General features: G+C 69.1%; 100 protein-coding genes and 1 pseudogene (2 of these 101 running past the window's edge). 60 read left to right on the plus strand and 41 right to left on the minus strand.

Translation table 11 applies throughout. The features are described from left to right. The 4 genes from FZ033_RS06440 to FZ033_RS06455 all read left to right on the plus strand — a co-directional run. Positions 1–629, plus strand: partial view of an efflux RND transporter periplasmic adaptor subunit gene (locus tag FZ033_RS06440; protein WP_188079342.1) — the 3' portion only. The gene continues 562 nt to the left of window position 1, outside the view; the window shows 629 of its 1,191 coding nt (coding positions 563–1,191); its start codon lies off the left edge, out of view; its stop codon occupies positions 627–629. A gap of 21 nt (positions 630–650) precedes the next feature. Continuing rightward, positions 651–1,796, plus strand: a complete 1,146-nt coding sequence (locus FZ033_RS06445) for an ABC transporter permease (RefSeq protein WP_149575315.1) — start codon at positions 651–653, stop codon at positions 1,794–1,796. Then, positions 1,793–2,533, plus strand: coding sequence for an ABC transporter ATP-binding protein (locus tag FZ033_RS06450; protein WP_149575316.1), 741 nt, complete (start codon positions 1,793–1,795; stop codon positions 2,531–2,533). Before FZ033_RS06445 ends, FZ033_RS06450 begins: the two co-directional genes overlap by 4 nt. Before the next feature lie 88 nt (positions 2,534–2,621). After that, the gene (locus FZ033_RS06455) at positions 2,622–3,188 is read left to right on the plus strand and encodes a 3'-5' exonuclease (RefSeq protein ID WP_149575317.1); all 567 of its coding nucleotides are present in this window, start codon (positions 2,622–2,624) and stop codon (positions 3,186–3,188) included. A 298-nt stretch (positions 3,189–3,486) separates the two neighbouring features. On the opposite strand, the gene FZ033_RS06460 is transcribed toward FZ033_RS06455, so the two are convergent. Further along, positions 3,487–4,035 carry a MarR family winged helix-turn-helix transcriptional regulator gene (locus FZ033_RS06460; RefSeq protein WP_232847353.1) on the minus strand — a complete coding sequence of 183 codons (549 nt, stop codon included), beginning with the start codon at positions 4,033–4,035 and terminating at the stop codon, positions 3,487–3,489. Between the two features lie 221 nt (positions 4,036–4,256). Between FZ033_RS06460 and FZ033_RS06465 the strand changes: the two genes are divergently transcribed. The 7 genes from FZ033_RS06465 to FZ033_RS06495 all read left to right on the plus strand — a co-directional run bounded on the left by FZ033_RS06465 (position 4,257) and on the right by FZ033_RS06495 (position 10,853). Then, positions 4,257–4,763, plus strand: a complete 507-nt coding sequence (locus FZ033_RS06465; protein WP_149575319.1) for a flavin reductase family protein — start codon at positions 4,257–4,259, stop codon at positions 4,761–4,763. A 22-nt stretch (positions 4,764–4,785) separates the two neighbouring features. Further along, on the plus strand, positions 4,786–6,270 hold the full coding sequence (locus FZ033_RS06470) for a 4-hydroxyphenylacetate 3-hydroxylase family protein (RefSeq protein WP_149575320.1): 1,485 nt from the start codon (positions 4,786–4,788) through the stop codon (positions 6,268–6,270). Between the two features lie 26 nt (positions 6,271–6,296). Then, complete coding sequence (locus FZ033_RS06475) at positions 6,297–6,677, plus strand: cupin domain-containing protein (protein WP_149575321.1); 381 nt, start codon at positions 6,297–6,299, stop codon at positions 6,675–6,677. 35 nt (positions 6,678–6,712) lie between these two features. After that, positions 6,713–8,071 (plus strand): amidase, encoded by a 1,359-nt coding sequence (locus FZ033_RS06480; RefSeq protein WP_149575322.1) that lies wholly within the window; start codon positions 6,713–6,715, stop codon positions 8,069–8,071. 217 nt (positions 8,072–8,288) lie between these two features. After that, on the plus strand, positions 8,289–8,663 hold the full coding sequence (locus FZ033_RS06485) for a hypothetical protein (protein WP_138400357.1): 375 nt from the start codon (positions 8,289–8,291) through the stop codon (positions 8,661–8,663). A 340-nt stretch (positions 8,664–9,003) separates the two neighbouring features. Beyond that, positions 9,004–9,537 carry a winged helix DNA-binding protein gene (locus tag FZ033_RS06490; protein ID WP_149575323.1) on the plus strand — a complete coding sequence of 178 codons (534 nt, stop codon included), beginning with the start codon at positions 9,004–9,006 and terminating at the stop codon, positions 9,535–9,537. A gap of 182 nt (positions 9,538–9,719) precedes the next feature. Further along, a complete protein-coding gene (locus FZ033_RS06495; RefSeq protein ID WP_188079343.1) occupies positions 9,720–10,853 on the plus strand; it encodes an alpha/beta hydrolase family protein in 1,134 nt (377 codons plus the stop codon). Positions 10,854–10,866: 13 nt separating this feature from the next. Here the strand turns inward: FZ033_RS06495 and FZ033_RS06500 are convergent, their stop codons facing one another. After that, entirely contained in the window at positions 10,867–12,882 is a 2,016-nt protein-coding gene (locus FZ033_RS06500) for a sigma-54-dependent Fis family transcriptional regulator (RefSeq protein ID WP_188079344.1), read from the minus strand. Positions 12,883–13,144: 262 nt separating this feature from the next. On the opposite strand from FZ033_RS06500, the gene adh reads away from it, so the two are divergent. Both adh and FZ033_RS23985 read left to right on the plus strand, forming a co-directional pair. Beyond that, positions 13,145–14,665 (plus strand): aldehyde dehydrogenase, encoded by a 1,521-nt coding sequence (gene adh / locus FZ033_RS06505; RefSeq protein WP_149575325.1) that lies wholly within the window; start codon positions 13,145–13,147, stop codon positions 14,663–14,665. A 479-nt stretch (positions 14,666–15,144) separates the two neighbouring features. Beyond that, positions 15,145–15,462, plus strand: coding sequence for a hypothetical protein (locus tag FZ033_RS23985; RefSeq protein ID WP_188079345.1), 318 nt, complete (start codon positions 15,145–15,147; stop codon positions 15,460–15,462). 40 nt (positions 15,463–15,502) lie between these two features. Here the strand turns inward: FZ033_RS23985 and FZ033_RS06515 are convergent, their stop codons facing one another. Further along, positions 15,503–16,459, minus strand: coding sequence for a pirin family protein (locus FZ033_RS06515; RefSeq protein ID WP_149575326.1), 957 nt, complete (start codon positions 16,457–16,459; stop codon positions 15,503–15,505). Between the two features lie 316 nt (positions 16,460–16,775). Between FZ033_RS06515 and FZ033_RS06520 the strand changes: the two genes are divergently transcribed. From FZ033_RS06520 to yihA, 3 genes are all read left to right on the plus strand, one after another. After that, positions 16,776–17,342 (plus strand): hypothetical protein, encoded by a 567-nt coding sequence (locus tag FZ033_RS06520; RefSeq protein ID WP_188079346.1) that lies wholly within the window; start codon positions 16,776–16,778, stop codon positions 17,340–17,342. Positions 17,343–17,694: 352 nt separating this feature from the next. Then, the gene (locus tag FZ033_RS06525) at positions 17,695–19,917 is read left to right on the plus strand and encodes a transglycosylase domain-containing protein (RefSeq protein ID WP_149575328.1); all 2,223 of its coding nucleotides are present in this window, start codon (positions 17,695–17,697) and stop codon (positions 19,915–19,917) included. A 109-nt stretch (positions 19,918–20,026) separates the two neighbouring features. Continuing rightward, entirely contained in the window at positions 20,027–20,680 is a 654-nt protein-coding gene (gene yihA / locus FZ033_RS06530; protein ID WP_149575329.1) for a ribosome biogenesis GTP-binding protein YihA/YsxC, read from the plus strand. A 123-nt stretch (positions 20,681–20,803) separates the two neighbouring features. Here the strand turns inward: yihA and FZ033_RS06535 are convergent, their stop codons facing one another. The 8 genes and pseudogenes from FZ033_RS06535 to FZ033_RS06565 form a co-directional block, all read right to left on the minus strand. Beyond that, the gene (locus FZ033_RS06535; protein ID WP_149575330.1) at positions 20,804–21,427 is read right to left on the minus strand and encodes a 2,3-bisphosphoglycerate-dependent phosphoglycerate mutase; all 624 of its coding nucleotides are present in this window, start codon (positions 21,425–21,427) and stop codon (positions 20,804–20,806) included. 259 nt (positions 21,428–21,686) lie between these two features. Then, on the minus strand, positions 21,687–22,502 hold the full coding sequence (gene dapB, locus FZ033_RS06540; RefSeq protein WP_149575437.1) for a 4-hydroxy-tetrahydrodipicolinate reductase: 816 nt from the start codon (positions 22,500–22,502) through the stop codon (positions 21,687–21,689). A 127-nt stretch (positions 22,503–22,629) separates the two neighbouring features. Further along, positions 22,630–22,923 carry a DUF1330 domain-containing protein gene (locus tag FZ033_RS06545; protein WP_232847367.1) on the minus strand — a complete coding sequence of 98 codons (294 nt, stop codon included), beginning with the start codon at positions 22,921–22,923 and terminating at the stop codon, positions 22,630–22,632. Positions 22,924–23,004: 81 nt separating this feature from the next. Further along, positions 23,005–23,286 (minus strand): annotated as a pseudogene (locus FZ033_RS24260) (DUF1330 domain-containing protein); the annotation flags it as partial. Positions 23,287–23,303: 17 nt separating this feature from the next. After that, the gene (gene pyrF, locus FZ033_RS06550; protein WP_149575331.1) at positions 23,304–24,008 is read right to left on the minus strand and encodes an orotidine-5'-phosphate decarboxylase; all 705 of its coding nucleotides are present in this window, start codon (positions 24,006–24,008) and stop codon (positions 23,304–23,306) included. Beyond that, positions 24,005–24,769, minus strand: a complete 765-nt coding sequence (locus tag FZ033_RS06555) for a histidine phosphatase family protein (protein ID WP_149575332.1) — start codon at positions 24,767–24,769, stop codon at positions 24,005–24,007. The genes pyrF and FZ033_RS06555 overlap by 4 nt, the downstream gene beginning before the upstream one ends. A 59-nt stretch (positions 24,770–24,828) precedes the next feature. After that, positions 24,829–25,446: a class I SAM-dependent methyltransferase gene (locus FZ033_RS06560; RefSeq protein WP_149575333.1), complete on the minus strand. Its 618-nt coding sequence runs from the start codon at positions 25,444–25,446 to the stop codon at positions 24,829–24,831. A gap of 155 nt (positions 25,447–25,601) precedes the next feature. Continuing rightward, a complete protein-coding gene (locus FZ033_RS06565) occupies positions 25,602–26,246 on the minus strand; it encodes a TetR/AcrR family transcriptional regulator (RefSeq protein ID WP_188079347.1) in 645 nt (214 codons plus the stop codon). Between the two features lie 78 nt (positions 26,247–26,324). Between FZ033_RS06565 and FZ033_RS06570 the strand changes: the two genes are divergently transcribed. Further along, complete coding sequence (locus tag FZ033_RS06570) at positions 26,325–27,359, plus strand: NAD-dependent epimerase/dehydratase family protein (protein WP_149575335.1); 1,035 nt, start codon at positions 26,325–26,327, stop codon at positions 27,357–27,359. Between the two features lie 34 nt (positions 27,360–27,393). Here the strand turns inward: FZ033_RS06570 and dnaJ are convergent, their stop codons facing one another. Together dnaJ and dnaK are read right to left on the minus strand one after the other, a co-directional pair. Continuing rightward, complete coding sequence (dnaJ, locus tag FZ033_RS06575) at positions 27,394–28,533, minus strand: molecular chaperone DnaJ (protein WP_149575336.1); 1,140 nt, start codon at positions 28,531–28,533, stop codon at positions 27,394–27,396. A 265-nt stretch (positions 28,534–28,798) separates the two neighbouring features. Beyond that, positions 28,799–30,694, minus strand: a complete 1,896-nt coding sequence (dnaK, locus tag FZ033_RS06580) for a molecular chaperone DnaK (protein ID WP_149575337.1) — start codon at positions 30,692–30,694, stop codon at positions 28,799–28,801. Between the two features lie 239 nt (positions 30,695–30,933). Here dnaK and pncA point away from each other — a divergent pair, with 239 nt between their 5' ends. Then, entirely contained in the window at positions 30,934–31,605 is a 672-nt protein-coding gene (pncA, locus tag FZ033_RS06585) for a bifunctional nicotinamidase/pyrazinamidase (protein WP_188079348.1), read from the plus strand. A gap of 233 nt (positions 31,606–31,838) precedes the next feature. Here pncA and FZ033_RS06590 read toward each other — a convergent pair whose 3' ends face one another. Both FZ033_RS06590 and FZ033_RS06595 read right to left on the minus strand, forming a co-directional pair. Continuing rightward, entirely contained in the window at positions 31,839–32,219 is a 381-nt protein-coding gene (locus FZ033_RS06590) for a VOC family protein (protein ID WP_149575339.1), read from the minus strand. A gap of 172 nt (positions 32,220–32,391) precedes the next feature. Further along, the gene (locus tag FZ033_RS06595) at positions 32,392–32,961 is read right to left on the minus strand and encodes a hypothetical protein (RefSeq protein WP_149575340.1); all 570 of its coding nucleotides are present in this window, start codon (positions 32,959–32,961) and stop codon (positions 32,392–32,394) included. A 218-nt stretch (positions 32,962–33,179) separates the two neighbouring features. Here FZ033_RS06595 and FZ033_RS06600 point away from each other — a divergent pair, with 218 nt between their 5' ends. The 10 genes from FZ033_RS06600 to FZ033_RS06645 all read left to right on the plus strand — a co-directional run bounded on the left by FZ033_RS06600 (position 33,180) and on the right by FZ033_RS06645 (position 44,050). Continuing rightward, positions 33,180–33,803 (plus strand): alpha-ketoglutarate-dependent dioxygenase AlkB family protein, encoded by a 624-nt coding sequence (locus FZ033_RS06600; RefSeq protein WP_149575341.1) that lies wholly within the window; start codon positions 33,180–33,182, stop codon positions 33,801–33,803. Positions 33,804–33,929: 126 nt separating this feature from the next. Further along, entirely contained in the window at positions 33,930–34,868 is a 939-nt protein-coding gene (locus tag FZ033_RS06605; RefSeq protein ID WP_149575342.1) for a hypothetical protein, read from the plus strand. Between the two features lie 70 nt (positions 34,869–34,938). Continuing rightward, on the plus strand, positions 34,939–36,318 hold the full coding sequence (locus tag FZ033_RS06610; protein WP_149575343.1) for a sensor histidine kinase: 1,380 nt from the start codon (positions 34,939–34,941) through the stop codon (positions 36,316–36,318). Next, positions 36,315–37,334, plus strand: coding sequence for an NADH-quinone oxidoreductase subunit B family protein (locus FZ033_RS06615; protein WP_149575344.1), 1,020 nt, complete (start codon positions 36,315–36,317; stop codon positions 37,332–37,334). Before FZ033_RS06610 ends, FZ033_RS06615 begins: the two co-directional genes overlap by 4 nt. Continuing rightward, positions 37,331–38,788 (plus strand): nickel-dependent hydrogenase large subunit, encoded by a 1,458-nt coding sequence (locus FZ033_RS06620; protein ID WP_149575345.1) that lies wholly within the window; start codon positions 37,331–37,333, stop codon positions 38,786–38,788. The genes FZ033_RS06615 and FZ033_RS06620 overlap by 4 nt, the downstream gene beginning before the upstream one ends. A 5-nt stretch (positions 38,789–38,793) precedes the next feature. Next, positions 38,794–41,100 (plus strand): carbamoyltransferase HypF, encoded by a 2,307-nt coding sequence (gene hypF / locus FZ033_RS06625; protein WP_149575346.1) that lies wholly within the window; start codon positions 38,794–38,796, stop codon positions 41,098–41,100. Positions 41,101–41,178: 78 nt separating this feature from the next. Beyond that, positions 41,179–42,141 (plus strand): 16S rRNA (cytidine(1402)-2'-O)-methyltransferase, encoded by a 963-nt coding sequence (gene rsmI / locus FZ033_RS06630; RefSeq protein ID WP_149575347.1) that lies wholly within the window; start codon positions 41,179–41,181, stop codon positions 42,139–42,141. After that, the gene (locus tag FZ033_RS06635) at positions 42,134–42,517 is read left to right on the plus strand and encodes a YraN family protein (RefSeq protein WP_149575348.1); all 384 of its coding nucleotides are present in this window, start codon (positions 42,134–42,136) and stop codon (positions 42,515–42,517) included. The genes rsmI and FZ033_RS06635 overlap by 8 nt, the downstream gene beginning before the upstream one ends. A gap of 75 nt (positions 42,518–42,592) precedes the next feature. Beyond that, on the plus strand, positions 42,593–43,540 hold the full coding sequence (gene gshB / locus FZ033_RS06640; RefSeq protein ID WP_149575349.1) for a glutathione synthase: 948 nt from the start codon (positions 42,593–42,595) through the stop codon (positions 43,538–43,540). 198 nt (positions 43,541–43,738) lie between these two features. Further along, on the plus strand, positions 43,739–44,050 hold the full coding sequence (locus tag FZ033_RS06645; RefSeq protein ID WP_149575350.1) for a polyhydroxyalkanoic acid system family protein: 312 nt from the start codon (positions 43,739–43,741) through the stop codon (positions 44,048–44,050). 87 nt (positions 44,051–44,137) lie between these two features. Here the strand turns inward: FZ033_RS06645 and FZ033_RS06650 are convergent, their stop codons facing one another. Further along, positions 44,138–44,923: a class I SAM-dependent methyltransferase gene (locus FZ033_RS06650; protein ID WP_149575351.1), complete on the minus strand. Its 786-nt coding sequence runs from the start codon at positions 44,921–44,923 to the stop codon at positions 44,138–44,140. 140 nt (positions 44,924–45,063) lie between these two features. Here FZ033_RS06650 and FZ033_RS06655 point away from each other — a divergent pair, with 140 nt between their 5' ends. Further along, positions 45,064–46,596 (plus strand): YifB family Mg chelatase-like AAA ATPase, encoded by a 1,533-nt coding sequence (locus FZ033_RS06655; RefSeq protein WP_149575352.1) that lies wholly within the window; start codon positions 45,064–45,066, stop codon positions 46,594–46,596. A gap of 56 nt (positions 46,597–46,652) precedes the next feature. Here FZ033_RS06655 and FZ033_RS06660 read toward each other — a convergent pair whose 3' ends face one another. After that, a complete protein-coding gene (locus FZ033_RS06660) occupies positions 46,653–47,246 on the minus strand; it encodes a hypothetical protein (RefSeq protein ID WP_149575353.1) in 594 nt (197 codons plus the stop codon). Between the two features lie 379 nt (positions 47,247–47,625). Here FZ033_RS06660 and FZ033_RS06665 point away from each other — a divergent pair, with 379 nt between their 5' ends. Together FZ033_RS06665 and arfB are read left to right on the plus strand one after the other, a co-directional pair. Further along, the gene (locus FZ033_RS06665) at positions 47,626–48,774 is read left to right on the plus strand and encodes a GNAT family N-acetyltransferase (RefSeq protein WP_149575354.1); all 1,149 of its coding nucleotides are present in this window, start codon (positions 47,626–47,628) and stop codon (positions 48,772–48,774) included. A gap of 223 nt (positions 48,775–48,997) precedes the next feature. Further along, entirely contained in the window at positions 48,998–49,420 is a 423-nt protein-coding gene (arfB, locus tag FZ033_RS06670) for an alternative ribosome rescue aminoacyl-tRNA hydrolase ArfB (RefSeq protein WP_149575355.1), read from the plus strand. 354 nt (positions 49,421–49,774) lie between these two features. Here the strand turns inward: arfB and recN are convergent, their stop codons facing one another. From recN to murB, 8 genes are all read right to left on the minus strand, one after another. Beyond that, positions 49,775–51,472: a DNA repair protein RecN gene (gene recN / locus FZ033_RS06675; protein WP_149575356.1), complete on the minus strand. Its 1,698-nt coding sequence runs from the start codon at positions 51,470–51,472 to the stop codon at positions 49,775–49,777. A 6-nt stretch (positions 51,473–51,478) separates the two neighbouring features. Further along, a complete protein-coding gene (locus tag FZ033_RS06680; RefSeq protein WP_149575439.1) occupies positions 51,479–52,333 on the minus strand; it encodes an outer membrane protein assembly factor BamD in 855 nt (284 codons plus the stop codon). A gap of 541 nt (positions 52,334–52,874) precedes the next feature. Further along, on the minus strand, positions 52,875–53,810 hold the full coding sequence (gene lpxC / locus FZ033_RS06685; RefSeq protein WP_149575357.1) for a UDP-3-O-acyl-N-acetylglucosamine deacetylase: 936 nt from the start codon (positions 53,808–53,810) through the stop codon (positions 52,875–52,877). Positions 53,811–54,322: 512 nt separating this feature from the next. Further along, the gene (gene ftsZ, locus FZ033_RS06690; RefSeq protein WP_149575358.1) at positions 54,323–56,119 is read right to left on the minus strand and encodes a cell division protein FtsZ; all 1,797 of its coding nucleotides are present in this window, start codon (positions 56,117–56,119) and stop codon (positions 54,323–54,325) included. An 88-nt stretch (positions 56,120–56,207) separates the two neighbouring features. Further along, positions 56,208–57,533 carry a cell division protein FtsA gene (gene ftsA / locus FZ033_RS06695; RefSeq protein ID WP_188079349.1) on the minus strand — a complete coding sequence of 442 codons (1,326 nt, stop codon included), beginning with the start codon at positions 57,531–57,533 and terminating at the stop codon, positions 56,208–56,210. Beyond that, positions 57,530–58,405 (minus strand): cell division protein FtsQ/DivIB, encoded by an 876-nt coding sequence (locus FZ033_RS06700; RefSeq protein ID WP_149575359.1) that lies wholly within the window; start codon positions 58,403–58,405, stop codon positions 57,530–57,532. Before FZ033_RS06700 ends, ftsA begins: the two co-directional genes overlap by 4 nt. A gap of 80 nt (positions 58,406–58,485) precedes the next feature. Further along, positions 58,486–59,406, minus strand: coding sequence for a D-alanine--D-alanine ligase (locus FZ033_RS06705; protein ID WP_149575360.1), 921 nt, complete (start codon positions 59,404–59,406; stop codon positions 58,486–58,488). A 118-nt stretch (positions 59,407–59,524) separates the two neighbouring features. Next, on the minus strand, positions 59,525–60,478 hold the full coding sequence (gene murB / locus FZ033_RS06710; protein ID WP_149575361.1) for a UDP-N-acetylmuramate dehydrogenase: 954 nt from the start codon (positions 60,476–60,478) through the stop codon (positions 59,525–59,527). A gap of 138 nt (positions 60,479–60,616) precedes the next feature. Between murB and FZ033_RS06715 the strand changes: the two genes are divergently transcribed. Beyond that, complete coding sequence (locus FZ033_RS06715) at positions 60,617–61,318, plus strand: sulfite oxidase-like oxidoreductase (RefSeq protein WP_149575362.1); 702 nt, start codon at positions 60,617–60,619, stop codon at positions 61,316–61,318. A 40-nt stretch (positions 61,319–61,358) separates the two neighbouring features. On the opposite strand, the gene FZ033_RS06720 is transcribed toward FZ033_RS06715, so the two are convergent. Next, positions 61,359–62,276: a LysR family transcriptional regulator gene (locus FZ033_RS06720; RefSeq protein ID WP_149575363.1), complete on the minus strand. Its 918-nt coding sequence runs from the start codon at positions 62,274–62,276 to the stop codon at positions 61,359–61,361. A gap of 200 nt (positions 62,277–62,476) precedes the next feature. Here FZ033_RS06720 and FZ033_RS06725 point away from each other — a divergent pair, with 200 nt between their 5' ends. The 3 genes from FZ033_RS06725 (at position 62,477) to FZ033_RS06735 (ending at position 68,013) form a co-directional block, all read left to right on the plus strand. Next, positions 62,477–63,259, plus strand: a complete 783-nt coding sequence (locus FZ033_RS06725; protein ID WP_232847354.1) for an alpha/beta hydrolase — start codon at positions 62,477–62,479, stop codon at positions 63,257–63,259. 37 nt (positions 63,260–63,296) lie between these two features. Continuing rightward, positions 63,297–64,535, plus strand: a complete 1,239-nt coding sequence (locus FZ033_RS06730) for an efflux RND transporter periplasmic adaptor subunit (protein ID WP_149575365.1) — start codon at positions 63,297–63,299, stop codon at positions 64,533–64,535. A gap of 238 nt (positions 64,536–64,773) precedes the next feature. Next, positions 64,774–68,013, plus strand: coding sequence for an efflux RND transporter permease subunit (locus FZ033_RS06735; RefSeq protein WP_149575366.1), 3,240 nt, complete (start codon positions 64,774–64,776; stop codon positions 68,011–68,013). Between the two features lie 141 nt (positions 68,014–68,154). Here the strand turns inward: FZ033_RS06735 and ppc are convergent, their stop codons facing one another. After that, the gene (gene ppc / locus FZ033_RS06740; protein WP_149575367.1) at positions 68,155–70,935 is read right to left on the minus strand and encodes a phosphoenolpyruvate carboxylase; all 2,781 of its coding nucleotides are present in this window, start codon (positions 70,933–70,935) and stop codon (positions 68,155–68,157) included. Positions 70,936–71,259: 324 nt separating this feature from the next. Here ppc and FZ033_RS06745 point away from each other — a divergent pair, with 324 nt between their 5' ends. Further along, the gene (locus FZ033_RS06745) at positions 71,260–71,772 is read left to right on the plus strand and encodes a prolyl-tRNA synthetase associated domain-containing protein (RefSeq protein WP_149575368.1); all 513 of its coding nucleotides are present in this window, start codon (positions 71,260–71,262) and stop codon (positions 71,770–71,772) included. Positions 71,773–71,778: 6 nt separating this feature from the next. Here FZ033_RS06745 and FZ033_RS06750 read toward each other — a convergent pair whose 3' ends face one another. Continuing rightward, positions 71,779–72,399 carry a hypothetical protein gene (locus tag FZ033_RS06750; RefSeq protein ID WP_149575369.1) on the minus strand — a complete coding sequence of 207 codons (621 nt, stop codon included), beginning with the start codon at positions 72,397–72,399 and terminating at the stop codon, positions 71,779–71,781. 72 nt (positions 72,400–72,471) lie between these two features. Here FZ033_RS06750 and FZ033_RS06755 point away from each other — a divergent pair, with 72 nt between their 5' ends. Together FZ033_RS06755 and FZ033_RS06760 are read left to right on the plus strand one after the other, a co-directional pair. Further along, positions 72,472–73,026, plus strand: a complete 555-nt coding sequence (locus FZ033_RS06755) for a DUF2975 domain-containing protein (RefSeq protein WP_149575370.1) — start codon at positions 72,472–72,474, stop codon at positions 73,024–73,026. Between the two features lie 125 nt (positions 73,027–73,151). After that, positions 73,152–73,376, plus strand: a complete 225-nt coding sequence (locus tag FZ033_RS06760; RefSeq protein ID WP_149575371.1) for a helix-turn-helix domain-containing protein — start codon at positions 73,152–73,154, stop codon at positions 73,374–73,376. A gap of 17 nt (positions 73,377–73,393) precedes the next feature. Here the strand turns inward: FZ033_RS06760 and FZ033_RS06765 are convergent, their stop codons facing one another. Further along, positions 73,394–73,759 carry a winged helix-turn-helix transcriptional regulator gene (locus FZ033_RS06765; protein ID WP_149575372.1) on the minus strand — a complete coding sequence of 122 codons (366 nt, stop codon included), beginning with the start codon at positions 73,757–73,759 and terminating at the stop codon, positions 73,394–73,396. A gap of 146 nt (positions 73,760–73,905) precedes the next feature. On the opposite strand from FZ033_RS06765, the gene FZ033_RS06770 reads away from it, so the two are divergent. Next, positions 73,906–74,742: an SDR family oxidoreductase gene (locus tag FZ033_RS06770; RefSeq protein WP_149575373.1), complete on the plus strand. Its 837-nt coding sequence runs from the start codon at positions 73,906–73,908 to the stop codon at positions 74,740–74,742. A 25-nt stretch (positions 74,743–74,767) separates the two neighbouring features. On the opposite strand, the gene FZ033_RS06775 is transcribed toward FZ033_RS06770, so the two are convergent. The 3 genes from FZ033_RS06775 to FZ033_RS06785 all read right to left on the minus strand — a co-directional run bounded on the left by FZ033_RS06775 (position 74,768) and on the right by FZ033_RS06785 (position 78,352). Next, on the minus strand, positions 74,768–75,214 hold the full coding sequence (locus FZ033_RS06775; RefSeq protein WP_149575374.1) for a GNAT family N-acetyltransferase: 447 nt from the start codon (positions 75,212–75,214) through the stop codon (positions 74,768–74,770). Positions 75,215–75,283: 69 nt separating this feature from the next. After that, positions 75,284–76,975 carry an acyl-CoA dehydrogenase family protein gene (locus FZ033_RS06780; RefSeq protein WP_149575375.1) on the minus strand — a complete coding sequence of 564 codons (1,692 nt, stop codon included), beginning with the start codon at positions 76,973–76,975 and terminating at the stop codon, positions 75,284–75,286. Between the two features lie 258 nt (positions 76,976–77,233). Continuing rightward, positions 77,234–78,352, minus strand: coding sequence for an FUSC family protein (locus FZ033_RS06785; RefSeq protein ID WP_149575376.1), 1,119 nt, complete (start codon positions 78,350–78,352; stop codon positions 77,234–77,236). A 197-nt stretch (positions 78,353–78,549) separates the two neighbouring features. Between FZ033_RS06785 and FZ033_RS06790 the strand changes: the two genes are divergently transcribed. Further along, the gene (locus FZ033_RS06790; protein WP_149575377.1) at positions 78,550–79,428 is read left to right on the plus strand and encodes a YihY/virulence factor BrkB family protein; all 879 of its coding nucleotides are present in this window, start codon (positions 78,550–78,552) and stop codon (positions 79,426–79,428) included. Then, on the plus strand, positions 79,425–79,901 hold the full coding sequence (locus tag FZ033_RS06795; RefSeq protein ID WP_188079351.1) for an MmcB family DNA repair protein: 477 nt from the start codon (positions 79,425–79,427) through the stop codon (positions 79,899–79,901). The genes FZ033_RS06790 and FZ033_RS06795 overlap by 4 nt, the downstream gene beginning before the upstream one ends. A 152-nt stretch (positions 79,902–80,053) precedes the next feature. Here the strand turns inward: FZ033_RS06795 and FZ033_RS06800 are convergent, their stop codons facing one another. Both FZ033_RS06800 and FZ033_RS06805 read right to left on the minus strand, forming a co-directional pair. After that, entirely contained in the window at positions 80,054–80,608 is a 555-nt protein-coding gene (locus tag FZ033_RS06800; protein WP_149575378.1) for an ActR/PrrA/RegA family redox response regulator transcription factor, read from the minus strand. Between the two features lie 82 nt (positions 80,609–80,690). Next, positions 80,691–82,025 (minus strand): ActS/PrrB/RegB family redox-sensitive histidine kinase, encoded by a 1,335-nt coding sequence (locus FZ033_RS06805; protein WP_149575379.1) that lies wholly within the window; start codon positions 82,023–82,025, stop codon positions 80,691–80,693. A gap of 218 nt (positions 82,026–82,243) precedes the next feature. On the opposite strand from FZ033_RS06805, the gene FZ033_RS06810 reads away from it, so the two are divergent. Next, positions 82,244–83,665 (plus strand): polyhydroxyalkanoate depolymerase, encoded by a 1,422-nt coding sequence (locus FZ033_RS06810; RefSeq protein WP_149575380.1) that lies wholly within the window; start codon positions 82,244–82,246, stop codon positions 83,663–83,665. 61 nt (positions 83,666–83,726) lie between these two features. Further along, positions 83,727–84,485 (plus strand): M48 family metallopeptidase, encoded by a 759-nt coding sequence (locus FZ033_RS06815; RefSeq protein ID WP_232847355.1) that lies wholly within the window; start codon positions 83,727–83,729, stop codon positions 84,483–84,485. 128 nt (positions 84,486–84,613) lie between these two features. Here the strand turns inward: FZ033_RS06815 and FZ033_RS06820 are convergent, their stop codons facing one another. The 3 genes from FZ033_RS06820 to FZ033_RS06830 all read right to left on the minus strand — a co-directional run bounded on the left by FZ033_RS06820 (position 84,614) and on the right by FZ033_RS06830 (position 87,518). Next, entirely contained in the window at positions 84,614–85,024 is a 411-nt protein-coding gene (locus FZ033_RS06820; RefSeq protein WP_149575382.1) for a DoxX family protein, read from the minus strand. Positions 85,025–85,122: 98 nt separating this feature from the next. After that, positions 85,123–86,226: an AbrB family transcriptional regulator gene (locus tag FZ033_RS06825; RefSeq protein ID WP_188079352.1), complete on the minus strand. Its 1,104-nt coding sequence runs from the start codon at positions 86,224–86,226 to the stop codon at positions 85,123–85,125. Beyond that, complete coding sequence (locus FZ033_RS06830; RefSeq protein ID WP_149575384.1) at positions 86,223–87,518, minus strand: pyridoxal phosphate-dependent aminotransferase; 1,296 nt, start codon at positions 87,516–87,518, stop codon at positions 86,223–86,225. Before FZ033_RS06830 ends, FZ033_RS06825 begins: the two co-directional genes overlap by 4 nt. Before the next feature lie 257 nt (positions 87,519–87,775). Here FZ033_RS06830 and FZ033_RS06835 point away from each other — a divergent pair, with 257 nt between their 5' ends. Further along, positions 87,776–88,366, plus strand: coding sequence for a malonic semialdehyde reductase (locus FZ033_RS06835; protein ID WP_149575385.1), 591 nt, complete (start codon positions 87,776–87,778; stop codon positions 88,364–88,366). Between the two features lie 144 nt (positions 88,367–88,510). Here FZ033_RS06835 and FZ033_RS06840 read toward each other — a convergent pair whose 3' ends face one another. Next, entirely contained in the window at positions 88,511–88,960 is a 450-nt protein-coding gene (locus FZ033_RS06840; RefSeq protein WP_149575386.1) for a GlcG/HbpS family heme-binding protein, read from the minus strand. 329 nt (positions 88,961–89,289) lie between these two features. Between FZ033_RS06840 and FZ033_RS06845 the strand changes: the two genes are divergently transcribed. From FZ033_RS06845 to FZ033_RS06895, 11 genes are all read left to right on the plus strand, one after another. Beyond that, positions 89,290–89,805, plus strand: coding sequence for a universal stress protein (locus FZ033_RS06845; protein ID WP_149575387.1), 516 nt, complete (start codon positions 89,290–89,292; stop codon positions 89,803–89,805). A 363-nt stretch (positions 89,806–90,168) separates the two neighbouring features. Further along, positions 90,169–91,035, plus strand: a complete 867-nt coding sequence (rimP, locus tag FZ033_RS06850) for a ribosome maturation factor RimP (protein ID WP_149575388.1) — start codon at positions 90,169–90,171, stop codon at positions 91,033–91,035. Continuing rightward, positions 91,035–92,630 (plus strand): transcription termination factor NusA, encoded by a 1,596-nt coding sequence (gene nusA, locus FZ033_RS06855; protein ID WP_149575389.1) that lies wholly within the window; start codon positions 91,035–91,037, stop codon positions 92,628–92,630. The genes rimP and nusA overlap by 1 nt, the downstream gene beginning before the upstream one ends. Before the next feature lie 28 nt (positions 92,631–92,658). Next, positions 92,659–93,378, plus strand: a complete 720-nt coding sequence (locus FZ033_RS06860; RefSeq protein WP_149575390.1) for an RNA-binding protein — start codon at positions 92,659–92,661, stop codon at positions 93,376–93,378. Next, the gene (gene infB / locus FZ033_RS06865; RefSeq protein WP_149575391.1) at positions 93,375–96,623 is read left to right on the plus strand and encodes a translation initiation factor IF-2; all 3,249 of its coding nucleotides are present in this window, start codon (positions 93,375–93,377) and stop codon (positions 96,621–96,623) included. Before FZ033_RS06860 ends, infB begins: the two co-directional genes overlap by 4 nt. A 309-nt stretch (positions 96,624–96,932) precedes the next feature. Next, on the plus strand, positions 96,933–97,388 hold the full coding sequence (gene rbfA / locus FZ033_RS06870; protein ID WP_149575392.1) for a 30S ribosome-binding factor RbfA: 456 nt from the start codon (positions 96,933–96,935) through the stop codon (positions 97,386–97,388). Then, positions 97,385–98,476, plus strand: coding sequence for a tRNA pseudouridine(55) synthase TruB (gene truB, locus FZ033_RS06875; RefSeq protein WP_149575393.1), 1,092 nt, complete (start codon positions 97,385–97,387; stop codon positions 98,474–98,476). The genes rbfA and truB overlap by 4 nt, the downstream gene beginning before the upstream one ends. Positions 98,477–98,588: 112 nt before the next feature. Then, a complete protein-coding gene (locus FZ033_RS06880; RefSeq protein ID WP_149575394.1) occupies positions 98,589–100,184 on the plus strand; it encodes an ABC transporter substrate-binding protein in 1,596 nt (531 codons plus the stop codon). 438 nt (positions 100,185–100,622) lie between these two features. Continuing rightward, entirely contained in the window at positions 100,623–100,892 is a 270-nt protein-coding gene (rpsO, locus tag FZ033_RS06885) for a 30S ribosomal protein S15 (RefSeq protein WP_149575395.1), read from the plus strand. A 281-nt stretch (positions 100,893–101,173) separates the two neighbouring features. After that, on the plus strand, positions 101,174–103,366 hold the full coding sequence (gene pnp, locus FZ033_RS06890; RefSeq protein ID WP_149575396.1) for a polyribonucleotide nucleotidyltransferase: 2,193 nt from the start codon (positions 101,174–101,176) through the stop codon (positions 103,364–103,366). A gap of 255 nt (positions 103,367–103,621) precedes the next feature. Next, a complete protein-coding gene (locus tag FZ033_RS06895) occupies positions 103,622–104,098 on the plus strand; it encodes a ferritin-like domain-containing protein (protein WP_149575397.1) in 477 nt (158 codons plus the stop codon). A gap of 22 nt (positions 104,099–104,120) precedes the next feature. Here FZ033_RS06895 and FZ033_RS06900 read toward each other — a convergent pair whose 3' ends face one another. Continuing rightward, positions 104,121–105,101, minus strand: a complete 981-nt coding sequence (locus FZ033_RS06900; protein ID WP_232847356.1) for a phosphotransferase enzyme family protein — start codon at positions 105,099–105,101, stop codon at positions 104,121–104,123. Between the two features lie 104 nt (positions 105,102–105,205). Then, positions 105,206–108,010 (minus strand): [protein-PII] uridylyltransferase, encoded by a 2,805-nt coding sequence (locus tag FZ033_RS06905; protein WP_149575399.1) that lies wholly within the window; start codon positions 108,008–108,010, stop codon positions 105,206–105,208. 537 nt (positions 108,011–108,547) lie between these two features. Between FZ033_RS06905 and FZ033_RS06910 the strand changes: the two genes are divergently transcribed. The 4 genes from FZ033_RS06910 (at position 108,548) to FZ033_RS06925 (ending at position 111,721) form a co-directional block, all read left to right on the plus strand. Then, entirely contained in the window at positions 108,548–108,712 is a 165-nt protein-coding gene (locus FZ033_RS06910; protein WP_011995941.1) for a Flp family type IVb pilin, read from the plus strand. 20 nt (positions 108,713–108,732) lie between these two features. After that, positions 108,733–109,209 carry an A24 family peptidase gene (locus FZ033_RS06915; protein ID WP_149575400.1) on the plus strand — a complete coding sequence of 159 codons (477 nt, stop codon included), beginning with the start codon at positions 108,733–108,735 and terminating at the stop codon, positions 109,207–109,209. Positions 109,210–109,402: 193 nt separating this feature from the next. Continuing rightward, a complete protein-coding gene (locus FZ033_RS06920; protein WP_149575401.1) occupies positions 109,403–110,770 on the plus strand; it encodes a leucyl aminopeptidase family protein in 1,368 nt (455 codons plus the stop codon). A 111-nt stretch (positions 110,771–110,881) separates the two neighbouring features. After that, a complete protein-coding gene (locus FZ033_RS06925) occupies positions 110,882–111,721 on the plus strand; it encodes a C40 family peptidase (protein ID WP_149575402.1) in 840 nt (279 codons plus the stop codon). 30 nt (positions 111,722–111,751) lie between these two features. On the opposite strand, the gene FZ033_RS06930 is transcribed toward FZ033_RS06925, so the two are convergent. Continuing rightward, positions 111,752–113,416 (minus strand): sensor domain-containing diguanylate cyclase, encoded by a 1,665-nt coding sequence (locus FZ033_RS06930; protein ID WP_149575403.1) that lies wholly within the window; start codon positions 113,414–113,416, stop codon positions 111,752–111,754. Between the two features lie 212 nt (positions 113,417–113,628). Between FZ033_RS06930 and FZ033_RS06935 the strand changes: the two genes are divergently transcribed. Continuing rightward, positions 113,629–114,205, plus strand: the 5' portion of a protein-coding gene (locus tag FZ033_RS06935; protein WP_149575404.1) for a YggS family pyridoxal phosphate-dependent enzyme. The gene runs 122 nt beyond the window's last position; the window shows 577 of its 699 coding nt (coding positions 1–577); the start codon lies at positions 113,629–113,631; its stop codon lies off the right edge, out of view.

The raw sequence follows: 114,205 nt of genomic DNA on the forward strand, positions 1-114,205 counted from the left end.
AGGCGGAACTGCTCGCCCAGCAGGCCAACGTGAAGGTGCTGGAAGCCCGCCTTGCCGATGCCACCATCACCGCCCCCTTCGACGGCGTGGTCATCTCCCGCGAGCGCAATCCCGGCGACCTGCTGTTGCCCGGCGCCAACCTGATGCAGGTGGTGGAGCTGTCCACCATCATCATCTCCGCGCGCTTCGACGAATCCGCCCGCTCCGCCATCAGGCCGGGCCAGCCGGCCCGCATCCGCTTCGCCTCCGACCCCACGCGGGTGTGGACCGGGCAGGTGCTGCGCCTGTCCCGGCAGGTGGACCAGGAGACCCGCGAGTTCACCATCGACATCACCCTCGATGCCCTGCCCGAGAGCTGGGCCATCGGGCAGCGCGCCAATGTGGCGGTGGAGGCGCAATCCCCGGCGGTCGCCATCGGCGTGCCGGAGACCTTCGTGACCCGCCGCGACGGGCGCGCCGGCGTCTGGCTAGCGCGGTCGGGGCGGGCCACCTGGACCCCGGTGGCGCTCGGCTACACCAGCGGCACCAACATCGAGGTTTCGCGCGGCCTCAAGGCCGGCGACGTGGTGCTGTCGCCGGTCGGCCGCTACTCTTTCGAGCCGGTCGACCTCGGGGAAGAGGTGCCCTGACGCGGGCGGAGGCACAGGCCCATGAACATCGCCCTCAAGGACATGCGGTTTTCGATGCTGCGCTTCGCCCTCACGGCGGTGGGCATCGGCCTCCTGCTGGGGGCGACCATGGGCATGATCGGGCTCTATCGCGGCATCGTCCATGAGGCGCTGCTCATCATCAACGACGTGGGCGCCGACCTGTGGGTGGTGGAGGGCGGCCGCTCCGGCCCGTTCGCCGAGACTTCCGCCGTGCCCTCCAGCCTCGACCGCCGGGTGGAAGGCGTGCCGGGGGTGGCCGCCACCCGCCGCTTCATCCAGTACAACCAGCAATATGACATCAACGGCAAGAGCGTGCGCCTTGCCGTCACCGGCATCGACTACCCCAAGGATTCCGGCAGCTGGATCCCGCTCATCGACGGCCGGCTGTTCCGCTCCACCCGCTACGAGGCCATTGCCGACCAGACCACTGGCCTCCTGGTCGGCGACGTGATCCGCCTCGGCCATGACGACTACACCGTGGTGGGCCTCACCAAGGGCCAGGTGGACATGGGCGGCGACGGCATGTTCTTCGTCACCATTGCGGATTCGCAGGCCATCAACCGGGTGCTGCCCTCCGAGGCCATCCTGCTCAATCGCGTGGCCAAGGGGCGCTCGCGCATGGGCCTCGGCGACGGCGGCGCGCTGGCGGCGGTGATGGTGGAATTGAAGCCCAATGCGGACCCGCTGCTGGTGAAGGCCCAGATCAAGAACTGGGGCGACGTGGAGGTGCTGACCAAGGAGGAAGAGCGGTCCATGCTGCTCGACGGGCGGCTGTGGCGGCTTCGGGTGCAGATCCTCGCCTTCACCGCCATGACGCTTCTGGTGGCGGGCTCCATCATCGCGCTCACGATCTACATGCTGACGCTGGAGAAGATCAACCAGATCGCCCTCCTGAAGCTCATCGGCGCGCGCGACCGGGTCATCATCGGCCTCATCGTGCAGCAGGCCATGTGGATCGCGGCGCTGGGCTTCTCGGTGGCGCTGGCGATCTCCTTCACGCTCTATCCCAACTTCCCGCGCACCGTGCTGCTCCTGCCCGACGACCTCGCGGCCATCGGCGGATCGCTGCTGGTCATCAGCCTCGGCGCGAGCTGGTTCGCGATCCGGCGGGCCATGAAGGTCCGGGCGCAGGAGGTGCTGGCGTGACCGCTCAATTCTGGCCCAGCCATGTGGTGATGGAGGTGCGCAACGCCTCGAAGACGTACCTCTCCGGCGCCAATGAGGTGCATGCCCTCACCGACATGACGCTGGCGCTGAAATCCGGCGAACTGACCGGCATCGTCGGCCCGTCCGGCTCGGGCAAGACCACCTTCCTGATGATCGCCGGGCTGCTGGAGCCGCCCACCAGCGGCACCGTCCATTTCCGCGACCAGCCCATCGCCAACGCCTCGACCCGCCTCAACAATTTGCGCGACTTCCGCCGCACCCACGTGGGCTTCATCTTCCAGAAGGCGAACCTGATCCCCTTCCTCACCGCGGTGGAGAATGTGCAGATCGCCCTCGAGATCAACGACGTGCGGCCCAAGCAGGCGAAGGCGCGGGCGCGGGAGCTGCTGGCCCAGTTCGGCCTCGACCACCGCGAGGATAATTATCCCTCCCAATTGTCCGGCGGCGAGCAGCAGCGCGTCTCCATCGCGAGGGCGCTGGCCAACGACCCGGTGATGCTGCTGGCGGACGAGCCCACCGCCGCGCTGGACGGCTCGCGCGGGCGGCAGGTGATGGAGGTGTTCCGCACGCTCGCCGACGTGCACCGGGTGGCGGTGTGCGTGGTCACCCACGACCCGCGCTGGTCCGACATCTTCGACCGCATCGTGGAGATGAGCGACGGCCGCGTGATGGAAGTCCGCCCCGGCGGCGCCATGAAGGCCCGATTGCAGGTGTGAGGATGCGCAGTTGCGGTGAGTTCGGCGCACACCCATGATGGCGGGAGAGAATCACTGCAGGTCAGTCGGTTCCGCATAGGGGGAATGCGTGCCGGGTTCAACAAAGGCTTGGGTGGTGGATTGCGAAACCACCGGGTTGGCGGGATACGACCGTATTGTGTCCTTCGCAGCCGTCGAGATGCTTGGACCTGAACCGACCGGGCGGGTTTCATATCTCCTCTTCAACCCCGGCAGACCCTGTCATCCGCGCGCGGCGGCGGTCCATGGGTGGCGTGACGACGTTCTTCGCAAGCAGGAAGAATTCACCGCCCACGCCCCATTCATCCACGAGATACTGTCGAAGGCGGATGTCGTATGTGGGCATAACTTGGGATTCGATCTCGGCTTCCTCCACCGCGAACTCGCAAAAGTGGGACTATCGGAGATCAGAACGAACCCCTACTGCACCATGCAGGCTTACAGGAACAAGTTTCCCGGCCGCAAAGCCACACTCGACCTGTGCCTGCAAGACATTGGCGGCAGCCGAGCCGGAGAGACGCACGGCGCCCTCGAAGATGCATTCCTCGCCGCATCCCTTTATGCTTGGCTGCGCTTTGGCGTAATCGACACCTTCGGCCTCAACGCGTGGCCTGATCCATTCAACCTTCGCTCCTAACGCATCCATCTGCGCGCCCTCCTCAGAGCCCGTTTGAAAATTCGCTAAGATGGGCGCTTGCAGCCCTCTCAAACGCATTACCACCGTCATGGCCGGGCTTGTCCCGGAAGTCGGCTGTTGCCGACTTCCGCCTCTGAGAGCGGAACCCGCAAACATGCGGGTTCCGGCCATCCACGCGGGAAGGCTGGGAACGATTTTCGGATGCTGGCTCAAGCGGCTCGGCGTGGATGCCCGGGACAAGCCCGGGCATGACAGAAGTGATTGCTGTTATGCCGTTTTTGAATTTCCAAACGGGCCCTCACACCCCCGGCGGCAAATGGTCGGCGACATCGTCCAGCGTGCCGGTGGGCGCGAGATACTCGATGAGCCGCAGGGTGCGGTCCCCGGTGCCGGCGAGCTTGGCGATGATGGCGCGCAGCGCCTTGAAATCGGCCGCCGAGAGCGGCTCGAACAGGGCGTCGTTGGCCGGCACCTGAACCCGCGTCAGCTCGGCGAGGCGGCGCTCGGCCTCGGCGGTCACGGCCAGCACCACGCGGCGGCGATCGTCCGGGTTCGGCACCTTGGTGACGAGGCCGGCCTGGACCAGCTTGTTGACCTCGATGGTCACGAACGCACCCGACAGATGCAGATGCTCGGCCAGCGCGTTGACGCCCAGTTCCGGAGCGCTGCGGCTGAGCCGGGCGATGGAATTGAGGATGGTGTATTGGGTGCCCGACAGCCCGATGAGGCCGCCGAGCCGGTTGCGCACCTCCTGCAGGGCGGCGGCGAACGCCAGCATGTTGTGCACCATCTCGCGGAATTCGAGATCCGACCCGTTCACCAGCAAGGCGGCGCGGGACGCGGTCAAGGGCAGTCGCCGGCGGGCTTTGGGCGTCGATTGCGGCATGCGGGCGCTCCCTGGTCGTGCCGACGGCGGGCGCGGTGCCGACAGCGGGCCGTGGCCCGGACCCGCCTTTCCCCCGACGCGGACATATCCTGATCGCGCTTCATAGGCGCGCAAGGGCCTTGACGTCCATCGCCTCTTCATAATAGCTTTGTTACAAAGCTAATTGAAGCGGACATCGCCCCATGTCGGCCACCACAGCAGACGCCTTCGACACCCGCGCCTTCCGGTGCACCCTCGGCGCCTTCGCAACCGGCGTCGCCATCGTCGCCGCCGAGGGCGAGGACGGCACCCTCGTCGGCATGACCATGAGTTCGTTCAACGCGGTCTCCCTCGACCCGCCGCTGGTGCTGTTCTCGGTGGCGCGCAACGCGCTCTCCCTGCCCGCGCTGAAGACGGCGCGCGCCTACGGCATCTCCGTGCTCGCCCAAAACCAGCAGGAGCTCTCCGGCCGCTTCGCCCGCGCGCAGGGGGAGAAATGGGCCGGGGTGGCGCTCCTGCGCGGGGCCGGCGGCGCGCCGCTGATCCCGCAGGCGGCGGCGCATCTGGAATGCGTCCCCCACGCCATCCACGATGGCGGCGACCACGAGATCTTCATCGCCCGCGTCCTCGCCCACCACTGCGAGCCCGCGGCGGACCCCCTCGTCTTCCATGCCGGACGCTATCGCAGCCTTTCGACCATCGCGTCCTGACCCCCCTTCCGGAGCACCAGCCATGATCAAGACCGGCAGCGCCCACATCGCCAGCCTCAGGGACGGCCGCGAGATCTTCCTCGACGGCCAGAAAATTTCCGACGCCACCGCCCACCCCGCCTTCCGCCGCGCGGTGGCCTCGGTGGGGCGCATGTTCGATTTCCACAGCGCGCCGGACAACAGGGCGCTGATGACCTTCGAGACCGACACCGGAACGCTCGCCAACCGCATCTGGCAGTTGCCCACGAGCTATGAGGAACTGAAGACCCGTCGCCGGGGCCTGGAAGCCTGGACCGAGCTGCACGCCGGCTTCCTCGGCCGCGCGCCGGACCATGTGGCCTCCTGCATCTCCGGCATGTACATGGGCCTCGACCAGTTCGAGCTGTACGATCCGGCCCGCGCCCGGGCGCTTGGCGATTACTATCGCCATGCCCGCGACAACGATCTTTATCTCACCTACGTCATCATCAACCCGCAGGCGGACCGCTCGAAGAACGCGGCGGAGCAGGCCGACCCGTTCCTGTCTGCCGCGATCGTGGACGAGGACACCTTGGGCATCACCGTGCGCGGGGCGAAGATGCTCGCCACCGGCGGCATCATGGCCAACGAGGTGTTCGTTACCTGCATCCAGCCGCTGCAGAAGGGCGAGGAGCGCTACGCCCTCTCCTTCGCCATTCCCATGAACACCAAGGGCCTGAAGATCCTGTCGCGCAAGTCCTATGAGGCGGCCGCGCCGTCCGTGTTCGACAATCCCCTGTCGAGCCGCTTCGACGAGAATGACGCGGTGCTCTACTTCGACGACGTGAAGGTGCCGTGGGACCGGGTCTTCATCGCCGGCGACATCGCCATGACCGGCCGGCAGTTCCATGCCACCCCGGCCCATGTCTACCAGAACTACCAGGCCCAGATCCGCCTGTCGGTGAAGCTGAAATTCCTGCTCGCCATCGCCCGGCGCACCGCCGAGGTGAACGGCACCACCGGCTTCCCGCAGGTGCGCGAGACCCTGGGCCAGCTCGCCGCCGAGGCCGCCATGGTGGACGCCTTCGTCACCGCCATGGAGGCCAAGGGCAGCTTCTACGGCCCCTATTTCGTGCCCGACCGCCACACCCTCTATGCCGCGCAGACGCTGACCCAGCAGCTCTACGGCAAGTTCATCACCAGCCTGCGGGAGCTGGCCGGCGGCGGCATGATCATGCTGCCCTCCTCGGTGCATGACTATCAGAACCCGGAGCTGGCCGCCCTCATCGCCAAGACCCAGCAGTCGCCTGCCGCCAGCGCGGAAGAAAAGGTGAAGTTCTACAAGCTCGCCTGGGACGCGGTGGGCTCGGAATTCGCCTCCCGCCACGCCCAGTACGAGATGTTCTACGCGGGTGCCGGCTTCGTGGTGAAGAACCACTCCTTCCGCACCTATGACTGGGCCGGCGCCGAGCGCCTGCTCGACATGATGCTCTCCTCCTATTCCCTCGCCGACGAAGTGGCCCAGCCCGCCGCCCGCGCCGCCGAGTGATCCCTTTTCACCGCAGGACTGCCCCCATGCCCATCACCAAGATCCACGACGAGTTCCACACCCTCGACCTCGCCACCGGCTGGGAAGTGCCGCCCGGCTATCCGGAAGGCATCAAGCAGAAGATCCTCTCCGGCGCGCTGGATGAAGAGAACAAGAGCGGCTCGCGCACGCGCCTGCTGAAGTTCGACGCCGGCGTCTTCACCACCAAGCCCTTCGTGCACGAATACTGGGAAGAGGTGTTCCTGGTCACCGGCGATCTCACCGTGGGCAATGACGACAAGGGCGAGGGCGGCGAGAGCTTCTCGCCCTTCACCTATGCGGTGCGCCCCCCGGGCGCGTTCCACGGGCCGTTCAAATCGGATAAGGGCTGCATGCTGCTCGAAATCCACTATTTCGACCCGGCCTGATCCCGCCCACCCCCTCTGCTGATCCGGACTTCGCCATGCCCCAGCCGACCCTTGCCGCCCTCGCCCAAGACCTCGCCTCCGGGCGCACCACGGCGCGGGCCCTGGCGGAGGCCTGCCTCGATCGCATCGCCGACCCGGCCGGCGAAGGCGCCCGCGCCTTCGTCTCGGTGAACCGGGAGGGCGCGCTGAAGGCGGCGCAGGCGCAGGATGACCTGCGGCAGGCGGGGGCGGCGCCCTCGCCCTTCGCCGGCATCCCCATTTCGGTGAAGGACCTGTTCGACGTTCAGGGCGAGGTCACCGCCGCCGGCTCCAAGGTGCTGAAGGACCATGCGCCCGCCACGGCGGATGCCCCGGCGGTGGCGCGCCTGCGCCGGGCGGGGTTCGTCCTCCTCGGCCGCAACACCATGACCGAGTTCGCCTATTCCGGCCTCGGCATGAACCCGCATTACGGCCACCCGCGCGCCCCGTTCGAGCGCGCGGAAGGTGAAAGCCAGACCGGTGGGCGCGTCTCCGGCGGCTCCAGCTCCGGCGGGGCGGTGGCGGTGGCGGACGGCATGGCCCACGCCGCGCTCGGCACCGACACCGGCGGCTCCTGCCGCATCCCGGCGGCCTTCTGCGGCATCACCGGCTACAAGCCCACCGCCAGCCGTGTGCCGCGCGAGGGCGCCTTCCCGCTCTCCACGACGCTGGATTCCATCGGCCCCATCGCCCGCTCGGTGGCCTGCTGCGCGGCGCTGGACGCCATCCTCGCCGGCGCCGAGCCGGCGCCGCTGGCGCCGCGCCCGGTCAAGGGGCTGCGCCTGCTGGTGCCCACCACCGTGGCGCTGGACGGGCTCGACCCCGAGGTCGCCAAGGCCTTCGAAGTGGCGGTGGACGCGCTGGCGCAGGCCGGCGCGCATATCGTCTCCGCGCCCTTCCCGGAGTTCGGCGAGGTGGCCACCATCAACGCCAAGGGCGGCTTTTCCGCCGCTGAGAGCTATGCGGTGCATCGCCGCCTGCTGGCGGAGAAGGCCGACGCCTACGATCCGCGCGTCGCCGGCCGCATCAAGCGCGGGGCCGAGCAGTCGGCCGCCGATTATGTGGAGCTGGTGGCCGCGCGCCGGGCGCTGGTGGCGCGGGCGGCGGCGCGGCTTGCCGGCTTCGACGCGCTGGTGATGCCCACGGTCGCCATCCTGCCGCCGAAGATCGCCGATCTCGCCACCGACGACGACGCCTATGGCCGCGCCAACATCCTTTCCCTGCGCAACCCCACCCTCATCAACATGATCGACGGCTGCGCCATCTCCCTGCCCCTCCCCGGCGCGCCCGTAGGGCTGATGCTGGCCGGCGCGCCCGGCACGGATGCAGCCCTCTTCGCCATCGCGGCAGGGGTGGAGGCGGCGCTGGCGGCCTGAGCGGGGCGGGTGGATGCCGGAGCTTCAAGCTGCGGCAGTCCGCTCACCATCGTGCTTTTTGGGGCAAATTGGTATCAGGGTGGAGCTTGCCCTGAATGGAATGCATTTCTGTATTGCGGAAAATGCGGATTGTGCATTGCAGCAATCACGGTATGTTCATCGCAGATAAGCGCACCGAAACCTAGGCCGTCGGCCGCACGCGTGCGCAGAGGCTGACATGAACAACATCCTCAAGATCGTCGGCGCGGCCGGCCTCCTTGCCACGGCGGCTGTGACCGTGGCCGCCACCACCTTCGCCGGCGAGCCGCTTCCCGCGGAGCGTCAGGCCATCGTGACCCACCTGGGCGGCAAGGCTTCCGCCGTGACCTATTGGGTCAAGGATGCCAAGGGCTACGAGGTGATCACCACCGTCGATGCCGCCGCCGAGCCCAACGCCGCTCCGGCCGTGATCCGCGTGTCCACGCTGCTCCAGCCCGGCCAGCAGCAGGTGATCTCCCTGCCCGGCCCGGTGGGCCGCAGCGGCACCACCCTGAAGATCAGCCGCGTGGCCGACCACGTGGAAGTGGAGAAGGTCGGCGCGCTCTCCTTCTGAGCCCCACCTTCGACGCAGTGCAGCACAGGGCGTCCGCCACGCGGGCGCCCTTTTGCTTGTCCGCGACCGCTCCGGGACAGGGTCGACAAGGCGCCGAAGCCTCATGAAGAAGAAACATCGATGGTTCGTTGACGACTTATCGAGATGACTTAACATCCCCCCACGGGCAACCAGCCACCTGACTTCATGGCGCTGCCGAAACGGGCGCATCCGCCGGGGATGAGGACACCATGGGCACACTTTCGGGCTTTGCCTGCGGTTCCGGCACCCACGCCGCCCCGGCTCTCGCCTTGCCTCTGGCGGCCTCCGGTCCTGCCCGCCCCACCTTTCTGGTGAGGCCATGAACGACGCCGTGGGCGAGAAGGGCCGCCCCTGCCCCGCCATCGTCTCCTCCGCCCACCTCGCGGACGGGGCGCTGCCGGCGCTGTCCGAGTTCGAGTTCGGCCTCAACATGCTCATCCATGCCTATGGCCGCTGGATGGTGCGCTGCATGGCGGCGGCGGGCGTGCCGGACCTGTCGCCCCTCGACGTGCAGGTGCTCCACCACGTGGTGCATCGCGACCGGCCGAAGACCATCGCCGACCTGTGCCTCGTGCTGGACGTGGAGGATACCCACCTCGTCACCTATGCGGCCAAGAAGCTCCAGGCCCTCGGCCTCGTGGCCTCCGGGCGGCGGGGCAAGGAGAAGACCCTCATCGCCTCGCAGCAGGGCCGCGCCACCTGCGAGCGCTATCGCGAGGTGCGCGAGGCCCTGCTCACCGGCGCCGTGGCGGCCACCGGCATCGCCCCCGACAAGCTCTCGGAGATCGCCGCCCTCATGCGCGCCCTCTCCGGCCATTACGACCAGGCCGCCCGCGCCGCCGCCTCGCTCTGAACTCTTGCAGTGACGCGTTGTCTTCACGCGAACCGGTGGTCCCTTCGCTGGAAAGCGCTCTGATCCGCGCCGCCGGCGGACCGGGGTAGGGATGTTTTCGCCTGTCCCGTCAGGGGCATGGCGCGGCGGGGACAACTGGCTCTATGATGCCCACTGACCATGCGGGAGGTTCGACCGGCGCCATGTGGCTTGACGATCTGCGCCCCCTTCACTTCGGGGCGCCCGCCGAAAGCGAGCGCCTGAACGAAGCGGCCTACCAGGCCTTCGGCATCGCCGGGCTCGGCGCGAGCGTGGCGGACGTGGTGGGAGCCCGCCTGCCGTTCGGCCAGTTGCGGATCTTCTCGCGCAGCCCGCAGCCGCGTCGCCGGGTGCTGGTGGTGGCGCCCATGGCCGGGGCCTATCCCTTCCTCATGCGCGACCTGGTGATGGCGCTGCTCGACGTCGCCGACGCGGTGGCGGTCACCGAATGGCCCAATGCCCGCTACGTGCCGGTCTCGGCCGGGCGCTTCGGCTTTGCCGAAAACTGCGTGGAGACCGCGCAGATGGCGCGCGCGCTGGCGGGGGACGTTCTGGCGGGGGATACGGGCGGCATCCACATCATCGGCGTCTGCCAGGGGGCCCTGCCGGCCTTCGCCGCCGCCTGCCTCCTCGCCGAGGCGGGAACCGCGCCGGCAAGCCTCAGCCTGATCGGCGGCCCCATCGATCCCTCGCGCAACCCCACCCGCCTGTGGCGCGTGCTGCAGGAACGCTCGCTGGAAGCGCTGGAGCGGCAGGTGATCGAGACCGTCTCCTCCGCCTTTCCCGGCGCCGGGCGGCGCATCTTCCCCGCCTGGCGGCAGATCGACGCCTTCGCCCTCTATCTGTGGCGCCAGAGCCTTTCGGGGGGCGACCTGCCGTTCCGCCTCGCCTTCGACGACGGCGACGACCCCGTGCGCTTTCCCCTCGCCCGCCTGTGCTGGAGCATGATGGACGTGGCGGGCGAGTTCTTCATGGAGAATGTCGAAACCGTATTCCGCGAGAATGCCCTGGCCCGCGACCGTCTCACCGTCGCCGGGCACGAGGTGCGGGCCGAAGCCCTGTCCACCACTGCCCTCCTCACCGTGGAAGGGGAAGTGGACGACATCTCGGCCCGGACCCAGACCGAGGCCGCCCACGATCTGTGCGTCAACATTCCAGCCCACCTGAAGCGGCAGATCGTGGTGCCCAATGCGGGCCATTTCGCGCTGTTCTACGGCCGCCGCATGCGCGAAACGGTCCTTCCCGCCCTCGCCGAGGTGATGCAGGCCGCAGAGAGTGCCGTCCGGCCGGCGGCCTGATCGAGCGCCGGTATCAATGCCCGCCGCGGGATCCGCGGCTGGCGAGATGGCGGTGCAGGGTGCTGCGGTGGATGCCGAGCCGGCGGGCCGCCTGCGAGACATTCCCGCCGCTGGCGGCCAGCGCCGAGTCCATGGCCGCACGCGTCACCGCGCCAAGATCTCGTGACTCGAGATCCCTCGCGCCAAGCTCCCGTGAAACCGAATCCCCGGCCTCGGCGCCGGCGGGCATGATCTCCGCCGGCCGGCCCGCGCCGCGCCATTCCAGCGGCGCGCTGCGCACGTCCGCCGGCAGAGCCTCCACCCCCAGCACCTCGCCCGGCTCCGCCAAGGCCTGGAGCACCCGCAGGACGCCCACCAGCTGGCGGAAATTGCCCGGCCAGCCATGGCCGGCGAGCGCAGCCCGGCATTCGGCCGAAAGCGACGGCGCATCGGGGCAGGCGCCCGTCAGTTCCGCCCACAGGCGATCCACCAGCGCCTCACGATCGGCAAGGGTCCGCAGCGCCGGAAGCGTCACGGTATATTGGGCGATGCGGAAATAAAGGTCGGCCCGGAAGGCGCCCTCCTCCACCCGCTGCTTCAGGTCGCGATGGGAGGCGCAGACGAGGGCGAAATCCACCGCCACCGGCCGCCCGCCGCCGAGCGGCGTCACCTCCCGCTCCTGCAGCACCCGAAGCAGGCGGCTCTGGAGGGAGAGCGGCATGTCGCCGATCTCGTCGAGGAACAGCACCCCCCCGTCCGCCTCGCGGAACAGGCCCTTGAAGCCGGCGCGGCGGGCGCCGGTGAAGGCGCCCTCCTCGTAGCCGAACAGCTCGGATTCGATGAGGCCCTCGGGCAGGGCCGCGCAATTGACTGCCGCGAACGCCTTGGCGCCCCGGTTGCCGCGCCGGTGGATCTGGCGGGCGAACACTTCCTTGCCGACGCCGGTCTCGCCCTGGATCAGCACCGGCACGCCGGCCTCCATGAGGCGCACGGCGCGGCCGAGGTCGCGCTCCGTAGCGGCGTCGAAGCGCGGACCCGTCTGGACGGGGGGCTGGGCGGGCACAGGCGCAGCCGGGCGCTCCACGGCGGGTGCGGCGCGCGGCGCGATGGTGCGCACCGGCAGGCCCTGCCGTTCGAGGCGCATGGCCACGTCGCCGCGACGGGTGCGCACGCGCCGCTCTTCCCCCGCCTTGCCGAGGCTGCCCTCGAACAGGTCGCCGAAGCGCTTGGCGCCCAGCGCATCCCAGCCGAGGCCCAGCAGGGCGAGACCCGGGCGGTTGGCGGCGACGAGGCGATACTCCTCGAACACCAGGATGCCTTCGCGCGCGGTGCCAAGGAAGCTCGGGTCGGCGTGGAAGCGCACGAGGCTATGGTCGGGGAAAGCGCCCTCGAACATGCGGTGCTCCACCTGGCCGGCGGCCAGTTCCACCAGCGCCAGCGCATGCAGGTGCGGCACCGAGGCCGGTCCCGACAGGTCGAGCAGGCCCACCAGTTCCCCGAACGGGTCGTGGATGGGGGCGGCGGCACAGCTGAGGATGCCGTTGGCCTCGGCATAATGCTCGGCCCCGCGCACCTCCACCGGGCGGCGCTCCACCAGGGCGGTGCCGATGGCATTGGTGCCGGTCTCGGCCTCGCTCCAGCTCACGCCGGGGCGCAGCGCCACCTTGGCGGCGCGATCGGCGAAATCGGCGCTGCCCACGGTGTCGAGCACCAGCCCCGACGGATCGGTGAGGATGACGATGCTGTCCGCTGCACGGGCGGCGGCGTGGAGCGCCTCCAGCTCGGGGCGGCAGCGGCGGCGCAGGGCCTCGTGGCGCTCGCGCCGGGCGGCGAACTCGCCGTCGGTCAGCGGCTCCATCCGCGAACGGGATTGCGGCCCCAGGCCCCGCGCGGCGCAGCGGGTCCAGGAGCGCAGGATGGGCTGCGCCAGCGCGTCCTCCGCCACCGGCGCGCCGGAGAAGAAGCGGCGCCGGGCGGCAAGGACGGCATCGGTCGCGGCGCAGGACGACAGTGCAGAGGTCGACACGGCGGGCGTCGGCGCAGCAGGCATCTTGGTCCCTCGCTTGGCATTTCTCCCTGAAACACCTGTCGCAAATCGCGACAGGTGTCGCAGCTCTTGTTCTTATGTGCGTCAGTCTGGCACGACTATTCGTGTCGCGTCCAGCGGACGTTCCGGCAAGGCTTGGCCGCCGTTGGCAAAATCAAGACAGGCCAGCATCTTCCCGCAGTGCAAATAAAGCCGCCGGCCGCCCTCCCGAGATCTGGCACGGGCGCTGCAAACCATCCGCTGCACCAACTCTCGGGAGGGAATAATGAACATACCCGCATTCCTCGCCAGCCAGCACGCCTCGCCCTTCAAGCCGCGCTACGGCAACTTCATCGGCGGCGCCTTCGTGGAGCCGGTGAACGGGCACTATTTCGAGAATATCTCGCCCATCACCGGCAAGGTGGTCTGCGAAGTGCCGCGCTCGGACGAAGCCGACATCGAGCGGGCGCTGGACGCCGCCCACGCCGCCAAGAAGGCCTGGGGCCGCACCTCCGCCGCCGACCGCGCCCTGGCGCTGCTCAAGATCGCCGACCGCATGGAGGCCAACCTCGACCTGCTCGCCCGCGCCGAGACCTGGGACAACGGCAAGCCGATCCGCGAGACGACGGCGGCCGACATCCCCCTCGCCATCGACCATTTCCGCTATTTTGCCGCCTGCGTGCGGGCGCAGGAAGGCGCGCTTTCCGAGATCGATCACGACACCGTCGCCTACCACTATCACGAGCCCCTCGGTGTGGTCGGCCAGATCATTCCCTGGAACTTCCCCATCCTGATGGCGGTGTGGAAGCTCGCCCCGGCGCTCGCCGCCGGCAATTGCGTGGTGCTGAAGCCCGCCGAGCAGACCCCCGCCTCCATCCTGGTGCTCGCCGAATTGATCGGCGACCTGCTGCCCGCCGGTGTACTCAACATCGTCAACGGCTTCGGCCTCGAGGCCGGCAAGCCGCTCGCCTCCTCCACCCGCATCTCCAAGATCGCCTTCACCGGCGAGACCGGCACCGGCCGCCTCATCATGGGCTATGCCAGCCAGAACCTCATCCCGGTGACGCTGGAACTGGGCGGCAAGTCGCCGAACATCTTCTTCGACGACGTGGCCGCCCACGACGACGACTTCCTCGACAAGGCGGTGGAAGGCTTCGTCATGTTCGCCCTCAACCAGGGCGAGGTCTGCACCTGCCCCAGCCGCGCGCTGGTGCAGGAAAGCATCTTCGACAAGTTCATGGAGAAGGCGCTGGCCCGCGTCGCCGCCATCAAGCAGGGCTCGCCGCTCGATCCCGCCACCATGCTCGGCGCGCAGGCCTCCTCGGAGCAGATGCACAAGATCCTCTCCTACATCGACATCGGCCGGGCCGAGGGGGCGCAGGTGCTGGCCGGCGGCGAGCGCAACCTGCTCGAAGGCGACCTTGCGGACGGCTTCTACGTGAAGCCCACCGTGTTCTTCGGCACCAACAACATGCGGGTGTTCCAGGAGGAGATCTTCGGCCCGGTGGTGTCGGTGGCCACCTTCAAGGACGAGGAAGAGGCCCTCTCCATCGCCAACGACACGCTGTTCGGCCTCGGCGCCGGCGTGTGGACCCGCGACGGCTCGCGCGCCTATCGCATGGGCCGCGAGATCCAGGCCGGCCGGGTGTGGACCAATTGCTACCACGCCTATCCCGCCCATGCGGCGTTCGGCGGCTACAAGCAGTCCGGCATCGGTCGCGAGACCCACAAGATGATGCTCGACCACTACCAGCAGACCAAGAACCTGCTGGTGAGCTACAGCCCCAAGAAACTCGGGTTCTTCTGAGCTCGGGTTCTTCTGAGCCTCTTCTGAAACCTGTTGACGGGTTCGGCATCGTCCGGACCCGGCATCTTCCAAGCTTGCCCCCCCTCCCGGGGCATCTTGCCGGGGGTGGCCTGGAGCCGGACCCGTTCAGGTGAAGCAGCCGGAGCGGTGAACGCGCTTCCAACCCAGCAAAGGAGAAGCTTCAGACGCTTCTCTTGGTCTCGCGCTCACACGTCTTGTGATCAGTTGCGCGCGTCCTCGGCGCGGGGGCCGGTTGCAGCCACCCCCGGTTTTTTCTTCTCGCGTCTCGTACCACCTTCGAATGGAGGGCCGACAGCCATGCGCCTGGACCGGAGACCCGATTCCCCCGGGTCTCCGGTGTCGGCGCGCGTCGGTGCCCGATCACGCAATTGCCAGGGACGAAAGGGGAACGCAAGCCCGGCACCGGCGTTGATTCCGAGCTGCGGAGGCGTTGTTTCCGCACCTTGGAGGATGTTTCCGTGAACAGCAGGCCATCTGTGTCGCCGGATCGCTCCGCCCAGACCGAAGCCCGGCTGGACGAGGCGCTGGAGGAGAGCTTCCCGGCCAGCGATCCCCCCGCCGTTTCGCGTCCCGACCCGGCGCCGAAGCAATACCCCGCGCCCTCAGGGCCGGACGAAGCCGCGCGCGCCGCCGGATGCGAGCACAAGGCTCACGATTCGCAGACCCTCGACGAGGCTCTCGACGAGACATTTCCGGCCAGCGATCCCCCGGCCATCGTCCAGCCCCACGGCTCGGACGAAAACGACGAGGCGGCGCAGAACTGCCCCCTCCCGTGATTCTTGGAGCAGGACGCGGACCGGTCTTCGCGCGCCGGCTTTACGGGCGCGGCGCCTGAGGCCTCGGCCGGCCGGCGCCGTCCTCGGGGGCCGGGATGAACTCGTCGTGATCCATGGGGATGAGGTCGAACCGCCCCTCCCGCCATGCGGCCTTGGCGGCATCGAGCCGCTCCAGGTCCGAGGACACGAAATTCCACCAGATGTAGCGCGGGCCTTCCAGCGGCTCGCCACCCATCAGCATGAGCCGCGCCGGCGTGATCGCCCGCGCGCTGGTGGCAAGGCCCCGGCGGATCACCAGCATGCGCCCCGGCTCGAAGCGGGTGCCATCCACCTCCACCTCGCCTTCCAGGGTGAACACGGCTCGATCCTCGTGGGTGGGGTCGATGGGCAGGCGCGCGCCGGGCGCCAGCGTGATTTCGGCATAGGTGGCCGGCGAGGCCAGCGCCACCGGAGACGCCGCCCCGAAGGCGCTGCCCAGGATGATGCGCGCCGTCAGCCCGCCGTCGGACACCACGGGCAGGTCCTCGGCGCCGGTGTGGAGGAAGTCCGGGGCGTCCTCCTCCCGCGCCTTGGGCAGGGCGATCCAGCTTTGGATGCCGAACAGCGGGCCACCGCGCGCCTTCACGGTGGCGTCGTGCCGCTCGGAATGGACGATGCCGCGTCCGGCGGTCATCAAATTCACCGCGCCCGGCGCGATCACCCGCTCGTTGCCGAGGCTGTCGCGGTGGACCATGATGCCGTCGAACAGGTAGGTGACCGTGGCAAGCCCGATATGGGGATGCGGACGCACATCCTGCGCCTGATGGGCGGTGAAGCGCACCGGCCCCATGCGATCGAAGAAGATGAACGGCCCGATCATCTGCCCTTGGGCCGAGGGCAGTACGCGGGCCACCTCCATGCCGCCGATGTCATGCGCGCGCGGGATGATCACCGTCTCCACCGCGTCGCAGCTGCTGGCATCTCCGGGGGTGGGGTCGGGGCAAGGGGCAAAGCTCACGGCAGGCACTCCCTGGCGGGCATGTTGTCCGCGCACGCATTCTTGGCATGGAATCCGGGCCGGAGCTTGCCCCCATCGCGCGGCGCGGTCAAAGGGCGCGACGGGAGGCCATGTCCCGGCTTGAAGCGAAGTACCATCGCCGCCACCCCCGCGTGGGATGGCGGCCCCTGCTCCCCGCTCAAGGGCAGGCAACGCCCTTCCCCTCTCCGGCCCGCTCCTTCAAACCGTGTCGCGCGGCCCATCAAACGGCCTATCTTGCCGCCGATCATGGGGCTGACGCAGGGAGACGATGATGCGCGGCGGGACGCGGAGGAGGGTGCTGGCCGCTCTGGTGGCGAGCCTGGCGGTGGGAGGAACGGGCACTGCCGGCGCTCAGGTCGGCATCCCCCTGCGCCCGGCGCCGCTCACCCCGGCGGCGCCCGTGGTGCGGCCGGCCCCGAAGCCGGTGGCGCCGCTGGCGCGTCCCCCGTCTGTTGCCCCCTCCGTGGCCCCGCTGAAGCCGGTCGGCGCACCCGTGGGAACCGGACGCCTGCCGCCGCCCGCGCCGCCTGCCGCCCTTGGCCCGCCGACACGGCCTCCCCCGCTGGTGCCACCCCAGCGCGGCCCAGTGATGAGCGCGCCCCTCGCGGCGCCCCTTGCCGCACCGCTTCAGCCGGCCCCGCCGCCGCTGGCCGCGCCCTTGATGAATCAGGTGCCGCCGGTGATCCTCCCCGCGCCCACGCAGAGCTGGGGTCCCGGCGGCCCGGTGGGGAACGGCGGCGCACTGGGCATGCTCCAGCCGGGAATGGCGGCGGGGCTGGTGGGCGCGCCCCCCGCCAACGGCATGTGCTGGTACTACCGCACGCCAGACCGCCGCACCGGCTTCTGGGACCGCTGCCGCTAGAGCGTTTTCGAGCGAAGTGGACACCGGTTCGCGTGAAGAAAACGCGTTAACACAAGGTTCTAGAGCGATTTCCGTGAGCCAAGGCGAGCGGAAAACTCTCTAGGTGTTGTGAGACGAAACGGGTCGGTTGAGCCGCGACAGGCGCAGAACCCTCTCCCGCTTGCGGGGGAGGGGGCCGACGGCGGGCCTCCTGAAGCCCGGGCACGACCTCCTTAACGGGTCCTTATGCCGCTGCCGTTAGGGTGCCTTCCGCTGCGCTGCGCTTCCGCCCCATTTTGATGCTGCAAGGGACGTTGCAAGGGGTACGGCTCCCGCAGTGCGGCGGACGGGGGCACAAGCAACGGGATCATTCATGACGGCACGCGGACGAGGCGAGGCAACGAGGCGGGAACCGGTGCTGGAACGCCCCGAATCCCTGTTCGACATCCGTCTCGACGCTCGCGACCGCTCCGCCCCGCCCCCGGTGGACCCGCCGCGCCGGGCCGCACGCGCCGCCAAAGCCGCCAAGCCGTCCCCCGAGCCGAAACCCGCCCCCGCCGAGCCCCGCCGTGGCCGCGCCGATCCGCCGGCGAAGGCCAAGCCGGCCCGCCGCCGGCGGCGTGGCTCGCTCCTGTTCGGCCTGATCAAGTGGGGCCTCATCCTCGGCGTATGGGCGGTGCTGGCGCTGGCCGGCGTCATCGCGTGGGAGGCCTCCAAGCTGCCGCCCATGCAGACGCTGATGATCCCCAAACGTCCGCCCACGGTGACCGTGCAGGCCGCCGACGGCAAGACGCTGGCCACCCGCGGCGACATGGGCGGCGTCGCCGTGCCCATCGGCGAGCTGCCGCCCTACCTGCCCAAGGCGTTCGTGGCCATCGAGGACCAGCGCTTCTTCAGCCATTTCGGCCTCGATCCGGAGGGCCTCGCCCGCGCGCTGGTCACCAACCTCACCTCGCGGCGGCTGCGGCAGGGCGGCTCGACCCTGACCCAGCAGCTCGCCAAGAACCTGTTCCTGACCCAGGAGCGCACCGCCTCCCGCAAGGTCCAGGAGCTGGTGCTGGCCCTGTGGCTGGAGCACAAGTTCACCAAGGCCGAGATCCTCGACCTCTATCTCAACCGGGTCTATTTCGGCGCCGGCGCCTATGGGGTGGAAGCCGCCGCCCAGCGCTATTTCGGCAAGTCCGCCCGGCAGGTGACGCTGGCGGAAGCCGCCATGCTGGCCGGCCTCGTCAATTCCCCCTCGCGCCTTGCCCCCACCCGCAACCTGAAGGGCGCGCAGGCCCGCGCCGGGCTGGTGCTCAACGCCATGCGCCAGCAGGGCCTGATCACCCCGGAGATGGCGAGCACGGCACTCGCCCGCCCGGCCCAGCTGTCGCGCGCCGGCATGCCGGATTCTTCGGGTTATGTGGCCGACTGGGTCATGGACCAGCTCGACTCCTTCGTGGGCGAGGAACTGCCCGGCGATGTCACCGTGCGCACCACGGTGGATGCCGGCCTCCAGCAGGCGGCGGAAAAGGCGCTGGAGGACACGCTGGCCAAGTCCGGCGGCAAGTTCGGCGTCGGCCAGGGCGCCCTCGTGGTGCTCGACACCGACGGGGGGGTCAAAGCCCTCATCGGCGGCCGCAATTATGCCGACAGCCAGTACAACCGGGCGGTGACCGCGCGCCGGCAGCCCGGCTCCGCCTTCAAGCCCTTCATCTACCTCACCGCCATCGAGCACGGCCTCACCCCCGAGACCGTGCGCGAGGACGGCCCCATCCAGCTCAAGGGCTGGCGGCCGGAGAATTCCACCCACGAATATCGCGGCCCGGTGACGCTGACGCAGGCGCTGGCCCTGTCGCTGAACACCGTCTCGGTGCGCCTGACGCTGGAGGTCGGCCCCAAGGCGGTGGTGGCCACGGCCAAGCGGCTGGGCATCGCCTCGCCGCTGGATCCCAACCCGTCCATCGCGCTCGGCACCTCGGAAGTCTCGGTGCTGGAGCTGGCCGGCGCCTATGTGCCGTTCGCCACCGGCGGCATCGGCGTCATCCCCCACGTCATCGACGTGGTGAAGGGCGCCGACGGCAAGGTGCTGTACCAGCGCAACATTTCCGGTCCCGGCCGGGTCATGGACCCGGCCTATGCGGCCATGATGAACCACATGATGATGGAGACGCTGGCGAGCGGCACCGCCCGGCGCGCCGATCTTCCCGGCTGGGAGGCTGCGGGCAAGACCGGCACCTCGCAGGATTATCGCGACGCCTGGTTCGTGGGCTACACCGCCCGCTACGTCACCGCCGTGTGGCTCGGCAACGACGACAGCTCCCCCACCAAGAAGGCGTCCGGCGCCAACCTGCCGGTGGAGATCTGGAGCCGGGTGATGAAGACCGCGCACCAGGGCGTGCCGGTTGCCGAGCTGCCGGGGGGCCTGAGGTCCTACGGCTTCGGCGGCGCCGGCTATGGCGCGCCGGGGGGCAGCCTCCTGCCGCCGGAGAGCCTGCCGGATGATCGCCCGCCCGCCGTGGTGGGCCAGATGCCGCCGCCGCCCCAGCAGGAACAGCCCATGACCATCGACCGCTGGTTCGCCGAGACCTTCCTCGGCGCCAAACGGCAGTAATGCCAACGGCTCCGGTCTTCGACCGGTGCCGAGAGGGCGACGCTCAGGCGCCGCGCGGGCTTCACACCAAGCGCTTGCGCCGGGCGCATTGCTCCCCGATAACGCCCTCATGACCGATACCGCTTCCGACGCGCCCGACCCCTTCCTGGAAATCGGCCGCCTGCTGTTCGCCGGCGACTGGCAGTTCGTCACGGCCGCCCCCACCGTGGAGGTGCTGCCGCCCATGGTGGGCATGGAGATCGCCCTCGCCGGGCGCTCCAACGTGGGCAAGTCCTCCCTCGTCAACGCGCTCACCGGCCGCAAGGCGCTGGCGCGCACCTCGGTGACACCGGGGCGCACGCAGGAGCTGATCTTCTTCCGGGTGGGGCCTGAACTGTCCCTGGTGGACATGCCCGGCTACGGCTTCGCCAAGGCGCCGAAGGAGAAGGTGGAGGCCTGGACCCACACCATCAAGGCCTATCTGCGCGGCCGGGTGAACCTGGCCCGCGTGTTCGTGCTCATCGACAGCCGCCACGGCATCAAGCCGGTGGACGAGGAGATCCTCGACCTGCTCGACAAGGCGGCGGTGTCCTACGCCATCATCCTCACCAAGTCCGACCAGGTGAAGCCCACCGCCCTGCCGGCCGTGATCGCGGGGGTTCAGGAGAAGATCAAGCGGCGGCCGGCGGCCTATCCGGTGGTCTTCCCCACCTCCAGCCAGACCGGCGCCGGCTTCCCCGAGCTGCGCGCCGCAGTGGCCCGGCTGCTCCACGAGCAGGGGTAGGGTTCCCCAGCAGCACTCGATCATAAACCGCGCCTGCCACCCGGCACCGGCCTGCCCCTCCCCCGCAAGCGGGAGAGGGTTCACCAGCGGTTCTGAACGTAAACCGTGCCGGCCGCACGTCCCTCACGCCACCAGGTCGCGCTTCTCCGCCACCGTGGAATCGGCCGCCAGCTTGTAGACGATGGGCGCGCCGGTGTTCAGCTCGCGCTTCATGATGCCCTCGGGGGAGAGCTTCTCCAGCGTCATGATGAGCGCGCGCAGCGAATTGCCGTGGGCGGCCACCAGCGTCACCTGTCCGCGCAGCACGCACGGCAGGATCTCCTGCACATAATAGGGCAGCGTGCGGGCAACCGTGTCGCGCAGGCTCTCGCCGCCGGGCGGGGCGATGTCGTAGGAGCGGCGCCAGATGTGCACCTGATCCTCGCCCCACTTGGCGCGGGCATCGTCCTTGTTGAGGCCGGAGAGGTCGCCGTAGTCCCGCTCGTTCAGCGCCACGTTCTTCGTGGTGGGCACACTCTCCTGACCCATCTCGTCGAGGATGAGACCGAGGGTCTTCTGGGCGCGGCTGAGGTCGGAGGTGAAGGCCACGTCGAACTTCAGTCCCTCGGCCTTCAGCAGCGCGCCGGCGCGCTTGGCCTCGGAGACGCCCTGTGCGGTGAGGTCCGGGTCGCGCCACCCGGTGAACAGGTTCTTCAGGTTCCACTCGCTCTGCCCGTGACGGACGAGGACGAGGATGCGGTCGGACATGGAAAGCTCCTGGGTGGTCTCCGGGCGTGGCTCCCGGCTCGAAAATCTGCGGATGGGAAACGGGGCTCACAGCCCTTCAGGAAAATCGTCCGTGCCTTCTTCGGACGTCATGGCCGGGCTCGTCCCGGCGATCCACGCGGTGAGGCTGGGATCAGCTTCCCGACGTTGCCGCCAGCGGTTCGGCGTGGATGCCCGGCACAAGGCCGGGCATGACGGCCGAAAAACCAATTCAGACATGTGACGCTTCCAACAAGAGCGCTCAGAAATCCCCGAGGCCGAGCACGTCGGCCATGGAATAGAGGCCCGGCTCGCGGCCCTTCAGCCAGCGCGCCGCCGTCAGCGCGCCGCGGGCGAAGATCATGCGGTCCTCGGCCTTGTGCACCAGCTCGATGCGCTCGGCCTGGCCGGCGAAGATCACCATATGCTCGCCCACCACCGAGCCGCCGCGCAGGCTGGCAAAGCCGATGGCGCCGGGCTTGCGCGCGCCGGTGACGCCGTCGCGGCCGCGCTCGGAGCACTCGTCGAGATGGCGCCCGCGGCCCTGGGCTGCGGCCTCGCCCAGAAGCAGCGCCGTGCCGGAGGGCGCATCCACCTTCTTGTTGTGGTGCATCTCCACGATCTCGATGTCGAAGCTGTCGTCCAGCGTCGCCGCCACCCGGCGGGTGAGGGCGGCCAGCAGGTTGACCCCGAGGCTCATGTTGCCGGACTTCATGATGGGCGTGCGACGGGCGGCGGCGGCGATGGCGGCATTGTCCTCGTTGGAGAAGCCGGTGGTGCCGATGACATGGGCGATGCCCGCCCCAGCCAACGTCTCCGCCAGCCGCACCGAGGCGGAGGGGGTGGAGAAATCCACCACCACGTCGGCGCCGTTGAGGGTCGGGGCCGCGTCGCTTTCCACTGTCACGCCGTTGGGCGTCAGGCCGCTCATGGCCCCGGCATCCTCGCCGAGAAAGGACGAGCCGGAATATTCCAGCGCGCCCACCAGCACCAGGCTCTCGCTTTCCGAGATGGCCTTGATGAGGGCGCGGCCCATGCGGCCGCCGGCTCCGGAGATGACGATGCGCAGCTGAGGCACGGTTGGGTGAGACACGGTTCTTCTGGTCCTTCGCGTGGCCGGGCGGCGCTTCACGGCGCGCCGGCAAAGACGGTGGCACGGCCCTGCGGGCATTGCCTTGGCGAGAACGGCCCCATGGGCCGGCCCGTCAGGAGGGGGGCGCCTCGCGCCCGGTATAGCCGGAGATGAGGACAAGGTCTGCCACCGACGCCGACTGGCGGATGGCGCGTGCCCGCTGGTAGCCGGGCGAGAAATAGCAGGCTCGCGCCGTCTCCACGTCGCGGTACGCGATCACCACATAGCGCTGGCGTCCGAGGCCATCCAGTAGCTGATGCCGGCCGCCACGCACCAGGAACCAGGCACCGTATTCGGCGAACGGCTCCGCAGTGGCCGCCACATAGTCCTTGTAGCGCTCGGGATCGGTGATATCGACCTTGGCCATCCAGTAGCCGCGGGGCTTGTCCGGCGTGCCCTCGGGCGGGGGCGCCGCCGAGGGCTGGGGGCCGTCATGGCCCTCCACCGCCGCGAGGTCGGCGATGGCGGTGGCCCGCCGCATGGTCCTCACCGGCTGGTAGTCGGGGGCCTCGTAGGTGGAGACCGCCACCTCGAAGGAGGGCAGCTCCACCAGCACGTTGCGGTGGCGCTTGATGCCCTCCAGATGCTCGAAATCGCCGCCGCGCACGATGAAGCGCAGGTCGTGCTCCGCCGCGTAGCGGGCGTTGGCTTCCCGGTAGGTGATGTAGTCCACCGGGTTGACCACGTCGAGATTGAGGAACCAGTAGCCCTTCGCCATCGCCCCCTCCATTGCCCCGTTCCCGGCCGTCAGGCCCCCGCCAGTTCCGCGAGGATGGCCTCGGCCGCCGCCACCGGATCCTGCGCCGCCGTCACCGGCCGGCCCACCACGATGCGGTCGGCGCCGGCGGCGATGGCTTCGGCCGGGGTGGCGAAGCGCTTCTGGTCGCCCACCTCCGCCCCCTTGGGCCGCACCCCGGGTGTCACCACCCGGCGGTCCGGCCCGAGGATGGCGCGCACCATGGCCGCGTCGGTGGGCGCGCAGATGACCCCGGCGATCCCCGCCTCCAGAGCCTGCCCGGCGCGCAGGCGGACCGTATCGGTGACGCCCATGTGGTAGCCGGCAGTGGCAAGGTCCGCGTCGTCATAGGAGGTGAGCACCGTCACCCCCAGCACCTCAAGCGGGCTGCCCTTGGCCCCCCGCGCCGCCGCCGCCATGGTCTGGGGATAGGCATGGACGGTGAGGATGTGCACCCCCCGCTCCGCCGCCGCGGCGGTCGCCCGTTCCACCGTGTTGCCGATGTCGTGCAGCTTGAGGTCGAGAAACACCTTCTTGCCGGCGCCTATGAGGTCGGCGGCAAGGTCCAGCCCCCCCGCGATGGAGAGCTCGAGGCCGATCTTGTAGAAGGTCACCACGTCGCCGAGCTGCCAGACCAGGGCCTCGGCCGCGCTCACGTTGGGATAGTCGAGCGCCACGATCATGCGGTCGCGGACTTTCGCATCGACAAGGCTCATGGGCCCTCCTCCGGTGCGCACGCGAGCGCTGCGCCCTGTTCCCGCGCGCCGGCTGGCGCTGTGCTGTCTTCACGGGCACCAGCCTGGGCTGGGCCGTCTTGTCGGGCGCCGGCCTGTGCCGCGCCCTCTTCCCCGGCGCAGGCGTGCCCTGCGTCCTCTTCCCGAGAGCAGGCCATGCCTGCCCTCTCTTCCATCGTGTGCCAGCGGTCCGGGCGCGCTCCCGCTCCGGCGCGGAACCAGCAGCCGCCGCCCACCGGCGGCTGGTCATGGATGCGGGAGATGGGGTAGCCCGCCAGATGGCACAGAAGCAAGGTGCCGACCCCGCCATGGCCCACAAACAGAACTGGAACCTGTCGATGGTCTTGAAGTTCGGCGAGGGTTCGGGTGACGGCGGCGACGATTCGCGTCTGCGCGTCCTGCGCCCGCTCCCAGCCTCGCACACTCTCCTCCGGGCGGGCGAAGAAGGCGTCGGCCATCTGCTGGAATTCAACTTCCGGCAGGTAACCTGTTGCGGAACGGTCGTTTTCCTCCATCCCCCGAGCCACCTCGACGGCAAGGCCAAGGGCCTCGGCGAGGAGCGCGGCGGTCTCCTGCGCCTTCACCTCGGTGGAGGAAACGATTCGCCGGTAGGGGGAGAGATCCGCGCATGCGGCAAAGGCGCGCGCGCGCGCCCGCCCGACCTCAGACAGGCCCCAGCGGGGCACCGGCACGGCCGGGTCCACCGCGACCTGAGGGTGGGTTAAATAAAGGAAATCCGTCACTTAAGGGCCCCGGCGGTGTGGCCGTCCGGGCGCCGGGCGGCGCCGGCGGCACGGAAACCTCAGGGCCGGCGATAGGCCCAGACACGGGCGGGGGGAATATTTCTCCACACCCGCGGCGAACGCTCGCCCTCGATGGCGCCCGGCACCAGCGGCACCGGCGTCACCACCGCATAAGTGAACTGCACGAACGGCGAGCCGGGGGTGGACATGTCGAACGCCTCGTTCACCATGCGGTGCCGCTCGCTCTCCGGCATGGTGAAGAGCGGCAGCGACGAGATGGTGCCCACCGCCTTGCCGGGCAGGCGGCCCGTCAGCGTCTTGGCGAGGGTGTAGGCCTCGCCGTTGATCACCGTGGCGCCGGGATAGCGCAGGCGCAGCAGCGCGCAAAATTCCGGGTTGTACTCGATGAGGAACAGGCGCTCCGGCGCGAAACCGCGCTGGATCAAGGCCTTGGTCACCGGACCCGTGCCGGGTCCAAGCTCGATGACCGGACCGTCCTGCTTCGGGTCGAGATAGCTCGCCATCATCTTGGCCAGAGCCGGGCTGGACGGCGCCACGGCGCCGGTCTTGAGCGGATTCTGGAACCACGACTGCAGAAAGCGAACCTCGTCCTTGAGATTCGGCTTCGGAAGCAAGGGCTTGTGAAGCGGCCGGCGCTGGTCGTGGGAGTGAAGCATCAACGGCACCTCGGGCGCCCGAGAAGAAACGGATATCAGGCGCTTAGACGGGAAAGCAGGCGGGGTCAAGGTTCGTGCCACTCGGCCAGGGGACGCGTCGTCCGATCGGCTTCAGATGCCAACCGATGGGACAGGGCGTTCCCCGCCCCGGGTTTTCAGCGACGGATTGACCGCCCAGGCGAGTTTGGCCCGGTCGGATCCGGCTCCAGCACCCCGTTGAGGAGGGCGTCGAGGGCGGTGGCGAGAAGGTCCTCTTCCGATGGCGAAAGAAAGGCAGAGCAGGTGAGTTTCAGGCTCGCCGTCCCATGGACCAGGATCCAGAAGGTGAGCGCGAGCGCGGCCGGATCCTGCCCCGGCTTGAGCCGGCCTGCCCTGTGGAGGTCCTCGAAGGCGCCGGCGAGCAGTTGAAATGCCGCAGGCCCCGCCTCGTCCTTGCCGCCAAGGGCGCTGGCGGCGAAGTCCGGCTCCATGAAGATCAGGCGGTAGGTCTCGGGATCCCTCCGGGCAAAAGCGGCATAGGCCAACGCCAGCGCCCCGAGGCGCGCCACCGGGTCCGGAACCACCGCAGCCTCGGTCAACGCAGCGAGCAGGCTGCGCATGCCGCCCTCCCCGAGCGCCCGGGCGATGGCGTCCCGATTCGCGAAATGGAGATAGAGGGCGGCGGCCGAATAGCCTGCCGCTTCGGCGATGCGGCGCATGGTGAGGGCCTCGAAGCCGTGTTCCAGCACGATGCGCCGCGCCTCGTCGAGGATACGGGCGCGGGCGTCTTCCTTGCGGCGGGCACGGGGGGCGGACGGCAAACCATCGTCTCCGGGATTGACATGAACAACGTTCAGTTTATGAACCATGTTCAGTGAACACTGTTCAGGAACACTCTAATGCCCGTCGCCATCGCCTCGCAAGCCTCGCCCCGCATCGGTCTCGTCGGCGCCACCGGATCCGTCGGCGCCAGCATCGCCGCGGCGCTCACCGACGCCGGCACTCCCTTTGCCGCCATCGGTCGCTCGCTCACGGGCCTGACCCGCGCCTTCACCTCCCGGCCCGAAGCCGAGCTGAGCACCATCACTCCCGAGCTGCGCACCTGGAACCCGGACGATCCCGCCACCATCCGGGGCGCGTTCCGGGGCCTTGAAACCCTCGTCTACATGGTGGGCGTGCCTTACGACGCCTTCCATCTCCACCCCCAGCTCATGGCGCGTACTGTCGAGGCTGCGGCGGCGGAGGGGGTATCGCGCCTGCTGCTCATCGGCACCGCCTATCCCTTCGGGCGGCCGCAGGCCGCGTTGGTGGACGAGACCCACCCGCGCACGCCGCATACGTTCAAGGGCCAGATGCGCAAGGCGCAGGAAGACGTGCTGATGGAGGCGGACGCGGCGGGCCTCATCCGCGCCACCATCCTGCGCCTGCCGGATTTCTATGGGCCTGGCGTGGAGCGCAGCTTCCTCTCCGACATCTTCGCCGCCGCGGCGGAGGGCCGGCGGGCGAAAGTGATCGGCCCCATCGACGGGCCGCACCAGTTCGTCTTCGTGCCGGACGTGGGGCCGGTGGTGCGCACCTTGCTTGCCACCGACGCCGCCTTCGGCCGCACCTTCAACCTGGGCGGCGCCGGCACCATCAGCGTACGGGAGGTGGCGGAGCGCGCCTTCGCCCTGGCCAATGCCAGACCGCGCCTGATGGTGGCGAACAAGACCATGCTGCGCCTTGCGGGCCTGTTCGACCCGGTGATGCGCGAACTGGTGGAGATGAATTATCTGATGACCACGCCGGTCATCATGGACGACACAGCCCTGCAAGGCCTCACCGGCCCCCTCATCGGCCCCATGGCGAAGACATCCTATGCCGACGGCATCGCCCGAACCATGGCGGCAGCGACTGCGGCAGCACGTGCGTCGCGGTCCCGGCAGGCCGCGTGAAGGCAGTCCCGCCGGTCAGTTGCGGGGAGGCCCCTCAGGCCCCCTCGCCGGCGGCGCCCTGGAAGAATTCCTTCACCTTGGCGAAGAAGCCGGTGGATTCGGGATGGGTCTCGCCGGAGCATTCCTTGTCGAACTCGGCGAGCAATTCCTTCTGCCGCTTGGTGAGCTTCTGCGGCGTCTCCACCACCACCTGCACATACATGTCGCCGTGGTTGCGCGCGCGCATGATGGGCATGCCCTTGCCGGAGAGGCGGAAGCGCTTCTGCGACTGGGTGCCCTCGGGGATTTTCACCTTGCTCTTGTCGCCGTCGATGGTGGGCACCTCCACCGCGCCGCCCAGTGCCGCCGTCACCATGGAGATCGGCACCCGGCAGTAGAGGTCCGCACCCTCGCGCTGGAAGAAGGTGTGGGGCTCGATGGAGAGGAAGATATAGAGGTCGCCCGCCGCGCCGCCGCGCACCCCGGCTTCGCCCTCGCCGCCGAGACGGATACGGGTGCCGTCCTCGACACCGGCGGGGATCTGCACCGAGAGGGTCCGCTCGCGCGTCACCCGTCCGGCGCCGCCGCAGTCGCCGCAGGGGTCCTCGATGACACTGCCGCGGCCCTGGCAGTTCGGGCAGGTGCGCTCCAGGGTGAAGAAGCCCTGGGCGTGGCGGATCTTGCCGGCGCCGCCGCACATGCGGCACGCCTTGGGCTGGGTGCCGGGCTTGGCGCCGGTGCCCGAGCAGGTCTCGCACGACACCGAGGTGGGGATCTTGATCTGCGCGGTCTTGCCGGAGAAGGCCTCCTCCAGCGTGATTTCCATGTTGTAGCGCAGGTCCGCCCCGCGGCCGCGCTGCTGGCCACCGCCCCGGCCCCGGTTCATGGCGCCGCCGAACAAATCGTCGAAGATGTCGGCGAAGGAGGACGCGAAATCATTGCCGAAGCCGGGACCACCGCCGCCGCCATTCTCGAAGGCGGCATGGCCGAAGCGGTCATAGGCGGCGCGCTTCTGGGGGTCCTTCAAGACCTCGTAGGCCTCGTTGACCTCCTTGAACATAACCTCGGCTTCCGGATTGCCGTGGTTGCGGTCCGGATGCCACTTCATGGCGAGCTTGCGGTAGGTGGCCTTCAGCACCGTCTCGTCGGCGCCGCGGTCGCAGCCGAGGGTTTCGTAATAGTCGCGCTTGGCCATGCTCAATTTTCACCCGCCGCAATCGACCTGCCCTGCCGTCCCGCCCGAAGGCTTAGCGGACAGTCTTCAACATTCTGAACAGATCGTCACTGCCGGCCTTGGCCGGCGATCCACGCATCGTGGCCGGGAACACGCTTTTGGGCGTGGCTCCGGCGGACCTGCATGGATGCCCGGGACAAGCCCGGGCATGACGTTGAAAACCTGATGCACATGCCCTCTTTCAAGAGAGGACTGACGGCGGGCGCGAGCGCCCGCCGGTATTGGATCAGGCCGACTTCTTCTTGTCGTCGTCGACCTCGGTGAACTCGGCGTCCACCACGTCGTCCTTCGGCTTGGCGCCGGCCTCGGCGCCCGGCTGCTGGGCCGCATACATGGCCTCGCCGAGCTTGAGGGAGGCCTGGGCCAGGGTGTTGGTCTTGGCCGTGATGGCCTCCACGTCATCACCTTCCAGCGTCGACTTGAGGTCCGCCAGAGCCGCCTCGATGGCGCCCTTCTCCACCGCGCCGACCTTGTCGCCATGCTCGGCGACGGCCTTCTCGGTGGAGTGGACGAGGGCTTCGGCGTGGTTCTTGGCTTCCACCAGGGCCCGGCGCTTCTTGTCCTCGGCCGCGTGGGCCTCGGCGTCCTTCACCATCTTCTCGATGTCGACCTCATTGAGGCCGCCCGACGCCTGGATGCGGATCTGCTGCTCCTTGCCGGTGCCCTTGTCCTTGGCGGAGACCTGCACGATGCCGTTGGCGTCGATGTCGAAGGTCACCTCCACCTGCGGCACGCCGCGGGGTGCGGGCGGGATGCCCATGAGGTCGAACTGGCCGAGCATCTTGTTGTCCGCCGCCATCTCGCGCTCGCCCTGGAACACGCGGATGGTCACCGCGGTCTGGCCATCCTCGGCGGTGGAGAAGGTCTGGCCCTTCTTCGTCGGGATGGTGGTGTTGCGGTCGATGAGGCGGGTGAACACGCCGCCCAGGGTCTCGATGCCCAGCGACAGCGGGGTCACATCGAGCAGCAGCACGTCCTTCACGTCGCCCTGGAGCACGCCGGCCTGGACCGCGGCGCCGATGGCGACCACTTCGTCCGGGTTGACGCCCTTGTGGGGCTCCTTGCCGAAGAACTGCTTCACCACTTCCTGCACCTTGGGCATGCGGGTCATGCCGCCGACGAGGACCACCTCGTCGATCTGCCCGGCGGTGAGGCCGGCATCCTTGAGCGCGAGCCGGCAGGGCTCCACCGTGCGCTGGATGAGGTCGTCCACCAGCGCCTCGAACTTGGCGCGGGTGAGCTTCAGGGTGAGATGCTTCGGGCCCGTGGCATCGGCGGTGATGAAGGGCAGGTTGATCTCGGTCTGGGTCGCGCTCGACAGCTCGATCTTCGCCTTCTCGGCGGCCTCCTTGAGGCGCTGGAGGGCGAGCTTGTCGTTGCGCAGGTCGATGCCCTGCTCCTTCTTGAACTCGTCCGCCAGATAGGTGACGAGCCGCATGTCGAAGTCTTCGCCACCGAGGAAGGTGTCGCCGTTGGTGGACTTCACCTCGAACACGCCGTCGCCGATCTCCAGCACCGACACGTCGAAGGTGCCGCCGCCGAGGTCGTACACCGCAATGGTGCCGGCCGACTTCTTGTCGAGGCCATAGGCGAGCGCCGCCGCCGTGGGCTCGTTGATGATGCGCAGCACCTCAAGCCCGGCGATGCGGCCGGCGTCCTTGGTGGCCTGGCGCTGGGCGTCGTTGAAGTAAGCCGGGACGGTGATGACCGCCTTCTCGACCTTCTCGCCCAGGAATGACTCGGCCGTCTCCTTCATCTTCTGCAGGACGAAGGCGGAGATCTGCGAGGGGGAATACTTCTTGCCGTCCGCTTCCACCCAGGCATCGCCATTGTCGGCGCGCACGATGGAGTAGGGGACGAGATGCTTGTCCTTCTCGACGGTCGGGTCGTCGTAGCGGCGGCCGATGAGGCGCTTCACCGCGAAGAAGGTGCGCTCGGGATTGGTGACGCTCTGGCGCTTGGCAGGCTGGCCGACGAGACGCTCGCCGTCCTCCGTGAAGGCGACGATGGACGGCGTGGTGCGCGCGCCCTCGGCGTTCTCGATGACTTTCGGGGTGGACCCCTCCATCACCGCGACGCAGGAATTGGTGGTGCCGAGGTCGATACCGATGATCTTGGCCATATGGTTTTCTCCTTGTCGGCAGGCCGACCGGGCCCTTTCGGCACCCGCGGGAGATGGCCGCAGGCCCCTCCCGCAACCGATCCGCCGGCCCCCTGAACTTTCGAATTGGGGTTCGTCGCGACAACGACGATCGAGGCGGATATAGGGGGGGTGTTTTGGCGCCGCAAGGCGTGCCGGCTCGCGGTCCGGTCCTTTTTCACGTCCGCGCGAGCCCGCGCGTCATCGCAAAGGACCATCCGATGCCTGCCCCCTCCCCGGTCCCGCTCGCAACCGCCGGCAACAGGGCCCGCGCCGTGCTCGTGGCGGTCGACCTGCAGGTGGACTTCCTGCCCGGCGGCCGCCTGGCGGTACCAGGCGGGCATGAGGTGGTGCCGCTGGCAAACGTCGCGGCGCGGCACTTCGCCAATGTGGTGCTGACCCAGGACTGGCACCCGCCGAGCCACGTCTCGTTCGCCTCGAGCCACCCGGGCAAGGCGCCGTTCGACGAGATCGACCTGCCCTATGGGCAGCAGATCCTGTGGCCGGACCATTGCGTGCAGGACAGCGATGGCGCCCGCCTGTCCGCCGAACTCGACATACCCCACGCCCAGCTGATCATCCGCAAGGGGCACCACCGCACCATCGACAGCTATTCCACCTTCTACGAGGCGGACCGCACCACCCCCACCGGCCTCTCCGGATACCTGCGGGACCGGGGCATCGATACGGTGTATCTCCTGGGGCTGGCGACGGACTTCTGCGTGTCCTGGTCGGCGGTGGATGCCGCCCGGCACGGCTTTGCTACCTACGTGATCGAGGACGCCTGCCGGGCGCTGGACGTGGACGGCTCCCTGGCCAAGGCCTACGCCGACATGGCCGCCGCCGGGGTGCGACGGGTGCGGCTGGCGGATGTGATCGCCTCAATGTCGTGATCTGAGCCGCCCGCCGGCTCATACCAACGGCCGGTGAGCTGGCTCATCGACCATTGGCTAGAGCACGCGCCGATCAGATCGCATCGCGATCAGATCGGATAACGCGTTCTCTATTTTAGAGTTAGAGGGCGTTTCACCGATCAGATTGATTCAATCTGATCGGATCGCGCTCTGGCCTGCGCGGCGCTTGAGCGAACACGCTTGGCATCGGTCGCAGACCAAGGCCGATGGTATTATTCGTCGAACGCGGTCATCAGGCCCAGCGGCGCGCCGGTCGCGTCGGCAACGATGGCGATGCGGCCGACACCCTCGATGTCGAACGGCGGCCGGACCACCTGCCCGCCCTTGGCTTCAAGCAGCGCCACGCGGGCATCCACATCGTCCACGCTGATGTAGCCGAACCAGTGGGGCGGCACGTAGGGCGGCACGATGTCGGTCTTGTCCATCAGGCCGGCCACCGGCTCGTCGCCGAGCATGGCGACATAATAGACCCGGCCACCCTCCATGGGCATCTCGCTGAAGGTCCAGCCGAACACGGCGCTGTAGAAGGCCTTGGCCTTTTCCACATCGTCGGTCATCAGCTCGTTCCAGTAGAACTTCGCGTGCGGTGCCATGGCCTCTCCTGCCTGATGGGCGAGCGCCGGCACCATGCCCGAACCGACCCGCCACGGCCAGTGACCCGGATAAAATGCCGCCATGGGTCATCGGACTTCAGACGCCCGGACCTGCAGCCCCCTCTTCCCCCCGCCGCGGGAAAAGGGAGTCTGGGTCATTGGAGCATCGTCCTCATTCGATGATCAGGATGATCCGACGGGTGCGGGGCTCCACCACCGCCGCCTCGGCCCCCGGCAGCACAACGTAGCGGTAGCCCGAGAGGTCAGCCCCGCCTCCATAGCCACCGCCATAACCGCCGCCGTAGCCCCCACCGTAGAGCTCGCCCGGATAGACCGGCGTGTTGTAGTCAGCCACGTCGTAGCCGCCCCGGTCGGGATAGCCGACCCCCGGATCGCCCTGGCCGTAAAAGACCTGACCATAATAGCCCGGCCCGTAATAACCCTGCTGGTAGGTGGAGTAGCGCTGGTAGGTCGGCGCCGCGGCGAAGCTCTGGAGCGGGATGCCGGCCGGCAACACCGCCCCCACGGAGGCGACGAAGCCCCCCGGGATCACAGCCGGCGGAACCGGGTGACGCACCACATAACCCTGGATGTACCCACGTTGGGCCGGCGAGATATACCCTCCGGGCCCCACCACGACGGCCTGTGCCGACGCGGCGGAGACCCCGGCGATCAGCACCGCGATGCCGAGGCCAACCGAAAGACGGATGCTTGCGCGGAGACTCTTTAGGCGGGGATTCATGACGACTCTCCTCTCGATCCCAGCGACCCGAAGACATCCTGCCGCGCCTTTTTGTTCCGACTTAGCTTAATTGTGATATGTAACATATGGTTACTTCCCCATTAAAGCCGTGGTCACGCCAAGGGAAAGCCGCCGTCCAGTACCTCTGTTTTCTTTGAAACGCCGGAATCGGAGCGCCTGAAGACATGACGGCAACGCCCGCTTCCACGCCAACCCAAATGCCAGCCCATCTGGAGGTGGCCCCCGGCGCTCTGTGGTTTCGCGACGCGCTCGACCGGGAGGCCCAGGCCGCCCTGCTCGCGGACATCCGCGCGGTGCTGGACGAAGCGCCGCTGTTCACGCCGGCCATGCCGCGGACGGGCAAGCCGTTTTCCGTCCGCATGAGCAATTGCGGGCCGCTCGGCTGGGTCTCAGACGCCGCCGGATACCGCTACCAGCCGTTCCATCCCGAAACGCGCGCGCCATGGCCCGCCATGCCGCCGGCGCTGACGGAGCTATGGACCACCTATGCGGCCTTCCCAGCCCCGCCCGCGGCCTGCCTGATCAATTATTACGGGCCGGACGCCCGCATGAGCCTGCACCAGGATCGCGACGAAGCCGACTTCACCACGCCGGTCCTCTCCCTCTCGCTGGGGGACACCGCCCTGTTCCGCATCGGCGGCGAGACGCGGGGCGGCGCCACGCGCTCGATCCGCCTCGCCTCCGGCGACATCTTCCTGCTGTCCGGGCCGAGCCGGCTGGCATTCCACGGCATCGACCGGATCCTGCCCGGCACGTCCACGCTGCTGCCCGAGGGCGGACGCTTCAACCTCACGCTGCGGCGGGTGAATCCCGCCACCTGAAGCCTCGCACCTGTGGCAAGGCCCCACAGAAAAGCCCGAATGTCGCCCGAAACAGACCTTTCGATCCGAGACCGCGGGGAGCGGAGGCCCTGCCGCCGGATCCCTCCTCCCCCGCCGGAGCCCTCCATGCGCCTGCTCTTGTCCGCCGTCGTCCTCGCGTTCTCGATCCTCGCGGCGCCCCTGTCCGCGGCCTTCGCCGCCGATCCGACCTTCCCCCGCGGCTCGGCCATCGGCCTCGTCCCGCCGCCGGGCATGGTGGAAGGGCAGGCCTTCGCCGGCTTCGAGGACCGCGCCCACAGCGCCTCCCTGCTCATCGTGGACATGCCGCCGGATGCCTACGAGCAGATCGACGCCGGCTTCACCGACACGGCGCTGGCGGGCAAGGGCATCACCCTCGACAAGCGCGAGGCGTTCCCCCTCAAGGGCGCGAAGGCGGTGCTGTTCACCGGCACGCAGACGGCGGGCCCCGCCTCCCTGCGCAAATGGGTGCTGCTGGTGGGAACCGACCAGCTCACCGGCCTCATCACCCTGCAGGTGCCCGAGAGCGAGGCTGCCGCCTATCCCGATGCCACGGTGCGCGCCGCGCTCGCCACCCTCGCGATCCGCTCCGTGCCGGACCAGGTGGCCGCCTTGCCCTTCGTCGCCACCAACCTCGCCGGCTTCCGCCCGGTGCGGGCGCTGGCCGGCACCACGCTCATCCTCACCGACGGGCCGAAGGACGTGCAGGAAGGCGTGGACCAGCCCCTGTTCGTGGTCACGGTGGGTGGCGGCGCCCCGCGCGAGGACGAACGCCGCCAGTTCGCGCTCCGGCTCCTGTCCACCCTGCCCGGCGTGAAGGACCTGAAGCTGGAGCGCGCCGAGCCGCAGCGCATCTCCGGCCAGACCGGCTTTGAGGTGATGGCCACCGGCACCGACGTGAAGACCGGCGCGCCGGTGAAGCTGGTGCAATGGATCCGCTTCGGACCCTCCGCCTACATCCGCATGGTGGGGGTGACGCGGCTCGACGCCTTCCCCGACACCTACGACCGCCTGCGGGCCCTGCGCGACGGCGTGGAGCCGCGCTGAGGGCGGCGTTGCGCTTTTCCCCGGCGCGGGATTAACTCGCAGGTCCCAACTCCCGCGTCAGGACCGCCCGATGCCCATGCCCGAGGGCAAGGACTTTCTCGCCGACAGCCCGCTGGCCCTCGCCAGCGGCGCGCCCGATTTCGGCGCGGTCGACGCGGAAGAGGCGTGGATCGCCGTCATCCGCAAGATGGACGAGACCTATGCGGAGCTGGTCCGCCAGCAGGTGGAGCTGGAGGAGAAGAACGCCGCGCTGGAGGAAGCCCAGGGCTTCATCGCCGGCCTGCTCGGCTCCATGACCGATGTGCTCATCGCCTGCGACCTGGCCGGGCGTGTGGAACAGGTGAACCTTGCCGCCGAGCGCGTGTTCGGCCAGTTGGCCGACGCCCTCACCGGCCGCCCCCTCGCCGCGCTGCTCGACCCTTCCTCCCCCACCTCGGCGAGCGATGTCCTCGCCACGGCAGCACGACGCCAGCGCATCGCCGACCGGGAATTCACCCTCGCCACCCCGGAAGGGCCGCAGGCGGTGTCGGTGAACGGCGCCCTGCGCTTCGACCCGCGTGGGCGGCCGGTGGGCGTGGTGCTGGTGGGCCGGCCCATCGGCGAGCTGCGCGCGGCCTATCACGCCCTCGCCAATGCCCATGAGCATCTCAAGCGCACCCAACAGCAGTTGGTGCATGCGGAGAAGATGGCCTCCCTCGGCCGCCTCGTGGCCGGCGTCGCCCACGAGCTGAACAATCCCATCTCCTTCGTCTATGGCAACGCCCACGCCCTGAAGCGCTATGCGGAGCGGCTCATCGCCTATCTCGACGCGGTGCACGCGGGCGCGGACGCCGCCGCCCTCGCCCGCACCCGTGGTGAACTGCGCATCGACCGGGCGCTGGCTGACATTCCCGCCACCCTCGCCGGCATGCTGGAAGGCGCCGAGCGGGTGCGCGACATCGTGGCGGACCTGCGCCGCTTCTCCTCCGACAAGCGCGAGGCGCGGGAGGTGTTCGACCTCGCCAGCGTGGTGCGCTCGGCGGTGGACTGGGTGGCGAAATCGCAGATGCCGGACCTCGCCATCCGCGTCGCCATCCCCGAGGGGCTGGAGGCCGTGGGTCATCCCGGCCACATCCACCAGGTGCTCATGAACCTCGTCCAGAACGCCGTGGACGCGCTGGAAGGCCGGCCCGATCCGCGCCTCGACATCACCGGCGAGCGCCTCGGTGGTCCGGACGGGGAGCGGGTGGCGGTGCGGGTGCGCGACAGCGGGCCGGGAATCCCTGAGGACATTCTCGGCCGCATCTTCGATCCCTTCTTCACCACCAAGGCGGTGGGCAAGGGCACGGGGCTCGGCCTGTCCATCTGCTATCGCATCGCCGAGGAGCATGACGGGAGGCTGGAAGCGGCCAACCATCCGGACGGGGGCGCCGTCATCTCCCTCATCCTGCCGGCAGGAGGGCGGGCATGAGCACCACGGCACGCGAGCCCTTCACCGTGCTGTGGCTGCAATCGGGCGGGTGCGGCGGCTGCACCATGTCGCTGCTGTGCGCCGAGGCCCCCGACCTTGCCGCGACGCTCGCCAGCGCGAACATCCGCTTCCTGTGGCACCCGACCCTGTCGGAAGAGACCGGGGACGAGGCCATCGCCCTGTTCGAGGCCGTGCTCGCGGGGGACATCCGCCTCGATGCCCTGTGCATCGAAGGCGCGCTGCTGCGCGGGCCGAACGGCACCGGGCGCTTCCACACCCTTGCCGGCACCGACACGGCCACCATCGACTGGGCGCGGCGGCTCGCTGCCGTCGCCGAACACGTGGTGGCGGTGGGCACCTGCGCCGCCTATGGGGGCGTCACGGCGGCCGGGGTCAATCCGGCCGACGCCTGTGGCCTGCAATATGACGGGCGCCGCCCCGGCGGGGCGCTGGGCGCGGCCTTCCGTTCCCGCTCCGGCCTGCCGGTGGTCAACGTGGCCGGCTGCCCCACCCATCCCAACTGGGTGACCGAGACGCTGATGCTGCTCGCGTCCGACCTCATGCGGGCCGAGGACCTCGACAGCTACGGCCGCCCGCGCTTCTACGCCGACCACCTCGTGCACCATGGCTGCCCGCGCAACGAATATTACGAATACAAGGCCAGCGCCGAGAAGATGAGCGACCTCGGCTGCATGATGGAGCATCTGGGCTGCCTCGGCACCCAGGCCCATGCCGACTGCAACACGCGGCTGTGGAACGGCGAGGGTTCCTGCACCCGGGGCGGCCATGCCTGCATCAACTGCACCGCCCCCGAGTTCGAGGAGCCGGGCCACGCCTTCCTCGACACCCCCAAGATCGGCGGCATCCCCGTGGGCCTGCCCACCGACATGCCCAAGGCGTGGTTCATCGCCCTGTCCTCCCTCGCCAAGGCGGCGACCCCGGACCGGCTGAGGCGCAACGCCACCGCTGACCATGTTCTGACGCCACCTGCCGTGCGGGACATCCGCAAGCGATGAGCGCGAAGACGAAACGGCTCGTGGTGGGGCCGTTCAACCGGGTAGAAGGCGACCTCGAAGTCCGGCTTGACGTGGCCGAAGGGGAAGTACGGCAGGCCTTCGTCAATTCGCCCTTGTTCCGCGGCTTCGAGCGCATTCTGGAGGGGCGCGACCCGCGCGACGCTTTGGTCATCGCGCCGCGGATCTGCGGCATCTGCTCGGTGTCGCAGTCCCATGCGGCGGCTTTGGCGCTGGCGGGCCTTGAGGGCATCGCGCCCACCGACAATGGCCGTGTCGCCACCAACCTCATCCTTGCCACCGAGAATGTGGCGGACCACCTCACCCATTTCCACGTCTTCTTCATGCCCGACTTCGCCCGGGCCATCTATGAGGACCGCCCCTGGTTCGCCGCGGCCGCCCGACGCTTCAAGGCGGCGCAGGGGGAAAGCGTGCGCCGGGCCTTGGCGACGCGGGCGACGCTGCTGCACGTGATGGGCCTGCTCGCCGGGCGCTGGCCGCACACGCTGGCGATCCAGCCGGGCGGGGTCGCCAAGGGGGCCGACGCGCGGGACCAGATGCGCCTCATCGCCACCCTCGGTGCCGTGCGCGCCGACCTGGAGGAGCGCCTGTATGGCGCCCCGCTGGAGCGGGTGGCCGAGATCGCCGACGTGGCGGAACTGGAGGCGTGGCGGCAGAAGGGGCCGGACGGCGACTTCCGCCTGTTCCTCGAAATCGCCGCCGACCTGGACCTCGCCCGCCTCGGCCGCGCCCACGACCGCTTCCTGTCCTACGGCGCCTATGCGCTGGACGAGGGCCGGCTCTATACCGGCGGCACCTTTGCCGGGGGGCGGGCCAAAGGCCTCGATCCCGCAGCCATCACCGAGGACCACAGCTTCGCCCGCATGGAAGGCCGCGAGGCGCCCCACGCTCCCTTCGAGGGCTCCACCTTCCCCGATGCGGCGGACGAGACCGGCTACACCTGGTGCAAGGCCCCGCGCCTGTCGGGCCTGCCGTTCGAGACCGGTGCCTTCGCCCGTCAGGTGGTGGCCGGCCATCCCCTCGCCCGCGACCTTGCGGCCAAAGAGGGGGCGAACGTGCGCGCCCGCGTGGTCGGCCGGCTGGTGGAGACAGCCCGCACCCTGATCGCCATGGAAGGCTGGGTGCGCCAGCTTCATCCCGGCGCTCCCTGGTGCGCGCAGGGCGTGATACCGCAGGCGGGGCGCGCCTTCGGCCTCACGGAAGCGGCGCGGGGGGCGCTCGGCCACTGGATGGTGGTGGAGAAGGGGCGCATCGCCCGCTACCAGATCATCGCCCCCACCACCTGGAACTTCTCCCCCCGCGATGCCGGCGGCCAGCCGGGACCGCTGGAGACGGCGCTGGTGGGCGCCCCCATCCGGCAGGGCGAGACCACGCCGGTGAGCGTGCAGCACATCGTGCGCTCGTTCGACCCCTGCATGGTCTGCACGGTGCATTGAGCCCCATGAGCAAAGAGGTGACCGGCACCGAGGTCGCGGGCGAGAAGATCGAGGTTTCCGGCATCGTGCAGGGGGTGGGCTTCCGCCCCTTCGTCTATCGCCTCGCCCGCCGGCTGGACCTGAACGGAGACGTGCGCAACGCCGGCGACCGTGTGGTCATCCGGATCGCCGGCCCCGCCGCAGCGCGCGATGCCTTCGCGGCGGCGCTGGTGCATGAGGCCCCCGTTCTGGCGCGGGTGGAACAGATCGTGCGGCGCCCGGCACAGGTCCCGGAGGGCGCCTTCCGCATCGTCGAAAGCGGGGCCGGCGCCGTCTCGGTGGGGGTCGTGCCGGATGTCGCCACCTGCCCCGCCTGCCGCGCCGAGATCACCGACCCCAAAGCGCGGCGCTACCGATACGCTTTCACCAATTGCACCGATTGCGGCCCGCGCTTTTCCATCGTCACCGGCCTGCCCTATGACCGGCCGGCCACCACCATGGCCGGCTTTCCCATGTGCCCCGCCTGCCGCGCAGAATATGAGGACCCCGCCGACCGCCGCTTCCACGCCCAGCCCATCGCCTGCACGGACTGCGGCCCCCGCCTGTGGTTGGAAGGCGACGGCGACACCAGCGCGGACCCCATCGAGCGCGCCGCCGCCCTGCTGCGAGCCAGGCATATCCTTGCGGTGAAGGGCCTCGGCGGCTTCCACATCGCCTGCGACGCCACCAATGCGGACGCCGTCGCCCTGCTGCGCGCCCGCAAGCACCGCCCCACGAAGCCGCTGGCGGTGATGGCGGACCTCGCCGCCGCCCACGCCCTTTGCCATATCGCCCCGGAGGAAGAGGCGGCCCTCTCCCACCCCTCCGCCCCCATCCTGCTGCTGCCGCTGAAGCCCGGCGCGCCGCTCGCACCCGGCATCGCCCCGGGCCAGCGCCATCTCGGCGTGATGCTGCCCTATACACCGCTGCATCACCTGCTGCTGGCCGCCGTCGGCCGGCCGCTGGTGATGACCTCCGGCAACCGTTCCAGCGAACCCCAGATCTTCCGCGACGACGAGGCCCGCGAGTGCCTCGCCGGCATCGTCGATGCGTTCCTCATGCACGACCGGCCCATCGCCCGCCGCCTCGACGACAGCGTGGCGCGCCACGTGGCCGGCCGGCAGCGGATTATGCGGCGGGGACGCGGGCTCGCCCCCATGCCGTTGACCCTGCCTGCCGATTTCGCCGACACCCCGCCCGTGCTCGCCTTGGGCGGCGAGCTGAAGAGCGCGCTCTGCCTCACCCACGGTGGGAAGGCTCTGCTCTCCCACCATCTCGGCGACCTCGACGAGCCGGCCACGGGCGACGCCTTCGAGACCGCGCTTGCCGACTACACCGCCCTCTTCGCCCACCGGCCGGCGGTGGTGGCCGTGGACCTGCACCCGGACTACCGCGCCACCCGCCTCGGCGAAGACCTCGCCGCAACCGCCGGCCTGCCTCTGGAGCGGGTGCAGCACCACCATGCCCATATGGCCGCCGCCATGGCCGAGGCCGGCTGGCGGCGGGCGGACGGGCCGGTGGTGGGCATCGCGCTGGACGGCCTCGGCCTGGGCGCGGATGGCACGGTCTGGGGAGCCGAAATCCTCGTGTGCGATTACCGCACCAGCCGCCGGGTCGCCCGCCTCTCGCCCATCCCGCTCGCCGGCGGGGATGCGGCGAGCCGGGAACCGTGGCGGGTGCTTCTGGCCCATCTCGACCGCGCGCTGGGGCGTTCCGCGGTGGATGGCGACCCGCGCCTCGCGGCGCTGTTCGCTGGCAAGCCGCTCCTGACCCTGCGCGCCATGATGGACAAGGGCCTGAACGCGCCTCTGGCCTCCTCCGCCGGCCGTCTGTTTGATGCGGTGGCGGCGCTGCTTGGCCTCGCGCCCGACCGCCTCAGCCACGAGGGCGAGGCCGCCATGGCGCTGGAGGCGGCGGCGGAAGGCGAGGCCCCGCCCTATCCCTTCGCGCTGCGCGCCGATGGTTGGCCCTTCGAGATCGACCCCGCCCCGCTGTTCAAGGGGCTGGTCGCCGATCTCCACGCCGGGCGGCCCCGCGCCGCCATGGCCGCCGCCTTCCATACGGGCCTCGCCGAAGCCTTCACCGCAGTGGCGGCGCAGGTGGCGACAGCGGAAGGCCTCACCGCCGTCGCCCTGTCCGGCGGCGTGTTCCAGAATGCCCGGCTGCTGGAAGAGACGGTGCGGCACCTGGAAGCGCGCGGCCTCACCCCGCTGGTACCCAGCCAAGTGCCGGCCAACGACGGCGGTCTCGCCTTCGGCCAGGCGGTAGTGGCCGCTGCCCGCCGGATGGGATGAGGCCAGCCCCGCACCTTGCCCAAGCCGCCGCGTCTCAGCCCCGTTTTCGTCCCGCACGAGCGGGGCTATGGTGGCGCCATGACCAGCCCGCACCGCTCGCCCGCCCCCGCCCGCCCGGAGCCCTCCGCCGCCGGGGCGGATGTGAACACCTTCCTCATCGCCGGCACCCGCGTCTCGGCCCCCGCCCTCGCCCCCGGCCTACACGTGGTGGCCACCCCCATCGGCAACCTCGGCGACGTGACGGTGCGTGCGCTGGAGACGCTGGCGGGCGCGGACGTGATCGCCTGCGAGGACACCCGCATGTCCCGCCGGCTCACCGAACGCTACGGCATCACCACCCCGCTTGTGCCCTATCACGACCACAACGGCGCCAGCGCCCGGCCGAAGCTGCTGGCGCGGCTCGCTGCCGGCCACCGCATCGCCCTGATCTCGGACGCCGGCACGCCGCTGGTCTCGGACCCCGGCTTCAAGCTGGTCGTAGAGGCGGCCGAGGCCGGCCACACGGTGCATCCCGTGCCCGGCGCCTCGGCCCTGCTCGCCGCCCTGGTGGCTGCCGGCCTGCCCACGGACTGCTTCCTGTTCGATGGCTTCCTGCCGCCGAAATCAGGCCAGCGCCGCAATCGACTTGCAACCCTTGCGAGCGTTCCGGCCACATTGGTGTTCTACGAGACCGGCCCGCGCCTGGCCGAAAGCCTCGTTGACCTCGCCGACCGGCTCGGCCCACGCAAGGCGGCGGTATGCCGGGAACTCACCAAGGCCTATGAGGAAGTGCGCCGCGGCGACCTCTCCACCCTCGCCGCCCATTATGGGCAGGCGGAGGCCCCGAAGGGCGAGATCGTGTTGGTGGTGGGCCCGCCGCTGGAGCAGGCCGCCGGTGACGCGGCCGTGGACGAGGCCCTGACCCGCGCCCTTAAGGATGCCTCCCTGAAGGACGCCGTGGCCGCCGTCACCGCCATGACCGGGCGGCCGAAGCGGGAGGTTTATGCCCGTGCCCTTGCCTTGTCCGAAGGCCGGGCCGGGGACAAGGCAACCGATGACTGAGGTTCCCGCCGCGACGCGCCGCCGCCGTGCCGCCCACACGCGGGGCCTCGCCGCGGAGGACCGCGCCGCCACGCTTCTGGGCGCCCATGGCTTCGAGATATTGGCCCGCCGGGTGCGCACCAAGGCCGGCGAGATCGACCTGATCGCGCGGCAGGGCGACCTGCTCGTCTTCTGCGAGGTGAAGCTGCGGGCCGCCCTTTCGGATGCCGCCTTCTCGCTTCTGCCGCGCCAAAGGCGGCGCATCGCCGCGGCGGCCGAGGCGTTCCTCGCCGACCATCCCGAGCTGGCGAGCCTCAACATGCGCTTCGACGCCGTGCTGCTCGCCCGCTCGGGCGCCGCCGAGCACCTGCCCGGCGCATTCGAGGCGGAGTTCTGAACCGGGAGCGGGTGGCAGGTTGCCGTGCGCGCCTATAGATAAGGCGAAGCCCCAGCCGGGCGCCGGGAGATTGCCATGGCCCTCAAGGTCGCGGTCCAGATGGACCATATTGCCAACATCAACATAGCGGGCGACTCCACCTTCGCCCTGATGCTCGAAGCCCAGGCGCGCGGGCACACCCTGTTCCACTACACCCCCGACCGCATGGCCATGCGCGACGGCGCCGTCTTCGCCACCGTGGAGCCCCTTGCGGTGAAGGACGAGGCCGGCGCCCATTTCAGCCTCGGCGAGAAGCGGCGCGTCGCGCTCGACGAGATGGACGTGGTGCTGATGCGCCAGGATCCGCCCTTCGACATGGCCTATGTGACCGCCACGCACCTGCTGGAGCGCATCCACCCGAAGACGCTGGTGGTGAACGACCCGGCCCATGTGCGCAACGCGCCGGAGAAGATCTTCGTCACCGAGTTTCCCGAGTTGATGCCGCCCACGCTGATTTCCCGCGACCTTAGCGAGATCAAGGCGTTCCGGGCCGAATTCGGTGACGTGGTGATGAAGCCGCTCTACGGTAACGGCGGCGCGGCCGTGTTTCGCCTGACTGCCGATGACCTCAATTTCGGCTCGCTCTACGACCTGTTCGCCACCACATTCCGCGAGCCGTGGGTCATCCAGCAGTTTCTGCCGGCCGTGAAGCACGGTGACAAGCGCATCATCCTGGTGGATGGCGAGGCGGCAGGCGCGGTCAACCGGGTGCCGAGCGAGGGCGACCTGCGCTCCAACATGGTGCGCGGCGGCGCCGCGCGGCCCACCGACCTCACGGATCGGGAACTGGAGATCTGCGCCCGCATTGGTCCTTCACTGAAGAAGATGGGGCTCATCTTCGTGGGCATCGACGTGATCGACGGCAACCTCACCGAGATCAACGTCACCTCCCCCACGGGCCTGCGCGCCATCAAGCGTCTGGGCGGACCCGACATAGCCGCCCAGATCTGGGACAAGATCGAGGAGAAGCGCGCACCTGCCTGACCCGTGGCGCCGGCATCACCGCTCCGGACGCCATGCGAACGGTGCTGGAGACGGCTCGCAGCCCGATCGGCACTGACCGGTGAGTGCTCAGCGGCGCGATATGCCCAGCGACGCTTAATCGAATGAACCAAAAGCACCCGCCGGAGGATATCACCCCCGGCCGCCGCCAGCCGGGAGACAGGCGCAGGAGACAGGCACATGGGCCAGCCGTTCACCGCTTCCATTCCGCACCGACTCGGCAAGGCGGAGGCGACACGGCGCCTTCAGGTGGGGCTCACCACCGTGCGCTCGCGCTTCGGCCGCCACATCGCCATCCTCCAGGAGGTCTGGACCGGCGAGCACCTGGACTTCCGTATCGCTGCCCTCGGCCAGACCGCGAACGGCACCCTCGACGTGACGGAGGAGGCCGTCCACCTGTCCGTCGAATTGCCATTCCTCCTCGACCTTCTGGCCCGAAAAGCGCAGGACCTCATCAAGAAACAGGGCCGGCTGATGCTGGAGAAGAAATAGGCTGTCGTCCTCACCGCCGCCAAATCCCCCAGGGCCCCATTCCCGTAAGGAACCGAGGCCGCGGAGGATAGAGCGCCAGCACCGCGCTCAGGCCGGTTCCAGTTCCAGTGTCAGCGTGTCGAGAGTGAAGGAGCCATCCGCCTCGATCTCGAAATGCTCGGCCACATCCCGGCTCGCCCCGGCGACCAGGGATCTTATGGCCGCCACGTGCAGTTCAGGCGTGCGGATCCGCTCGACCCAGGCACTGAACTCGAGCCGCAGACGTCGCTTGGCGGTTCGCATGACCCGAAAGCCGGCGCCCTCCGCATGCTCCACCCATTCCGCCTCGCGATAGTCGCGGCCATGGGAGGGATCGCGCAACACCTCGATGGTTTGCAGGAAGCTGTCCGCCACCGGCCAGTCGGGAGCGATCACATCCATCACCATGGCACGCCCGTCCGCCTTCAAGACCCGCCGCGCCTCACCCATCGCCGCCGGAACATCCCGCCAGTGGTGGGCACTGAAGCGGGTGGCGACGAAATCGAAGCTGGCGTCAGAAAACGGCAGGCGCTCGGCCACGCCCTGCCGGGTAGAGATGTTGGTGAAGCCGCGCTGCCCCGCTTCCGCGGCGACGGCGCCCAACATGTCATCGGAGAGATCGTAGGCCACAACCTCGGCCACGAACGGCGCAGCCGCGAAGCTCACATGCCCGCCGCCGCACCCAAGATCCAGCAGCCGCCCTGGCCGCAGCTCAGCAACCAGCGCCGACAAGGCTTCGAGGTCCGCACCGCGCGCATGTACGGCGCTCGCCACATAAGCGGCCGCCTGAGGGCCGAACATGTCGGCCACATGCGCCTCGTGGCTGCGCATTCCGCCCGCTGACCCGTCCGTCATCTTGTGCCCCTGTTCGCTGAAGCCGCGCCAGAATAACCGCGGCTGCGGACGTGGCAAGGAAAATTGTTCCGCTTTCGTTCTTGTCGTTGCGGTAATCCTCCGCTACCGTAGGATGCAGGCAGTCGAGCGGGGTGGGTGCGGTGATCCAGCGGGTTGCGACAGTCGCATTCGAGGGGGTGGACGCGCGCCCCGTGGACGTCCAGGTGCATGTCGCGGCGGGCCTGCCGGCCTTCACCATCGTCGGCTTGCCGGATAAGGCCGTGTCGGAGGCGCGCGAGCGCGTGCGGGCGGCACTCATCGCCTCGGGCCTTGCGCTGCCCGCGCGGCGCATCACGGTCAATCTCGCGCCGGCCGACCTGCCGAAAGAGGGCTCCCACTACGATCTGCCCATCGCACTCGGGCTCATGGCCGCCATCGGCGCCATACCGTCCGACGCGCTCGACGGCTTCACCGTGGTGGGAGAGCTGGCGCTCGACGGGGCCATCGCCGCGGTGGCCGGCGTGCTGCCCGCGGCCATCGGCGCCAACGCGCGCGGGCACGGCCTCATCTGCCCTGCCGCGTGCGGCGCGGAAGCCGCCTGGGCCAGCCCCGACATGGAGATCCTGGCGCCGCAATCCCTCATCCAGCTCGCCAACCACATGACCGGCCGGCAAGTGATGGGCCGGCCCGAACCCAGGATGAAGGCGCCGGGGGAAAACATGCTCGACCTGAAGGACGTGAAGGGGCAGGAGACGGCGAAGCGCGCCCTCGAGGTCGCCGCGGCTGGTGGGCACAATCTTCTGTTCATCGGGCCGCCGGGCGCGGGAAAATCCATGCTGGCCCAGAGGCTTCCCTCCATCCTGCCGTCCCTGTCTCCCGCCGAGATGCTCGATGTGTCCATGATTGCGTCGGTGGCCGGCTCCATCGAGGACGGCGCGCTGATGGACCGCCGCCCATTCCGCGCGCCACACCATTCCGCCAGCATGGCCGCCATGGTGGGCGGCGGCGTGAAGGCGAAGCCCGGTGAAGTCTCCCTGGCGCACAATGGCGTCCTCTTCCTGGACGAGCTGCCGGAATTCTCTCCCCAGGTTCTCGACTCCCTGCGTCAGCCCCTGGAAACGGGAGAGGTTCTAATCGCGCGGGCGAACCATCGTGTCACCTACCCCTCGCGCTTCCAGCTGATCGCGGCCATGAATCCATGCCGGTGCGGCCGCGCGGGCGAGCCCGGCTTCACCTGCAAGCGCGGCGCGCGCTGCGCCGACGAGTATCAGGCCCGGCTGTCCGGCCCCTTCCTCGACCGCATCGACATTCATCTGGAAGTGCCGGCGGTGTCCGCCTCCGATCTCGTGCTGCCCGCCCCGACGGAGGGCTCGCGGGAAGTGGCGGCGCGGGTGGCCATGGCGCGGGAGATCCAGATGGAACGCTACGCCGCCCTCGGGCGGCGGGACGTGCGCACCAATGCCGAGGCCTCCGGCCCCCTGCTGGATCAGGTGGCAACGCCGGACCCGGGCGGCGCGGCCCTCCTGCGCGACGCCGCGGACGCAATGCGCCTCAGCGCCCGCGGCTATCACCGGGTCCTGAAGGTGGCGCGCACCCTCGCCGACCTTGACGGCGCCGATGGTGTCGGACGCCGTCACCTCGCGGAGGCACTGGCCTATCGCGCCGCCGCTGAACGCCCGAGGGCGGCCGCATGATCTCCAATCAGAAGCGAAGCGACGCCCTGCGGCGCCGCTTCGGAGCTTGGGCCGGCTCAGCGAACGGCGTTGACGGCCAGGCCTTCGAGATAGGTGATCTGTGCGAGGTCGCCGGGCTGGACCTGTTGCAGGTCGGCAAGCACCTTGTCATTCGCCGCGCGCACGGTGCGCACGCCACCGTCAGGCCCTTCGAAGGTGACCGTTCCGGCGGCCTTGTCCACTGCCACGAAGATGGTCGTCAGCGTCACCTCGCGCACGCCGAAGCCTTCCGGCCAACCGGGCAGGCCGGCGTCCAGCGCCACCTCGTTCATCACCTCTCCCGGCTTGCCCTGCCGCGCCTTGCCAAGGGCGGTGACCACGCCGGGCGCCACGCGGATGATCAAGGTCTCGCCATTTCGAAAGAAGGTGAGGTCGCCCAGCAGCGGCGGCGCGATCACCGCCCAGCGACGACCGGACGGATCTTCCAACACCACGCGCCGCGTCACGGGATCCGCAGACACGAACTTCGCCTTGTAGGTGAGAACCGTAATCTGGCCGGCACCCTGGACGATCACTGTGTCGACCTCGGCCGGCGTCGGCCGAGGCTGCGCAACAGCGATACCGGGCGCGATCTGCACCAGACCTGCGGCCAGCGCCACAGCCGCGAACATTCCACGAACAATAGACATCATGCCCCCCTTGGTCTCACGGGCGCCTTCGTGCCGGCGCCTCACCCTGGCGCTAGCACCGCACCGGATGCCCCGCAAGGCGGGGAACGCCGATGCTTGCCTCGACGCGCCAGCACCTGTGCTGTCGTGGGCCTGGATCCCGAGGCCGGCGGCCCTGCTCCATTGTCACATGGGCGTCGAAAAACTATGGTGTTGGTGACGTTCATGGCCTGGTAGCCGAGGGTACCGGTTCCGGGGGGCGATAGGGGCGACGCCTAGTGTCTCGGATCGCGCCCCTGCTGGCGCGGTTCCAGGGGCGGGGCCGGATGTTCAGGGATGGCGCGCGCGCCGCAGGCGGCGGCCCGGGGAGGGGGTCGTTGCAATGAAACGGACAGGACAGACCGATCCAAGCTTCAGCCTGCCGGCCCTGTTCGGGCGCGGCATCGACGTTGCCCGTGATCTGGCACGCGATTTTGCGCGCGATCTCTCCTGGGACATGACGCGAGGCGACGCGCGGTCCGGCTTCGGGCAGGCCGGCGCCGGCCTTGGCACCATCGGGCCCATCAGCCGCGAAAGCGCATTCCACGTCCCGTTCGAAAAAACAATCGGGCAGGCGATGCCCGGCAAGCCCGCCATGTACGTACCGCAGAAGCTGGTGACCGATTTCCGCGCTTATTCGGGCATCCGCTACAAGGACGCGTTGCCGCCGGATCCGGACGGCCTCGTGCTCGGGCGCCTCGGCGCGCTGGAGGTGCGGCTCGCCCGCACCGCGCGCGACGTACGGCGCGCCCAGCGCCTGCGCTACAAGGTGTTCTACGAGGAGATGTCGGCGGTGCCGGATGGACCAGCCCGCCTCGCCCGCCGCGACATGGACAGTTTCGACGCCATCTGCGAGCACCTGCTCGTGCTCGACCACGACGCGGGCAAAATGGTGCTCGGCCGGCGCAAGCCCAAGGTGGTGGGCACCTACCGCCTGCTGCGGCAGGAGGTCGCTCAACGCCACGGCGGCTTCTATACCCAGGGCGAGTTCGACGTGAACGGCATCATCGCCGCCCACCCGAACCTCCGGTTCCTGGAACTCGGCCGCTCGTGCGTGCTGAAGCCCTACCGCAACAAGCGTACCGTAGAACTGCTCTGGCACGGCGTGTGGACCTACATCCTGCGCAACAAGATCGACGCCATGTTCGGCTGCGCGAGCCTGGAAGGTACCGACCCTACGGCGCTCGCCTTGCCGCTCTCCTTCCTCCATCACAATGCGCTGGCGCCGGACGAATGGCGCGCGCGAGCCGTGGAGGGCCGCTACGTGAGCATGGATCGCATGGCGAAGGCGGAGATCAACCCGAAGGCCGCGTTGCAGGCCCTGCCCCCGCTCATCAAGGGCTATTTGCGCCTCGGCGGCTTTGTCGGCGACGGCGCGGTGGTGGACCACCAGTTCGGCACCACCGACGTGCTCATCATCCTGCCGGTCTCGGTGATCAGCCCCCGCTACGTGGAGCATTTCGGCCCCACCGCGAACCGCCACGCCATCTGAGCTGAGCGGCGGCCAGCGCCGGCGTCGCGGCCATTTGCCGAACCACGAAGGGGACGGAGCCGCTTGCGCACGGCAAGGCGAACCGTCGACGCCGTTGGTCGGCGGCGACGTTTGGTCTAAGAGCGATGGCGCCTGGGCTGGCGGCCTGTGTGGTGCCGGCGGGCGGGAGGCCGAATGCGGCCCGCGAGCCCTTGCGGTCGCGCTCGACGCCGAAGGTTCTGCCATGATCGAAATCACGCCCCGCATCGCCATCTCGGAGGACGAGATCGAACTCTCCTTCGTGCGCGCCTCGGGGCCGGGCGGGCAGAATGTGAACAAGGTGTCGAGCGCAGTGCAGTTGCGCTTCGATGCCGCCGGCTCGCCCAACCTGCCGGAGGGGGTGAAGAACCGCCTGGTCCGGCTGGCCGGAAAGCGGATGACCCAGGGCGGCGTCATCATCATCCAGGCACAGCGTTACCGCACCCAGGAGCGCAACCGCGAGGACGCTCTCGAGCGGCTGGTCGAGCTCATCCGCAGCGCGACCATCGTGGCGCCAATCCGCCGGCCTACCCGGCCCACCCTGGGCTCCAAGGAGCGACGCCTCGCGGCCAAGGAACGGCGTGGCGAAGTCAAATCCCTGCGCCGCGACAAGCCACAGGCGGATTGATGCCACAGGCGGATTGATTCGGAGTCTGGCGGTGCGGTACGGGCGAGTTGGTCCCGTCGGCGGCGGAGCGGGGATCTGATTCCCAGGGGCCCAAGACGTGCGAACGGGTTCGCATCGTTATTCCGGGCCGCCCGATCAGGCGAAGCGTCCGCTCTCCCGGCGAACCGAAGGGTTGCAGCACACGCGCAAAACTTAAGGAAAGAAAATGCCTTATACCATCGGCCTCGGTCTTCGACCGATGCCGAGTGGGTGACGCTCAAGCGCCGCGCGGGCTTGACCAATGGCCCATGAGTCAAGCTCACGGGCCATTGGTATTAGCCGATCCGATTGCGGTGCGAGCCGATCGGCGCAGCCCTACCGCGCAGCCTTCAGCAGGCGGTCGGCGGCGGCGCGGGCTTCGGCGGTCACGGTGGCACCGGCCAGCATGCGCGCGATTTCCTCGCGCCGGGTGGTGGCGTTGAGGGGCGCCACCCGCGTGGTGACCGGCGCGTCCTCCGCGAGCCCGTCCTGTCCCGGCGCACCGTCCGCGGTCGCCTTGGCGATGAGCAGATGGTGACGCGCCCGGGCCGCCACCTGCGGCGCATGGGTCACGCACAGCACCTGCACCTTCTGGGCAAGCCGCCCCAGGCGCTGGCCGATGGCATCCGCCACCGCGCCCCCGACGCCGGTGTCGATCTCGTCGAAGATGAGGGTGGGGGCAGATCCGCGATCCGCCAGCACCACCTTAAGCGCCAGCAGGAACCGGGACAGCTCGCCACCAGATGCCACCTTCATGAGAGGCCCCGGTCGCGTTCCGGGATTGGTGCGCACCCAGAATTCCACCTGGTCGTAGCCGTCCGGCCCGGCCGAGGCGGGATCGCTGGTGACCTTGGTGATGAAGGCGGCGCGCTCCAGCTTCAAGGGTGGCAGCTCGGCCACCACCGCCGCGTCGAGCACGCCGGCCGTCGCCTGGCGCTCCGACGACAGGTCGGCTGCCGCCGCGCGATAGGCGGTTTCCGCCGCAGCCACGGTCTTCTCCAGGCGGGCGAGGGTGGCCGCACTCTGGTCGAGGCGTTCAAGCTCCGCGGAGAACCGCGCCGCCACCGCGGGCAGGTCGTCCACGCTTGCCGCGTATTTGCGGGCTGCGGCGCGCAACGCGAACAGCCGCTCCTCGATGCGCTCCAGCTCCGCCGGCTCGAAAGCGGCATCCGCCAGCGCCACCTCGAGATGGGCGCGGGCGATCTCCAGCGCGTCCAGTGCCTGGTCGATAGCCTCCACGGCGGGCCGCACCAGATCCTGCGCCTCCCCGGCGCGGCGCTCCAGCCGGCGGACGGCGGCGGCCAGCGAGGGCACCGGCGAGCTGCCGCCGGCCACCGCGTCCAGCGCCTCGTCGAGGTCGGCGGCGATCTTTTCCGAGCGCATCATGCCGGTGCGGCGCTCGGACAGCGCCGCCTCTTCCCCGACCTCGGGCGCAAGGGCGGTGAGTTCCTCCACCGCATGGCGGGTGAAATCGGCCTCCCGGGCGGCGATCTCCAGCCGCTCCCGCTCGGCTCTGGCGTCCGACAGGGCCGCACGCCACGCTTTCCACAAGGCCCCGACGGCCTCCGCTTTGGCGCCGAGGCCACCGAAGGCATCGATGACGACGCGATGGCTGGCCGGGTCCACCAGGGCGCGGTCATCATGTTGGCCGTGCAGCTCGATGAGGCTTGCGCCGATGAGGCGGAGCGTCTGCACGCTCACCGATTCCTCGTTCACGCTCGCCCGCGTGCGCCCGTCCGCCATCTGGATGCGGCGCACCACGAGGGGGCCTTCGTCCGGAAGCTCGGCGGCGGCGAGTATGGCGTGGGCGGGATGGTCGGGGGACAGGTCGAAGGTGAGCGTCACCTGCCCTTTGGGCAGGCCGTGTCGCACCAGAGCGCCGTCACCGCGCCCGCCAAGGGCGAGGGACACGGCATCGAGCAGGATCGACTTGCCAGCACCCGTCTCACCCGTGAGGACCGTGAGGCCTTCCGAGAGGGTGAGATCGAGCTTCTCGATGAGGACGATGTCCCGGATCGAGAGCGCTGCCAGCATGGATGATCAGCCAAGCCCCATCTTCTTGAACGCCTGGCTGATCCAGGACGCCTTGTTCTCTTGCGGTTCGACCCCTCCGGCCTGAACCAGCTTGTAGGCGTCCTTGTACCACGAACTGTCGGGGAAGTTATAGCCGAGTACGGCGGCGGCGGTCTGCGCCTCGTTCACCACGCCGAGCGCCATATAGGCCTCGGTGAGGCGATACAGGGCCTCTTCCACCTGGCGCGTCGTCTGATACTGCGTCACCACGATTTTGAAGCGGTTGATGGCGCCCGTGTAGTTGCGCTGCTCCAGATAGTAGCGACCGATCAGCATCTCCTTGCCGGCGAGCTGGTCGCGGGCGACCTCGATCTTCTTCTTCGCCGTAGCGGCGTATTCGGTGTTCGGATACTTGCGCGCCACGTCTTCAAGAGCATCAAGTGCTTGCCGCGTCTTGCGCTGGTCGCGGGTAATGTCGGGAATATTCTCGTAAAGCGCGGAGGCGACGAGATAATGCGCGTAGGCCGCATCCTGCGATCCGGGATACAGCGCGATGTAGCGCTTACCCGTCGCGATGGCCTCGTCGTATTTGCCGGCCTCGAAATAGGCGTAGGTGGTCATGAGCAGCGATTTGCGCGCCCATTCCGAATAAGGATGGGTCTTGTCCACATCCTCGAAGCGCTTGGCGGCCTTCTCCGGCTCCTGCCGGCGCAGCAGGGTCAGGCCCTCGTTATAAATCTTCTCCGCCGGCTCGTCGGGGGGCAGCACGTCGTCCTTGTCGCTGGCGCAGCCGGTCACAAGCAGCCCCATCACCAGGGCGAGTGCCAGCGCTCCGCCGCGGACGACGGCGCGCACCTTCAGGACCTCGTAAAAGAATCGCATCACGGTTCAGCTTCCGTCCCGCGCCCCTGGGCGCTGCTTGTAAAGGAGGATTGCCGGCCGGGACATGGCGCCACGATGGCACCGTCCGACCTTGGTCCTCACCCCGTCGTTGGAGCCTGTTCCCGTACCCGGCTCGAGGCGCCGGCCATAGAACACGCACCTGCCACAGCTTCGTCCCCGCCGCGTCTTCCCCACCCGGCCCCGCCCGCCGGGCCGGAGGAAAAAATTTCCGTCTCCGCGCTATCGGGGCTTTCGGTCGGCAATGTGGCGGAGCGGCGGCATGGCCGTGCCCATGGTCGGCCAGCGCCGCACTGTGGCGTCCCCGCAACGCCGGCTCACGACTTGTTCGGCCCCGGCCGGATGACACCGGCAGGAGCCCACTTTGCGATGGTTTCCGGCTCCATTGGGGCAGATCCGGCCCCAATGAACGGGAATCCAGGTTAAAAAACCGCAAGCGCCGGCACAAACCGCAAGCGAAGCCCGCCCCAAAACGCAAGCGGCGCCCGCGTGGGGCGCCGCTTTAATACGAGCAAAGAACCGATCAGACTTCCGGTGCGAACACCGGCACCGGGGCCGAGACACCCATGTCGGCACCCACCGTGTCGCGCACGGGACGAGCCGGGGCCTCCACCACCGCATAGGCGGAGCGGTCGGAGAAGAGGGCGTCCACCACCTGGTAGTTCAGCTTGTGGCCGCCGCGGAAGGAGCGGTAGCGGGCGAGCAGGGGCAGGCCGGAAAGGGCGAGATCGCCGACCGCATCGAGGGCCTTGTGCCGCACGAATTCGTCGGTGAAACGCAGGCCGCCCTCATTCATCACGCCGGCCTCGTCGAGGCACACGGTGTTCTCCAGCGCCGCCCCGCGGGCATAGCCGGCAGCGCGCAGGCGCTCCACATCCTTCAGGAAGCCGAAGGTGCGGGCACCGGCCAGTTCGCGGCGGAACACGGCGGGGGACATGGTGGCGGCGAAGCGCTGACGACCGATGGCGTCGTGGGCGAACTCGATTTCCACTTCCAGGCGGAAGCCCGCGTCGTAGGGCAGAAGCTCTCCGAAGGAGGCGCCGTTCTCCACCCGAACCGGCTTCAGCACCTTGAGATACTTGCGGCGGCCGCGCACCTCGGTGACGCCGGCGGCATCGATGGCGGCCACGAACTCGGCGGCGCTGCCGTCGAGGATCGGAACTTCCGGCCCATCGATCTCCACCACCGCATTGTCGATCGCAAGGCCATGGAAGGCAGCGAGAAGATGCTCGACGGTGGAGACAAGGGCGCCGGAGCGATCACCGAGGACGGTGGCAAGGTCGGTGGCCTGAACCGAAGTGCGGCTCACGGTGGCCTTGCGGGGCGCCTGATCGGCGAAGGAGCGGACGAAGACGATACCGGTGTTCGCGAGGGCAGGCTTCAAAGTGACGGTCGCGTCGACGGCCGCATGGACACCCGCACCTTTGAGCGTGATCTCGCGAGCCAGTGTCGTCTGCATGTCGATGCGTCCCGTATCGGAGCTGGGGTCCGCTGCCTCATGGCCGCCGCAACCCGTCCCTCAAACCTTCACCTTGCGTTCCCACTTTCGCCTCGGTTGTACCAACAAACTGTCAACGCGAGGCGTGTGGAACCTTTGGAATGGGTGCACCCTAGTCGCCGGAACAGGCGACGCCAAATCACGCTTGCCTACCAACTGTTACCAAGCTTCGGCTTAAATTTTCCATTAACTATCAAATCGTTAGCGATGCCGACGCCAAGCGCGTCGCGGCGACTGTTACAGGCTGCGCAATACCGTCGCAGGCTGGTCGCGCCCGAATCACGATGGCTCCACGCCCCCGTCCATACGAAAACGGCACCGGTCTTGCGACCGATGCCGGGAACACAACAAAGCCTCAGGTTGCATCCGGACGGAGGGTGGGGGGGACGCCTCCCGGCCGGTCGCCTCATCCGCGATCCCACAGATGCCAGGGCATCCGGGATCGCGTCTGATCAGGACTTGGTCCCGACTTCTCAGTTGGCCTGGCGGCGCAGAAAGGCGGGGATCTCCAGCTGATCGTCCTCGTGGTGCGGGCCCGGACGGGACGGCACTTCAGCGGCCGGACGGGCCGGCGGACGCTTGGCGAATTCCGACACCGGCGGCTCGCCGGCACGGCCCGGAAGGGTCGGACGCACGTCACGGGTCTCCTGGCGCGTTTCCTGGCGGGTCTCTTGCCGGGGCTCGGGCCGGGCGTCCTGCCGCGGCTCCACCGGACGGCGCTCGGGGGCGCGCATGCTCGGCTGGTCGCGACGCTGGGGCTCCGGCTCCTCCTCGCGGCGGCCCACATGGGCGAGACGCTGCAGAAGGGTCATGCGCTTCTTGTCGGGCTGCGGCTGCTCAACCGGCGGCTCGCCACGCTGGGCGCGGATCTGGTTCTGGCCGGGCAGCGGCAGCTCGTCCACGCGCGGCATGCGCTGGCTGCGCGGGCGCTGGCCCTGCGGCGGGATGTAGGGCGCGAACTCGTCCTCCACCATGGGCGCGGGGGGAGCTGCGGGTTCCGGCTCGGCGAAGTAGGAGGGCTTGGGCGCGGCGGCGCGGATGGTCACGTCGTCGATGGCGACCGCCTGCTGGGGCGCCGGGGCGGCGGGTGCATAGGCCTGCGGGGCGTAAGCCGCGTGAGCCTGCGCCGCCTGGGCCTGGGCATCCTCCATGCCGATGAGGTCCTCGGCCGAGATGGAGGCGACGGCGGTGCGGATCTGCGCCTCGCGGGTCGCCTCGACGGCGGCGCGGCCGGCGTTGGAGATCTTGCGGCCGGCCAGATCGGGGTAGCGCTCGGCGCCGGGGCTGATCTGGTCGGGGATGACCGCCGGGTCGATGCCGGTGGCCACCACGGACACGCGGATGATGCCGTCCAGCACTTCGTCGAAGGTGGCGCCGAGGATGATGTTGGCGTCGGGGTCCACTTCCTCGCGGATGCGGGTCGCCGCCTCGTCCACCTCGAACAGGGTCATGTCCTTGCCGCCGGTGATGGAGATGAGCAGGCCACCGGCCCCGCGCATGGAGGTCTCGTCCAGCAGCGGATTGGCGATGGCGGCCTCGGCGGCCTGGATGGCGCGCTTGTCGCCGGAGGCTTCGCCCGTGCCCATCATGGCCTTGCCCATGTCGCGCATCACGGCGCGCACGTCGGCGAAGTCGAGGTTGATGAGGCCTTCCTTCACCATCAGGTCGGTGATGCAGGCGACGCCCGAATAGAGCACCTGGTCGGCCATGGCGAAGGCGTCGGCGAAGGTGGTCTTCTCGTTCGCCACCCGGAACAGGTTCTGGTTCGGGATGACGATGAGGGTATCGACGCTCTTCTGCAGCTCGCTGATGCCGTGCTCGGCGACGCGCATGCGCCGCGCGCCCTCGAAGTGGAAGGGCTTGGTCACCACGCCGACGGTGAGGATGCCGAGCTCACGAGCGGCCCGCGCCACCACGGGAGCGGCCCCGGTGCCGGTGCCGCCGCCCATGCCGGCGGTGATGAACACCATGTGCGAGCCGGAGAGGTGATCCCGGATCTCGTCGATAACTTCCTCGGCCGCGGCGCGGCCGACTTCCGGCTGCGAGCCGGCGCCGAGACCCTCGGTCACCGCCACGCCCATCTGCACCACGCGCTCGGCCTTGGTGAGCGAGAGCGCCTGGGCGTCGGTGTTCGCCACCACGAATTCCACCCCGTGGAGGCCGGCGGTGATCATGTTGTTCACCGCGTTGCCACCAGCACCGCCCACACCGAACACCGTGATTCGGGGACGAAGCTCACGAATGTCGGGCATCTGAAGATTGATCGTCATGCTTTTGCTCCGTCGAACCCGATCGGCCTGTCCGCCTCTCACGAATCCTGTCTGACCACTGTGTTAGCCCAGGCTTCGTTAACCATGTCTAAAAGCTGTCCTTCAGCCAGCGTCCCACGCGGCCGAAATAATTCGGGCTCTCGCCCACCACCGCCTGCCTGCGGCGGGGCTCGAAGTGTTCCAATCCTGCCACCTGAGGGTAAACAAGAAGCCCTGCTGTCACCGCGAATGCAGCACCGCGCGCCGCCTCCGGAAGCCTGGAAACGCCAAGCGGCCGGCCGATGCGCACCTGCGGCCCGATGAGCCGCGCCACCAGGTCCGGCAGGCCCTGGAGCTGCGCCGCGCCACCGGTGAGCACGATGCGCCGGCCGGCGTCGCCGGCGTGTCCGGAGGCCTTCAGGCGATCGCGCACCAGTTCGACAATTTCTTCCGCCCGGGGGCGGACGATGGTGACGAGGCGCGATTTCGGCACCATGTGCGGCTGATCGCGCGAATCACCCGACAAGGGCGGCACGGTGAGCATGTCGTGGTCGTCGGAGGAGACCGCCACCACCGCGCCGTGCAGGGCCTTCATGCGCTCCGCGTCGGCAAGGCGCGCCGGCAGGCCGCGGGCCACGTCGTTGGTGATGTGCTGGCCGCCCAGGGCCACGCCGTCCACATAGAGGCAGTGACCGCCGGCGACGATGGAGAAGGTGGTGGTCCCCGCCCCCATGTCGATGAGGGTGACGCCCAGCTCCATCTCGTCGTCGGTGAGGGAAGAGAGCGCCGCCGCATAGGGCGCCGCCACCATGGCCTCGATGGAGAGATGGCAGCGCTCCACGCACAGGACGAGATTCTTCAGCGCCGTGAGATCGGCGGTGATGACGTGCATGTCGGCGCCGAGCTGGCGCCCCAGCATGCCGCACGGCTCGCCGATGCCGCGCCGCCCGTCCAGCGAATAGCCCACCGGCAGGGCGTGCATCACCGCCTGCCCGTCACCCACGCCGTAGGTGGAGGCGGCCTCCAGCACGCGGCGGATGTCGAATTCCTCCACCGCCGGGGCGGTGAGGCGCACGGCGGCCTCATAATGCTGGGAGGCAAGCCGCCCGCCGGAGACGCCCACCACCACGGAGGCGATCTGCACCCCCGAGGCGCGCTCGGCCATGTCCACCGCCTGGCGGATGGCAAGTTCCGCCTTGGCCATGTCCACGATGGCGCCGCCCTTGATGCCGTGGGCGCGGGTGTGGCCGATGCCGAGCACATCGATGGCATGGGTGCGCCGCGTGAGCACATCCGATGCGGCGCGCGGCTTCAGCCGTGCGATGGCGCACACCACCTTGCTGGTTCCGATGTCGAGCACGCCGACGATGCCGCTCTTTTTCGGCGGCATCGGGCGCATCTTCGGCGCGAAGCCCTGGGCGAGCCTGTGCCTCATGCTGGGCCTCCCTTTTTAGCCTTGGCCCGCGCCTTGAGCATCTGCGCACGGGCGTCGGCAGCGGCATCCGAAAGCCGAACCACGACGCGGTCCGGCAGGCGCAGGTCCACGATGGAAACATCGCGGCTGAGCAATTTTTTCTCGCGGTCGAGATCCATGAGCGCCACCAGGGCCTCATCCAGGCCTTCTTCCGGCAGGCGCACGTCGATGCCGTTGCGCATCTTCAGGGTCCAGCGGCGCTCGGCCACGCGGATGGCGGCGCGCACCTGGTCGCGCAGGGCCGGCACCCGGGCCAGCGCGTCCACCACCTCGCCCACCTTCTTCTGCGCGCCCTCGCCCACCACGATGGGCAGCTGCACGTAGCGCGGATCGTCCGAATAGGGCGCGATGGGGATACCGTCGCGGGCGATGACCTTCAGCTCGCCGTTGACCTGCCACAGGGCGAAGGCCTGCCGCTCGGCCACCGCGATGTCGATGCGGTCGGGATAGAACTTGCGCACGCTGGCCGACTGGATCCACGGCAGCGCCTCCAGGCGCGCCCGCATCTCGTCGGCGTTGAGGAACAGGATGGAGGTGGAGGACTTGATGCCCGCCGTCTCCAGGATTTCCGCCGGGGTGACGTGGTTGTGGCCGGAAATGTTGACTTCCTTGACCTTGAAGCCGGCCACGTTGCCGGCCGCATCCGCCACGTCGATCACGATGCCCTTGGCCGTCTCGGCGTGGCCGCCGAGCATGACGCCGTAGGCCGAGAAGCCGCCCACCACTGCGATGGTGAGCAGGCTGGCGCTGCGCCGGCCGAGCCGGGACGAGGCGAGGCGCACCGTCAGGCGGCGCAGCAGGAGGGACATGCGGCTGGTGGGGCGCGGCTCCACCGGCAGGCGCTTGTGCCGGCCCGGCGGCGGCAACGGAACCGGACGCTGCGGCGGTCTCCTCCCCGCCTCGGGGCGGGGCCTTAGCGCTCCAGCGAAGCGTCCTCCACCATCCATGTCACAAGCTCACCGAATGAGATGCCCGCGTGGGCGGCCAGTTCAGGCACCAGAGACGTCTCAGTCATCCCGGGCTGGGTGTTCACCTCGAGGCAGATCAGGCCGGAGCCATCCCCTCTCGAAGGGTCGAACCGAAAGTCGCTCCGCGACACCCCCCGGCATCCGAGAGCTCGGTGCGCCGTGAGGCTTAACATCTGCACCCGTTGGTAAATTTCGGGTAAAATCCGGGCCGGAAGAATGTGCTGCGAGCCGCCCGGTGCATATTTGCTTTCGTAATCGTAAAACTTCTGTGTGGACTCGATCTCGATCACGTCCAGCACTTTGTCGCCCATCACCGCGCAGGTGAGTTCGAGGCCGGGAATAAATTCTTCCGCCAGAAGATTTTCTCCGTGCGACCAATCCTCCCGGGTCAATTCCTGCGGCGGATGGGCCTGGTCTTCGCGCACGATGAAGACGCCGACGCTGGACCCTCCTGCATTGGGCTTCAGCACGTAGGGCCGCGCCATGATGTGCGCCTTTGCCGCCTCGGCGCGGGAGACGAGGCCGCCCTTCGCCACCGGGACCCCGGCGGCGGCGAGCATGATTCGCGCCTGCGCCTTGTCCATGGCGAGGGCGGAGGCCAGCACGCCGGAATGGGAATAGGGGATGCGCAGGATTTCGAGGATGCCCTGGATGGTGCCGTCCTCGCCGGGCTGGCCGTGCAGCACGTTGAACGCCACATCGGGCGCAAGGCGCGTCAGCACCTCGGCCACGTCGCGGCCAACGTCGACGCGGGTGACCTGATAGCCCGCCGCCTCCAGCGCTCCGGCGCAGGCGGCGCCGGAACGCAGGGAGACTTCGCGCTCCGACGACCAGCCGCCCATGAGCACCGCCACGTGTTTCGCCATGATCTGAATTCCCGGTCTGTCCACGGCCCGGCCGCGCGCCCGATGACGCTCCTGCCCAGTGCCCCAAAATGGCGCCTCAAGATGGCGCCATTGCCTTGCGCCTTTGCTAATGGCCCGCTCAGGACGCCGCAGGCAGGCCGATGCGCTTGATTTCCCATTCCAGCTCGACGCCGCACTGGGCCTTCACCCGGCGGCGTACTTCCTCGCCCAGCCCCTCGATCTCGGCGGCGGTGGCGCCGCCCAGGTTGATGAGGAAGTTGGTGTGCAGCTCGGATACCTGCGCCCGGCCCATGGTGAGGCCCCGGCAGCCGGCGGCGTCCACCAGCTTCCAGGCGCTGGTGCCCGGCGGGTTCTTGAAGGTGGAACCGCCGGTGCGGCTCTTGATGGGCTGGGTCGCCTCCCGGCTTTCGGTGATCTTCGCCATCTCGGCGGCGATCAGCGCCGGATCGCCGGGCCGCCCCTCGAACACGGCGCGGGTGAAGACCACGTCCGCCGGCACGCCGCAATGGCGGTAGGTGAAGCCCATCTCTGCGTTAGTGAAGCGCACCTTCTCGCCGGTGCGGGTGACGACGTCCGCACCCACCAGCACGTCTTTGGTCTCGCCGCCATAGGCGCCGCCATTCATGCGCAGGGCGCCGCCCACAGCGCCGGGAATACCGCGCAGGAAGGAGAAGCCGGCAAGGCCCGCATCGGCCGCCGCCCGCGCCACCTTCACGTCCGGAACGCCGGCGCCGGCGATGATGCAGTTGCCCTCCACCGCGATATCCGTGAAGCCGCGCGCAAGGCGGATCACCACCCCCGGCACGCCGCCGTCGCGCACGATGAGGTTGGAGCCGAGGCCGATGACGGTCACCGGCACCTCCGCCGGCAGGCCGGCGAGGAAAGCGGCGAGATCGTCCTCGTCCGCCGGCACAAACAGCACCTGGGCCGGGCCGCCGACGCGGAACCAGGTGAAATCGGCGAGGGGCGCATTGGCCTTCAGGGACCCGCGCAGGCCTGGAAGACGCGCTTTGAGGCCGGGGACCAGGTCCTCGAAGCCCTGTCCCGCCGGGTGTGTCTGTGCCACGCTCATCCTGCCCGTCCGTCCATCATAAGGGTCGCTCTCCCATAACAGGGTCGCGAGGGCAAGCATCGCCGGCTTTTGCCGGGCCGCCATGACGTGGCATCATGGCAATCCAATCGCCCTTCCCTTTCGCCTGGAGCTGCCCCCATGAGCGAAGACATTCGCGAAGACCTGCATCAAGGCCCCGGCGCCGACCCGTCGCTGCCGCCCGATACCAAGCTCACCACCACCAAGCAGCGCTGGGCGCAGGAAGGGCGCTTCCTCACCGGCCGTGTCACCCGCCCGGAGACCGAACGCCTGCCCGCCGGCCAGCATCTGGTGAAGGACTGGCCGGTGCTCGACCTCGGCATGACGCCGGTGGTGACACGGGAGGCCTTCCGGCTCGACGTGACCGGTGCGGTGGAGACCGCCCTGTCGCTGGACTGGGACGGCTTCCGCGCCCTGCCGCAGACCCGCAATGTCAGCGACATCCACTGCGTCACCACCTGGTCGCGCTATGACAATGCCTTCGAGGGCGTCTCTACCCGCGAGTTGCTGGAGCGGGTGAGGCCCGCCCCTCATGCGGCGGCGGTGATGCTGCATTCCTACGACGGCTACACCACCAACCTGCTGCTGGAGGACTTCGCCGCCGAGGACGCGGTAATCGCCCATTCGTGGGAGGGATCGCCGCTCACCCGCGAGCATGGCGGGCCAGTGCGGCTGGTGGTGCCGCACCTGTATTTCTGGAAGAGCGCCAAGTGGCTGAAGGGCATCGAGTTCATCGCCCGCGACACCGCAGGCTTCTGGGAGGCCCGGGGCTACCACATGCGCGGCGACCCCTGGGCCGAGGAGCGCTATTCGGACGACTGAAACGCGCGCGCCGGCCTCACCGGGATCACGCCGCCCCCGATCACGCGGCCCGGCGGGCGAGGTCGGAGCGGGCGAACAGCTCCGCCACCCAGTCCACGAACACCCTCAGGCGGTTGGAGAGGTGACGGCTCGGCGGATAGACCACGTGGATGGGCATGGTGCCGGCGGTCCAGTCGGTGAGCACGCGCACAAGCGCCCCGGAAGCGAGGTGCTCATCCACCTGGAACACAGGCGCCTGGATCACGCCGAGGCCGGCGAGGCCGGCGGCGATATAGGCGTTGCCGTCGTTGCAGGCCACGCGGTAATCGCCCGTCATCTCCACCACCTCCGAGCCCCGGACGAACTCGAACGGGTGGTAACGTCCCGTCTGCGCGCTGAAATAGCGGACCATCACATGGCCGGCCTCGAAATCGTGCGGGTGTGAGGGCGCGCCACAACGGGCGATGTAGGCCGGGGCCGCCACCGCCTCGAGGCTCAGCTCGCCGATGCGGCGGGCAACCAGGTTGGGATCGTGGATCTCGCCCACGCGGATCACGCAGTCCACGTTCTCGCCCAAGAGGTCCACCGGCCGGTCGGTGCAGCCCACATCCAGCGCGATGTCGGGATAGCGGGCCAGGAAGTCCGGCAGGGCCGGGATCAGCAGACGGGTGGCGAGCGACGGCGACAGGTCGATACGCAGGCGGCCCTGCGGCAGGGCCTGCGCTGTGGAAAGCGAGCCGTCCAGCTCGTCGAGATCGTTGAGGATCAGCAGCGCCCGCTCGTAATAGGCCGCACCGTCGGGGGTGACGGTGACGCGCCGCGTGGTGCGGTTGAACAGGCGCGTGCGCAGGTGAAGCTCCAGCGATTGCACGTGCTTGGTCAACGTCGCCTTGGGCATGTCCATGAGGTCGGCGGCGCGGGTGAAATTCCCGGTTTCCACCACCCGCACGAAGGCCCGCATCGCAGCAAGCTGGTCCATATTCCAACCTTCCGCCCCGAAAATATATGCCAATTATTCACATACGTGAATAATGATACCATGTTTCGAGGCTTTATCGGCATTATCTAGATCAATATCGTTCTCGCACTGCACAAAGCGGACATTCCCGCCAGCATCGAGGACAGTTCGCGATGGCCCCCCACTGGCAAGAGACATCCCTGCAGACGCAAGCCGGCCCCATGCCGGCGCGGCTGTATGGTGTCCGCCCCAGCAAGGGCGCGGTTCCGCTTATTTTACACCTGCACGGCGGCGCTTTCACCGGCGGCACGCTGGAGTGCGGTGCCTATATCGCCGCCCTTCTGGCAGAAGCCGGCGCCGTGGTGGTCTCGGCCGACTATCCACTGGCCTGCGAGCACCCCTTCCCCTTCGCCCTGACCGCCGCCTTCGGCGCACTGGCAGCCCTCTACAACCGCCGGGGCGAGTTCGCCGGCCGCAGCGCCCCGCTCTACGTGGCGGGGGAGGAATCGGGTGGCAACCTTGCCGCCGGCCTCGCCATGATGGCGCGTGACCAGCAAGCGCCCCCCCTCGCCGGCCAGATCCTCATCTCGCCCATGCTTGACCCCAGCCTCGCCACCGCCTCGCTGCGCGCGGCCGAGGCCGGCACCTGCGGCTGCAAGTGGGCGGATGGCTGGCAGAAATATCTGGGCTCCCCCGAGAAGGCCGCCCACCCCTACGCCGCCCCCCTCGCCTCCTCCCGCCTGCAAGGCCTGCCCCCCGCCTTGGTGGTGAGCGCACAGGACTGCCCCATGCGGGACGAGAGCGCCCGCTATGCCTGCGCGCTGGAGAAGGCCGGCGTCGCCACCGAGCTTCACATCCTGCCCGGCCCGACCCACTGGCACGAAGGCATCTCTGCGCCGCCCGAACGGCCCGAAGCTTGGGCCGGCACGATGCGCACCCTTTTCTCCCGCTTCTTCGAATCGTCACGGCCACGTCGGCGCAAGCCGGCCGTGGCCGTCCTGTGACCGCCCGACATCCAGAACCGCCTCAGGGATCTGCCCCATGATCACCCCGACACCCGCCCCGACCATCACCGCCAGCACCCGCAAAGCCCGCCTGCGAAATCGTCTACTACTCGGCTCCGTCGCCCTCGCCGCCGTCCTCGGCACGCTTTACGGCCTGCCCCAGACCAGCGCCCATGCCGAGAAGCCGGCCGCGGCGGCGCCCGCCGCCGTCCCGGTCTCCGTCGCCACCGTGGAGCCCCGCGACGCGCGGCTGTTCGAGACCTTCTCCGGCCGCCTCGAGGCGGTGGAGCGGGTGGAGGTGCGCTCGCGCGTGGCCGGCGCCATCAAGGCCATCCATTTCCGCGAGGGCGCCCTGGTGCGCGAGGGCGAGTTGCTCGTCTCCATCGATCCCGAGCCGTTCGAGGCTGAAGTCGCCGAGGCCGAGGCCCAGGTGGCCGCCGCCCAGGCCCGCGTGGAACTTGCCCGCAACGAACTGGAGCGCGGCCAGCGCCTCTGGAATTCCCGCACCGTCTCCCAGCGCGACCTCGACGAGCGCGTGAACGGCCAGCGGGCCGCCGAGGCGGCCCTGCGCGCCGTCGAGGCCAAGCTCACCTCGGCCAAGCTCAGCCTCTCCTACACCCGCGTCCGCGCCCCGGTGTCAGGACGGGTGGGCAAGTCCGAGATCACGGTGGGCAACCTTGTCGCCGCAGGTCCCGGCGCGCCGGTGCTCACCACCCTAGTGTCGGTGGATCCCATCTATGCCAGCTTCAATGCGGACGAGGCCACCGTCTCCCGCGCCCTCGCCGGGCTCGGTGCCGGCGCCGACGTGTCCGACCAGCTCGACCGCATCCCCGTGCTCATGACCACCTCCGCCGGCGGCACGCCGGTGGAAGGCCACATGCAGCTGGTGGACAACCAGGTGGACGTGCGCACCGGCACGGTGCGGGTGCGCGCCCGCTTCGCCAATGCCGACGGGCGGCTCCTGCCCGGCCAGTTCGCGCGCCTCGAAATGGGCCAGCCCGTCAGCGAGCCGGCCCTTCTCGTGAGCGAGCGGGCGGTGGGCACCGACCAGGACAAGAAGTTCGTCTTCGTGGTGGACGCCGCCAACACGGCGGTCTGGCGCGAGGTGACGCTCGGCGCCCCCGTGGACGGCCTCCGCGTGGTCACCAGCGGGCTGAAGGCCGGCGAGCGCATCGTCGTCAACGGCCTCCACCGCGTGCGCCCCGGCGCGCCGGTGACACCGCAGAGCGTGCCCATGCGGGTGACGGAAGCGGCTTCCGCGACCATCGCCAACTGACGCCTTACGCCGTCATGCCCCGGCCTGCCGGGGCATGACGGCAGAATTCCGAACCAATTTCGATCCCTCTCCCCCGCATGGGAGAGGGCGGGTGAGGGGCGGGCCGTGCGCTGCGCCCCCGGCAAGCGGCATCGCCCCTCACCCACCTTTTTCGTCCGCCCCTCCCGCACCCGGGCTGGGAAAGGACCCGTCCCGCGTTCCGAACCCCTTTAGCCACCCGCATCTTCGGGAGGGTCCCATGAACCTGTCCAAGTTCTTCATCGACCGACCCATTTTCGCGGGTGTGCTGTCTGTCCTCATCTTCCTCGCCGGCCTCATCTCCATGCGGGCCATGCCGATTTCCGAATATCCGGAAGTGGTGCCGCCGCAGGTGGTGGTGCGCGCCACCTATGCCGGCGCCAACCCCAAGGTGATCGCCGAAACCGTCTCGACACCTCTGGAAGAGGCCATCAACGGCGTCCAGGACATGCTCTACATGTCCAGCCAGGCCACCACCGACGGCCTGATGACGCTGACCGTCACCTTCAAGCTGGGCACCGACCCGGACAAGGCACAGCAGCTGGTGCAGAACCGCATCTCCCAGGCGGAACCCCGCCTACCGGAAGAAGTGCGGCGCCTCGGCATAACCACGGTGAAGTCCTCGCCCGACCTCACCATGGTGGTGCACCTCATTTCCCCCAATAATCGCTACGACACCACCTATCTGCGCAATTACGCGGTGCTGAACGTGAAGGACCGCCTCGCCCGCATCGAGGGCGTGGGGCAGGTTCAGCTGTTCGGTGCCGGCGACTATTCCATGCGCATCTGGCTCGACCCGCAGAAGGTGGCCGAGCACGGGCTGTCCGCCGCCGACGTGGTGCGCGAGATCCGCGCCCAGAACGTGCAGGCGGCCGCCGGCGTGGTGGGCGCCTCCCCCGGCGCTCCGGGCCTCGACCTGCAGCTGTCCATCAACGCCCAGGGCCGCCTCGCCAACGTGGAGGAGTTCGGCAACATCGTGGTGAAGAGCGGCGCCAACGGCGAGATCGTGCTGTTGAAGGACGTGGCGCGGGTGGAGCTGGGCGCCTCCGAATATGCCTTGCGCTCCCTGCTCAACAACACCCAGGCGGTGGCGGTGCCCATCTTCCAGGCGCCCGGCTCCAACGCCATCCGCATCGCCGACGAGGTGCGCCGGGTGATGGAGGAGATCAAGGCCAACATGCCGGAAGGCGTGGATTATTCCATCGTCTACGATACCACCCAGTTCGTCCGCGCCTCCATCGACGCGGTGGTGCACACGCTCTTGGAAGCGGTGCTGCTGGTGGTGCTGGTGGTGATCGTGTTCCTCCAGACCTGGCGGGCCTCCATCATCCCGCTGCTGGCGGTGCCGGTCTCCATCGTCGGCACGTTCGCGGTGATGCACCTGTTCGGCTTTTCCATCAATGCCTTGACCCTGTTCGGGCTGGTGCTCGCCATCGGCATCGTGGTGGATGATGCCATCGTCGTGGTGGAGAATGTGGAGCGCAACATCGAGGGTGGCCTCTCCCCCCGGGAGGCCACCTACAAGGCCATGCAGGAGGTGTCCGGGCCCATCATCGCCATCGCCCTGGTGCTGATCGCGGTGTTCGTGCCGCTGGCCTTCATCACCGGGCTAACTGGCCAGTTCTACAAGCAATTTGCCCTCACCATCGCCATCTCGACGGTGATCTCGGCGATCAATTCCCTCACCCTTTCCCCCGCCCTCTCGGCGTTGCTGCTGAAGGGGCATGATGCGCCCAAGGACCGCCTCACGCGCCTGATGGACTTCTGTTTCGGCTGGTTTTTCAAGGGCTTCAACAAGGCATTCGTGAAAGGCTCCAATGCCTATGGCAGTGTGGTGAAGCGCACCATCGCCCACAAGGCGATCATGCTGGGGCTCTACGTGGTCCTGGTGGCCATGACGGTGGTGCTGTTCCGCGCCGTGCCGCCCGGCTTCGTGCCGGGGCAGGACAAGCAGTATCTCGTTGGCTTCGCTCAGCTTCCAGACGGCGCCACGCTGGACCGCACGGAAGAGGTGATCCGCCACATGAGCGACATCGCCCTCAAGCAGGAGGGCGTGAAGTCGGCCATCGCCTTCCCTGGCCTCAGCATCAACGGGTTCACGAACTCCTCCAACTCCGGCATTGTTTTTGTCGGTTTGGACGAGTTCGAGGCACGCAAGTCGCCGGCCCTGTCCGGCAACGCCATCGCATTGACTTTGAACCAGAAATTCGCCGCCATCCCGGATGCGATGATCGCCATGTTCCCCCCGCCCCCGGTCCAGGGGCTCGGCACCATCGGCGGGTTCAAGTTCCAGATCGAGGATCGCGCCGGCCGCGGCTATGCCGCGCTCGATGAGGCGACCAAGGCGTTTCTCGCGAAAGCCGCCACCGCGCCGGAGCTGGCCGGCCTGTTCTCCTCCTACCAGGTGAACGTGCCGCAGCTGTTCGCCGACATCGACCGGGTAAAGGCGCGCCAGCTGAACGTGGCCGTCACCGACGTGTTCGACACCATGCAGATCTATCTGGGCTCGGCCTATGTGAACGACTTCAACACCTTCGGGCGCACCTACACGGTGCGGGTGCAGGCGGACGCCCCGTTCCGCGCCCGGCCCGAGGATGTGGGGACCCTGAAGGTGCGCTCGGCCACCGGCGAGATGATACCGCTCTCGGCGCTGCTCAAGGTGCGCTCGGCGGCGGGGCCGGAGCGGGCCATGCGCTACAACGGCTTCCTCTCGGCGGACGTGAACGGCGGCGCTGCCCCCGGCTTCTCCTCCGGAGAGGCGCAGGCGGCGGTGGAGCGCATCGCGGCCGAGACGCTGCCCAAGGGCTTCTCCTTCGAATGGACGGAGCTGACCTACCAGGACATCCTCGCCGGCAATTCGGCGGTGTGGGTGTTCCCGCTCGCCATCTTCCTCGTCTTCCTGGTGCTGGCGGCCCAGTACGAAAGCCTGATGCTGCCGCTCGCGATCATCATGATCGTGCCCACGGGCCTGTTCGCGGCCATGACCGGGGTGTGGCTCGCGGGCGGGGACAACAATGTCTTCACCCAGATCGGCCTCGTGGTGCTGGTGGGGCTTTCGGCCAAGAACGCCATCCTGATCGTGGAGTTCGCCCGCGAGCTGGAATTCGCCGGCCGCACCCCGGTTCAGGCGGCGCTGGAGGCGAGCCGGCTCAGGCTGCGGCCGATCCTGATGACCTCGCTCGCCTTCATCATGGGCGTGGTGCCGCTGGTCACCTCCATCGGCGCCGGGGCGGAGATGCGCAACGCCATGGGCACGGCGGTGTTCGCGGGCATGATCGGCGTGACCGCCTTCGGCATCTTCCTGACGCCGGTGTTCTACGTGATGCTGCGGGGCCTTGCGGGCAACCGGCCGCTCACCCAGCACGGTCACGGCACGGTGGAGCCGACGCCGGACGCGTCCCATGGGGCCGGCCATGGCGCCGCTGCCGCCGCTCCTCCGGCGCTTCAGCCGGGGGAGTGAGGAGTGGCTGGTCCGTTCGCGGGCCGGCAGGCGAGAAAAAGGTGACTGCCTCGGTTTGAAGTCCGCTGCCTCCACCAGACACGATGGGAACCCTCCCCCGCTTGCGGGGGAGGGAGCGGTGCTGGCGTAATTTAAGGCCCCTCACCCCGAGTTGCGCAGGCCCGCCGAGATGCCGTTGATGGACAGCTGGATGCCGTGCAGCACCTTGTCGTCGCCGGAATTGGCGCGGTGCTGGCGCAACAGCTCGATCTGCAGATGGTTCAGCGGATCGAGATAGGGGAAGCGGTTGCGGATGGAGCGGTCGAGCAGCGGGTTGTCCTCCAGCAGCTTCTGCTGGCCCATGATGGCGAGGACATATTTGATGGTGCGCTCGTATTCGGCGCGGATGCGGCCGAAGATCTGGGTGCGCAGCTCCACGTCCGGCACCAGTTCCGCATAGCGCGAGGCGATGGCCAGCGACGACTTCGACAGCACCATGTCCATGTTGGAGAGCTGGGTGCGGAAGAACGGCCATTCGCGATACATGGCCTGAAGGAACGACAGGCCATAGTCCGGCCGCCGCTCGGCAAAGGCTTCCACCGCCGAGCCGAAGCCGTACCAGGCCGGCAGCATCAGCCGGCACTGGGCCCAGGAGAACACCCACGGAATGGCCCGCAGCTTCTCGATGGATCGCGTCTTCGCCCGCGAGGCCGGGCGCGAGCCGATGTTCAGCGTGGCGATCTCGCTGATCACCGTGGAGGACCAGAAATAATCCTCGAACCCCTCGGTCTCGTAGACGAGGTTGCGGTAGGCGCCGAAGGCGGTATCCGAGATTTCCTCCATGGCGCTGAGGAATTCGGTGCGCGGGGCATTGTACTGGGGCTGGAGCAGGGAGGCTTCCAGAGTCGCCGAGACCAGGATCTCCAGGTTGCGCCGGCCCATGTCCGGGTTGGAATATTTGGAGGCGATGATCTCGCCCTGCTCGGTGATGCGGATCTGCCCGTTCACCGCCCCGCCCGGCTGGGCGAGGATGGCATCGTAGCTCGGCCCGCCGCCGCGCCCCACCGAGCCGCCCCGGCCGTGGAACAGGCGCAGGCGCACATTGTGGGCGCGGAACACCTCGATGAGGCCGATCTCGGCCTTGTACAATTCCCAGCCGGAGGTGACGAAGCCGCCATCCTTGTTGCTGTCGGAATAGCCGAGCATCACTTCCTGCTCGTCGCCGCGGCTCGTCACCAGCTTGCGATAGGCCGGGATGGAGAGCACCCGGTCCATCACCCTGGCGCAGACCTGAAGATCGCCGATGGTCTCGAACAGCGGGATGATGTTGAGCGCCGTGGTGCCGTCGGCGGTGACGAGGCCCACCTCCTTCAGCAGCAGCGCCACTTCCAGCAGGTCGGAGACGCCCTCGGCCTTGGAGATGATGCAGTTGGGGATGACCGCGCGCCCCAGCGCGCGGTGCGCCTCGGCGGCCATGCGCAGGATGGCGAGCTCCGACTGGGTCTCCTCCGCATAGGCGAGGAAGGGCGAGGCCAGCGGGCGGGCGGTGGCCAGCTCCTGCAGCAGGAGGGCGATGCGCGCCTCCTCGTCGAGGCCGACGTAATTGGTGCCGGGGGCCACCTTCTCGAACAGGTCGGCCACCACGCGCTCGTGCACGTCGGAGTTTTGCCTGAGGTCGATGCAGGCGAGGTGGAAGCCGAAGCAGTCCACCGCCCGCCGCAGCAGCCGCAGCCGCCCGCGCGCCAGCACCTTCGATCCATTGTCGCAGAGCGAGGCATAGATGATGTCGAGGTCGGCCTTCAGCGCGGCGGCGTTCTCGTAAGGGGCGAGGCCGCCGGCCTCCTCCGCCTCAACGCCTTCCGGCGCCTCGCCCTTCAGGTGGTGGGCGGTGATCCGCAACCGACCGAGCACATAGGCAAGCGCCAGGCGGTAGGGCTCCTCGCGGTGCTCCTGGGAGCGGTCGGGAGAGCGGGCGGCCAGTTCCGCCAGCTCCGGCGAGACCTTGATGAGCCGCGCGCCGAGGGAGAGTTCGGCACCCAGCGCGGTCAGCTCCTGCTCGTAATGGGCAAGGATGCGGTCGCGGTGGACGCGAACCGTCTCCTTCAGCACGTCGGCGGTGACGAAGGGATTGCCGTCGCGGTCGCCACCGATCCAGCTGCCGATGCGCAGGAATGAAGGTAGCGCTACCTCGGAGCCGCCCTGCGAGACGTGGTCCTCGATGGAGCAGTAGAGGCGCGGCAGCTCGGTGAGGAAGGTGTAGTCATAATAGGACAGGCCGTTGGCCACCTCGTCCAGCACCGTCAGCTTGATGCGGCGCAGCAGCGCGGTCTGCCACAGGGTGAGCACGGCGCGGCGCAGCGTTTCCTCGTCCTGCTCCTGCTCCGCCGGGGTGGGCACCACGCGCTCGCGGCGGTCCAGCAAAGCTGCGATTTCCATCTCGCGGTTGAGGGTGCTCTTGCGGCGCACCTCGGTCGGGTGGGCGGTGAGCACCGGGCTGATGTGCGCGCCCGAGAAGAAGTCGGTGAGCTGCTGCGGCCCGATGCCCAGCGCCTCGGCGCGGGCGAGGGAATAGGCAAGGCTTCCCGCCCGCGGCGCCGAGCCGGCGATGGCGTGGGCGCGGTTGCGGCGGATATGGTGCTCGTCCTCGGCGATGTTGGCGAGGTGGGAGAAATAGCTGAAGGCGCGGATGATATCGACGGCGCGCTGGGACGAGAGCTGCTCCAGCAGGCCGCCCAGCTCCTTGCGGGCCGCCTCGTCGTCGTCGCGGTGGAAGCGGATGGAGGTCTGGCGGATGCGCTCCACCAGCTCGAACACCTCCTCGCCCTCCTGCTCGCGCACCGTATCGCCGAGAATCCGCCCCAGCAGGCGAATATCCTCGCGCAGGGGCCGATCCTTCACTTCCTCGTCGCCCGGCGCCTCAATGGACCAAACCGCACTCGTCATCTGGCAACCCTTCCCCCGGAGCGGATCGCAACCGCTTTTCGACCTTAGTCTTACGGAATTTGTGCAGGAGCGAAAGAGCAACGCAGCGGCACAACACTGTTGCTTCTGCACGCTTGAGAGGCAGGTTCCGGCGCTGCCCTTGCGCCAGCACAGGCCGATCCGGCATGGCTGGCCCGCGGCTCCCGCGCTTGCACGCCGCGGCGCGGCGGGGGTACAGCCGGGAGCCGACCGGCGGCATGGCCATGCCATACCGCCTGACGGGTCGCTCGCCCGCGATTCGCGCGGGCGGCGCAGGTGCCCCCTCCTCCCACGCCAGACAGCCCGATGCCCCTGACCCCCGACGCGCTCCTCGACCTGCTTGCCAACAACGGCATTCCCGCCACCACCCATGCCCATCCGCCGGTGCATACGGTGGCCGAATCCCAGGCCCTGCGCGGTGACATTCCCGGCGCCCACACCAAAAACCTGTTCCTGCGCGACGGGAAGAAGACCTATTTCCTCGTGGCCATCGCCGAGGACACGCCGGTGAACCTCAAGGCGCTGAAGGGGCCGCTGGGGGCCAAGGGCTCGCTCTCCTTCGGCTCGGCGGAGGCGCTCTACGAGCATCTCGGCGTGCTGCCGGGATCGGTGACCCTGCTCGCCGCGGCCAATGACACGGCCGGGCTGGTGAAGGTGGCCATCGACGCCGAGCTGCTACGCGCCGAGGCAGTGGGCTGCCACCCCCTCACCAATGAGCGCACCACCGTGCTCACCCCGGCAGCCCTGCGCGCCTTCTTCAAGCTCACCGGCCACGAGGTGATGGAGCTGGAGATCCCCCCGCCCGGCACCGAGCCGTGAAGCGCGTCAGCCGGCACAGGCCTTCATGACGGTTTCGTCGGAGCCGGCCTGCGCCAGGAGGGTGCGCAGATCCACGTCCTGGATCAGCGGCACGAAGTTTCCGCCGGGCTTCAGCCGCAGGTAGGTGCTGAGCGGCAGCGGGCCGGACGGCAGCATCCCCCGCACGCAGCCCTCCGCGGACACGGCGAGGGAGCCGTGGAGGCGGCGCCCCTTGGCAAGCTCGTCCGACTTGAGCGCCAGCGCCTCGCCGCGGGCCGCCTCGAGCTTGCGCCGCCCCTCGTCGGTCAGGCGGAACACGGTGATGCGCTGCCCCTCGCGCTCCTCTTCCTTCAGGGCGGCGAGCGCCCTCGGGTCAACCTCTACCTCCAGCAACGCCTGGACGGTAGTCTTGCGACCCTCCTCGCCCTGGCGCCAATAGGACATGATCACGAACGCGCCGCCGGGCACCGGCGCGATCTCCTTGGGCGCCCGCACGGCGGCGCGCAGCACCGAGAGATCCGCCGTATCGAGATCAAGGCTCGCCAGCTGCGGCAGACTGCTGACGGGAACATGCGAGCAGGCGCCGACGGACAGGGCCAGCGACAGCAGGAGCAGGGAGCGGCGGACGAAGGCACGGCCGAGACGCATATCTATTCTCATTAAAGATTGCATTATTATTGTTTTACGATAAATTTTGATTGCGTCAAGGAAAGCCCTCTCATGTCTCCTCCGCCCCTCGACCCCCGCCTCGATCGCGTCGTGCGTCTCGGCCGTGCCCTCTCCCTGGCCACCCTCGTGGTGGTGCTGCTGCTGGTGGCATCCGGCCTCGGCATCTGGCTGCGTCCGGCCCTCGTGGAGCAGATGGTGGTGCCGCGCCTCGGGCTCGCCGGGCACCAGGTCTCGCTCGACGGCGCGAGCCTGTGCGCGGGCCTCGTCATCTCCGCCGTGCCGCTCGGCATCCTGACCTATGGATTGCTGCAGGTCCGCCAGATCTTCCGCGACTTCGGACGTGGCGAGCTCATCTCGCAGATGCTGGCGCACCGCCTCGAACGCTTCGGAGCGGCGGTTGCCGTCCAGGGACTGATCAGCCCGTTCACCGGCGCGGCGCTGAGCGTCGCACTCACCCTGGGCAATCCCCCCGGCGAACGCGCCCTCGCCGTGTCGCTGTCGAGCCACGACGTGGTGGCGGTGATCGTCGGGCTGCTGATCATCGGGGTCGGCGCGGTCATGCGCGAGGCGGCGCGAATCGCCGAAGAAAATGCAAGCTTCGTCTAAAGCGTTTTCCGCTCGCCCCGGCTCACGGCAATCGCTCTAGATTTTTGTTCTAACGCGTTTTCTTCACGCGAACCGGTATCCACTTCGCTCGAAAACGCTCTGATGCGAAGGGCTATGGGAGCAACATGCCCATCATCGTCAATCTCGACGTCATGCTGGCGCGCCGCAAGATGCGCTCGCGCGAGCTTGCCGAGCGCATCGGCATCACCGAGCAGAACGTCTCGCTGCTGAAGTCGGGCAAGGTGCGGGGTGTGCGGTTCGACACGCTGGCGCGCATCTGCGAGACCCTCGGCTGCCAGCCGGGAGACATCCTGGAATATGTGCCGGGGCCGGAAGAGGAGGCGGAGTAGCTCCGCCGCGCCGGCGATCACCGCGCGATGGAATCATAGGCCTTCTGGGCGGCGAGCACGGCGTCCATGTTGGCCTCGGCCCAGTGGGCGAGGGCGGCGACGGTGTCGGTGAGGGTGCGGCCGAGGCCCGTGAGGGCATATTCCACCGTCACCGGCACGGTGGGGAACACCTGCCGCGAGATCAGCCCGTCCCGCTCCAGCTTCTTCAGGGTCTGCGACAGCACCTTCTGCGAGATGCCGGCGATGTCGCGCCGCAAATGATTGAACCGGACCGGGCCATCCCGCAGCCGGTCGAGGATCAGCAGCGCCCATTTGTCCGCCAGCCGGTCCAGCACCATCCGGGTGGGGCAGCGATCCTGATAGACGTCGTAGGGCAGATCCATGGTCCCTCCACCCGGTGGCCGGTTTCCCGGCGGTGACCATGTGAGCTTCAGGTGCTCTCTTTCGGGCCACCGGCAGGGCCTGTATGTATCCCCCCGATACGTGGTTTCCAATAGAAACCCATCCGGCAGCATTTCGGGAGCAGGACATGAGCGACGCGATTCTGGTGATCGGGGCCACCGGCAATGTGGGGCGCCCCCTGGTTGAGGCGCTCAAGGCGCGCGGCGCGCGGGTGAAGGCCGCCTCGCGCTCGGGCAAGGCGGTGGACGGGGCCGAGGGCGTCGCCTTCGATATCGCCGATCCCGCCACCTTCGGCCCGGCCTTCGACGGGGTGACAAGCGCGTTCGTGATGCTGCCCACCGGGTCCACCGATCCCAAGGGCCAGATCCTGCCGCTGATCGAGGCCGCGGCCGCCCGCAAGGTGAAGGTGGTGTTCCAGAGCGTGCTCGGCGCAGATGCGGATGAAGCCATCCCCTACCGGCAGGTGGAGCGGGCGCTGGAGGCGTCAGGCACGCCTTACGTGATCCTGCGGCCCAACTGGTTCGCGGACAATTTCCACACCTTCTGGAAGGCCGGCCTCGACCACGGCGTCATCGCCTTGCCGGCGGGCGCGGGCAAGTCCAGCTTCATCGATACCCGCGACATCGCCGAAAGCGCCGCGGCGGTGCTGACCTCCGACCGCTTCGACGGCCGCGCCTTCAATCTCACCGGACCTGAGGCGCTGGGCTATGGGGAGGCGGCGGCGATCCTCGCCAAGGTCATCGGCAGGCCGGTCGCCTACACCCCCATCGACGACGACACTTTCGTCGGCATCCTTGTGGGCGCCGGCGTGCCGCAGGACTATGCCCGCTTCCTCGCCACCATCTTCGTGCCGGTGCGCGAGGGCTGGACCGCCGCCGTCACCCCCGACGTGGAGACGCTGACCGGCCACGCGCCCCGGTCTCTGGAAACCTATGCGAAAGACAGCGCCGACCGGCTGAAATAGGCGCCGCGAGCGGCGCCCGCCGGCCTCACAGCTCCATGCGGTACCGGACGAAATCGTCGGCCTCGACAAAGGCGTCATAGAGCCGGCGCGCCGGGTTGTCCTGGCGGGTGTGCCAGTACAGGCGCGACCAGCCCCTCTCCTTGCCGAGGCTGACGAGGTCCGCGATCAGGCGGCGGCCGATGCCGAGGCCCCGGCAGGCTGGATCGACGAACAGGTCCTCCAGATAGCAGACCGGGGCCGCGACCCAGGTGCCCTCATGCAGGACGCTGATGGAGAAGCCGGCCAGCCCCCCGTCGCGCCGGGCGACGCGGCCCAGCAGGGGGGACGCAGGATCAAGGATGCGCTGCCACGTGTGGTCGGTGATCTGCGGGGCCACATTCGCCTCATAGAAGGCGTTGTAGCCTGCCCAGAGCCGGCGCCAGTCGGCCTCGTCGCCGGGCAGGGCATCCTCGATCACCACGGCCCCGCTCATAGTCCGCGCCCCACCGACGGTTCGCCTCCCCCCTCCCCGGCCCATACAGGGCCGGAGACGGGACCGGCCTCAGTTCCCGCCGTCGAGCAGGCGGCGGGCGATCACCTGCGCCTGGATCTCGGCCGCGCCCTCGAAGATGTTGAGGATGCGCGCGTCGCACAGGATGCGCGACACCGGATATTCCAGCGCGAAGCCGTTGCCGCCGTGGATCTGCAGCGCATTGTCCGCCGCCGCCCAGGCCACGCGGGCGCCCAGCAGCTTGGCCATGCCGGCCTCAAGATCAGTGCGGCGCCCCTCGTCCTTGGCGCGAGCGGCAAAGTAGGTGATCTGGCGGGCGATCATGGTCTCCACCGCCATCATCACGATCTTGTCGGCGACGCGGGGGAAATGGATCAGCGCCTTGCCGAACTGCACGCGCTCCTCGGCATATTTCAGGCCCACCTCCATGGCCGCCTGGGCCACGCCCACGGCGCGGGCGGCGGTCTGGATGCGGGCGCTCTCGAAGGTGGTCATGAGCTGCTTGAAGCCCTGCCCCTCCTCGCCGCCCAGCAGGTTGGCCGCCGGCACGGTGAAGCCGTCGAAGCCGATCTCGTATTCCTTCATGCCGCGATAGCCGAGCACCTCGATCTCGCCGCCGGTCATGCCCTCGGCGGGGAACGGGTTCTCATCCGAGCCGCGCGGCTTCTCGGCGAGCAGGATGGACAGGCCCTTGTAGCCGGGCTCGGCCGGATTGGTGCGCACCAGCAGCGTCATCACGTCGGCGCGGACGGGATGGGTGATCCAGGTCTTGTTGCCAGAGACCTTATAAACGTCGCCGTCCTTCACCGCGCGGGTGCGGAGCGATGCCAGGTCCGAGCCGGTGTTGGGCTCGGTGAACACTGCCGTGGGCAGGATCTCGCCGGCCGCGAGCTTGGGCAGGTAATGGGCCTTCTGGTCGTCGGTGCCGCCGGCGAGGATCAGCTCCGCCGCGATCTCCGAGCGGGTGCCCAGCGAGCCGACGCCGATATAGCCGCGCGACAGCTCCTCGGTGACCACGCACATGGCCTCCTTCGGCAGGCCAAGGCCGCCGAACTCTTCGGGAATCGTGAGGCCGAACACGCCCATCTCGGAGAGGTGGGTGATGATCTCGATCGGGATATAGTCGTTCTTCAGATGCCATTCGTGGGCGTGGGGGGCCACCTCCGCCTCCACGAAGCGGTGCATCTCGGTGCGCATGGCCTCGGTGGTCTCGTCGAGGCCGGCTTCGCCGATGGTGCCGGTGGGGTGGGCGCCGCGGATGATGTCCGCCAGCGCCGCGCGGCTCGCTGCCGTGTTGCCCTTGGCCGCGAGGGCAGCAATGGCCGGGTCGGCGCGCAGGGCGGCCTCGGTGTCTTCCGAAATGTAGAGGTCGCCGAGCCGGACGATCTCGCCCTGGCTCATGGGAATGCCGCCGAGGATCTGGGCGACATATTCGCCGAGGCCGATCTGCACGATCAGCTTTTCGGTGGCGCCGAACTTGCCCATCTCGGTGAGGCGGTCGGCATAATGCACCAGCTCGCGCACGGAGAAGACGTAGGTTGCGAGCCAGGCGAGGCCGTGGGCGGAGCGCTGCTCGCGCTCCAGCAGCGCGGGGGAGATGCGACCGCCCTCGGTCACCTGCGCCTTCACCAGGGAGGTCGCTTCCGCCAGCAGGGCTTCCAGCCGCGCCGTGGCCGTGCGGCCCAGCGCAACGGCATCCAGGGTGTCGGTGTCGACGGTCTGAAGGGCGGCGCTGGCGCTCATGAAGGCTTTCTCCCCGATTGTGCGTTGCAGAATTGGCTTATCCTTGCCTTGGAACCGGCCCAAAGCAACGCCTGATTACGGCTGCCGTGTGCGCCGCCACAGGCGACGCGGTGCCGGTGACTTAGAGAGGAATTCGGTGGAAGGGTCGATCCGACCTTCTTCCCATGCCCGCCGCTGCACAGACGGAATATTTTTCACTGGAAAATAAATTGTTTCCGCCCGGAAGAATCGCGCCTGCTGCCAAGCTAGCGGATTCTGTTACCGTTCCGCCTCGACCTCGTCGAAGCGGGCGGCAAGGTCTTCCAGGTTTTCCCGCACATGGTTGCAGGCGGAGACTGCCGCGAACAGCGAAGTCAGGGTGTCGGCGCCCGCCGTCTCCAGCACGCCCTCGCCGTTGAGGCGCTCGGCCTCGGCCTCCAGCGCCGCCACCGCCGCCCGCGCGGCCTGCGCCTTTTCCTCCAGCCCTTCCACCGCCAGCCCGTCGAGGCGATCGGCGAGGGCGAGGATATGGCCGTTCAGCCCGGCCACGGCGGCATCCAGGCTCGGGGCGACGCGGGCGGCCACGTCCTTGTCCATGGGCCGGTCGGCACCGCGCAGCAGGATGATCACCGAGTGCCACAGCCGGCGGCAGCCGCGCACCACCGGCGCCGGATCCACCTGCCCGGCCAATCCGCCCACCTGTTCGCGCAGCGCCTCGGCGATGCGCGCGTCGGCGGCGCGCAGGGCCTGGCGGGCGGCGGAATTCAGCCGGTCGAGGGCCGAGGGGTCGAGGCCGCGGCCCAGCAGCCCGTCGCGGCCCAGCTCCAGCAGCCCTGCGTTCAGGCGCAGGGCCTTGGCACAGAAGGGAAACAGCCGCAGCAGCGCCCGCTCGGGCAGGATCAGGATGGACGAGGCCATGCCCACCACCCCGCCCACCGCGATCTCGAACACCCGGTGCAGGCCCGACAGCCACGGCTCCAGGTGGCTGGGATCGGACAGCAGCACGATCACCACCGTCACCGGCGCCAGCTTGTAGCTGGCCGAGCGGGCCGACAGGGTGGCGGTGAAGAACACGGCGACGCCCAGCGCCACATAGGTCAGCGTCGCCGAATTGCCCGCCAGCATGGCCGCCACCACGCCGACCACGCCGCCCACCACGGTGCCCAGCGCCCGGTCGATGGCCACCGTCAGGCTGGCGCCGATGGTGGCCTGCACCACCAGCACCGCGGTGAGCACCGCCCAATAGCCGTTGGGCAGCGCCAGGCCGGTGGCCAGCCCATAGGCCACGAGCCCGGCGAAGGCCGCCCGCAGCCCGAGCTTGAAATGACTGGGGCTCAAGAGGCCGGAGAGCCGCTCCATGAGGCTGGGCGAGGCGGGTCCCGGGTCGGGGCTCGGCATGGTCCTCTCCGCAAACGCTCGGACGCGGCGACGCAGGTGCCGCCTGCCCCGTTCCTATCCCATGGCCCCGCCCTTCGCCAACAGGTGCGGAGTGCACGGAATGCACGCGGGCGCGCAGAGGACGCACAGGAGGCGCGCGGGGCGCGCGCTTGCCAATCGCGGAGGAAAGCCCGATGTGGGAGGAAACGGGAGTCTTTATGCTGCGGCGCATCATCCATATTCCGCTGGATGCGTTCTGGACCTTCGCCGCCGACGACGGCTGGGCGATCGCCAGCCATATCGCCCTGTCGGCGCTGATGTCGCTGTTCCCGTTCCTGATCTTCGTGACTGCGCTGGCCGGCTTCCTCAACCTCCAGCCTTTGGCCAACGAGACCATCCAGCTGATCCTGGAGACCTGGCCCCAGCAGGTGGCCGGGCCGATCTCTCGCGAGATCTACAATGTGGTGAACCAGGTGCGCACCGACGTGCTCACCTATGGCGTGGTGCTCGCCATCTACTTCTCCTCCAACGGCATCGAGAGCCTGCGCATCGGCCTCAACCGCGCCTATGGGGTGAAGGAGATGCGCTCCTGGTACTGGCTCAGGCTGGAATCCATCGGCTACGTGCTGCTGGCCGCCGTCTCCATGCTGGCCCTGTCGTTCCTGGTGGTGCTGGGGCCGCTGCTGTGGCAGGCGGCGGTGGCGCAGGTGCCGGCGCTCAAGCCGTTCTCGGGCGCCATCACCCTGATCCGCTTCGGCGCCACCTCCATCATCCTGGTGGTGTCGCTGGTGGTGGCCCATCTGTGGCTGCCGGCGGGGCGGCGCTCGCTCGCCGAGGTGGCGCCGGGCATCCTCGTCACGCTGGTGCTGTGGCTGGTGGCGGCCACTACCTTCGGCTTCTACCTCGCCGAATTCCCCGCCAATTATGTCACCACCTATGCCGGCCTCGCCTCGGTGATGATCGCCCTGGTCTTCCTGTACCTCACGGCATCCATCTTCGTGTTCGGCGGCGAGCTCAACGCCGCCATCAAGCGCGGCTTTGCCGCCACCCCCGCCGAGGCCGAAGCGGGGGCCACCCCCGTGGAATCCAAGCCGTGAGGGATCTGCTGCCAGAGCTGCGGCCGGACGGGCGCCAGTCGGAGACGGCGCGGGCCGTGCAGCGCGGCGTGCTGCGGCATCTGGCGCTGGCCGGGCTCGCCGGCATTCCGGAATTCGCGCTGGTGACGGGGCGGCGGGCGGACATCCTGGCGCTGGGGCCGAAGGGCGAGATCACCATCATCGAGATCAAGTCGTCGGTGGTGGATTTCCGCACCGACGCCAAGTGGCCGGAATACCGCGCCTTCTGCGACCGGCTGCTGTTCGCCGTGCCGCTCGATTTCCCGATCGAGATCCTGCCGGAGGAGACCGGGCTGCTGGTGGCGGACGCCTTCGGAGCGGAATGCTTGCGCCAGCCGCCGGTGCATCCGCTGGCGCCGGCCACCCGCAAGGCCCTGACCCTGCGCTTCGCCCGCGCCGCCGCCACCCGCCTGGCCGTGCTCTATGACCCGGAGCTGCTCCGGGGGCTGATGTAGCGCGGTTTCCAGCAAACCGGGGCCGGACGCCGCTCCCTCTCCCGCTTGCGGAGGAAGATTCACATCGTTCCCGGTCCCAGCGGCAGCTTTCAAAATGGGACGCGCGCCCCTACCGCAACGCGGCGCGCCGAGTCCCTCCCCTGCGCGGGCCGCTACCGCGGTGCGCGCTTGGCCAGGATCCGCTGGAGGGTGCGGCGGTGCATGGAGAGGCGGCGGGCGGTCTCGGAGACGTTGCGGCCGCACAATTCGTAGACGCGCTGGATATGCTCCCACCGCACCCGGTCGGCGGACATGGGGTTTTCCGGCGGGATCGGCTTGTGGTCGGCGCTGGCGAGTAGCGCGGCCACCACGTCGTCGGCATCCGCAGGCTTCGCCAGATAGTCCACCGCGCCCAGCTTCACCGCCGTCACCGCCGTGGCGATGTTGCCGTAGCCGGTGAGCACGATGGCCCGCGCGCCGGGCCGGTGCCGCTTCAGCGCCGAGATCACGTCGAGCCCGGTGCCGTCGCCGAGGCGCATGTCCACCACCGCATAGGCCGGGGCCGAGGCTTCCACGCGGGCGAGGCCGTCGGCCACCGTCTCCGCCGTGGCCACCTCGAAGCCGCGGGCTTCCATGGCCCGCGCGAGACGCTGCAGGAAGGAACGGTCGTCGTCCACGATCAGAACCGACCGGTCTTCCCCTACGTCGGGCGGCGTCGTCTCATTCATAACGTCTTCCTCAAATCCAGTTCCGGCAGGGCCGGTTACGAACAGAACTGGCTGCGGCTTTCTACGCCGCCTGCCTGGTAGATTAATCCGATCCGCGTCCCTTTGTCGCGTATTCATCCGTCTCGATGGCCAGCGCCTTGCGCGGCCAATGCATGCGGATGACGGCGCCGGTCTCGGGCGGGAAACGGTTCTGGAAGCTCAGGGTCGCCCCGGTCCGCTCGAGTAGGGTCTTGGCAATGAAGAAACCGAGGCCGAGACCGCTTTCGCCGTCCTCTTCCAACCGGTCGCGGGCACGGGATGTCACATAGGGCTGGCCGATGCGCCCGCTCACCTCCGGCGAAAAGCCCGGCCCGTCGTCTGCCACCACGATGTCGAGGCCGGCGAGACTCCACTGGGCGCTGATATCCACCCGCGTGGCGGCGAAATCCACCGCATTCTCCACCAGATTGCCCAGGCCGTAGAGCAGGCCGGGATTGCGGGCGATCACCGGCGCGTCCGGATCGTCCTTCACCTGCACATTGATGGCGATGCCGAAATTGCGGTGCGGCTCCACCACTTCCTCCAGCAGCAGGGCCAGCGGCATGCGATCGAACGGCGCGTCGCCCGAACTTAAGGACGTGAGCTTCTGCAGGATGTCGCGGCAGCGGTTGGCCTGGTCGCGCAACAGCGCCACGTCCTCCGCGAGGGGATCGTTCGCGGTCATGGCGCGCTGCATCTCCTTCACCACCAGGGCAATGGTGGAGAGCGGCGTGCCCAGTTCGTGGGCGGCGGCGGCGGCGAGGCCGTCGATGGCGGACAGGTGCTGCTCGCGCGCCAGCACCAGCTCGGTGGCGGCCAAGGCGTCGGCCAGCTCCCGCGCCTCTTCCGCCACCCGCCAGGCGTGGAGGCCGATGAAGCCCACCGCCACCGACAGGGACACCCAGATGCCGGCGAGATAGAGGTCCGGCAGCACCGGCAGGTTGCCGCCCGCCCAAGGCAGCGGCCGCGCCCACAGGCCCACCGTTCCCGCGCAGGTCACCGCGAGCACGCCCAAAAGCACCGTGGTGCTCCAGGACAGGGCGGTGGAGGAGATCATGACCGGGGCGAGGTACAGCAGCACGAACGGGTTCTTCAGCCCGCCGGTGAGGTAGAGAAGGGCGGTGAGCTGGAGCACGTCGTAGGCGAGCAGCGGCCCGGCGGCGGCATCGCCGAGCCGGCGGGCCACCGGATATTTTACCCGCAGCAGCACGTTCACCAGCGCCGACAGGCCCACCACGGCAAGGCAGGGGGTCAGCGGCAGCGGAAAGCCGAGCCCGAGGTTCACCACCACCAGCGCCAGGATCTGCCCGGACACCGCCAGCCAGCGCAGGCGAATCAGCGTGTCGAGGCGCAGCCCGAAGGAGCGGCCGTGGGGCGGCGTGACGAAGGCGGTGCTCATGAGAGTGCGCCTTTCCGATCAGCGACTTGAAGGCAGTCCGCACGGCATGGAGTCCCTGCATTCCCCAAGGTGATGCAAGGGAACAGTGGCCCAGATACCACAAGCTTGCGCGAAGCGGACTCTATGTCTTTTGTCGGCATTGACCAAACCTGCAAGTGCGCTCACGTTTCGGATAAGGCGCCACCCGTAACGGAGCGCACTAATCGCGAGGAGCGCAGATGGCAATCGGTGAGTTCGCGAGCGCGCTGCGTTTGCCGCGCCAGGGTGACGTCGGCCTGTCGACCCCGCTCTACTGGATGTACGAGATGGGGTACGCCGCGCTCAACCCGTCGCGGGCGGTGGCGGATGCCAGCCGGGCGGTCCTCAACAACCCGATCAATCCGGTGTCCCACACCACCCTCGGCAAGTCCATGGCGGCCGCCTGCGAGCTGTTCGAGCGCACCACGCGACGCTACGGCAAGCCGGACTGGGGCATCACCCACACCACCGTGGGCGGGCAGAAGGTGCCGGTGCACATCAACACCGTGTGGCAGCGCCCGTTCTGCAACCTGCTGCATTTCGAGCGCGCGTTCGAATATCCGCCGCGCGGACCGCAGCCGCGCCTGCTCATCGTCGCCCCGGTGTCCGGCCACCACGCCACTTTGCTGCGCGGCACGGTGGAAGCCATGCTGCCCACCCACGATGTCTATGTCACCGACTGGGTGGACGCCAAGCTGGTGCCCCTCACCGAAGGGCGCTTCAGCCTGTCGGACTATGTGGACTACCTCATCGCCATCTTCCATCGCATGGGCGGTGACTGCCACGTGATGGCGGTGTGCCAGCCGGCGGTGCCGGTGATGATGGCGGTGGCGCGCATGGAGGCGGAGGAAGATCCCTTCGTGCCCAAGTCCATGATCCTCATGGGCGGTCCCATCGACACCCGCGAGGCGCCGACGGCGGTGAATGCCCTCGCCAAGGATCGCGGCATCGACTGGTTCAAGCGCCACGTGCTCACCACCGTGCCGTGGCCCCATGCCGGCGCCATGCGGGAGGTCTATCCCGGCTTCCTGCAGCTGAACGGCTTCATGTCCATGAATCTCGACCGCCACCTCCAGGCCCATTGGGACCTGTTCCACCATCTGGTGCAGGGCGACGGCGATTCGGCCGAGAAGCATCGCGACTTCTACGACGAGTATCTGGCGGTGATGGACCTGACGGCCGAGTTCTATATCGAAACGGTTGAGAACGTGTTCATCACCCACGCCTTGCCGAAGGGCGAGATCCTGCACCATTCCCAGCCGGTGAAGCCCGACGCCATCCACCGCGTCGCGCTGATGACGGTGGAAGGCGAGAAGGACGACATCTCCGGCATCGGCCAGACCAAGGCGGCGCACAAGATCTGCCCGCGCATTCCCGAGGACAAGCGCGCCCATTACGAGCAGCCGGGCGTCGGCCATTACGGCGTGTTCAACGGCTCGCGCTTCCGCTCGGAGATCGCCCCGCGCATCGCCGACTTCATCCTGTCCCAGGAGCTGCCCCGCGGCGCCACCGCCCACGCGCCCAGCGCCCGGCCGGCCCCCGAGGCGGTGGAGGACGGTCCCGACGTGTTTTCCCTCAACACGAATGTGACCGCCTTTTATCCCCGAGTTGCTCCGACTTAGCACTGGCAGGGCGAAGCGAATGGGGGGAAGATGCGGAGGTAACCTCGCCCCGGTTGTCCCCATGCTGTTTCGCCGCCAGGACCCCAGGCCGCCCGCACCACGGGCGGCGGAATGGATCGAGCTGATGCTCGATGACGGGCTGTTGCGCGTGGCGGTACGTCGGCACCCGCAAGCCCGGAGGCTCACCCTGCGTGTGCGCGCCGCCTCCCGGGATGTGACGCTCACCGCCCCGCCCCACGTGCCCCTCGCCTTCGCCCGCGACTTCGTGCAGCGCCAGCGCGAATGGGTGCGCGTGCGCCTGGTGCGCCTGCCGGAAAAGGTGCCGTTCGAGCCCGGCGCGCTCATCCCCATCCACGGCACGCCCCATCGCATCGTCCATTGCCCGCACGCGCGCGGCACCGTCTGGGTGGCGCCGGACGCCGATGGCCAGCCCGCCCTGCATGTGGCGGGCGAGGCGCCCCACCTGGCGCGGCGGGTGCAGGACTACCTCAAACGCGCAGGGCGGCAGGCGCTGGTCGCCGCGGTCAAGCATTATGCGGGCGCGCTGAAGGTGGAGGTGGGCCGCATCACCCTGCGCGATACCGCGAGCCGCTGGGGCTCGTGCTCGGCACGGGGCGACCTGTCCTTCTCGTGGCGGCTCGTCATGGCGCCGCCCTTCGTGCTGGACTATCTGGCCGCCCACGAAGTCGCCCACCGGCTGGAGATGAATCACGGCCCGCGCTTCTGGCGGCTGGTGGAGCAGGTGTGCCCGAACCGCCGGGAGGCCGAAGCCTGGCTGCGCCGCCACGGCTCCGACCTCCACCGCTACGGCGGGGACTAAAGCGTTTTCGAGCGAAGTGGACACCGGTTCGCGTGAAGAAAACGCGTTAACGCAAGGTTCTAGAGCGACTTCCGTGAGCCAAGGCGAGCGGAAATCGCTCTAGGTCCCGCTCAAGCCCTGCCGACCGCTCAGTTCCATTCCTTGCGGCCGAGGGCGAAGCGGCCTGGGCCGGCGGCGAAATAGACCAGCAGGCCGCCGATGATGGCCGCGTTCTTGAAGAAGTGGATCTGCTGGCCGGCGGCTGCGGCCGGATCCGGGATCAGCCAGAACAGGTGCGAGGTGGCGGTGGCGATCACCACGAAGCCGGCCAGCACCACCGCCACGATGCGCGGAATGACGCCGAGGATCAGCAGCAGGCCGCCGCCCACTTCCACCGCGATGGTCAGATAGGCCATCAGGGTCGGCATGGGCACGCCCTTGGCGGCGAGGCTCGCGGCGAAGCCGGCGACGTTGCCGATCTTGCCGATGCCCGCAGGCAGGAACAGGGAGGCCACCAGCAGCCGGCCCGCGAGCAAAGCCAAATCATCAAGAATACGCAAACCCGTTCTCCTCAGCTTACCGCCATAATGACGAAAGGTGAGGCTTGTTAGGAGCGGATCGCGCGCGTGGGCAAGCGCCGGACTGACGCAGCGGAACACTATTTCGTGTGCTCGCCTCCCGACGGCCCGGCGTGCCGTGTCACACCTTCCGCTTCCTCCACCGCAGCGAACAGCAGCCGCGCCGCCACCGGCAGGGCCACCGAAAGGCCTGCGAATCGGAACAAATGGTGGGCGCTCATGAAGGCGGGGTCGTAGCCGAGGGCGAAGCCCAGCGCGGTCATGGCCTCCAGCGCGCCGGGGGCGAAGGCGGTGACGAGCTTGCCGAGATCATCCCCGGTGAGCCAGGCCGCCAGCAGGGCGAACAGGGTGGAGATGCTCACCGCCACCAGGAAGGCCCCCAGCGAGGCGAAGAAATAGGCGCGGATGGTGCCCAGCGTGGTGCCGAGGAAGCGCACCCCCACGCTCGCCCCCAGCACCACGAAGGCGGGTACGATGAAGGCTTGCGGCAGCACGGCGCTGGAGAGGCTGGTGGCGTGCAGCGCCGCGCTGCCGGCAAGCGCGCCGAGGATGAGCCCGCCCGGCACCTTCAGCCATGCCGCGCCGAGCCCGGTGGTGACGCAGACGCCGAGGAGGATCGCCACCTCCAGCGCCGTCGAGACATGGGGCGGCGGCGGCAGGCCACCGGCCGTGAGCCCGGCAGCGCCCAGCACATTGGGCAGGGCCGCCACCAGCAGGAACAGGCGCAGGGACTGGGCGAACGCCACCTTGCGCAGGTCCGCTTTGGTGTCGGCGGCCATGGCCACAACCGTGCCGAAGGCGCCGGGGGCGGAGGCCCAGAAGGCGGTCTCCCGGCTCCAGCCGGCGACGCGATTGAGGAACAGGGCGCCCCCCGCCATGGTGGCGAGCACGCTGGCCCCGAGGCACGCCATGCTCACCGGCCAGGTGGCGGCGCGAGCGAAGGTTTCCGGCGTCAGCGCCGTGCCCATGGAGGTGCCGAGCACGATGAAGGCCAGGAAGCGGATCCATTCGGGCACGGCGATCCGCACCCCCGCCACGGCGAGAGCGATGGACACCACCAGCGCGCCGGAGATCCAGGCCGCGGGCAGGCCCAGGGCGGCGAACACGCCGCCACCGAGGGCGCCCGCCCCCAAGGTTACCGCAGCCGCGACGGCCGACCGCAGCTGATAGGCGAGCGAACTCACGCCGCGCCTGCTCCCGTGAGCCCATCTCCCGTGAGCCGATCTCCCGTCAGCCACGCCACGAGGCGGCGGCTCGCCTCGGCAAGCTGGGCATCGCCCCGGGCGAAGCACAGGCGCATGAAACCTTCCCCGCCGGGACCGAAGGCAGTGCCGGGGGCAAGGCCCACATTGGCTTCGTCCACCAAAGTGAGACCGAGGCTGCGTACGTCGCTCCGGCCCTCGATGCCGAAGAACAGGTAGAAGGCGCCGGGCGGCTTCACCAGATCTACCTTTCCGGTGGCGATCAGCGCGTCGGCGACGAGGTCGCGGCCTTTGCGGGCGCGGGCGATCTGCTGGGCGACGAAATCCTCGCCCTGATCGAGCGCCGCCACCGCGCCGCGCTGCATGAAGGCGGCGACGCCGGAGGTGGAATACTGGATCAGGTTCTCGATCACCTGCCCAAGGCGCGGGTCGGCCTCGATCCAGCCCACGCGCCAGCCGGTCATGGCCCAGTTCTTGGAGAAGGTCTGCACGAACAGGATGTGGTCGTCCTCGTCCATCACATCGTGGAAGGAGGGCGCTCGGGCCTCCTCGCCATAATAGAAACGGCCGTAGATCTCGTCGGCGATGATCCACAGGCCGTGCCGACGGGCCAGCGCCAACACCGCCTTCAGGTCGTCGTGGGTGGCCACGAAGCCGGTGGGATTGGCCGGAGTGTTGAGGAAGATGGCGCGGGTGCGCGGCGTGATCGCCTCCGCCAGCCGCTCATGGTCCAGGCTGAAGCCGTCCTTGCCATAGGCGAAGGGCACGTACACCGGCCGCGCCCCCGCCTTCTGCGCCGCGGCGGCGGCATTGGGCCACGACGGGGAAGGAATGATCACCTCGTCCCCCGCCCCCGCCGCCATGGCCAGCGCGATATGGATCGCCTGCATGCCCGAGCCGGTGACAAAATAGCGGTCCGGATTTTCCGGAACGCCATAGGTGCGCGCCATGTAGCGGGCGATGGCGCCGCGCAGTTCCGGCAGGCCGCGCTGCCAGGTGTAGAAGGTCTCACCCGCGTGCAGCGCCGTCGCGGCGGCCTCGCAGATGAAGGGCGGGGTGGCGACATCCCCCTCCCCGGCCCAGAGCGGGATCATGCCGGGCCGGTCGCGGCCGTAATTCATCACCTCCACGATGCCGCTCTCGGGCAGGGTGCGGATATGGTCGCGCACCCGCTCCAGATAGGGGTCTTCCCCCGCGCCGACGGGCGTCAGCGGCAGGTGGGGGCACGCAGTGGAGGAAGGATCTTCAGGCGTAGGGAACGCACGCGAATTCATGGCAGGCTCGCGGAACGGGGCGATCGGGACAGGCCGCGACTTATAGAGGCTTCGGCGGCGGAGCACCCATCAATTGCGGTGGAGAACCGATCAGCAGCGCTGATGCCAGCCCGCGTGCACCGCTGCAAGGGCGCGCTTGCAAGCCGGGCCATTGTACCGTCGCCCAAGCCAGCCTAAGTGCATGGCGACACTCCCCGATCCGGGACGCGCGGCATCAGGTTCTCGGCGCGCCACGGCTGCCCCAAGGACATCTCAGCATGACCACCAAGATCGACCAGGCCGCCATCGACCGCCTGTTCCTCGAAGCCCGCTCGCAGAACGGCTGGACCGACCAGCCGGTGACCGAGGCGGAAGTCCGCGCCCTCTACGATCTGGTCAAGTATGGCCCCACCTCGGCCAACACCCAGCCCGCCCGCTTCGTCTTCGTTTCCAGCGCCGAGGCCAAGGAGCGCCTGCGCCCGGCCCTGTCGCAGGGCAACCTGAAGGCGCTCGCCGCGCCGGTCATCGCCATCATCGGCTACGACCTCGCCTTCCACGACAAGATCCCCGAGGTGTTCCCGCACAATCCGGGCTTCCGCGATGTCTTCGTGAACAATCCGGCGGCCATCGAGCCCCACGCCTTCCGCAACTCCTCGCTGCAGGGTGCCTATCTCATCCTCGCGGCGCGGGCGCTGGGGCTGGATGTGGGTCCCATGTCCGGCTTCGACGCGGCCAAGGTGGATGCGGAATTCTTCCCCGGCGGCACGGTGAAGACCAATTTCATCGCCGCCATCGGCCACGGCGACCCGGAGAAGGTGATGCCCCGCCTGCCGCGCCTCGCCTTCGCCGACGCCGCGCAGATCGTCTGATACTCATGCCGCTGAGCTTGACTCATCGGCAGGGGCATAAGCCCGCGCGGCGTTTGAGCGACACCCTCTCGGCGCCGGTCAAAGACCGGGGCCGTTGATATGCATGAAAAGGCCCGGCGCGATCCGCCGGGCCTTTTTCCGTCCTCAGTCCTGGCCGGGATCGCCCACGAGGCCGGCGGCGGTGATGCCGGCGAGGGCGCTCGCCTCGTCATTGTCCGAGGTGTCGCCGGAAATACCCACCACGCCGATGATGCTGCCCGCCGCGGAACGGATCAGCACGCCGCCCGGCACCGGGACCAGCGAGCCGCCGATGGCCGAGGTGGCGGCAGAGATGAAGAAGGGCTGGTCCTTGGCCCGCTTGAACAGGGACCGCGACCCCATGCCCAGCGCCAGCGCGCCGTTGGCCTTGCCACGGGCGATCTCGCCGCGATTGAGGCTGGTGCCATCCTCCGCCGCATAGGCCTTGAGCGCGCCGCGGGCATCGAGCACGCACACCGCGAGCGGGTTCATGGCGCCGGCGCGGGCGTGGGCAAGCGCTGCGGCGACGATGGTCTGCGCCGCCTCCAGGCTGAGGTCGGTGGCTGTGCTGGTCATGGGCCTCTCCTTCCGGCATGCGCGCCGCGCGGCCGCCGGTCTTGCGGGAACCGAGAGCCCGTCTTTAGAGCAGATTCGCGTGGCGTTGAATCGCGAAGCGCTGTCGTGACCGGCAATGCAGTCTTGCCGCCGTCGCCTCGCCAATCCCCCCGATGCCGCGCCCCGGCACGATCGGCCGCACCCGACATTTTCCTCCCCCTCGGCGGGGCCGGCATGGCACCATGGGCCGGTCTGCCGGTTCCTCGCGCCCCACGGCGCCCCATCTGGGCCTTCTCGATGCGCCGTCCTTCCCGCCCCCCGGTCCGCCCGGCGCCCCTCCGGCCGCTGCCATGACCACAACGCCGCAACCAACAACGCCCCGCCGCAGCCGGGAGCCCGGCCACCGCCGCAAATTCCTGGTGGTGGTGGACGACACCCCCGAATGCGACCGCGCCATCTATTATGCCGCCCGCCGCGCCGCCGGCACGCAAGGCGGCCTGGTCCTGCTCGGCGTGCTGGAGCTGGAGGGCGTGGCCCAGCAATGGCTTGGCGTCGCCGACCTCATGCGCGCGGAGGCCCATGAGGAGATGGAGGCGCGGCTCCAGAAATTCGTCGCCCGCGCCCGCCAGGTGGCCGGCATCACGCCCGATCTGGTGATCAAGGAAGGGGCCCCGGCCGAGGCCATCGCCCGGGTGATCGCGGAGGATCACGATATCGCCATCCTCGTGCTGGCGGCCGGCGTCGGCAAGGAGGGTCCCGGCCCGCTGGTCACCGTGCTGGCGGCCGGGCATGCGGCGCGGTTCCCGGTGCCCATCACCATCGTGCCCGGCGTGCTCACCGACGCCGAGCTGGACGCCATCGCCTGAGCGCGGGGAGCCGGCGTCGCCGGAACCTGAGCGCAACCGCACGCTCGGATGCCCTGACGCTGCGCTTGCGCGTTTGGCATTTCCGTCTATATTAGCGCCGTCCCTGATGAGGGATGCCTCAGCGCCATCGCAGTCGAAGGTGATGAGAGTGGGTCCCCGCCGGGACCCGCTCCGTTTCTGCTTATCCGGTCTCACCGGAGAGTTCGCTGCCGGGCCGCAGGGGGAGAACTGAGAGACGGATCCGCCGACCAGGTCCAATCCACCGGGTCGGCTTCGCCTCTTGCGCACTATCCGGGCGCCGGTGCCGAACCGCCGCGTGCCCACCGGCCGAGAACGGCCGCAGTTCAGCTGTCCTGGAGGGACATGACCGAGATCCAAGCCGTGCTCGACGATCCCAACGAGCCGCGCCTCATCACCGAAACCGGGGTGGCCGCCCGCGTGGCTGCCATCGCCTCTGGCGTGCTCGGCGCGCTCGGCTACCGACTGGTGCGCGTGAAGGTGACGAACCGCGACGGCGGCACGCTGCAGATCATGGCCGAGCGTCCCGACGGCACCATGAGCATCGACGATTGCGAGGCTGCCTCGCGCGCCTTGTCTCCGGTGCTCGACGTGGAAGACCCCATCTCCAGCGCCTACCGCCTGGAAATGTCCTCCCCCGGCATCGACCGGCCGCTGGTGCGCCAGTCGGACTTCGTCCGCTGGGCCGGCCATGAGGTGAAGGTGGAGATGGCCCGTCCCGTGGACGGCCGCAAGCGCTTCCGCGGCATCCTGATCGGCGCCGAGGACGGTATCGCCGTGGTCCGCCGCCTCGATGCGCCGGCCACGGAGGAGCCCACCGTGCGCCTGCCGGTGGCCGACATCCACGACGCCAAGCTCATGCTCACCGACGCCCTCATCCGCGAGGCCCTGCGCGCCGCCAAGGCTGCCGGCCAGGCCATCGACGAGGACGCGGAAGCCTTCCTCGACGGCGAGGACGGAGAGGACGTGGAAGGCACCGGCGTGGACGCCGAGGACCAGGACGACGACGAGACCTTCGTCGAGGCCGAGGCCACCCCCCAGCCGGCGGCGCCCTACAGGGGTCCCTCGCGCAAGGACGGCGGCAACAAGCTCGTCGGCCGCAAGGCCAAGGGCAAGAAGGCTTCACCCAAGAAATCCAACGCCAAGAAGAAGGCCGGCCTGGAAACGGCCGCGTCCTCGGCCAACGCCAGCACCGTGAAGGAGACGCACTGATGGTTGCCGTCAGCGCAAACCGGCTGGAACTGCTGCAGATCGCCGATGCGGTCGCGCGGGAAAAGTCCATCGACCGCAGCATCGTGATTGCCGCCATGGAAGATGCCATCGCCAAGGCCGCGCGCTCGCGCTACGGCCAGGAGACGGACATCCACGCGGACATCAACGCCAGGACCGGCGAGCTGCGTCTGGCCCGCCACCTGCTGGTGGTGGACGAGGTGGAGAACACCGCCACCGAGATCACCCTGGACGGCGCCCGCCGCCACAATCCGGCGGCGCAGGTCGGCGACACCATCGCCGACACCCTGCCCCCGTTCGACTTCGGCCGCATCGCCGCGCAGAGCGCCAAGCAGGTGATCGTGCAGAAGGTGCGCGAGGCCGAGCGCGACCGGCAGTATGACGAATACAAGGACCGCATCGGCGATGTGGTGAACGGCCTCGTCAAGCGGGTCGAGTACGGCAACGTGGTGGTGGACCTCGGCCGTGGTGAAGGCATCCTGCGCCGCGACGAGCTTCTGCCGCGCGAGACAGTGAAGACCGGCGACCGCATCCGCGCCTACGTATACGACGTGCGCCGCGAGCCGCGCGGGCCGCAGATCTTCCTGTCGCGCACCCATCCCCAGTTCATGGCCAAGCTGTTCGCGCAGGAAGTGCCCGAGATCTACGACGGCATCGTCGAGATCAAGGCGGTGGCGCGCGATCCCGGCTCCCGCGCCAAGATTGCGGTCATCTCCCGCGACCAGTCGGTGGACCCCGTCGGCGCCTGCGTCGGCATGCGCGGCTCGCGCGTGCAGGCGGTGGTGAACGAGCTGCAGGGCGAGAAGATCGACATCATCCCCTGGAACCCGGACATCGCCACCTTCATCGTCAACGCCCTCGCCCCCGCCGAGGTGGTGAAGGTGGTGCTCGACGAAGACCGCGAGCGCATCGAGGTGGTGGTGCCCGACGCCCAGCTGTCGCTGGCCATCGGCCGTCGCGGCCAGAACGTGCGCCTCGCCACCCAGCTCACCGGCTGGGACATCGACATCATGACCGAGCAGGAGGAGAGCGAGCGGCGCCAGAAGGAATTCGCCGAGCGCACCAAGATGTTCGCCGAGGCCCTCGATCTCGATGAGATGATGGGCCAGCTGCTCACCTCCGAGGGCTTCACCTCGGTGGAGGAGATCGCCTACGTCCAGCTTCAGGAGCTTGCCTCCATCGAGGGCTTCGACGAGGACACCGCCGCCGAGCTCCAGGCTCGCGCCCTGAAGCACCTCGCCGAGGTGGAAGAGGCGCTCGACGCCCGCCGCACCGAGCTGGGCGTGGACGACGACCTGAAGACCGTGCCCGGCGTCACCTCCAAGATGCTGGTCGCGTTCGGCGAGAACGACATCAAGAGCGTCGAGGACCTGGCCGGCTGCGCCACCGACGACCTCGTCGGCTGGACCGAGCGCAAGGACGGCGAGACCGTCCGCCACGCCGGCGCCCTCGACGGCTTCGAACTGTCCCGCGAGGACGCGGAGGCCCTGGTCATGCAGGCCCGCGTCGCCGCCGGCTGGATCGAGGCAGACGAACCCGCTGCGGATGGCGATGACGCCGCCGCCGGCGAAGCCTGAGAACGGGAGATGACACACGGTGCCCGCTATGGTGGACGAGGACGAGACGGACGGGGGACTGCGCAGCCTTGCGGCGGCGCGAGCGCCCCTGTCGCGCCTGTGCCTTGCCACCCGGCGGGTCACCCCGGTCGCGGACATGCTGCGTTTCGTGATGGGGCCGGACGGCGCGATCGTCCCGGACATCACCCGTAGGCTGCCCGGCCGTGGCGCCTGGATCAGCGCCACCCGCGCCGACCTCGAGACCGCGCTGAAGCGCAAGGTCTTCGGCCGCGCCTTCAAGGGCAAGGGCACCACGGCGCCCGACCTTGCCAATCTCGTGGATACATTGCTGGAAAAGGACGCCCGCAGCGCCCTCTCCCTGGCCAACAAGGCCGGGAAGGTGGTGACGGGCACAACGAAGGTCGAGGCGGCTCTCGCCTCCGGTGACGTGCGGGTCCTCCTGCACGCCCAGGACGCACGCCCGGACGGGGTGCGCAAGCTCAAGGCCCTCACGCGCCAGGTCGAAAATGCCGGCGCCCGCCAGGTGTCCAGTGTCGATTGCTTTACCGGCATCGAATTGGACTTGGCGTTAGGGCGGTCAAATGTGGTACATGCGGCGCTGCTCGCGCATCCGACGACGGAAGGGTTTCTCGAGCGCTGCCACAAGCTCCTGCGCTGGCGGACGGGTACGTCCGACATCGAAGAGCATGGGCAGGGCGAGGGTCACGCGCATGTAACCGGTCGGATGCAAGGAACGGATACGGAATGAACGATACGAAGACCCCAGGCGACAAGACGCTGCATCCCGCCACCGGCAAGACGCTCACGCTGAAGCGCCCGGTGGAGCAGGGCATGGTGCGCCAGAGCTTCAGCCACGGCCGCTCCAAGGCGGTTGTGGTGGAGAAGGTGAAGCGCCGCGTCATCGCCCCCGGCGAAGCAGCCGGCCAGGGTACCGGGCAGGCGGCACCGGCCGCTCCGGCAGCGGCACCGGCCGCGCCGCGCCCGGCTGCGCCTGCCGCTGCTCCGTCCGCAGCGCCTGCTCCCGCGCCTGTCGCGCCCGCCCCGGCTCCGGTTGAGGCGAAGGCCCCGGCCGCCCCGGCGCCGGTGAGCGCCCCCGTGGCCCCGGCTGCGGAAGCCCCTGCCCCCAAGACTGAAGCGCCCGCGCCCGTCGAGGCGAAGGCCCCGGCAGCTCCGGTGGTCGAGGCGCCTGCGGCGCCTGCCCCCGTTGTCGCGCCGCCCGCTCCGGCGGTCGCCGAGCCGGCTCCGTCCGCCCCCACGGCGGCGGCACCGGCCGAAGCCCCCCAGGCATCTGCGCCCCAGGCCCCTGCGCCTCAGGCTGCCACGCCCAAGCCGGCCGCCCCCAGGGCTGCCGCTCCGGCTACGTCCGAGGCGAAGCCGGCTTCGTCGCGTCCCGGTTCGTCCACGGGCGGCCGCTCCGACGGTCCGCGGACCGCCGCCGGCGCATCCAGCCGTCCCGGTTCCCATTCCGGCTCCCAGGCGTCCCAGCGTCCCGGCGCCGGTGGCCCTCCCGGCCGTCCCGGCCAGCCGCCGCGCTCCGGTGGCCCCGGCGCCGACCGCCGCCCCGGCAGCACCGGCCCCTCCGGCCGTCCCGGCGCCCAGCAGCGTCCCGGCGGCTCCGGCGTGGTGCTGCGCACCCTGACCGAGGAAGAGCGCAACGCCCGCGCCAGCGCCCTTGCCGACGCCCGCGTCCGCGAAGTGGAAGAGCGGCGCATGGCGGAAGAGCGCCGCGCCGCCGAGGAAGAGGCCCGGCGCCGCGCCGAGCGCGAGCGCGTGGAGCGTGCCGAGCGCGAGGCCGCCGAGGCCCGCAAGCGCGAGGAAGAATCCCGCCGCGCCCAGGAAGACGAGAGCAAGCGCCGCGCCGAGCAGGAAGCGCGCAAGCGCTTCGGCGGCGAGGAGCAGGGCAACCGTCCGGCTGGCGCCGGCGCGAGCACCGGCGGCAACGCCGGGGCGGGTGCTGCCGCCACCACCGCACGGCCGCTGTCGCCGCGTCCGGCCGGCACCGCCGAATCCGAGGACGAGGAGCGCCGTGCCGCCCGTCGCGGCCCCGGTGCGCGCGTCGCGCCCCCGGTGAAGGTGCCCCGCGCCCCCGCCGGCCAGGAAAAGCAGCGCGGCCGCCTGACCCTCGTCACCGCCCTGTCGGGCGAGGAGGAGCGCCAGCGTTCGCTCGCGTCGTTCCGCCGCCGCACCCAGCGCATGACCGGCCACCGGGTGCAGGAGAGCAAGGAAAAGATCCTTCGCGAAGTCATCCTGCCCGAGACCATCACCATCCAGGAACTCGCCAACCGCATGTCGGAGCGGGCCGTGGACGTGATCCGGATGCTCATGAAGCAGGGCCAGATGCTGAAGATCACGGACGTGGTCGATGCGGACACCGCCCAGCTGATCGCCGAGGATCTTGGCCACACCGTGCGCCGCGTCTCGGAATCCGACGTGGAAGAGGGCCTGTTCGACACGCCCGACGCCCCGGAGACCCTGCTGCCGCGTCCGGCCGTCGTGACCATCATGGGCCACGTCGACCACGGCAAGACCTCGCTGCTGGATGCCATCCGCAAGGCCAACGTGGTCTCCGGCGAGGCCGGCGGCATCACCCAGCACATCGGCGCCTACCAGGTGACCTCGCCCTCGGGCAGCAAGATCACCTTCATCGACACCCCCGGCCACGCCGCCTTCACCGCCATGCGCGCCCGCGGCGCCAAGGTGACGGATATCGTGGTGCTGGTGGTGGCGGCCGACGACGGCGTGATGCCCCAGACCATCGAGGCCATCAATCATGCGCGCGCCGCCAAGGTGCCGCTGATCGTGGCCATCAACAAGATCGACAAGCCCGGCGCCAAGCCCGAGCGCGTGCGCTCCGAGCTGCTGCAGTATGAAGTGCAGGTGGAAACCATGGGCGGCGATACGCTCGAAGTGGAGGTCTCCGCCAAGGAGCACCTCAACCTCGACAAGCTGCTCGAGGCCATCGCGCTCCAGTCGGAACTGCTCGACCTGCGCGCCAATCCGGACCGCGCGGCCGAAGGCACCGTGGTGGAAGCCAAGCTCGACCGCGGTCGCGGCCCGGTGGCGACCGTCCTGGTGCAGCGCGGCACGCTGAAGGTCGGCGACATCGTGGTGGCCGGCGCCGAATGGGGCCGCGTGCGCGCCCTCATCTCCGACACCGGTGCCAACGTGGACACCGCCGGCCCGTCCCTGCCGGTGGAAGTGCTGGGCTTCAACGGCACCCCGGAGGCGGGCGACCGCCTCGCCGTGGTGGAGAACGAAGCCCGCGCCCGCGAGATCACCGACTACCGCCAGCGCCAGAAGCGCGAGAAGGCGGCGGCCAAGTCCGCCACCGTGCGCGGCTCGCTCGAGCAGATGATGAGCCAGGTGAAGGCCACGGGGCGGAAGGAATTCCCCCTCATCATCAAGGGCGACGTGTCCGGCTCCGTGGAAGCCATCATCGGCGCCCTGGAGAAGGTCGGCAACGACGAGGTGCAGGCCCGCATCATCCATTCCGGAGCGGGCGGCATCAACGAGAGCGACGTGACGCTGGCGGAAACCTCCGGCGCCGCGATCATCGCCTTCAACGTGCGCGCCAACAAGGAAGCGCGCGACGCGGCCGAGCGGGCGGGCATCGAGATCCGCTACTACAACATCATCTACGACCTCGTGGATGACGTGAAGAAGGCCATGAGCGGCCTGCTCGCGCCCATCAACCGCGAGACCATGCTGGGCAACGCCCTCATCAAGGAGATCTTCGCGGTCTCCAAGGTGGGCAAGGTGGCCGGCTGCCAGGTCACCGACGGCAACGTGGAACGCGGCCAGCATGTCCGCCTCATCCGCGACAACGTGGTGATCCACGAAGGCAAGCTTGCAACGCTCAACCGCTTCAAGGATGCGGTGAACGTGGTGCATGCGGGCCAGGATTGCGGCATGTCCTTCGAGAACTACCAGGACATGCGCGCGGGCGACGTGATCGAGTGCTATCGCGTCGAGGTGATCCAGCGCTCGCTGTGAGGCGGACGCGAGGTCGCCAAATCCTTCTCCCGTCACAGGGTTGAGCCCTCTCCCGCCTGCGGGGGAGGGTCGGGAGGGGGAAGGCGCATCCGCCGGCAGGACCGTCTGACGACGGTTCCGGCGGCGCCACCGCAGCCCCTCCCCTCTTCCTCATGCGCAATCCGCAAGCGGAAGAGGGCGCAAGGCGTCGGGGGCACAGAGAACCAACCGGAGCGGCACGGTCCAAACCCGTCCGCTCCCTTTTGAAGGAGAAGGTGCCCCGGCCAAGGTCCAGCCAACGCCCGGCACCCGCAAAGGCATTCTAGACCCATGAAACCTGATACACGCACGGGGGGCGGCCCCTCCCAGCGCATGCTGCGCGTGGGCGAGCTTGTCCGCCACGCGCTCGCCGACGTGCTCCAGCGCGGCGCCATCACCGATCCGGTGCTCACCGCGCACATCATCACGGTGCCCGAGGTGCGCATGTCGCCGGACCTCAAGATCGCCACCTGCTACGTCATGCCCCTCGGCGGCAAGGACATCACCCCGGTGATCAAGGCGCTGGCGGCCAATGCCCGCTACCTGCGCCTGGAGGTCGGCCGCCGCATGGAGCTGAAATCCGTGCCCGAGCTGCGCTTCCGCGAGGACACCTCGTTCGACGAGGGCGCCCGCATGGATGCCCTGCTGCGCTCGCCCAAGGTGGTGCGCGACCTCGATGACACCTCCTCGGATGACACGTCCTCGGACGCCACCACCGACACCGACAAAGAGACCGACGCCGAATGACCGCCCCCTTTGCTGCCGACGCCGCCGCCCCGATCCTCGCCGCCGAGGCCGACATTCCGCCCGCGCCCGTCGCGGCCGATGCGCAGGTCCAGCCGGACGGTGCCGAAGCCCCGCGCGCCTCCCGCGAGCAGGACAACCGTCCGCGCGCGCCCAAGCGCGACCTGGACGGCTGGGTGCTGCTGGACAAGCCCACGGGCATGACCTCCACCCAGGCGGTGGCGGTGGTGAAGCGCATTTTCGGCGCCCGCAAGGCCGGCCACGCCGGCACGCTGGACCCGCTGGCCTCCGGCTGCCTGCCCATCGCCTTCGGCGAGGCCACCAAGACCGTCCCCTACGTGATGGACGGCCGCAAGACCTACCGCTTCACGGTGCGCTTCGGCGTCGAGACCGACACCGACGACAGCGAGGGCAAGGCCGTGGTCACCTCCGACCATCGCCCGACGGACGAGGACATCGTCGCAGCGCTGGCCGCCTTCCGGGGCGAGGTCATGCAGGTGCCGCCGGCCTATTCGGCCCTCAAGATCGGCGGCGAGCGCGCCTATGACCTTGCCCGCGAGGGCGAGGAGGTGGTGCTCCAGCCCCGTCCGGTCACCATCTTCCGCATCGAGCTGGTGGAGCGCCCCGACGCCGACCATGCGGTGCTGGAGGCGGAATGCGGCAAGGGCACCTACGTGCGCGCCATCGCCCGCGACCTCGGCCGCATGCTGGATGCGCGCGGTCACGTCTCGGCCCTGCGCCGGGCCTGCGTCGGCCCGTTCCTGGAAGAGGATCTGGTGCCCCTCGACGAGATGCGCGAGCGCGCCGAGGCCGGCGAGGAAGCCCTGATGGACGCCCTCGACCCGGTGGCGCTGGCGCTGGAGGAGATCCCGCAGATCGCAGTGACCCCGCCCGACGCCCACCGCCTGCGCTGCGGGCAGAGCGTGATCCTGCGCGGGCGCGATGCGCCCATCGTGCAGGGCCATGCCGCCATCACCTGCCAGGGCGCCCTGATCGCCATCGGCGACGTGGACGCGGGCGAGATCTTCCCCCACCGCGTCTTCAACTGGGGCCAGAAGGACAAGAAGCCCCAGCGCCGCGGCAAGCGCTGAGCTGGCCCCTGCGCTAAGCGTATTCTGCGCTGAGCGTATCCTGCGCATTGCATACAATGCGGCATGCGTCTTGCGTTCCTTCCGTGGGGGCTCTCCACGGAAGGACGTTTTCATGGCGTTTCGACATTCCCTAGCCGCTGCTTTTTTCGCCGCCGTTGCACTGGCGGCCCCGGCCCGGGCTGAAAGCGTGGTCCGCTACGGCATCTCCATGGCTGACATTCCCCAGACCACGGGACAGCCTGATCGTGGGGCAGGTGCCTATCAATTCACCGGCTACACCCTCTACGACCCGCTGGTGGCGTGGGAAATGAACGTGGCCGACCGCCCCGGCAAGCTGGTGCCGGGCCTCGCCACCGAATGGAAGGTGGACCCCACCGACCAGAAGAAGTGGCTGTTCACCCTGCGCAAGGGCGTGAAGTTCCACGACGGCAGCGATTTCAACGCCGACGCGGTGGTGTGGAATCTCGACAAGGTGCTGGACGAGAAGGCGCCCCACTTCGACAAGCGCCAGTCCGCCCAGGTGAAGACCCGCCTGCCGGGCGTCGCCTCCTGGAAGAAGATCGACGATAATACCGTCGAGATCACCACCAAGGACGTAGACAGCTTCTTCCCCTACCAGATGCTGTGGTTCCTGGTCTCCAGCCCCGCCCAGTATGAGAAGCTCGGCCGCGACTGGGACAAGTTCGCCCAGAGCCCCTCCGGCACCGGGCCGTTCAAGCAGGACAAGCTGGTGCCCCGCGAGCGGCTGGAGCTGGTCAAGAACTCCGACTATTGGGACAAGACCCGCCTGCCCAAGACCGACCGCATGATCCTCATCCCCATGCCGGAGGCGCTGACCCGCACCAACGCGCTGCTCGCCGGCCAGGTGGACCTGATCGAGACCCCTGCCCCCGATGCCGTGCCCCAGCTCAAGTCGGCGGGCATGAAGATCGTCACCAATGTCACTCCGCACGTGTGGAACTACCACCTCTCGGTGCTGCCCGGCTCGCCCTGGACCGACGCGCGCCTGCGCAAGGCCCTCAACCTCGCGGTGGACCGCGACGGCGTGGTGGAGCTGATGAACGGCCTCGCCAAGCCCGCCAAGGGCCAGGTGGACGTTTCCAGCCCGTGGTTCGGCAAGCCGGACTTCGACCTCAAGTATGATCCCGAGGCCGCCAAGAAGCTGGTGAAGGAAGCCGGCTATTCCCCGGAGAAGCCGCTGAAGGCCACCTTCATCATCGCCGCCGGCGGCACCGGCCAGATGCTCTCCCTACCCATGAACGAGTTCCTGCAGGCGAGCTTCAAGGAGATCGGCGTCGACGTGGAGTTCAAGGTGGTGGAGCTGGAAGCGCTCTACACCGCCTGGCGCAAGGGGGCGAAGGACCCGATGAACGCGGGCATCACCGCCAACAACATCGCCTATGTGACCTCGGACCCGCTTTACGCCCTCATCCGCTTCTTCGACTCGCGGCAGGTGGCGCCGGTGGGCGTCAACTGGGGCTTCTATGCCAACCCCAAGGTGGACGCCCTGATCGACGAGGCCAAGCACACCTTCGACACAAAGCAGCAGGACGCGCTGCTGGCCCAGGTGCACCAGACCGTGGTGGACGACGCCGTGCTGGTGTGGGTGGTGCACGACACCAACCCGCACGCGCTCTCGCCCAAGGTGAAGAGCTTCGTGCAGGCCCAGCACTGGTTCCAGGACCTGACCACCATCGGAGTGCAGTGAGCCAGCTCCCCCTCCCCCTTCCGCGGGGGAGGGGTCCCGTTGTACCCGGCGACCCGCGTGCCCCGGCCGACTGAAGCGTCAGCGGAAGGAGAGCCGGGGCACAGCGCAAGAGTCAGCCGAAGGCGCTTCCAACTCGACCGCCAGGACTTGCAGTTGCCTGCTGCGCAGGACTCTTGCGCTGGATCCCGGCTCGGCGCTCCGGCGCCGCCGTCGCTGGGCCGGGACACAGCCGCCCGGAAACATTCCTCTGGTTTCACGGGGAAAACTGGATATAGTCCGCCGCGCGGACGGTGCCGAAAGGCGCCGCCGTCCGCGTTTTGCCTCGACCGTGCTGGACGACATCCCGGCCCGGCCGAGCGGAAGCCCGAACGGCCATCCGGCAACCCGGTGGCTCATCCCAAGGGCTTCCACCCCACTCTCGTTTGAAAGGATGGACCGATGTCGATCACAGCAGAGCGCAAGCAGGCGCTGATCAAGGATTTTGGCGCGAAGGACGGCGACACGGGTTCGCCGGAAGTGCAGGTGGCGATCCTCACCGAGCGGATCACGAACCTCACCGGTCACTTCAAGTCCCATCACAAGGACAACCATTCGCGCCGCGGGCTGCTGAAGCTCGTGTCCCAGCGCCGCAGCCTTCTCGACTATCTGAAGCGCAAGGACGAAGGGCGCTACAAGTCCCTCATCGAGCGTCTCGGCATCCGCCGCTGACGCGGTGAGAAAGACCCGCCTGGCACCGGTGGAAGACCGGGGCAGTCGGGTTCAGGAGCGGCCCGGCCCATGGAGGGCCGGCGCCGTGCGCGCCTTGCAAAGGTGTGCTTTACGCAGCGGGCATGGGGCCGGCTGCGGGTCCGCGCACGAAGGACAGGTCATGGCAGGATCGCCGGACGCAACCGTCGGAGCCTCCTCTTGAGGGAGCAGCTTCGCGCGGCGCGTCCGGCCGTCTTGCTCATGGCTTGCCTGCGTCGCGCCTGAATCAAGAAAGAACACACATGTTCGACATCCATCGCGAAGAGCTGGACTGGGGTGGCCGCACCCTCACCCTCGAGACCGGCAAGATGGCCCGCCAGGCCGACGGCTCGGTGCTCGCCACCTACGGCGACACCAAGGTGCTCGCCACCGTGGTCTCCGCCAAGGAGCCCAAGCCCGGCCAGGACTTCTTCCCCCTGACCGTGAACTACCAGGAAAAGACCTACGCCGCGGGCCGCATCCCCGGCGGCTATTTCAAGCGTGAGGGGCGTCCGAGCGAGAAGGAGACCCTGGTCTCCCGCCTCATCGACCGCCCGATCCGCCCGCTGTTCCCCGAGGGCTACAAGTGCGACACCCAGGTGGTCATCACCGTGCTGGCGCATGACCTGGAGAACGACCCCGACGTGGTCGCCCTGGTCGCCGCCTCCGCCGCCCTCACCCTGTCCGGCGTGCCCTTCATGGGCCCCGTGGGCGCCGCGCGCGTGGGCTTCATCGACAACGAGTACGTGCTCAACCCGTCCGTGGACGAGGTGAAGGAAAGCGCGCTCGAGCTCGTGGTCGCCGGCACGGGCGATGCCGTGCTCATGGTGGAATCGGAAGCGAAAGAGCTGCCCGAGGAGATCATGCTCGGCGCCGTAATGTTCGGCCACCGCCACTTCCAGCCGGTGATCGAGGCCATCATCAAGCTGGCCGAGAAGGCCGCCAAGGAGCCGCGCAACTTCCAGCCGGCCGATGTCTCCGAGGTGGAGGCCAAGGTCCGCGAGATCGCCGAGAGCGACCTGCGCTCCGCCTACAAGATCAAGCAGAAGCAGGACCGCTACGCCGCCGTCGGCGCCGCCAAGTCCAAGGTGAAGAAGTATTACGAGGAACTGGCCCTCGACGGCACCAAGGTGCCCACCGCCCAGGTGATCTCCGACGTGTTCAAGGCGCTCGAGGCCAATATCGTGCGTTGGAGCATCCTCGACGAGGGCATCCGCATCGACGGCCGCGACGTCTACACCGTGCGCCCCATCGTGTCGGAAGTGGGCATCCTGCCCCGCGCCCACGGCTCCGCCCTGTTCACCCGCGGCGAGACCCAGGCCCTCGTGGTGGCGACGCTGGGCACCGGCGAGGACGAGCAGTTCATCGACAGCCTGGAAGGCACCTACAAGGAGCACTTCCTGCTGCACTACAACTTCCCGCCCTTCTCCGTGGGCGAGACCGGCCGCATGGGCTCCCCCGGCCGCCGCGAGATCGGCCACGGCAAGCTCGCCTGGCGCGCCATCCACCCCATGCTGCCGGCCAAGCACGAGTTCCCCTACACCCTGCGCGTGGTGTCGGAGATCCTCGAGTCCAACGGCTCGTCCTCCATGGCCACCGTCTGCGGCACCTCGCTGGCGCTGATGGATGCGGGCGTGCCGCTGCGCCGCCCGGTGGCGGGCATCGCCATGGGCCTCATCCTCGAGGGTGAGAAGTTCGCCGTGCTCTCCGACATCCTCGGCGACGAGGACCACCTCGGCGACATGGACTTCAAGGTGGCCGGCACCGAGCAGGGCGTGACCTCGCTCCAGATGGACATCAAGATCGCCGGCATCACCGAGGAGATCATGAAGGTCGCCCTCACCCAGGCGAAGGACGGCCGCGTCCACATCCTCGGCGAGATGTCGAAGGCCCTCACCACCGCCCGCGCGGAACTCGGCGAGCACGCCCCGCGCATCGAGGTGATGAAGATCGCCGTGGACAAGATCCGCGAAGTGATCGGCTCCGGCGGCAAGGTGATCCGCGAGATCGTCGAGAAGACCGGCGCCAAGATCAACATCGAGGACGACGGCACCATCAAGATCGCCTCGGCCTCGGGCGACGCCATCAAGGCCGCCATCAACTGGATCAAGTCCATCGCTTCCGAGCCGGAAGTAGGCCAGATCTATGAAGGCACCGTGGTGAAGGTGGTGGACTTCGGCGCCTTCGTGAACTTCTTCGGCTCCAAGGACGGCCTCGTCCACGTGTCGCAGATGGCCAACGAGCGCGTGGCCAAGCCCTCCGACGTGGTCAAGGAAGGCGACAAGGTCAAGGTCAAGCTCATGGGCTTCGACGAGCGCGGCAAGACCCGCCTGTCCATGAAGGTGGTGGACCAGGCCACCGGCGAAGACCTGGAAGCCAAGGCCAAGGCCGAGCGCGATGCCGCCCGCGCCGCCGCCCCGGCCGCCACCGGCGACGAGGCCGGCGCTGCCGAGTGATCCTCCGGGTCACATGAGACATGGAAAGGGCGGCCGCGAGGCCGCCCTTTTTGCTTGGCGCCGCGGGACCATCGCCGTTTTCGACCGACGCGGCCCGCTTTCGGGCGCAACGGCGAATTTCGCCGCAAATGACCTATGTCAAAAAGGCAGGCCGGCGCTTGCGATAGATTGGCGAAGTTATGTTTGCCATTGCTTTGGCTATACGCTCCCCGGAGCGGGCGTGCCTTGTAATCATTTCAGTCGGAAGGTGATACTTTGGATACGGTCGAAGAATTTCTGGCCTATGCCGTCAAGCTCGAGGAAGAAGCCGCCATCCGGTTCGGCGAGCTTGCCGATGTGATGCTCAGCTGCGGAAACACGGATGTCGCAGCACTTTTCCGCCGCTTGTCCGACTATTCGCGGCTGCATCTCGCCGATGCCCGCGCGCGCGCCAAGTTCCGCGACATCCCCGATCTGAAGCCGGCCGAATTCGCGTGGCCCGACCTGGAGAGCCCGGAAACGGCGGGAATCTGGGCGGCCGATCCCTTCATCGGTCACGGACAGGCGCTTGAAATCGCGCGCGACGCCGAGGAGGCAAGCCGCCAATATTACAAGACGATTTTCGAGACGACGGCAGACCCTGAAATCCGGGCCCTCGCGAAGGAGTTCTTCGAGGAGGAATCCGAGCACGTCCAGGAGATCCACAAATGGATCGCCGCCCACGCCGCAGGAACGCGCCTTCCCGCGGAATGACGTGCCCGGGGCCGGGCGGGCCTCAGCCTTCCCGCGCCAGGAATCCCTCCGCCAGCGCCAGCGTGCCCTGCGTGTAGGCTTCCCCCATGGCCTGCGCAGTCGGCGTCTCGGCATGGGAGGCGACCCAGGCGGTGAGCAGCATCCGGCGCAGCATCACGAACACGTCGAGCGCGGCTTCCGCATCGGCGGGCAGGGGTGCGAGCGCGCGGTAGCCGTCGAGCCACGCCGCCTTCAGCTCTGGCACCACCGGCGAATGCTCGATGAAGGAGACGGCCGCGGCGAAGTCGTAGAGGAACCACGAGAAGCCGCAATCGTCGAAATCGATCAGCGTCAGCGTGTCCCCCTCCGTCAGCAGGTTGGCGAGGCGCAGGTCGGCATGGATGAGGCCGAAGCTGCCGGGCTGTGACAAGGGCCCAAGCCGGTCCTTCAGCACGCCTGCGGTGCGCTCCAGCAGCGCGCGGCCCGGCGCGTCGAGGCCCAGCGCCGCGCGGAAATCGCCCCATAGCGGGCGCGACCCCAGCATGCTCTCGAAATCCCACACCTTGCGGGTGAAGCCTTGCGGCCGGGCCCAGCGTCGCGCATGGGCATGCAGGCGCGCATGGATGGCGCCGAGATGGCCGAACCAGCGCGGCAGGCCCGCGCCCTCCTGCGGCTCGGCGCCGGGCACGAAGGCGAAGGCGGCCATGCGGCGGGGCGTGCCGCCATCGTCGATCTCGGCGAGCAGGCGCCCGTCCAGTGTCGGGATGATGCGGGGGGTGGGCACGATGTCGTCGGCCCTGAGCGCCGCGATCCAGGCCAGCTCGGAGCGGATTTCCGCCGGCGTGTGGTAGCCCGGCCGGTAGACGCGCAGCACCAGATCACCCGCGTCGGCGGTGGCGCGGAAGGTGGCATTCTCGGAAATGGAGAGCAGGCTCAGGGCCGCGTCGGGCGGCAGTCCCCACGTAGGAAGATGGGCGCGGATGATGTGCTCGATCCGCGTCAGATAGTCGGCGTCATACAGCACCCGCCCGGCCCCTCGCATTTGCGGGCGGAGCCTATAGCACGGCCGGGCGCGGATGGCGCCCGGCGACGCATCACCCATCAGCCATGCCGCAGTCCAAAACCGCCCTACCCCCGCGCGGCGCGGCGGGGGGCTTCCTCGTCCTCGGCGGGGCCTTCGAACACCGCCACCAGCGCCCGGCGGATGGTGGACTGCCGCGCCGCACCGGTGATCTTGGCACCCATGAGGTCGGTGACGTAGAACACGTCCACCGCCCGCTCGCCGAAGGTCGCCACATGGGCCGAGGCGATGTTGAGGTTCAGCCGCGACAAGGTGTTGGTCAGCGCGAACAGCAGGCCCGGCCGGTCGAGGCCGGAGACCTCCACCACCGTGTGGCGGTTGGACCAGGCGTTGTTCACCGTCACCTCGGGCTCCACCGTGAAGGTGCGGCGGCCCTTGGGGATCTTGCGGGCCATCACCTCCGGCAGGCGCACCTCGCCGGTGAGGGCCTGCTCCACCGCCTCCTGGATACGGCCGGCGCGGCGCAGTTCGTCCTCGTCGCGATCGAAGGCGCGCCGCAGGGCGATGGTGTCCAGCGCCAGCCCGTCGGTGGTGGTAGAGATGTGGGCGTCCACGATGTTCGCCCCCGCCGCCGCGCACGCGCCGGCGATGATGGACAGGAGCTTGGGATGGTCCGGCGCCACCACCGTGAGGGTGGTGATGCCGCGCCCGGCCTCCAGCGTCGCGTGGGTGGCGATGGAGCGGCCGGCGGTCTCCGCCTCGTCGATGAAGCGGGCGTGGCGCAGCTTGGTATCGAGGTCCACCCGCAGCCAGTAGGGCGGATAATGGCGTGCCACATAGGCCGCCACCTTCTCGTCCGACCAGTCGGCGAGAGAGGCGCGGAACTGGGACTGGGCGGCGGACACGCGCTTGCCCCGGTCCACTTCCGAGAAGCCGCCGGTGAGCACCGGCTCGGTCTCGTAATAAAGCGTCTTCAGCAGCTGGGCCTTCCAGCCGTTCCAGGTGCCCGGCCCCACCGCCTTGATGTCGGCCGTGGTGAGGATGGTGAGCAGCTTCATGCGTTCCAGGTTCTGCACCACGGACGCGAAATTCTCGATGGTCTTGCGGTCGGACAGGTCGCGGGACTGGGCCACCTGCGACATGACGAGGTGCTGCTCCACCAGCCACACCACGGTCTCGGTCTCCACCGGCGACAGGCCGAGGCGCGGGCAGATGCGCCGGGCGATGCGCGCCCCCGCCACCGAATGGTCTTCGGGCCGGCCCTTGGCGATATCGTGCAGCAGCAGCGCCACATAGAGCAAATTGCGGTTCTTCACCGTGCCCATGAGGTCGTTGGCGAGCCCGTTCTCCGGATTCACCTTGCGCTCGATCTCCGACAACACGCCGATGCAGCGCAACAGGTGCTCGTCCACCGTATAGTGGTGGTACATGTTGAACTGCATCATGGCGACGATCTTGCCGAACTCCGGCAGGAAGCGGCCGAGCACGCCCACCTCGTTCATGCGCCGCAGCACAGTCTCCGGCGCGTTCTTCGAGGTGACGATCTCCAGGAACAGCCGGTTGGCTTCCGGATTCTCGCGCACGCCGGCATCGATCAGCGCGAGGGAGCGGGCGGCAAGCTGGGTTGCGTCCGGATGGAGCGCGAGGTTGCGCTTGTCCGCCACCTGGAAGATGCGGATGAGGTTGACCGGGTCCCGCTTGAAGGCCTGATCGTCGATGACGTTCAGCCGGTCATGATCGAGGATGAAGTCCGGCGTCTCCTTCAGGGTGATGCGGCGTGAGCCGGCGCGGAAGCGCTCCACCATACCCTTCAGGCCCGGCACCGGCTTGTCGTGGCGCGCCTCCAGCGCGGCGGAGAGGATGGCGGTGAGGTCGCCCACATCCTTCGCCACGAGGAAATAATGCTTCATGAAGCGTTCCACGTCGCGCTGGCCGGGATGCTCGGTGTAGCCCAGGCGCTGGGCCATCTCCCGCTGCACGTCGAAGGACAGGCGGTCCTCGGCGCGGCCGGTGAGGAAGTGGAGGTGGCAACGCACCGACCACAGGAAGTCCTCGCACTTGGTGAAGAGGCGTGCCTCCTCGCGGGTGAACACGCCCTTCTGCACCAGTTCGTCGGTGGTCTGCACCCGGTAGACGTATTTGGCGATCCAGAACAGGGTGTGCAGGTCCCTGAGGCCGCCCTTGCTCTCCTTCACGTTCGGCTCGACAAGGTAGCGCGACTGGCCGGACCGGCGCAGCCGCTCCTCCCGCTCGGCCATCTTGGCGGCGACGAACTCGGCGCCGGTGCCGTCCACCACCTCTTTGTCGAAGCGCTTCTCCAGGTCCTCGAACAGGCCCTTGTCGCCGACGATGAAGCGCGCTTCCAGGATGGAGGTGCGGATGGTGAAGTCGGCGCGGGCCTGCCGCAGGCACTCGTCCACCGAGCGGGTGGCGTGGCCCACCTTCAGGCCGAGGTCCCACAGCATGTAGAGCATGGCCTCGGCCACGCTCTCGCCCCAGGCGGTCTGCTTGTAGGGGAGGAGGAACAGGATGTCGGTGTCGGAGCCCGGCGCCATCATGCCCCGGCCGTAGCCGCCCACCGCCGCCACCGCCATGCGCTCGGAGCGCGAGGGATTGTCGGCCGGATAGAGGAAGCTGGTGGCCACCTCGTGGGCGGTGGCGATCACCGCGTCCTGAAGGGCGGAGAGCCGCATGGAGCAGCAGCGCCCGCAGCCGTCCTCCCTGAGCTGGCGCTCGGCCTCGGCGCGGCCGTCGTGCAACGCCTTCTTGAGGCGGGCGACGACGGCATTGCGCAGGTCGAGATCGCGGCCCTTGTGGGCGACGGCAATCTCGCGGGCCTCGACCCGGAGCTTGCTGCCTTCGAACGGTTCGCCGATGACGCGGGAGGCTTTTGGGGAGCGGACTGTGGGCATGCTCGGCGATCTGAAGGCAGGAAGAGAACGGCAGTCTATACCTTTAGCGCAAACCCACCCGCCCCGCGAGGGGGCCGTGGGCGGGGGATCGATGGAACGCGGCAAGAGCCGATGTGGGGCAGAGGCGCGGAGCGGTGAAGCCCCTCTCCACCCGAGCCGCCGTGCTACCCCCTCTCTCGCTTGCGGGAGAGGGGCGGGGAAGGAGCGAGGCACCGGGGCAGAACACCACCCGCCGGGAGGGCGGACGCCTTCTGCCTCACCCTGCCCTGCCCGCCTCACCCTGCCCGAGCGCGGCTGGTGCCTTGTCCGACTTCGGAGCGGGAGAAGCGTCCCGAACGCGCCCGGCCGCCGCGGGCGCTCCCAAGCCGGGATATCACCGCCCGCAGGTTGCGCGCGGGAGGGGAGCGTTAACCCTCAGATCAGCCGGAGGCCTCGCGGGGGCGGCGGCCGGGGCGTTCTTTACTTCCCCGCAAGGGGCCGCCCCTAGCGTCGGCCTCACCGCGGCGCATCTGCCGCGCGGCATCGGATTTTCAAGCCATGAAGCTATTGTTCTGGCGCTTCATCAGGGAGGAAGAGGGCTCCACCGCCCTCGAATACGGGCTCATCGCCGCGGGCCTCTCCATCGCCATCGTCACCGTCCTGGTGCAGATCGCCGCCACCTTCGCCCGGCTTCAGGCGTCGTCGGCCGCGGCCGGAAACTGACGGCGCGGACAGGCGCACCCATGCGGTTGGCCGAACTCCTTCTTCTCGGGCTCTATCCCACCGCCCTATGCACCTGCATCGGAACGGATATCGCCCGCCGCATCATTCCCAATGCCGTCATCGCCGCCCTGCTGCTCGGCTTCGCGGCCCTCGCCATCCTCAGCCCCCTACCCGACCTGTCCCTGCGCCTGCTGCTGGCGGCGGCGGTCACGGCTCTGGGCTTTTCCCTATTCGCGGAACATGTGGTGGGGGCGGGCGACGCCAAGCTCGCGGGGGTCCTGATGCTATGGATGGACCCGGCGCAGCTGCCGCTGTTCGTGCTCGCCTGCGGCCTCATCGGCGGGTTCCTGACCCTCGCCGCCGTTGCGATGCGCCGTCCGGCGGAACGGCCGGACGGGATCATCGCCGTTCCCCGCCAGACCATCCCCTACGGCGTCGCCCTGGCCGGCGCCGGCCTGCTGCTGCATCCCTTCTCCAGCCTCCTCGGCACCGGCTGACCCCTCCCCGTTGCTGACGGCGACGTTGGGGCAGGCGCGCACGCTCTCCCCCCGCGTGAAGGCGATTTTGCCGCCGCGCGGGCAACGAAACCGTTGCCATATTGGCGGATCGCGCTCTACCCATTGGCCTACAGGTCCTTTCGCGCGCCGCGCCGGCGCATCCACGGCCCCGCCGGCGCGCAGGAGTTCATTCATGCTCGATTGCATTGCGCCCGCCTCGTCCCTCAGCCTTCCCGTCTGGTGCGTCACCAAGGAGACCTTCGCGTCCGCCGCCGTACCGGAAACGGCCCGCCGCTTCGCCGAGGCCGCCGGCTTCGGAGGCGAGGCCGGCAAGCTGCTGCTGGTGCCCGCCGCCGAAGGGGGACTGGCCGGCGCCCTGTTCGGCGTCGCGGCGGGGGCCCGGGCGGATGCCTTCGCCGCCGGCGCCCTGCCGGGGCTGCTGCCCGCCGGGGCCTGGCGGCTGGAAGGCGAGGTGGCGAGCCCGCGCCTTGCCGCGCTGGCGTTCGCGCTGGGCACCTACCGCTTCACCCGCTACAAGGCCGCCGCCGGTCGCGACGTGCGTCTCGTGCTGCCCGAAGGGGTGGACGCCGACGCCCTGGTGCGCACCGTCGAGGCGGTGACCCTCACCCGCGACCTCGTCAACACCCCCGCCAACGACCTCGGCCCGCCCGAGCTGGAAGACGCCGCCCGCGCGCTCGCGGCCCGCCACGGCGCCACCTTCCGCTCGGTGACGGGCGAGCGGCTGCTGGCGGAGAATTTCCCCATGATCCATGCGGTGGGCCGCGCCGCCGACCGCGCGCCGCGCCTGCTGGAGATCCGCGCCGGCGATCCCGCCCACCCCAAGGTGACGCTGGTGGGCAAGGGCGTCGCCTTCGACACCGGCGGCCTCGACCTCAAGCCCTCCTCCGCCATGCTGCTGATGAAGAAGGACATGGGCGGTGCGGCCAATGCACTGGGCCTTGCCCATCTCCTGCTGTCGCGCGGGGCCAAGGTGAACCTGCGGGTGCTGATTCCCGCCGTGGAGAATTCGGTCTCCGCCTCCGCCTTCCGGCCGGGCGACATTCTGAAGAGCCGCAAGGGCCTCTCGGTGGAAATCGGCAACACAGACGCGGAGGGCCGGCTCGTGCTCGCCGATGCCCTCGCCCTCGCCGACGAGGAGGCGCCCGACCTCGTGATCGATTTCGCTACCCTCACCGGCGCGGCGCGGGTGGCGCTGGGGCCGCAGTTGCCGGCAGCCTTCACCCAGGACGAGGACCTCGCCGCGGATCTTGCCCGCCACGCCATGGTGGAGGCCGACCCCCTGTGGCGCCTGCCCCTGTGGGCGCCCTACCAGGGCATGCTCGATTCCAAGATCGCCGACACCAACAACGTCTCCTCCGGCGGCCTCGCCGGAGCCATCACCGCCGCCCTGTTCCTGGAGAAGTTCGTGGGTGCGGCCCGCGCCTGGCTGCATCTCGACCTGTTCGCCTGGAATTCCGGCGCCCGTCCCGGACGCCCCGAGGGCGGCGAAGCCCAGACCATCCGCGCCCTGGATGCGCTGCTGGCCGAGCGCTACGGCTAGAGCGTTTTCCGTTCGCATTGGCTCACGGAAATCGCTCTAGACTCTCTGGTTGACGCGTTTTCTTCACGCGAACCGGTGCCCATTTCGCTCGAAAACGCTCTAAGGCCCGCCATGCCGCACGATCCCCGCCTCACCCCGGCCCGCCCGGATCTCGCCGCCGCCGCCCTGAAGGGGCAGGTGGAGGCCGCCCGCTACGTGGAGGGCGAGGTGCGCCGCGTGGCGGTGCCGGTGGCGCCGCTGCGGCGCCGCCCCGCCAGCGACGCGCCGCTCGAAACCCAGGCCCTGTTCGGCGAGACCGTCCGCGTGTTCGAGGACGATCCCGAGGGCTGGTCCTGGGTTCAGCTCGAGGCCGACCGCTATGTGGGCTACCTGCCCACGGAGGCCCTCGCCGCGCCGGGTCGCGCACCCACCCACACGGTGCGTGCGCTGCGCACCTTCCTGTTCCCCGGCCCCGATATCAAGCTGCCGCCGCGCGAGGCGCTGGTGCTGGGCAGCAAGGTGGCGGTGAGGGAGGTTCGCGGCGGCTTCGCCGTAACGACCGACGGCTTCCTGCCCGTCGTGCATCTTGCCGAGCCCGCCGAACGGGAAGGCGATTTCGTCGCCGTGGCCGCGCGCTTCCTGGGCGTGCCCTATCTGTGGGGCGGCCGCTCCAGCCTGGGCCTCGACTGCTCCGGCCTGGTGCAGACCGCGCTCGCCGCCACCGGCATTGCCGCCCCACGCGACAGCGACATGCAGGAAGCCGCCCTCGGCGACCCCCTGCCGCTCGACGCGGAGCCCCGGCGCGGAGACCTGCTGTTCTGGCCGGGCCATGTGGGCATCGTCGAGGCGGCGGACACCCTGCTGCACGCCAACGCCTTCCACATGGCTGTAGCGCGCGAGCCCCTCGCCGAGGCGCTGGCGCGCATCTCGGCCGCCGGGCTGGAGCTGCGCAGCATCCGCCGGCTCGCCTGAGCCGGGCCGGTCCGGTGGACCGGACACGATCTAGCGGAAGGTGCCGTTCGCCCCGCTGGCATACAGGTCGGCATGGGCGACCACACGGTCCCGCCCGGAGCGCTTGGCCTCGTAAAGCGCGGCATCGGCTGCCGCCACCAGCGTGTCGGGGCTGCCCTCCAGCGTGGGAATGGTGCTGGCCACGCCGAAGCTGGCCGTCAGGCGGCGGCGGGGCGAGGCCGGATGGGCGATGGCCACCTCGCTCAAAAGGCGGCGGACATCCTCCGCGAACGCCAAGCCCGCCGCCAGGTCCGCCCCGGACATCAAAACGATGAATTCCTCGCCGCCATAGCGGGCGACCAGATGGCTCGTCCCCGTCGCCGCCGCCGACAGCATGCGCGCCACCCCGCGCAGAGCCTCGTCGCCGGACAGGTGCCCGCGCGCATCGTTGAACGCCTTGAAGTGGTCCACGTCCAGCATCACCAGGGTCAGGGGCGCGCCATCGCCGCGGGCGCGCACCCAGTCCTGGGAGAATTGCACGTCGAAGGTGCGGCGGTTGGCGAGGCCCGTGAGCCCGTCGGTGCGGGCGAGGGAGGCGAGGCGCCCGTTCATGGTGCGCAGCTCGCTGTTGCGCTGGGACAGGCGGCGGGCCATCTCGTTGAAGGCCCGCACCAGCGGGGCGAACTCGGTAACGTCGTTGTCCTTCACATGGTCGGCCTCGCCCCGGCCCACGGCGGCGACGGAGCGCGTCAGCCGCGCGATGGGCGTGATGATGATGCGCTCGGCGGCAAACCACGACACCAGCAGGAAGCAGGCCAGCGCCGCGAAATGCACGAGCGCCGTGGTCTGGATCTTCCGGTCGATGGGCGTGAGGACCTTGGCGGTATCCATGCCCACCACCACCCGCAGGTCCAGCCCCTCGAAGCGGTTGAAGGCGAAGATCCGCTCCTTCCCGTCATAGCCGATGGTGGTGACGACACCTTCCTTCGCGGCCATGATCTTGCGCGTCAGCGGATGGTCCGGAAAGCGGTGCTCCACGATCTCGGGCAGGGTCGGATAGCGCACCAGCACCGTGCCGCCCTCCCCCACCACATCCACGATCGCGCCCACCTCCACGGCGCTGCCGGCGGCAATCCGCGAGAGCCACTGCAGGTCGAGGATGATGCCGGCCACCGCCAGCGGCTTCCCGCCCGGCGCGCGCTCGGTGCGCAGCATGAACACGGAATTGAGCCCGCTGACCCGTGAGAAGGACAGCTCGGTCATGAGCATGTCCTCGGCAGCGAGGGCATCGTGGAAAAACGGCCGGTCTGCGATGTTGACGCCCATGGCCAGCGGCGCGTGGGCGCATTTCACGTCGCCCTCGGGGGTGGCGATGAAGACGCCCTGGATGCCGGCCACCTCGTCGGCGAGCCGGGTGACGAAGGGGATGCAGGCGTTCAGGTCCTCCAGTAGGTCCTCCGCCTGCCGCGACACCACGTCGAGCACGGTGCGGGCCCGCGTCAGCCCTTCGAGCTGGGCCAGCGTGGCGCGGCGGACCAGGTCGCGCACGTCGTCCTCCAGGGACTGGATCTGGTCCTGCCGATCCGCGAAGAGGGCCATGATGCGCTCCACGGAGAGCGGCACGGCAACCAGGCAGATGAGAAAAAGAATGCGCAGGCGCAGGCTGGAAAGCCGTCTCGAAGCGACTGGCGCCTCTTCGCCGCTACGCTCGACCATGCTCGGCCACGCCCCCCGCGGACGGATTTTCGAAACCGTCGCCAAGTGTGTTGTAAACGCTTCTTGATCAGATGGGGAGATCGGTCCATCTGCTGCCGGATGGACAGGTCTCGCGGGGGCGGCGGCGCCCCGTCTCTTTTGTCTATCGCATTTTCTTCAAGCGCAGTGGTATCGGCGCTTCAAGGCTGCACCCGGGGAGAGGTCGAGGTATCATGAACACGCAAGCCGAAGCGCGGGACGCGGCGTCAGGTCTTCACGCGGTGCGCGGAGAGATCCTGTCCGCCTGCCGCGACGCCGGGCGCGATTCGGCCGCCGTGACGCTGGTGGCCGTCTCCAAGACCTTCCCGGCCCCCGAGATCGTGCCGGTCATCGCCGCCGGCCAGCGGGTGTTCGGCGAGAACCGGGTGCAGGAAGCCCAGGGCAAGTGGCCCGCGCTGTGTGCGGTGCATCCGGGCATGGAGCTGCATCTCATCGGGCCGCTCCAGTCCAACAAGGCGCGCGAGGCGGTGGCGCTGTTCGATGTGATCCACACGGTGGACCGGCCCAAGATCGCCATCGCGCTGGCCGAGGAGATGGCCCGCCAGGGCCGCCGCCCGCGCCTGTTCGTGCAGGTGAACACCGGGGCCGAGCCGCAGAAAGCCGGCGTTCTGCCGGAAGCGGCGGACGCCTTCATCGCCGAGTGCCGGGAGCAACACGGGCTGGAGATCTTCGGCCTGATGTGCATTCCACCGGCGATAGAGGTGCCCGACCCGCATTTCGCGCTGCTGGCCAAGATCGCCGCGCGCAACG

Origin of the sequence: Xanthobacter oligotrophicus (genome assembly GCF_008364685.1) — a bacterium.
GTDB classification, from domain to species: Bacteria; Pseudomonadota; Alphaproteobacteria; order Rhizobiales; family Xanthobacteraceae; genus Xanthobacter; species Xanthobacter oligotrophicus.

Excerpts from the sequence above, each read along its gene's own strand:
- FZ033_RS06445 (WP_149575315.1), top strand. The coding sequence starts at position 651 with ATGAACATCGCCCTCAAGGACATGCGGTTTTCGATGCTGCGCTTCGCC.
- FZ033_RS06465 (WP_149575319.1), top strand. The coding sequence starts at position 4,257 with ATGTCGGCCACCACAGCAGACGCCTTCGACACCCGCGCCTTCCGGTGC.
- FZ033_RS06470 (WP_149575320.1), top strand. The coding sequence starts at position 4,786 with ATGATCAAGACCGGCAGCGCCCACATCGCCAGCCTCAGGGACGGCCGC.
- FZ033_RS06475 (WP_149575321.1), top strand. The coding sequence starts at position 6,297 with ATGCCCATCACCAAGATCCACGACGAGTTCCACACCCTCGACCTCGCC.
- FZ033_RS06480 (WP_149575322.1), top strand. The coding sequence starts at position 6,713 with ATGCCCCAGCCGACCCTTGCCGCCCTCGCCCAAGACCTCGCCTCCGGG.
- FZ033_RS06485 (WP_138400357.1), top strand. The coding sequence starts at position 8,289 with ATGAACAACATCCTCAAGATCGTCGGCGCGGCCGGCCTCCTTGCCACG.
- FZ033_RS06490 (WP_149575323.1), top strand. The coding sequence starts at position 9,004 with ATGAACGACGCCGTGGGCGAGAAGGGCCGCCCCTGCCCCGCCATCGTC.
- FZ033_RS06495 (WP_188079343.1), top strand. The coding sequence starts at position 9,720 with ATGTGGCTTGACGATCTGCGCCCCCTTCACTTCGGGGCGCCCGCCGAA.
- FZ033_RS06500 (WP_188079344.1), bottom strand. The coding sequence starts at position 12,882 with ATGCCTGCTGCGCCGACGCCCGCCGTGTCGACCTCTGCACTGTCGTCC.
- adh (WP_149575325.1), top strand. The coding sequence starts at position 13,145 with ATGAACATACCCGCATTCCTCGCCAGCCAGCACGCCTCGCCCTTCAAG.
- FZ033_RS06525 (WP_149575328.1), top strand. The coding sequence starts at position 17,695 with ATGACGGCACGCGGACGAGGCGAGGCAACGAGGCGGGAACCGGTGCTG.
- yihA (WP_149575329.1), top strand. The coding sequence starts at position 20,027 with ATGACCGATACCGCTTCCGACGCGCCCGACCCCTTCCTGGAAATCGGC.
- FZ033_RS06535 (WP_149575330.1), bottom strand. The coding sequence starts at position 21,427 with ATGTCCGACCGCATCCTCGTCCTCGTCCGTCACGGGCAGAGCGAGTGG.
- FZ033_RS06545 (WP_232847367.1), bottom strand. The coding sequence starts at position 22,923 with ATGGCCAAGGTCGATATCACCGATCCCGAGCGCTACAAGGACTATGTG.
- pyrF (WP_149575331.1), bottom strand. The coding sequence starts at position 24,008 with ATGAGCCTTGTCGATGCGAAAGTCCGCGACCGCATGATCGTGGCGCTC.
- FZ033_RS06560 (WP_149575333.1), bottom strand. The coding sequence starts at position 25,446 with ATGCTTCACTCCCACGACCAGCGCCGGCCGCTTCACAAGCCCTTGCTT.
- FZ033_RS06570 (WP_149575335.1), top strand. The coding sequence starts at position 26,325 with ATGCCCGTCGCCATCGCCTCGCAAGCCTCGCCCCGCATCGGTCTCGTC.
- dnaJ (WP_149575336.1), bottom strand. The coding sequence starts at position 28,533 with ATGGCCAAGCGCGACTATTACGAAACCCTCGGCTGCGACCGCGGCGCC.
- dnaK (WP_149575337.1), bottom strand. The coding sequence starts at position 30,694 with ATGGCCAAGATCATCGGTATCGACCTCGGCACCACCAATTCCTGCGTC.
- pncA (WP_188079348.1), top strand. The coding sequence starts at position 30,934 with ATGCCTGCCCCCTCCCCGGTCCCGCTCGCAACCGCCGGCAACAGGGCC.
- FZ033_RS06590 (WP_149575339.1), bottom strand. The coding sequence starts at position 32,219 with ATGGCACCGCACGCGAAGTTCTACTGGAACGAGCTGATGACCGACGAT.
- FZ033_RS06595 (WP_149575340.1), bottom strand. The coding sequence starts at position 32,961 with ATGAATCCCCGCCTAAAGAGTCTCCGCGCAAGCATCCGTCTTTCGGTT.
- FZ033_RS06600 (WP_149575341.1), top strand. The coding sequence starts at position 33,180 with ATGCCAGCCCATCTGGAGGTGGCCCCCGGCGCTCTGTGGTTTCGCGAC.
- FZ033_RS06605 (WP_149575342.1), top strand. The coding sequence starts at position 33,930 with ATGCGCCTGCTCTTGTCCGCCGTCGTCCTCGCGTTCTCGATCCTCGCG.
- FZ033_RS06610 (WP_149575343.1), top strand. The coding sequence starts at position 34,939 with ATGCCCATGCCCGAGGGCAAGGACTTTCTCGCCGACAGCCCGCTGGCC.
- FZ033_RS06615 (WP_149575344.1), top strand. The coding sequence starts at position 36,315 with ATGAGCACCACGGCACGCGAGCCCTTCACCGTGCTGTGGCTGCAATCG.
- FZ033_RS06620 (WP_149575345.1), top strand. The coding sequence starts at position 37,331 with ATGAGCGCGAAGACGAAACGGCTCGTGGTGGGGCCGTTCAACCGGGTA.
- hypF (WP_149575346.1), top strand. The coding sequence starts at position 38,794 with ATGAGCAAAGAGGTGACCGGCACCGAGGTCGCGGGCGAGAAGATCGAG.
- rsmI (WP_149575347.1), top strand. The coding sequence starts at position 41,179 with ATGACCAGCCCGCACCGCTCGCCCGCCCCCGCCCGCCCGGAGCCCTCC.
- FZ033_RS06635 (WP_149575348.1), top strand. The coding sequence starts at position 42,134 with ATGACTGAGGTTCCCGCCGCGACGCGCCGCCGCCGTGCCGCCCACACG.
- gshB (WP_149575349.1), top strand. The coding sequence starts at position 42,593 with ATGGCCCTCAAGGTCGCGGTCCAGATGGACCATATTGCCAACATCAAC.
- FZ033_RS06645 (WP_149575350.1), top strand. The coding sequence starts at position 43,739 with ATGGGCCAGCCGTTCACCGCTTCCATTCCGCACCGACTCGGCAAGGCG.
- FZ033_RS06650 (WP_149575351.1), bottom strand. The coding sequence starts at position 44,923 with ATGACGGACGGGTCAGCGGGCGGAATGCGCAGCCACGAGGCGCATGTG.
- FZ033_RS06660 (WP_149575353.1), bottom strand. The coding sequence starts at position 47,246 with ATGTTCGCGGCTGTGGCGCTGGCCGCAGGTCTGGTGCAGATCGCGCCC.
- FZ033_RS06665 (WP_149575354.1), top strand. The coding sequence starts at position 47,626 with ATGAAACGGACAGGACAGACCGATCCAAGCTTCAGCCTGCCGGCCCTG.
- arfB (WP_149575355.1), top strand. The coding sequence starts at position 48,998 with ATGATCGAAATCACGCCCCGCATCGCCATCTCGGAGGACGAGATCGAA.
- recN (WP_149575356.1), bottom strand. The coding sequence starts at position 51,472 with ATGCTGGCAGCGCTCTCGATCCGGGACATCGTCCTCATCGAGAAGCTC.
- FZ033_RS06680 (WP_149575439.1), bottom strand. The coding sequence starts at position 52,333 with ATGCGATTCTTTTACGAGGTCCTGAAGGTGCGCGCCGTCGTCCGCGGC.
- lpxC (WP_149575357.1), bottom strand. The coding sequence starts at position 53,810 with ATGCAGACGACACTGGCTCGCGAGATCACGCTCAAAGGTGCGGGTGTC.
- ftsZ (WP_149575358.1), bottom strand. The coding sequence starts at position 56,119 with ATGACGATCAATCTTCAGATGCCCGACATTCGTGAGCTTCGTCCCCGA.
- ftsA (WP_188079349.1), bottom strand. The coding sequence starts at position 57,533 with ATGAGGCACAGGCTCGCCCAGGGCTTCGCGCCGAAGATGCGCCCGATG.
- FZ033_RS06705 (WP_149575360.1), bottom strand. The coding sequence starts at position 59,406 with ATGGCGAAACACGTGGCGGTGCTCATGGGCGGCTGGTCGTCGGAGCGC.
- murB (WP_149575361.1), bottom strand. The coding sequence starts at position 60,478 with ATGAGCGTGGCACAGACACACCCGGCGGGACAGGGCTTCGAGGACCTG.
- FZ033_RS06715 (WP_149575362.1), top strand. The coding sequence starts at position 60,617 with ATGAGCGAAGACATTCGCGAAGACCTGCATCAAGGCCCCGGCGCCGAC.
- FZ033_RS06720 (WP_149575363.1), bottom strand. The coding sequence starts at position 62,276 with ATGGACCAGCTTGCTGCGATGCGGGCCTTCGTGCGGGTGGTGGAAACC.
- FZ033_RS06725 (WP_232847354.1), top strand. The coding sequence starts at position 62,477 with ATGCCGGCGCGGCTGTATGGTGTCCGCCCCAGCAAGGGCGCGGTTCCG.
- FZ033_RS06730 (WP_149575365.1), top strand. The coding sequence starts at position 63,297 with ATGATCACCCCGACACCCGCCCCGACCATCACCGCCAGCACCCGCAAA.
- FZ033_RS06735 (WP_149575366.1), top strand. The coding sequence starts at position 64,774 with ATGAACCTGTCCAAGTTCTTCATCGACCGACCCATTTTCGCGGGTGTG.
- ppc (WP_149575367.1), bottom strand. The coding sequence starts at position 70,935 with ATGACGAGTGCGGTTTGGTCCATTGAGGCGCCGGGCGACGAGGAAGTG.
- FZ033_RS06745 (WP_149575368.1), top strand. The coding sequence starts at position 71,260 with ATGCCCCTGACCCCCGACGCGCTCCTCGACCTGCTTGCCAACAACGGC.
- FZ033_RS06750 (WP_149575369.1), bottom strand. The coding sequence starts at position 72,399 with ATGCGTCTCGGCCGTGCCTTCGTCCGCCGCTCCCTGCTCCTGCTGTCG.
- FZ033_RS06755 (WP_149575370.1), top strand. The coding sequence starts at position 72,472 with ATGTCTCCTCCGCCCCTCGACCCCCGCCTCGATCGCGTCGTGCGTCTC.
- FZ033_RS06760 (WP_149575371.1), top strand. The coding sequence starts at position 73,152 with ATGCCCATCATCGTCAATCTCGACGTCATGCTGGCGCGCCGCAAGATG.
- FZ033_RS06765 (WP_149575372.1), bottom strand. The coding sequence starts at position 73,759 with ATGGATCTGCCCTACGACGTCTATCAGGATCGCTGCCCCACCCGGATG.
- FZ033_RS06770 (WP_149575373.1), top strand. The coding sequence starts at position 73,906 with ATGAGCGACGCGATTCTGGTGATCGGGGCCACCGGCAATGTGGGGCGC.
- FZ033_RS06775 (WP_149575374.1), bottom strand. The coding sequence starts at position 75,214 with ATGAGCGGGGCCGTGGTGATCGAGGATGCCCTGCCCGGCGACGAGGCC.
- FZ033_RS06780 (WP_149575375.1), bottom strand. The coding sequence starts at position 76,975 with ATGAGCGCCAGCGCCGCCCTTCAGACCGTCGACACCGACACCCTGGAT.
- FZ033_RS06785 (WP_149575376.1), bottom strand. The coding sequence starts at position 78,352 with ATGCCGAGCCCCGACCCGGGACCCGCCTCGCCCAGCCTCATGGAGCGG.
- FZ033_RS06790 (WP_149575377.1), top strand. The coding sequence starts at position 78,550 with ATGCTGCGGCGCATCATCCATATTCCGCTGGATGCGTTCTGGACCTTC.
- FZ033_RS06800 (WP_149575378.1), bottom strand. The coding sequence starts at position 80,608 with ATGAATGAGACGACGCCGCCCGACGTAGGGGAAGACCGGTCGGTTCTG.
- FZ033_RS06805 (WP_149575379.1), bottom strand. The coding sequence starts at position 82,025 with ATGAGCACCGCCTTCGTCACGCCGCCCCACGGCCGCTCCTTCGGGCTG.
- FZ033_RS06810 (WP_149575380.1), top strand. The coding sequence starts at position 82,244 with ATGGCAATCGGTGAGTTCGCGAGCGCGCTGCGTTTGCCGCGCCAGGGT.
- FZ033_RS06815 (WP_232847355.1), top strand. The coding sequence starts at position 83,727 with ATGCTGTTTCGCCGCCAGGACCCCAGGCCGCCCGCACCACGGGCGGCG.
- FZ033_RS06830 (WP_149575384.1), bottom strand. The coding sequence starts at position 87,518 with ATGAATTCGCGTGCGTTCCCTACGCCTGAAGATCCTTCCTCCACTGCG.
- FZ033_RS06835 (WP_149575385.1), top strand. The coding sequence starts at position 87,776 with ATGACCACCAAGATCGACCAGGCCGCCATCGACCGCCTGTTCCTCGAA.
- FZ033_RS06840 (WP_149575386.1), bottom strand. The coding sequence starts at position 88,960 with ATGACCAGCACAGCCACCGACCTCAGCCTGGAGGCGGCGCAGACCATC.
- FZ033_RS06845 (WP_149575387.1), top strand. The coding sequence starts at position 89,290 with ATGACCACAACGCCGCAACCAACAACGCCCCGCCGCAGCCGGGAGCCC.
- rimP (WP_149575388.1), top strand. The coding sequence starts at position 90,169 with ATGACCGAGATCCAAGCCGTGCTCGACGATCCCAACGAGCCGCGCCTC.
- nusA (WP_149575389.1), top strand. The coding sequence starts at position 91,035 with ATGGTTGCCGTCAGCGCAAACCGGCTGGAACTGCTGCAGATCGCCGAT.
- FZ033_RS06860 (WP_149575390.1), top strand. The coding sequence starts at position 92,659 with ATGGTGGACGAGGACGAGACGGACGGGGGACTGCGCAGCCTTGCGGCG.
- infB (WP_149575391.1), top strand. The coding sequence starts at position 93,375 with ATGAACGATACGAAGACCCCAGGCGACAAGACGCTGCATCCCGCCACC.
- rbfA (WP_149575392.1), top strand. The coding sequence starts at position 96,933 with ATGAAACCTGATACACGCACGGGGGGCGGCCCCTCCCAGCGCATGCTG.
- truB (WP_149575393.1), top strand. The coding sequence starts at position 97,385 with ATGACCGCCCCCTTTGCTGCCGACGCCGCCGCCCCGATCCTCGCCGCC.
- FZ033_RS06880 (WP_149575394.1), top strand. The coding sequence starts at position 98,589 with ATGGCGTTTCGACATTCCCTAGCCGCTGCTTTTTTCGCCGCCGTTGCA.
- rpsO (WP_149575395.1), top strand. The coding sequence starts at position 100,623 with ATGTCGATCACAGCAGAGCGCAAGCAGGCGCTGATCAAGGATTTTGGC.
- pnp (WP_149575396.1), top strand. The coding sequence starts at position 101,174 with ATGTTCGACATCCATCGCGAAGAGCTGGACTGGGGTGGCCGCACCCTC.
- FZ033_RS06905 (WP_149575399.1), bottom strand. The coding sequence starts at position 108,010 with ATGCCCACAGTCCGCTCCCCAAAAGCCTCCCGCGTCATCGGCGAACCG.
- FZ033_RS06910 (WP_011995941.1), top strand. The coding sequence starts at position 108,548 with ATGAAGCTATTGTTCTGGCGCTTCATCAGGGAGGAAGAGGGCTCCACC.
- FZ033_RS06915 (WP_149575400.1), top strand. The coding sequence starts at position 108,733 with ATGCGGTTGGCCGAACTCCTTCTTCTCGGGCTCTATCCCACCGCCCTA.
- FZ033_RS06920 (WP_149575401.1), top strand. The coding sequence starts at position 109,403 with ATGCTCGATTGCATTGCGCCCGCCTCGTCCCTCAGCCTTCCCGTCTGG.
- FZ033_RS06925 (WP_149575402.1), top strand. The coding sequence starts at position 110,882 with ATGCCGCACGATCCCCGCCTCACCCCGGCCCGCCCGGATCTCGCCGCC.
- FZ033_RS06930 (WP_149575403.1), bottom strand. The coding sequence starts at position 113,416 with ATGGTCGAGCGTAGCGGCGAAGAGGCGCCAGTCGCTTCGAGACGGCTT.